Raw genomic sequence first — 115,343 nt, forward strand, 5'->3', positions numbered from 1 at the left:
GCGAAGAGGAGGGACTTGACAAACATTACCGTATCTCACTCCGTTCGGGGTGACACTGCAGGCTACGCACCGGCACTGTTGCTCTCCACACCACTGGCCCGCGGGCCATAACATACCCAGCATGACACGGGGGCGCCGCAGGCCCATGTCATCCTACGCCGCGCCACCGCAGGCCCATGTCATCCTGAGCGGAGCCGGAGGCGGAGCGAAGGATCTTCACGGGTACAGGGAGATGCGTCGCTGCGCTCCTGAGAAACAAGCCGTGTTGTCGGCTCCAGCGTGTCCTCTGTCATTCCGAACGGAGCGGAGCGGAGTGAGGAATCTGCCCTGATCCGCACGGAAGACCCCTCACGGCGTGTACCCTGAGCGTAGTCGAAGGGTTCAGGGTGACCGTGCAGGCTACGCACCGGCACTGTTGCTCTCCACACCACTGGCCCGCAGGCCATTTGATACTCAGGGCGACACAAACATCGGGAAACGTACGTTACACACTAATCAGTGTGGTTTCGCTGAGGCGCAAAGCCAGCTTTGCTAGCTTTGGGTCGGATCCGCATTGCATGAGGGCTTCACAACGAACCAGCGAGCACCACGGTTGTCCCCGGCGTGGCACTGCCGCCATCGGGTTCGATCGTGACCATGACGCGTTGGAACGCATTGACTTCGCGTGGTGCTTGCACGACCAGGCGGGCAATGCCCGTGTGATCAACCTGGAAGGTTCCTGCGGCTACTTCACTCGAGCCATCAGCGAGCCAGAATTGATAGACCTCGCCCGTCTCCAGGGTGGGCAGCCCACTGAAGAGCACGACGGCGTTTGGTTCACCAGGATACATATACATTTCACCACGTGCGCTCGCGTCGGGGCGTGCAGGGACTAGTTCGCGGGTTGCAACCCCGGGCGCACTCACAAAGGTGACAATTTGCTGGTCGTACGCCAGACGTGCATTGAGTTGCCCGATCCGATCCTCACTGGCGAGCCACTGGTCGCTGATTGCGAGCCACTGGTCCTGGCTAGCGGCAAGTTGCCCCGATAACGTTTCCTGGCGGGCCTGAGTTTCGGTCAGGCTCTGCTGCAATTCGGCGATGGCCGTGGTCAACTCACGGTTAGCCTCATCAAGGCGGCGTACGGTGCTACTCAACATGAGTGTCAGGTTCCCCAGGGCAAAGACAATGACGGCCAGGACGACCGCAAACCCTGGCAGCATCCACCGGCGCATGTGCCGCCCTACCCGTGGGGCCGCTGCCGAGGGCGCGGGCGCCTGCAGACGGGTCGCGCGATCAGCCTCGACACGGGCAAAGAGTTGTGTTTTGACGTGGGCTGGCGGTTCCGCGGCAAGGGTTGCATAGGGTAACAGCGCTGCCACCTCGCGCAACTGCCGTAACTCCTTCTGATGGGCCGGCGAGGTTGCCAGTAAAGCCTCGAGTTCCGCCTGCTCATCAAGGTCGAGTGCCCCCAGGGCAAATGCAGCGAGCAGGCTATCAGCTTCATGACCCTCTGCGGATGGATTTTCTATCTGGTCATGTTTGTTCATGAACGGCTACACATTCTAGCGGTCGTCGAGGCTTATGCCTTGATCTTGCAAGGCTCCTTTGAGTTTCTGCAGGGCCAGCCTGATCCTGGTTTTCACCGTACCAAGCGGATGTTCAAGTTGATCGGCAATTTCACGCTGTGAGAGACCGCCGAAATAGGCCATTTCAATCACCTGACGCTGGTCAGAAGGCAATTCACCGAGCGCATGGATGATCAAGCGTCGCCGTTCAGCATCCCAGGTCACATCATCTACTGCGGGCTGAAGATCAGGGATGCTCAGCAGGATCTGGTCGTCGTCTCCCCCGGTTGCTGGGCGCGCCTGGCGACGGCGTAACTCATCAATGCACAGGTTGCGTGCAATACCAAACAGCCAGGGTAAAAACTGGCTACTTCCATGACGAAACGTGCTGGCGCGCCGCCACACACGCCAGAAAGTCTCCTGGACAATATCTTCAGCCTGTTCGGCATTCTTGACAATGCGCACTGCTAACCCATAGACCACACGACTGTAACGATGATACAGTACTTCGAGAGCCTGATTGTCACCCGTAGCTACCTTGACAATCAACACTTCATCGCTGATCTGGGCCTGTTCAGTTCTTTGTTCGGACGTGCCAGTCACGATCACTCCGTGATCTCTACTCTCTTTACGTACCATGCTCTTGCACTGGATGTATCCCAGCACGGTGCATTTTTTTCAAAGTGCGCGTATTATACACGAAGGCACGATCTTTCTGGATCATGCATCCTCAAATCTGGTAGAATAATGGGCAAAGCTTGTGCAAAATACGTACACGGTGCATAATGTAAAGAGGAAGCTACCAACTTGACAGTTGGTTTGTTCATGTTATACTTCTGATTGTGATATAATACACAATCAGGCAATGTGCTGTACCAGACACACGACCTGGCCCACAGTACAGGCCCTGACAGACGACCGTTCCGGACGCCTGCAGGCCCGAGAGAGGAACTGCCTGATGGCAATGTATCAATCAACTTCGAGCGGAGCGGACGTCAGTGTGACAGTTGGGCCACGTACCAGCAATGGTGACGGCTATGCGCAGTTGTCACGTTCCAACTCGGTGAATACTATTGTTGAACTCTTTGAGCGTGCGCAGCTCACGGCTGATCTCTATGCTGTTGAGCATTTGCTGCTTGAGCATACCGCTTCACGTTCGTTGTTGATCGCGTCGGCCAGTACCCATACGATTCGCTCAGGCGGGAAACGTCTGCGGGCGGCGCTGGCTCTGCTTGCCGCTCGCCTCGGCCAGTACTCGCTGCCTAATGTGATCCATGCGGCTGCCGCCGTTGAGTTGATCCAGGCCGCTTCGCTTGTCCACGATGATCTGGTTGACCAGGCGGCACGGCGGCGAGGCCGCATCACCGTGCATGCGCGCTGGGATAATGACGTGGCTTTGATGGTCGGCGACTATTTTTTTGCGCTTGCTGCTGCCGAAATGGGGCGCAGCCCCGACTCGCGCATTATTGGCTATTATGCCCACGCGGTGCAGACGATTGTTGAAGGTGAACTGAGCCCCGTTACCGTGGTTGAGCCAACCGAGCTTGCACTTGAGCAATATTATTATAAGACCGGGGCCAAGACAGCCTCGCTCTTTGAGGCAGCCTGTAAGTCTGGGATGGCCGCTGGTGGTGGGAGTGAGCAGCAGATCGCTGCGCTTGGCCGGTATGGCTTTGACCTCGGGGTCGCTTTTCAGATTATTGATGATGTGCTCGATTTCACTGGTGATGAGCAGACGCTGGGCAAGCCGGCTGGCAATGATCTGCGTCAGGGTACGATTACCCTCCCGCTGATCCTGGCTCTGTCCCGTACCAAGAGTCCGACGCTCCGCACGTTTCTTGAGCACGCGCAACCTTCTGATGCACAGGTCGAGGCGGTGATTAGCGAGGTGCTCGCCTCCGGAGGAGTCGATGCGGCGATTGCCGAGGCACGGCGGTTTATCAGTCAGGCTGTCGCGCAACTGGCCGAGTTTCCTCCCTCGGTGGCCCATCGTGGTCTGGTCGAACTCGCGATGTTTGTCCTTGACCGTAAGGCCTGAGCGACTCTGTTGAGTCCTCGATGCCATATAAATCCGTTGGAATTGGTACCAGGTGACGGGCGGAATATGCTACACTATAGCCATGAATCGCCTGGCATCTCAGCACAGAATATCCCGTACCCAGGCGTCATACCCACTGGCTGTGCAGGGTGTGGCGCTGCTTGCGCTGGTGGCGATCATCATCGCTGCTCTGGGTCTTGATCTGCCGCCTGTTCGCCTTGGGGCTCTGGCAGGGGTTTGTCTTGCCCACGGGCTTGCGCTGGCGCTGGTGCCCGCCCGTCGTTTACCCCGCTGGGCCCAGGTGCTCTACCTCTTGGCTCAGGTTGGCATGGCAAGTGTGGCGCAGATGCTTGCCCCCGCTGGACTCACCGGCTTTGTCTACCTTGCCGTTGTGCTTCAGGCCATGGTGCTCTTTCCCCTCTGGCTCTGGATTCCCTTTGCCCTCAGCATTTATGCCGTCTGGAGCGGCATGCTTCTGATGGCGACCGCCAGTTTTGTGACCTGGCTTCAAGGGAATCTGGCCCTCGCTTTTCCTGCAACCTGTGCCATGATTGCCGTTATCCTCTATCTGCGCCAGCAACGCCGCAGCGAGCAGGTGCAGCAGATGCTGCTGCAAGTTCAGCAGCACTACGATCAGTTGACAAGCAGTCTGCGCGATGTGCAGCAGTATACGATGCTTGAAGAACGCCACCGCCTGACCCAGACGATTGTCCAGGAAGTTCAGGTGGCCCTCAGTCGTACCGAGCAACATGTCAATAGCGCCTTGAACCTGGCCCAGGCGAATCTTTCTCGCTTGGAGATGATGGTCGGTCAGACCCGTACGTCGGCGTCGCAGGCCGTTGACCGCCTGCGCGGGGCCGTCGCTGCGCTACGTGGCGATGATCCTGCGCAACAACCAGTCCCGGTTTTGCCCTCGATGCTCTTTGCCAATGATGAACTGGTGCTCAATGGCCGCCCTGCAACCGTGCTGACGTGGACCCTCCCTTCCGTCTTTGTGGTGATGGCCGCCGGGTTGACCTTGATGCGCCACGACTTTAGTCTTGTGCTTGTGCTGACTTTGTTGATCGGCTCGCTGCTGCTTTTGTTCGTCTATGTGGCGACACAGCGCACCCGGCATGCACTCTTGTTTCAGATCGGCCTCTTTGTTCAGGTGCTCGTCATTCTTGCGATGACGACCATGACCCATACCGTGCCCCTCTTGATCGGGCTTCTGCTGGTGCTCTGGCAGCTTTCGTTGCGCCTTTCGCTGGTGCAGGTGCTCCTCTATTTGATCGGTTTGCCGACCATTGCGGCGTTGCTGGTGGCCCGCCTTGATCCCGTGGAACTCAGCAGCGAAGCCTTGATGATGGGGGTGGTGGCAACGGTCGCGGTGGGCGGGCCGCTGCTGCTGGCTCGCTCCCAGCTTGATCGGCGCAAGCAGACCGAGTTGCGTCTTTCGTTGCTCAATGCCGAGGTTGAACAACAGATGGCCGAGGTGCGTGCGCTGGCCGTGGCCGCCGAGCGCGCCCGGATGGCCCGTGAAGTTCACGATGAGCTTGGTTCACGCTTGATGCTTGTTAGTCTCCAGTTGCAACTCGCCGAGGAACTTGCCGCTGAAGATGCACAGGCGGCCCTTGAACAGTTGCAGATCAGCCGTGAGCATCTGCGCAATGCGTGGTCTAGCGTACGCAGTGTCGCCGACGCCGAGTTGCCTTTTGCCGCTGGGATCGGCACGCTCTATATGGCCCTGATGGAACTGGTACAATGTTCACATGATGCAATCTCGTTGGTCTGCGAGGGTGACCTTGATGATCTGCCGTTCGCTGTGGTGACGACGATCTATCGTACGGTTCAGGAGGGTCTGACGAATGCCCGTAAGTATGCACCCGGGGCCACCGTGAGCGTCTCTATCGTTAGCCTTAACGCATATGTGACCGTGACCCTGACCAATGCAGCGGCAGATACGGCAGCGTTGTCGTTCTCACCCCGGCATACGGGTGGCGGTTTTGGCCTGGTGGGTCTGCGTGAGCGGGTCGAAGCCCTTGGTGGTGGCCTTGAAGCCGCGCCAAGCGCTGAGGGTGGCTGGCGTGTACGGGTGGTGCTGCCTGCGTAGTGGTGGGTAGCAGGGACGAGGAACGGCAATGCCCGAGAAAATTCGTGTCCTGATCGTCGATGACCAGGCTTTGATCCGTACGGGGATTGCGACGTTGCTTGCGCGTAAACCCGATATTGAAGTTGTTGGACAGGCCGGCAATGGGGCCGAGGCACTTGCCCAGGTTGATGCGCTTGATCCCGACGTGGTCTTGATGGATTTGCAAATGCCCGGTATGGACGGTATCGAGGCCACCCGTCGTCTGACGGCGGTTGCTCGCCGCCCCGTCGTGCTGATTTTGACCACCTTTCGCGATGATGAGCATATCTTGCAAGGGCTTGCCGCCGGTGCCAGGGGTTATCTGCTCAAAGATATGGATCATCGTTCGCTCGCCGAAGCGGTGCGGACGGTCGCCGCTGGTGGCGCGCTGTTGCATCCCGAGATTACGGCCCAACTCTTGCCCTACCTCGGCAAACTGGTTCCTGCACAACCTGACCCTGCCCGTGAACTTGACCCTAGCGGCCCCGATCGCCTGGCCCTCTTAACCGAACGCGAACGGCGCATCCTTGGCATGCTCGCTCATGGCCTGACGAATCAGGAGATCAGCGATCAACTCACGATCAGCATTGGTACCGTGAAAAATCATATCAGTAGCATCCTTAGCAAACTCGCTGTACGTGACCGAACGCAAGCCGCCCTCTGGGCCCGTCAGCATGGTCTGTAGCCGCCAGTGCTATAATCAAGAAGGTTTTGCGCTGTTCGTCTGACGAGGAGTGATTGACATGAATGAAGGCAATGCTATGCCTGAGCCCGCCGATGCTGAACTTGACCGGCTCTGTGCTACGGCTATTCGTGCGCTTGCGATTGATGGTGTTCAACAAGCGAATAGTGGACACCCTGGGCTGCCACTCGGAATCGCCGACGCGGCCTATATTCTCTGGACGCGCTTTCTCAAGCATAATCCTGAAGATCCAACCTGGGTTGACCGTGACCGGTTTGTGCTCTCAGCAGGGCATGGCTCGATGTTGCTCTATGCGCTCTTGCACCTGACTGGCTACGATCTCTCGCTCGATGAACTGCGCAATTTTCGTCAGTGGGGCACCCGCACCCCCGGCCATCCTGAGTATCATGATACGCCTGGGGTCGAGACAACCACTGGCCCACTTGGGCAGGGTTTCGCAACCGCCGTTGGCATGGCCCTCGCCGAGCGCTGGCTTGCCGAGCAGTTCAATCGTCCCGGCCTTCCGCTTGTTGACCATGCGACCTATGTGCTCTGTTCGGATGGCGATCTGATGGAGGGCGTCTCGCACGAGGCGGCGAGCCTGGCCGGTCATCTCAGGCTTGGCAAGCTGATTGTGCTTTATGATGCCAATAAGATTTCGCTTGATGGCGACCTCGATCTCTCCTTCTCTGAAGATGTCCGGCTTCGCTTCGAGGCGTATGGCTGGCAGGTGCTTGAGGTTGATGGGCATCATATGGGTGAGATCGCGCTGGCACTTGCTGAGGCCAAGGAAGAGACCGGACGCCCTTCGTTGCTCATTGCCGAAACCCAGATTGGCTTTGGGAGCCCCAATAAAGCAGGAACCCACAAGGCGCACGGTGAGCCCCTTGGCGTTGATGAGGTGCGCCTGACCAAGCAGCAACTGGGGTGGCCGACCGAGCCGGCCTTCTTTGTGCCTGAGCAGGTCTATGAGCATATGCAACTCGCGGTTGAAGTCGGCCTTACCCGTCAACGTGAGTGGGAGGCGATGGTGGCCCGTTATAAGACCGGCCATCCCGAGCTCTATGCCCGTTGGGAGCAGATGCAAGCCCGAGTTTTGCCTGCTGTCTGGGAAGAAGTGTTGCCCCACTTTGCCCCAACCGAGAAAGCCGGTGGCACCCGAGTCGCTGCGGGCAAGACGCTCAATGCGCTCGCCGAGGTGATTCCCTCGATCATGGGCGGCTCGGCTGATCTCCATAGCTCGAATAATACCTTGCTGGCCGGTTCGCCACCGTTGTCGGGGGCCAGTTTTGCTGGGCGCAATATCTACTTTGGCGTACGTGAACACGCGATGGGCGCGGCGTTGAACGGTATGGCGCTCCACGGCGGGTTTATTCCCTACGGCGGCACGTTTCTCGTCTTTAGCGACTATATGCGCCCCGCCATTCGCCTCGCTGCGCTGATGGGCCTCCAGGTGATCTATGTCTTTACCCACGATAGTGTTGGTCTGGGGGAGGATGGCCCGACGCATCAACCGGTCGAGCATGTGATGAGTCTGCGGCTCATTCCCAACCTGCATGTCTACCGGCCCGGCGACGCCAATGAAGCAGCGCAGGCCTGGCGTGCCGCGCTGGAACGGCGTACTGGCCCTACGGCTCTGATTCTGTCGCGCCAGAATGTGCCAACGCTTGACCGCAGCAATGGTCTTGCCCCTGCCGCCGGAACGCTGCGAGGGGCCTACGTGCTCCGCGATGATCCCGAGGCCAAAGTCATTCTGCTGGCAAGTGGCTCGGAGTTGCCGCTGGCGATGCAGGCGGCTGATTTGCTCGCCGAACGTGGCTTGGCGGCACGGGTGGTGAGCATGCCCTGCTGGGAGGCGTTCGAGGCGCAGCCCGAGAGCTACCGCCACGAGGTTTTGCCGCCCCAGATGCGTGCGCGGGTCGCGATGGAGGCCGGACGTACGATGGGCTGGGAGCGTTACGTTGGATCCGAGGGCGTCGTGATTGGGGTTGACCGTTTTGGGGCCTCGGCCCCCTATCCTGAAATCTTCACCCGCCTCGGGCTTACCGCCGAGGCCATGTGTGAGGCTGCGTTGCACGTGACCAGTCACGTCCGCCCTACCCCTGAAGTGTAGGCCTGCTGCATACGCAACGCATCACCTGGTGTAGGGCGCAAGCCCTACACCAGGTCGTGCGTATGCAAAAAACGCCTCACCCGCTCGCGGAAAGAGGAAGGGTTGCGCCAGGCGATCAGGTGCCCCGCTTCGGCTTCATAGACGAGGCGTGCGCCCCGGATGCCGGTGACAATCACCCGTGCTTGCGCGTCGGGCACAAACGCATCCTTGCCCCCCTGGAAGACGATGGTCGGCACCTTGATTGATGGCAGGCAGGGCGCGACAATTGTCCGTGAAGCCGCCATCAATTCAATTGCGCGCTCGATCCGATCATTCAAGACTGGCCACCACGCCTCGCCATGCTGGCGCGCCATATACCGGTGCCACGATGGCGACATGTTGGCGGTGCTGTGGTGATGCGCATCAACCGTCGCGGTCGTCACCTGATGAAAGACGCCGTCTAGGATCAGTGCGGCGACCAGGTCGGGCCGGTGGCAGACTGCGTTGAGTGCGGTAATGCCCCCGGCGCTCATGCCAAAGAGCGGCACCGGTGTGGCAAAAAGTTGTTCAAGCAGATCGGCTAAGGCTTCGCCCTGCATCGCAAAGTAGCGCGTGCTAAAGAGCCCCTCGGGACGGGCCGATTGCCCATGCCCAAGCAGATCGACACTAATGACCTGATGCTCGTCGGCAAACCGCGCCGCGAGCCGCTCCTGGGTTGCTGCACTATAGGTGTTGCCATGCAGCAGTACCAGGGGCGCACCGCTGCCAACTTCAAGATAATGAAGCGCCCCGTGGCGCGTCGAAGCAACGTTCACCGCTAACTTACCTTTTTCGCCAGAGGCTGATGGCAATCACAACCCCGATCACCAGCGCGAGCAGACTGAGTCCAATTGGCAACCATGGCGTTTCGAGCGTCATCGCTGAAACTGGTACGGCCCCCGAAGAGATAGGAATGCCCGATCCGAGAGCACGCCGGTCTTCACGGGTCGCATCAAAGCGTGCGGTGCGACTGCAGAGGTCGGTCGTCAACTGACCATCCGTTGTCTGTGCGTAGATCAGGTACTGCTCTCCTTCTGCAAACGGGAAGCCACATGCGGCACTGCTCCCTGGCGTTGTCAGCGTCACCTGCCCTTCTAACTCACTCTTCCAGCGTCGTTCAAGTGCCACAGTGACCAGCAGTTCCTCTTCGTCGCCGACAATGCTGATGACCCGCCCACTAAAGACTGCTGCTGCTTCTTCAAATGCCTGTCGTGGCGATGGCACCGGCGCACAGGAACAGGCATACGCTACCTGTGGTGCGCCAATGATGCCGAAACTTGCCAGGGCAACCAGCAAGACCCCGACCACTGCGAGCCTTCGTCGTACCCAGTCTACTATGTTATGCTCCACACCATCACTCCCACCGCCGGTAGTCCCGTCAGCGGGAGTGAACCGGCTTCAACTCTTGTTTCCGTTTCCCCAAGCAGATCGTAGGCAAAGGCACCATCAGGCACGCCGGCATGGCGCACTGGCAAGCTCTTCAGCCCATCATCAGCGCGGCGGGCGACAATAATCAAGCGCTCTTCTGCTACCTCGCGTTGATACGCCACCGTATGCCCGCCAGCATAGAGCACCTGAAAGCCTCCCCGTCGCAAGGCCAGACTCGTGCGTCGTAGCCGAATAAGCTGTTGAAAAAAGGCCCGCAATTCGTGGTTCCAGGTCGTTGGGTCCCACTCCATACAGCGACGGCAATCCGGGTCAACCAGGCCTTCCAGCCCCAGTTCATCGCCGTAATAGATGCACGGAACCCCTGGGTAGGTCAGCAACAGGGCCACGGCAATCCTGACGAGGCGCAGGTCGCCCCCAAGCAGACTCCGCAACCGGGCCGTATCGTGGCTCCCCAAAAGATTGAATTGCTGGGTCACGATCTGCCAGGGAATGGCGGCGCGAAAGGCTTGCCACTGGGCAACCATGTCCTCGGTTGACATTGGCAACACATCGGCCCAGGGGCGATCTTGCACCGAGGCAAGCTCGAAGCCCGCCAACCAGCGCCAGACGGGAAAGGTAAACCCCTGATAATTCATCGAGGCATCAAGTTCTTGCCCTTGCAGATGCGGTGTCCCGTCAAAAAAATGCTCCCCGAGCAGATAAGCCTCTGGTTGTTCGGCTTTGATCGCCCGACGGATGCCGCGCCCGATCTTATGCCCAAGATTGAGCGGTCCCTGCCGCCCAAGCATGTTGGCGACATCAATGCGCCAGCCATCAATCGCATAAGGTGGGCGGAGCCAGTGCCGCATAATGGCGTTTTCACCGGCATACATCAACTCACGCAGCCGTTCACTCCGGTAATCGAGCTTGGGCAGCGTATCAACGCCCAGCCAGCTCTCATACTCATCAGGATGGCGGCGAAAGGTAAAAAACTCAGCTGTGGGTGCAGCGGGGTCGGCCTGCGCTGCCACAAACCAGGGATGGGTCGCGCCGCAGTGATTCGGCACAATATCGAGGATCAGGCGCATCCCGCGGGCCGTCAGCGCCTCGCGCAACGCAACCAACGCAGCCTCGCCGCCAAGATGCGGGTCAATCGTCGCATAATCAGCGACGTCATATTTGTGGTTACTGGGGGCCGTAAAGATTGGATTGAGATAAATGGCATTGACTCCCAGATCGGCGAGGTAGTCGAGCCGTTGGGTAATCCCCTGCAGATCGCCGCCAAAAAACTCACCCGAGCTATGCTCGCGGCGTGGCATTTCGCCCCACTGTCGTGCGACCACCGACTTGCCCATGTAGACATACTGCCCATCACGGACATTATTTGTCGGATCACCGTCAGCAAACCGATCGGGAAAGATCTGGTAAAAAACAGCACCTTCTAACCATGCCGGGGCATGATAATCGGCTAAAAGCTTGAAGTCATTGGTATCCGTAGGATAATGGGGCACAAGCCCAGCGGCGTTATACCAGAGATTGCCACTATGCAGCGTCCGCAGCAAAAACCGATAGCCGGTCGAAAGCATGCGCAATGGCAATTCGATCCGCCACCAGCGACAGACGCTATCCGCCCCGGCTGGCTCCATTGGCACAATCGTCTGTTCGCCATCGGGGCAACTACGCAGATAGACGGCGGTGAGCGGTGCATCAAGCGCCGCACGCAAACGCAGCGTTGCTGTTGCCCCGAGACGCTGTTCAGCCACCTCGACATAGAGTGGTGAGCCATCGTGATGCACCGACTCAGTCCAATTGATCATATACAAGGCCTTTCGGCGTAGCTCCATGAACCGTTAGCCCAGGGCTGTATAGCCTCGTTCAAGGCGGGCAAGGGTGCGTTCACGGCCCAGGGCCACGAGCATCTCAAAGAGCGGCGGTGCGACCGTACGTCCACTGACGGCGACACGGATCGCGCCAAAGAGCGGCCCAGGTTTCACCTCGAGGCGTGCGACCAGCGCACGCAACGCCGCTTCCACCTGCTCGATACCCCAGATCTTAACCTGACTCAGCGCTTCATGGGCCGCCCGCAAAAGCTCGGCCGTCTGGGCGGCCTCCATCTTTTTGGGTACCAGGAGGGCCGGATCATACCCCTCGGGGCCAGGGCTTGGTTCGCGGAAGAAGAATTCGAGCAAGTCCGGCGCTTCGCTCAGTTCGACCAACCGCTCGTGGATCAACGGCGTCAAGCTGACCACATAGGCACGCTCGTCGGCGGTCGGCGGATCAGCAATCAGGCCAGCCTTGGTCAGATACGGCAACAACCGTTCGGCAACCTGCTCGGTCGTCAGGCGCCGGATATAGAGCCCATTCAGATCCTTGAGTTTATCGGGATTCCAGCGTGCTGGCGAGGGTTGCACGCGCTCAATCGTGAACCGCTCGATAATCTCGTCGCGGGACATCAATTCCGTATGGTCGTCGTAGCTCCACCCTTGCAACGCGAGATAGTTGAACATCGCCTCGGGCAGGTAGCCGCGTTCCCAGAAACGGTTCGTTAAGATATCATCTTTGCGTTTCGAGAGCTTGCCCTTGCCGTCCTGGCGCAAAATGACGGGTAGGTGGGCAAAGACGGGCAAATTCCAGCCAAAGGCATGGTAGAGCAGCACATGATAGGGCGTCGAGGGCACCCACTCTTCAGCGCGCATCACGTGGGTAATCTGCATCAGATGGTCATCAACGAGGTGGGCAAAATGGTAGACGGGCATCCCACTCGCTTTGATCAAGACAATATCCTGCAACTGGGAGTGTTGCACCACGATCTGATCGCCGCCGCGCACCAGATCCTGAAACCGGGTTTCACCCTCAAGCGGCGTCTTCAGGCGAATGGTAAAAGGCCGCCCACGGGCCGCCATTTCTTGCTGCTGTTCGAGGGGCCACGCGCGCTCGGGACCACGGAAACGAAACGACTTGATGCCCTGCGCTTCGGCAGCGGCGCGCATCTGCGCCAGTTCTTCTTCAGTTGTAAACGACATATAGGCCAGGCCCGCCTCGAGCAACTGCGTGCTATATGTCGCATAGATGCCCTCGGCGTGACGTTGCGACTGCACATATGGGCCAAACGGGCCGCCTATGTCAGGGCCTTCATCCCAATCAAGGCCAGCCCAACGTAGCGATGCCATAATATCAGCGGCAGCATCATCAACAAAACGCTTCTCGTCCGTGTCCTCAATGCGTAGCACAAACTGGCCCCCGTAATGGCGGGCAAAGAGCCAGTTGAAAAGTGCCGTACGCACACCACCAATATGCAGATAACCAGTCGGACTCGGGGCAAAACGCACCCGTACCGGGCCAGAAACAACACTCATAGCGATCTCATTGCTCCTGCATCACCAGCCAGACGAACCCTGCCAACCAAGCGCAGGCGTTGCCCCGTAACAGGGCCATACCATACCCATTATACGCCACATAGCCATCAAGGCTACCGCAATGTTGCCCAGGCACCTTTGAGAGTGGCCTGAGCAACCTGGGCGCTCCCAAAAGGATCGCTCAAACAGTCGTATCTGGAGCACCGGCAAACAGTTGCGCAACCTCGACCGTGATCGGAAAATGGAGTGGCGTCAGGGCTTCTCCAACTCTGACCAGGTGGGTTGCCGTATAGTCGCCAAGCCCGCTTGGCTATTGGCTGGCATACTTCATGATAATTCTGGCCCCGAGTGAAGTCAAATATGCTATAATCAACCTTCGGAACGCTCTGCAACGCGCTACGAGATTGACGTAATGTGCCAGCCTGGCTGGCATCTTTTGTCAGTATGCCATGCATTCCTGTAGGAGGTTGTGCCTCCCCTTCCCGGAGTAAAAAGTGCCAGCTCGTCCTTTCCTCAAGTGGGCCGGTGGTAAAGGTCAGTTGCTGGCCGAATTGACGGCACGCTTGCCAATGACGTTTGAGCGCTACCACGAGCCTTTTGTTGGCGGTGGGGCTTTCTTTTTTCATCTCTGGAATCATGGTCTGCTGGCCCATGGCGCGGTCTTGAGCGACTCGAATCCTGAGTTGATCGATTGTTATGAGGTTGTTCGCGAGCACGTTGAAGACTTGATTGAGCTACTTGTCGCGATGCGGGTTCATTTCGCTGATCGTGACTTCTTCTACGAAGTCCGGTCGTGGGATCGCCAGGCGAACTTTCATCTCCGCCCCAAAGTTGAACGAGCCGCCCGCACCATCTTTCTCAATCGCACGTGCTATAACGGTCTCTATCGGCTCAATAATAAGCGTCAGTTCAATGCTCCCTTTGGACACTACAAAAAGCCTTTGATTGTCGATCCTGATAATATGCGTGAAGTGAGTCGCGCTTTGCGTGAGGTTGAGCTACGGGTTGAGCATTTTGATGGGGTGTTGCAGCGTGCCCGGCCCGATGATTTGATCTATTTCGATCCTCCGTATGTGCCTGTGAGTCCTACATCCTCGTTTACCGCCTATACGCACCGCGGTTTCACTGAAGTGGAGCAGCGTGAACTGGCTCATACCTTCTTTGCGCTGGCCGAGCGTGGCTGTGCCGTGATACTTTCGAATTCGCACACGCCGCTCGTGGCTGAGCTTTATGCGCCTGCGACGACCAACGATATCGTGATGGCGAGCCGCAAGATTAACTGTGATGGCAAAAAGCGCGGTGAGGTCGCCGAGATGATTGTCTGTAGTTTTCCGGTGGGCCTGGTGCAACCCCGCCGGGTTGCGCTGCTTGCTCAGCCGGTGGGGCTGACCGGCAAGTAGCAGTATGCACATTCTGCATCTCAATCAGCTCTACAATCCTGCCTCGGGTGCCTCGCGCTATTTTCGTGAAATAGGGGCGCGCCTCGTCCGTGAAGGCCATCGCGTGACGCTGCTCAGCACGGATGCCCTGGATCTTGAGTATTTCTGGGATGCCCGTTGCCGCCACGTCGAGCCTGGTGTCACCGAGCAGGATGGGATGCGCATCATTCGTTTCCCTGTGCAGCGGATGCCCGGCCCTTCGCTTGCCTATCAGATCCTCCGTCGGCTGATGGTTGACCTGGGCCGCCTGGGCCAGCCCGTTGCCCCACTTTTGATGCGCCTTGCGACCGTGACCCCGCGCCTCCCCGCGCTTGAACATTTCCTGGCAACGGCCCCCGAACTCGCGGATGTGACGGTGCTGCATACGACGAATATTACGCTCGATTTTGCCGTCATTCCCGCTGCACGCTGGGCCAGGCAGCGTGGCATACGCCATCTCTGTACCCCGTTTGTGCATCTGGGCGAGCCGGGCAAGCGCCAGATTGTGCAGTACTATACGATGCCCCATCAGATCGCGTTGCTGCAAGAGTGCGCGGCGGTTGCAACGATGACGACGCTCGAACGAGACGCGCTTGTTGCGTATGGGGTGCCCGCTGAGCAGGTGCATGTTGTTGGTGCTGGCATTGATCCTGCCGAGGTTGCTGGTGGCGATGGTGAGGCGTTCCGGGCGCACTATCAGATCAGTGGCCCGCTTGTGCTCTCCCTCGGGGCTGCGGCCTACGACAAGGGAACCATTCACGTGCTCGAAGCAATGCAGCGCCTGTGGGCCAGCGGTGTCGAGGCAACCTGGGTGCAGTGCGGGCCACTGCTTGCCCACTTCGAGCACTATTGCAAGCGCTTGCCCGCCGAGGCCAGGGCACGGATCCATGTGCTTGGTTATGTTAGCGACGCAACGCGCCGCGATGCACTGGCTGCCGCAACGGTCTATGCGCAACCATCGCGCACCGACAGCTTTGGCATTAGCTACCTCGAAGCGTGGGCCTATGGTGTGCCCGTTGTTGGCGCACTGGCCGGCGGCGTCCCCGCTGTCATCCGCGATGGCCTTGACGGGATGCTTGTCCCCTTTGGCGACAGCGCCGCACTCGCCGAGGCGCTCAAGCGCTTGCTTAGCGATCCTGGATATGCCCGGCAACTCGGCGCGTCTGGCCAGGCGCGGGTCATGCGCGAGTTGACCTGGGAGGCCGCGTATCAGCGGATACGCGGCCTCTACGAAGCCTCGCTGCAACGTTGAGTGCGCACCTAACGGCTGACTAGAGGAAGATATACTCTCCACTCATCATCTGGTATCACCGTGCCTGTAATATCAATCGTATGCGTCGCAGTGACTTCACTCAATTCGTTGGCAACATTGACGCCAATCGTCTTTGTGCCACTGGTGGGCCAGCTATACGTAACAGTAACCGTCGAACTTGCCGTGACGAGGGTAACGGGTTCAGCTACATCAGTGACTGTTGCGGTATAGGTATAGGGCGATGTCGCCCCGAGCGGCGCAACATCAAAAACAAACGTGTAGGTCATCCCTGCGGTGCCTGTGATTGGCCCTGTGATGTTGAGCTCGCTCAACGGCAGATAGAGCTTTGAGACCTGCGTTGTCGTGCCACTCAGGTAGTTGCTAATCACCCCGGCAGATTGTGTGGTACTACTTGTACGAAGGCCCACCCCTGCTTGCAGAGGTGCGCTCAGCGTGACCGTAAAGGCTCCAGTCTCATCCGCAATCGCCTCACCAAGATAGCTCAGCGTTTCGGCAATCTCGTCGCCATTATCGCTGTAGAGATCGATCAAACATCCGGGACAGGGACTATTGAGTCCACTGGTTCCCCGTACGATGGTTCCATCAATGGACGTAACGCGGGCTGGTTGGAAAGTACGCAGCACTGCGGGTATGCCAGGCCCAAAGGCATAGACTCGCCCAGGGCCACGCTCGACCAGATTGCGTCGCACGGTGATTTGCCCAAAGGTAGGCGAGGTGTCGCTGGCAAGGATCGCAGTCGATTCGTCATCCTCAAACCCAGCCCGACTGCCTGTAATCAGGTTGTCAATGATCTGCGTATTGCTCCCCGAAACTTTGATGCCCTGCCCACAGACGCCCACGGGATTATCGGCGCTGTCAATGCCAATGACATTGTCACGCACTTCGTGGCCGCTGCCAAAGATCTCAATGGCGATAGGTGGCGTATCGTTGAGTGACTGAATGATATGCAAGCCAGCAATGCGATTGCCAATGAGCCGATTATTGCTGCCACTCAAAGCAATGCCCCAGCCCCCGTACCAATTTTGCGGATCAAGGCTGAGCGATCGGAGACACTGCGCCGCTGCAGGCACCTCAGGCACGGTACCATCTGCCCGTGTGCCAATCAAATTATTCTGAATCGTATTGTTTGTGCGGCTCCCATCAATATTGATGGCACGGGCAAACGCCCCAGCAATGATGTTATTCTGGACGAGGTTGTCATTGGAGGCAATGAAAATACCGCCCCCGGCCATACGATTTGGTTGGGCCGGTGTCCGAAAAACGATGGAGGTACCATCATCGCTCAGACCCATCCAGATCTGCTCGACCGTATTGTCATTCTCTTTCAGAAAGATCGCACCGCCACCCTTAAACGCCAGATGGCGGATCGTATTGCCAGTACTTTCGACCTCCAGGCTGCGGTCATTTGTCGCAAGAATGATCGGTGGCCCATCCGTACGACCCCCTGGTTGCGTTGATCCATCAATCGTTACATCGCCGGTCTTATCAAGAATTGACTGGGTTCTCAGCGTAGGCAACGCCGCATCAATTGGTAGCGTCCATGTCCCACTTACCTCGCGATCTTTATTCGGATCATCATCAGCCAGATTGAAGCGAATTTCGATCGGGCGATCAGCCGGTGGTCGGGCCGCTGCCTCAAGGATCGCACGGCGCAGGGTACATCCATCGGTTGCGGGCACAAAAATAGCCCCGGAGGTGTAGGTACACGTCTTGCGCGCACTGCTACTATCGAGGTCTTCACTGGTATCAACCACGATTACCGTTGTAGCCTGGCTAAGGTTGCCAGCAGTATTTTGCCGTTCTAGCGCAGGGGATTGGGCTTGCGAAGGGGTACGAGCAATGAAGCCAAGGATGAGCACAAGAACTGCAAGCAATGTAACCCACAGCGAACGACGACCGGTTCGATCCTCTGGATAATGCATCTGGGGCACTCTTTGTCTCCTTTGACTTTACGGGGAACGTATGTCCACGCCTATATGGGGGGAAGAGTTCAGCGTTGGGCATCCGCCCCTGGGAGCGAAGGTGTCTCGCCCTCGAACGCATGACGAGCACGAGACGCCCTCGCTCCCAGGAGAAAGGATGAACAATTCCTCTGCCGGGCATAGGGGCCTGCTGTGGCCTTACCGAGTATCAACCTGAGGTTGCGGCAACGCAACCCCCAATTCTTCACTCAGTTGTTGGAGGAACTGGGTAAGGAAGACCGTGCGGCGTTCGGCTTCAGCTTTGCCAGCCGCAGTGGTCATTGTTGCGGCAAGACCAAGCAGTTTGGTGTAGAAATGATCAATAGCTGAAAGCGTATCATCCGCAGGGCGTTCGGTAGGGAATGGTTCGGCAGGATCGTAGAGTGGGCGTCCAAGCTGTCCGTTGAGCATCAGACACCGGGCGAGACCGATGGCACCAAGGGCATCGAGGCGATCTGCATCCTGGACGACCCTCGCTTCAATGGTCAAAGGGGCAATGTTGGCTGTGAAGCTGTGGGCCATGATTGCATGGGCAATTGCAGGAATACGAAAAGGCGGATAGCCTGACCAGGTCAGGAACGAACTCGCCGCTGTTGCCGCCATCGTTGAAGCAAAGGGGCGTTGGAGCGAATCTTTGGGCACACTGACACAATCGTGCAACCAGGCTGCTGGCAACACGACCGTAAGATCAGCGTTTTCGGCAACGGCAAGGCGGCGTGCATTGGCGACTACCCGCCTGAGATGCTCACGATCATGGGCAGCATCATGCTGTGCTTCGCGTGAGTCAAGAAAGGCGATAAAGCGTGGTTCCCAGAAAGTTTCATCAATCATAGACTCTTGACCCAACCTTACCAGGTGACACTCATCATCGAACAATTAATTCCAGAGCCGATCCCGAGCAAACCGACGTGATCGCCAGCTTTGATCCGGCCTGCCTCGGCCGCTTGCGCCAGACTGATCGGGAGCGCCGCAGGCCCGATGTTGCCGAGCACCTGGAAATTCAAGGCAAGCTTCGCCGGTGTCAAGCCAAGGGCTTCGCCTACGGCGGCCATATGTCGGCCACTGACCTGGTGGGGGGTATAGAGTGCGATCTGCTCGTCAGACCAGTTGGGCAACCGCTCCTGGGCGCGTGCCCACGTTTCGGTGGCGAGTTTGACCCCGGCTACCAGCAGGGCGCTTGCATCGGTCTTCATATAATCAGGATTGCCAATGCAGAGCTCGTTGTGTTCGGTGGCCGCCAGTGAGACCAGGCCATTGAGCCGGTGTGGCGACCGGGCGACGCTGCGATGCGCAAGCAACATTGCCGCTGCGCCAGAGCCAAGGGTCAACGCGGCAAAGTTATCGCGGAACTCGATCGCGCTTGTCTCAGGGCGCTTCAAGCGCTCGAGTGTTGCCATCACAATCTCTTGCGAGCCTTCGCCATTGACGATCAGGGCATACTCGATCTCTCCCATCTCGATCATCATGGCCCCGACGTGCATCCCATTCAAGAAGCCCAGACAGGCATTGCGCAGATCATAGTTGATCGCCTTTGGTGCCAGGCCGAGACTACGATGGACAAAGCAGGCCGTTGAAGGTTCCAGAAAATCCTGACAGACCGAGGTGTTGAGCAAGAGCCCGATCCGGCCTGGATCAACCTCGGCGGCCGCCAGGACTTTTGCGCCAGCCAGCGTTGCTGTCGCACTGGGGCGGGTACCGGCATCCCAGAAACGGCGTTCCTGAATTCCCGAGAGTTGCTCTAGACGGCCCTTTGGTACCCCAAGGCGCTCCATGGTCTCACTGATCTGATCTTCAAGCCAGGCCGAACTGATCCGGTGCGGGGCCAACTCATACCCCAGCGCCTCGATGGCGACATTCTGAAAGAGCACGCCAGACCTCCCGATTTGCAAAAGTGACATTTCATGGGGTATCGTACCACATTTCTTGTGGGCAGGATGACACCGGCATCGCAAATCTATGCTATCCTATGGTAGACTAACCGGCGTGCAAACTGCCGGACTGCGGGCCGCGTTCGCCTGTAGGCAGGCTTGGTGATACTGAATTATGCGCGTCGCGATCATTCACGATTATCTGAATCAGTACGGTGGTGCCGAGCGGGTACTCGAGGCCCTCTGCGAGTTGTTCCCTGGTGCGCCTGTCTATACCTCGATTTATGACGCCGAGGCGATGCCAGGCCACTATCGTACCTGGGATATTCGCACCTCGTTTATGCAGCGCCTCCCGGGTTGGCGCAAGTACTTTCGTCGGTACTTCTTGCTCTATCCGACCGCCTTCGAGAGCTTTGACTTCAGTGAGTATGACCTGTTGATCTCGAGCAGCAGCGCCTATGCCAAGGGGGTGATTCCTCGGCCCGGTGCGTTGCATATCTGCTATTGCCATACGCCAATGCGTTTTGCGTGGCGGACACGTGAGTATATCGAGCGTGAAGAGATTACCGGGTTGCAACGGGTGCTGTTGCCTATCGGTCTGACCTATGTTAGACTCTGGGATGTCATTACGGCGAATCGCGTCGATCGCTTTGTTGCCAATTCATACGAGGTGGCCGGACGCATTGCGCGCTATTACGGTCGTTCCTCGCAGGTGATCGCCCCGCCTGTGGATCTGCCTCCGTACGAGCCACAGCCTGCGGGTGATTTCTATCTGGCTGGTGGTCGGCTTATTCCGTATAAGCGGATCGAGTTGATTATCGAGGCGTTTACGAAATTGCGCCTACCGCTCAAGGTTTTTGGCGATGGCCGCGACCGCCAGCGTCTCCAGCAACTTGCTGGCCCGAATATCGAGTTTCTTGGCTGGGTTGATGAAGGAACCCGCTGCGATCTCTTTGCTCGCTGCCGTGCGTTTATCTTTCCCGGTGAAGAAGATTTTGGCATTACTCCGCTCGAAGCAATGGCTGCCGGGCGCCCGGTGATTGCCTATGGTGCCGGTGGTGCGCTCGAAACAGTGATTGATGGCGTGACCGGGCGCTTTTTTCATCAGCAGACGGCGGCAGCAGTCGCGGCAGCAGTTGCAGCTTCACACGCAGACTGGTATGATCAAGCTGCGATCCGTCGTCACGCCGAGCAGTATCGGCGCGATCTCTTTCTTAGTCGGATGCGCACGGTGATCGATGAGACGCTGCAAGATCATCAACAGCAGCGCCTCCCACACGTTCGTTCGTAAGCCTATGCATCTTCGTGAATACATTGCGCTGCTGCTCCGTTATTGGCCAGTGCTGGTTCTTTTGCCCTTGCTGACGGCTGGTCTGAGTACGCTGACGCTGCTCGGGCGTACCCCGGTCTTCCAGACAACGGTGCGTTTGATGGTGACCCAGGCTCCTGAACCTGATCCTGAGTTGCCGCTGCCGCCCCTTGATGTCGGTACGACCTGGCTCACAACGGCGTATATCCTTGATGATCTGCCCGCTGTGATCTCCAGTGCGCTCTTTGCTACCGATGTCCAGGCCGCGATGGCTGCACAGGGCTATGCCCTTGAGGTGCCTGCGATCCAGGGCGGTTTGCGTGTCGAGACGACCCATCGCTCGGTGCTGCTTAGCGCCACGGCCGCAACCCCCGAACTCGCTGTTGCGATGGCGCAGGCGGCTGTGACGAGTCTCCGTGAGGGAGGGTTGGTCTACTGGGGCCGCGACCCCGCCGGTGGGTTGCAGGTGCAGGTGATTGATCCCCCGGGGGCCGCCGCTTCGTCCCAGAGCCTCACCGGGCTTGTGCGTGAAGTGGGCCTGCGGGTTGCGCTGGCGCTTGTCGCGGCGGTGGGCATTGCGTTGGGCCTTGCGTATCTTGATGATCGAATCTATCATGCACGTCAGGCCGAACGCTGGACGGGCGCACCTGTGCTTGCCGTGATTCCTGAAGAATGAGTGAGGGTGCGATGCAGTTACGTGATTATGGGCTTGTGCTCGCGAAACGCTGGTGGGTCATTGTGTTGACCCTCGTCGCTGCGGCAGTGGCGGCGTATGGGGTCAGCAAGTTGATCCCTCAGACGTTTCGCTCGCAGGCGGTCTATCTGGCTCTAGCCAACCAGGCTGATAATGGCCTGAATATTGTGCTCCGTAATTCGATGAATAGCTACCGCGAACTGGTGATGCAGCCCGATGTGCTTGACCAGATTAGCCAGGAAATTGGCCTGGATATTAGCGGTGAACGCTGGATGCGCGATGTCAATATCCAGCCTCGCCCTGATGAGCAGAAAATTATTATTGAGGTGGACGCGCCAACGCTCGATCAGTCGATGGCAATGGCCGACGCCGTGGGCAATCGCCTCGTTGCGGAAGTGAATCGCATTAATGCGACGCTCGAGGGAACCGCCCGGATCAATGTGCAACGCATTCAGCAGGCCCGCCTGACCGCTATTCAACCCAATACACGGATCAACGTGCTTGCCGGGGCGCTGCTTGGTCTGATGCTCGGGGTGTTGCTGGCCTATGTGCTTGAGTATCTTGATGATACGCTCAAGAGTAGTAGCGATGTTGAGCGTTTTGTTGGCTTGACGACCTTGGGTGCGATTCCTACCGTTGAGCCATAAAACGAGGAGATAGCTGTGGGTGCCAATGGTTCTTCGCCCGAGGCGATGTTGATTACGCTGCGTGACCCGGGCTCGCCTGCTGCTGAGGCGTTTCGTACCCTGCGTACTAATCTGCTTTTTTCGAGCCTTGACCGGCCTCTCCATACGCTGCTGGTCACCAGTGTGGCCCCTGATGAGGGCAAGAGTACGACCCTGGCGAATCTGGCCGTGACGATGGCTCAGGCCGAACAGCGGGTGCTGATGGTTGATTGCGACCTGCGCCGCCCGAGTTTGCATACGCTCTTTGGGGTGCCCAATGAGCGCGGCCTCACCAGTGCCGTGCTCGCGCAGGACGATGGCCCCTTGCCCATTCAGCCGACGAGTGTCCCCGGTCTCCATGTGCTGACCAGTGGCCCGTTGCCCCCGCGTCCCGCCGATCTGCTTGGCTCACGCCGTATGGGCGCACTGATCGAGCGGATGCGCTCTGAGGCCGAGATTGTGCTTTTTGATACGCCCCCGGTTGTGGTTGTTACCGATGCCGCTACGCTGGCCCCGCGGGTTGATGGCGTCCTGCTCGTGCTCCATGCTGGGCAGACCCGCCGCGACCGTGCCCGTGAGGCGCGCCGCCTGCTCGAGCAGGTCAAGGCAAATATCGTTGGGGTGGTGCTGAATGGGGCGAAGGTTGAGCGGGGTTATGCGTATTAGGTGAGCATATGATTGATCTGCATTCCCATATTCTCCACAATATTGATGACGGTACTCGTTCACTGCAAGAGGCTGTTGCCCTTGCCCGGGCTGCCGTTGCTGATGGCGTGACGATCATGGCTGCAACGCCCCACGGTGCTAGTTCGGTCAGTACCTGGACCCGCTATGAGGTTGACCTTGCACGCAAGCGCCTCGCCGAGATCCGCGCTGCCCTCGACCATGAGGGCGTGCCGCTCCAGCTTATCTCAGGAACTGAGATCTATGGTGAGCCGGGTGCGCTTGACCGGTTGCAGGCCGGTGCGCTCTTGCCCTACGAAACAGGTCGTGCCGTGCTCATCGAGTTTCCGTTGCATATTACCCCGCAGGCCGCCGAGCAGATTATCTTTGGGTTTCAACTCGCAGGCTATCGGGTTGTGCTCGCTCATCCTGAACGCTATCATTTTGTGCTGCGCGACCCCAATACCTTGATTCCGATGATCGAGCGCGGGATTGTGATGCAACTCACCTGCGATGCGTTGCTCGGTGTCCAGGGTTCGCGCATGAAGATGCTGGGCGAATTGATGGTGCAGCATGGCCTGGTGCAGATCCTCGCGACCGACGCCCACGGCTTGCACCTTGGTCGCGTGCCGAATCTGGGAGCCGCCCGCAAGCGTGTGGCTGAACTTGTCAGCGAGGAACTCGCCGATGCCCTCACCCGCCTGCACCCCGAGGCTATTCTCGCTGATGCGCCGCTGACGCCCATGCCTCCCTCGCGCATCCGCAATTGGGATGGTTCACGCTACGCTTGATGCGCTGTCATACCCGCGCTCATTGCTCCCAGTCAATCTCAATCCAGATCGTATCGTCACAGATCCGTACCGGGTAGGTTGCCAGGCGTAGCCCCACCGGAGGCACGAGGCTTTTGCCTGTCCGCACATCGTAGGCCCATCCGTGCCACGGACATGTGATCGTCGCGCCGATGAGAACCCCCGCCGAAAGCGGTCCGCCTTCGTGACGGCAGGCATCACTGAAGGCATAGAGGGTGCCATCCACATTGGCGACCGTAACTGGCAAGCCTTCGATCGCGGCATAGATCAGTTGCCCCGGTGCCAACTGGTTTGCCTCACCTATCTCCACCCACTCACCGGCCATACGCGCTTCTCCCTCATCCTCGTTTGTCAACCAAATTTCCTGGCCTTCCCGCGCCTTTGCGCCTTTGCGCCTTTGCGTCAAAAAACCGTCTTATTGGAAAAGCACTTCCCTGAGCAGTTCTTCCAGGATCGTGGCCGTGACCGCATGATGACGGTACGGCGGGGGCGTGCGCTGCGGGTAGACCCGATTGCTCAACACAACCAGGGCCAGTTGAGACCGTGGCACGCCAATGATGGCCGGCCCGGTAAAGCCTGTATGCCCAAAGCTTCCTCTGGGCGCAGCCCCCATAAAGTTGGCCCGATCCAGCATCCACCCCAACCCACTCTGCACTGCCTGCCCTGAGTCAGTTCGGAGCCCGGCAGTAGCATCACGTAAGGCTAGCGCAACCGTGGCTTCGCGCAGCACCTGCTGATCGGCCCATGCACCACCCTGCAGCCACATGCGCACTAGCCGTTCAAGATCGCGGGCGGTGCTGAAAAGCCCAGCGTGGCCTGCGACCCCGCCCAGTGCATAGGCACTCTCGTCGTGAACCACGCCATGCACGAGTCCCTGCCGCCAGGTATCATCCCATTCTGTTGGTACAATGCGTTCGCGTAAGGCTCCTGAGGGGCAGTAGCCGGTTGCGTGCATTCCCAGAGGGTCAAGCACAAGTTTCTGGACGGCCTGGTCAAGAGGGAGGCCCGCAACGACTGCGACAATGTTGCCAAGCAACAGACTATTGATATTGGTATAGGCTAGATGCGTCCCTGGTGGTTTGACTGGTTCGGCGGCATAGATCGCAGCCTGAATGCCGGCTGCCGCTTCGTTGCGTAGCGTCGAGAGGCGCAGATCCAGGCCTGAACAATGGGTCAACAGATGGCGCACTGTGACGTATTGTGCTCGTGCCGCTGGTAGATAGAATGTGATTGCTCGGTCGAGAGTCAGTTCACCAAGATCATAGAGCCGCAAAGCCGCTGTCGCCGTCACTACTTTGGTCAGCGAGGCAATGTCAAAGATATCGTCACGCACAACTGATCGCGTGCCCTCATCTTCGTACATCGTTGTGCCATACGCCTGATCGAGCAGCGTTGCCCCGTCACGGGTTGCCAGGATCACCGCCCCTGGAAAGATGCGTGCTGCAATGGCCTGCTGGATCACAATCGTTTGTCTCACCCCTCGGTCATATACCAGCTACTGCCAACCTGGATGACGGGCAACCCGCCACTCGTTTGCCCAAGTACTTCTGTCAGCCCCCCGGTTCGCTCACGTAGCACGTTGCCGTCTGCATCAAGAAAGACCAGGACGAATGTGCCGTCAACAACGTTGACAAGTGCCCGCCCCTCTTCACGACTCAAAATCTCGACATAGCTGTAGGTGATCGTGAGCGTGGTACGGCTTCCCACGACGGGTTGGTTCGAGGTTGTCACAAAGTTGAGCAGCATCTGGCTCATCGCATTGCGTTGATCAACCCGCTCACTCGGGGCAAAATGGCTCGCCAGCCGTTCGGCCCAACTACGCCGCACCTCTGGATCTGTCAGGTTCTCTTCAGCGAGCGCGGTATTCAGATCTTCGATAAAACTTTCAACCACTGCCTGCGGGCTTGAAGCACCTGCGCCTGCGACTTCTTGCTCGGCTACCGTGACACAGCCGGATAGCAGCAACAGTACAAGCACCAGGAAGAGTCCCGGCATAGGCCAGGGCACGACGCGAGGTTGCGTGTGTCGCACGCTTGGTTCGCCCCACATCTTATGGTGTCCCTTCGCCATTCTCACGAAATGAACGTGGCGCTGCCGGCAGTTCAGCCTGGATGATCTGGTTAGCATTGACGAGGTAGAGCTTCGTGCGGATGCCATCGTTCGTGACCGTCAGATTATTCAACTCATCGAGGCGAAGAGGTCCGTCAGTCCGAACCTTGATCTGTTGAATAATGGTTCCGCTTACCTTTTCCATCTGGAGAATACGCTCATTCAGGGTGTCAAGGAGAAAGAAGTAGCCATCTTCAGGTGACGTTCCGGTCACAACAAAGCCGCGCACGATCGTCAACGGAGGATTGATCGCTTCTGGTTTCACTTCACCAACAAATTGACCCTGACTAAAGACGAGCACAGTGCCATCGGCCCGCAGTAAATAGATGCTCCCATCAACAGCCATGTCAACCACGGTACTCAGATCGACTTCAGCCAGACTATTGACATCAAGCCAGTAATCGGGGGCATCACTATAACTACCCGAGCGAAAGCGCAAGACTTCATTGGCGACGGCGCCCCAGACATAGAGATTGCCGCCATACTCACGCACCCGCAAGCGGTCGCGTAGACGCCAGATCTCGCTTGCCCCGAGTTTGGCGTAGTTCCAGGTTGATCCGGTACGAAAATAGTACCCAAAACCACTCGTCGCCTCGTCAACCGCGACGACCTGGTCAATGCGCCAGGTCGCTGCCCGCACTGGCCCGACGACCGTTGAACCAACCCCCTGCCCAGGGCTGAGAAATGGCTCGGCACGGCCTCCCTCCTGGGGAATACGGTACAGACGGCTATTCTGGGTGTCGATATCAACGGCATAGATATACTGCAAGCGTTCGAGCAGATTTGTATCGGTCACATTGGTCATCACTGGAGGCACAATCACATCGGCAAAGCGTCCGGTGGCAAGGGGATGCACCGCCATCACCACAGGTTCATCAAGAAAGGTGATGCGTTGCACGGATGCTAGGGCACGTTCGTATTCGCGTTGTAATTCTTGATAGCGGAGCCAGAGCGTTGGATTCGTCGTCGTAATCAGCGCACTGCTCCGTAGCTCATCAATCGCTTCACGGGCAAACTCCAGCGTCACCAGCGCTTCGTTGGCATCCTCGGCACTCCGCACGGTCGCCAATTGCTCGTCGGCGACCCTGAAGTATTCGAGCACAATCTGCTGGTCATTCTGGTGGCTCAAATTCATGCCGTAGATCACCAGGATGGTGATCATCAGCAACAGGCCAAGAAAGAGCACCCATGGAAAAGGAGGCCCTTTGCGCCGGTACGAAAGCCCATGGCCCCGATGGATCGGACGTTGCGGTTGCATCGTTCGACGGACGCGACGTTCACGGAAATAGCCGTTGATGCTACTGCTCATCCGTTGGAAGGGTAGGGCAAGTCGTTCGCCCCAGGTCAGGTCAACGAGGGGGCGTTCTTCGTAGCGGGGGCGGTATGGTCCGGCCCCGCTGATCGGCTCTTCACTACTCAGATCGATGCGACGGTTGCCTGAAACGGGCACCGTCCCTTCACCGAGAAAGGTTGAAGGGGGCAGGTTTTCGAGCCGTAGCGGTGCGGTGTCGGCCCGTGCCTCGCGTAGCCGTGCGTAACGATCCCCGATCCCGCCACCAAGATTGATTGGTGTTGCGCGAGGGATTGGTGCCGTTGAGTACGTTGGCTCTTCCGGCATCCGTTGCATCATATCAATCGGTTCAGCCCCGGGCTCCTCCGTGCCCTGTTGCTTGCTTCGTTCGGGTCGCCTCCTCAGCGTGTGCCTCAGTTTGTCTAGCCATCCACGCATCCCTGCCATCTGCGCCCCTTGCATCGTGCGGGTCGCGCTTTTGCTGGGGACGACCTGGCGGTTGCGAGGCGGCGCTTCTGGGGTAAACCTGATTATCAGGGCATGGGGATTGTCGAGGTCATGGGTGTGGGCAAGCTGTTCCAGGCGTTCCAGCATGACCGCGGTGTCATCTTGGCACAGCCTGGTTTCTACGTCGGTGCGGTTGAGCAGTTGGGCAAAATTACTCGAACAGAGCAAGGCCCCGCCGCCGGTTCCTATGCTTGCACGGTAGAGTTCGGGCTCGACAAAGAGACTTGCGCCCAGGGCCGTCGCCTGGGTAAAAGGCAGGGCGTTGGTGCTGGTAGGATCCCAGACAGCATGGGTTGGCACGGCTCGAATGCGCCCTTCACTCAGGATATAGGCCTGTGCGGGCTGTACCTGAACAAGAAAGAGATCGGTGTCACGGACGATGGCACAGGTTAGCCCAATCAGCACTCGTTTGTCGCTTGCATGCTTGAAATTGTGCTCGTAGAGCGCCTTGTTGGCTGCGCGGATCGCGGACCGTAGGGCTGACGTGATACTGGACGAGGTGTCCCCATAGAAGGTGCGCTCGATCACACTGGCTACCAATTCACAGGCGGCCAGGCTTGCTTTGCTCTGATCAGTCGCTTCAACGACCAGATAGAGCCGTCCTTTGCGTGCCTCGGGGCCAAAAGGCGAGGCTGGCATGGCTTCGCTGATCAACGCACGCTGGGCCTGTTTGTTCTCGGGAACCAGCCTGAACTGAGCACTCTGGATCGCAATGCGCGACATAGCTTCTCTCTCCTCCTCCTTCACTCCTTGCGATTATAGCATGGTTGCTCTGAACCCCGCATGGTTGCCCTCAACCCCGCATGGTTGCCCTCAACCCCGGTGCGGACTATAATAGACCCAGGTTTGTTGCAATGTGCCAGCCGACACTGTGATGCATCATGCCACAGGTCTCCAGGATGGATCGGGGCACAACCATGGCTGCCGTCGTTTGCCAGCCCGGAGTCTCGCATGGCGCGCATTACCGTCACCTTACATGATGAACTTCGTACCTTTGCCGTTGCCACCGGCGGACTCTCGCTTGGTCGCCAGTTAGATAATGCCATTGTCCTGAATCATCCGATCGTTTCCCGGAGGCATGCACGCATCGAGTGGCGAGGGCGTCAGGTCTGGGTCAAAGATCTCGATAGCCGCAATGGGGTCACGGTCAATCGCCTTCGGGTCAAAGAAGAGCAACTCACCGATGGCGATATTATTGGTATTGGCCCTTTTGAACTTCAGTTTGAAGATCGGGCCGTCCAGAGTGTCTTCCTCGATGACCAGCGTTATTATCCCCTTGCGTCGGATGGCCGTACGGTTAGAGCCCACGAAATTCCTCTTGAACCTGCCGATCTCCAGACCGTTTATATGATCGGGATCAGGTTGAACCAGGTGCTCGATTTTCGTGAATTGCTTGATTTGGTGATGGAGGAGGTGCTCCAGGTTGTTCCGGCTGAACGCGGTCTGCTTTTGCTGCGCAAGGATGATGAACTGGTGCCCAGGGTTGTGCTGCCTGTCGGTACTGGTGATGTCGCTATTTCCAGTACGATTGTCCGTAAGGCGATTGATGCCCGCGAGGCGATTTTGACGCGTGATGCCCGGCTCGATTTTGCCGAGGCCGATAGCATTATCAGTGCCAATATGCGCTCGGCCATCTGTGCGCCTCTCTTGCTCCAGGGAAGTGCCATCGGGATCATTTTACTTGATGCCGCCGGGCGTGATCAGTTTGGTGAACGTGAACGCGATCTGGTCGTTGCTATCGCTAATTTTGCCGCCGTTGCGATCGAACGCGCCCGTCTCACCGAAGAGTTGCGCCACCAGGGGCAGCTCCGCCAGAACCTTGAACGGTTTCTTTCGCCGAATGTTGCTCATGCCCTCGCTCGCTATGTTGCCCAACATGGCAAACTCTGGGAGGCTCAGGAACAGCAGGTCTCGGTGCTCTTTGCTGATATCAAGGGTTTTACTTCGCTTGCGGAACAACTTTCCCCCCGTGAGGTGCAGGATCTGCTCAATGAGTATCTCCACGAAATGACGGATGTCATTTTTCGTTACAATGGTACCGTAGACAAATATATCGGAGATGGTATCATGGCCGTGTTTGGTGCGCCACGTTTGCCTGATGAACCCGAGGATGATCAGCATGCCTTCCGTGCGGTCGCTGCTGCCCTCGAAATGCAGGCCGCCCAGCGCCGTCTTGTTAGCAGGGCGATCTCGGGGCGTACTTTTGCCATCCGGATCGGGGTCAACACGGGGATGGCGTATACCGGGTTTTTTGGAACGCGCCATCGCCTTGAATATACGGCCATTGGTGATACCGTCAATACGGCCTCGCGTCTCGAAGGTGCCGCCGAACCTGGCTCGGTCTTTATTGGTCAGGATACCGCTGATGTGGTGTGCCATCACTTCGATCTTCAGGCAATGGGCGAACTGCAACTCAAAGGCAAGCAACAGCGCGTTCGGGCCTTCAAAGTGCTGAAACCGCGCGAAACGAGTCAACGCGCTGAGTGATCGCTGCTTGCGTATCTGGAATCTTGTTTTTTTTGACTAGATAAGTAGTCTTTGTATGCCAATTGTGATAGGAATCCGCTTTAAAGATAGTGGTAAAGTTTACTACTTTGATCCGCAAGAGTTCGAGTTGCAAGTTGGTGAACCGGTGATTGTTGAGACGGTACGCGGGCTGGAATTGGCACGGGTGGCCTATGAGCGTCGTGAAGTTCCCGTGACTGAGATTGTTGGTGAACTCAAGCCAGTTGTGCGCCGCGCTGAATCCGCTGATCTCGAACGCTTCCGCGATCTCCAGGCTCGCCACGCTGAGGTGCTTGAACGCTGTGCCGAGAAGGTGCGTGAACACGGCCTGCCGATGAGCCTGGTCAAGGCTGAGTATAGTTTTGATGGGTCGCGCCTGACTTTCTATTTTACCGCTGAAAAACGGGTTGATTTTCGTCTGCTCGTGCGCGATCTCGCTCGTACCTTTAAGAGCCGGATCGAGTTGCGCCAGATTGGTCCTCGCGATGAGGCCCGTTTGCTTGGTGGGATTGGCCCGTGTGGCCGTGTGCTCTGCTGTGCCTCTTTCTTGCCTGATTATGCCCGGGTCAGTATCAAGATGGCAAAAGATCAGGATCTGCCGCTCAATCCTTCGAAGATCAGTGGGGTCTGTGGGCGTCTGCTCTGCTGCCTTTCGTATGAACACGAGCAGTATGTGGCGATGCGCGCCGAGTTGCCCCGCAAAGGGACGTGGGTGCAAACCCCCGATGGCCCCGGTGAGGTCGTTGCTCAGCAGGTGCTCAAACAGCAGTTGATTGTTCAGCTCGTCGGTAGTGGGATCCAAGAGACCTATGGCATGGATCAGATTGAGCTTGCCACAACCCAGGTTGCCGCCACGGCTCGTGCGCGTAATACTGAAGGTGTTACTCCGGTGGCCCAGCAACGTCGCACGAGTCCCCCTGAACGCCATGACCGCCGCAAGCTCCGTGATGAGATTGATCAGTACGATCTCCTTGACGATCTCGAGTTGCTCGAAGATGACTTTGAGTCACCTTTCCGTGATACTACCCCCGCGGCTCGCCCTGCGCCGCGCGCTGCTCCACCATCTCATCAGGCCCAGCCGCCTGTTGAGCCTCCCAGAAAGTCGCCGCGGCGGGCCGCCTCCCCGACCTCTCCCACTTCCAGCGCTGCCTCTCCCGCCGAGCCTGCTGCCGAAACGCCTCCTGCGCCAGCGCCGCGTCGCCGTCGCCGCCGGAGTGGGCGCGGCGGTGCGAAACCTGATCCCGACACCCAATGATCCGCCGCGTTTCCCTGCTGCTGTGGTTGCTCGTCGCTGCACTCGGCTTCACTGCCTGTATCCGTACGACCGAGCAACCAGTCTCAGCGCCGCCAACTCAGCCGCCAGCAACCCTTGCCCCGCTTACGCCGGCGCTCTTGCCGACAAGCACGCTTCCAGTGCCGACGCCACGCACCCAGCCTGAGCGCATGGGAACCTTCTTTTTCTACTGGTACCATTGCCCCGAGCGTGCCTGTGATGCCAGTGAATTGACGGCGATCCCTCCGGGTTGGCTGACGCCGTTACCTGACGATCCTGATCCCCGCGATGGTCTGGCCTACTCGTCGATCAATTATGATTGGTTTGAAGGCGAGCTACGGGATCTTGTTGATGTTGGCTTTGATCTTATCTTGCCAGTAAGCTGGGGTGATCATCCGCATCCCTGGTTTCGCCAGGATCGTCTCGATCTCCTTGTTCAGGCCAATGGCATCCTCGAAGAGCCACTGGCTATCGGTATGTTTCTCGATACCACGGCTCAGCAGGCCATGTACAACGATTTTGTCGCGGATGGCTATCGTTTTGGCCCAACGATCCCTCGTATGCCGCTCAGCGATGCACGTAGCGGCTACTTCTTCTATGATCTGCACATCAAAGGCTTTTTCGAGCGCATTCCCCGTGAGATGTGGGCCACCGAGCAGGGCCGGCCGATCATTGTGACCTATACCGCCCTCTGTTGTGATGAACTCTACCGTGCAGGTGAACTCTGGCATGCGGTGAAAGCGGCTTTTCGCGCCGATTTTGGCGTCGAGCCCTGGCTTATCCTCGAAGAGACCTGGTTTACCCCCGAGGCCCGTGCCCCCGGCGAGGGGCTTCAGCCACTTGAACTAGTCGCTGATGGTCGCTACCATTGGGGCACGGCGTTGCATGGCCCACAGACAGCCACGCTGCGGAATTTCTCGGTCACAAGCGTTGGTCCCGGTTTCGACAACCGACGCATTGTTGGCATCACCGATCCCCGCTCTCAACCCCGTGAAGAGCCGCCTGGCGGTGGCCCGCGTAGCAACGGGGCCTTCTTCCGCGCCAGTCTTGCGGCTGTTCCCCCTGAGACCGATCTGCTCTTGATTGAAACCTGGAACGAATGGCCGGAAAGCACCGGGATCGCACGCGCAAGCCACCAGGGCCTTGATGGACAACCGCTCCCTGACGATTTCTACATGGATCTTTTGCGCCGCTGGCGTCGTGGGGGCTGAGCTTATGCGTATAGCGTAGCCCTGTAAGCTGCATATTCCTGGGGGCGTAGCCCCCAGGAATATGCTATAATCCCATTGATATGCGCCGACAGCGACGTTGGTGCAGCGCAACAAAGGAGTTAGCGCATGATTACCAAGCGACTGGGTCGTCATGGAGGTGTGCTGGTTACGTTTGTGGTGCCTGCCTCGCTCTGGGCTGATACAATCTGTGTCGTTGGTGACTTTAATCGCTGGGAAGAGCAGGCAACGCCGCTTCGCTTGACCGAAAATGGCTGGATAGCAACGCTTGAGCTTGAAGCAGGTCGTTCGTATCAGTATCGCTACCTCGTCAATGGGGTTGAGTGGCACATCGACTGGAATGCCGATGCGTATGTGCCGAATCGTTTTGGTGGCGATAATTCTGTGGTGATTACGCCGGATTTTCTAACTCCGCAGCCTGAGGACAAAAAAGCTTCTTCCAATGACGTTGTCCTCCCCTTTGTGCGTCCGCAGTTGCGCTTGATTTCATCTGGTTAAGGCCCCAGAAGGGGCCTTTGCCTCTTTTCTCAAAACCATGTCAAATCAGAGTGTCCCTGTCCTCGATTTTGGTTCGCAGACAGCCCAGTTGATTGTCCGACGCCTCCGCGAGCTGGGGGTCTATAGCGAGTTGTTGCCCCACGATGCGTCCGAAGCGCAGGTGCGCGCCCTCAATCCTATCGGGGTTGTGCTTTCTGGTGGCCCCGCCAGTGTCTATGCGCCTGATGCGCCGTCGCTGCCTGCGTGGCTGCCTGCCTCGGGCTTGCCTGCTCTTGGGGTCTGTTATGGCATGCAGTTGATGAGTCATACCCTCGGTGGTGTGGTGCTGCGCCCCGATGCACGTGAGTATGGCCCCGCGATGATTACGCGCAATGAGGAGCATCCTCTTTTTGCTGGCCTCCCCGCTGAACAGCCGGTCTGGATGAGTCACGGCGATAGGATCGAGGCCCTGCCCCCTGGGTTTCGTGCGCTTGCGGCGAATCCTGCGACGCCTTTTGCTGCAATGGGTGATGATGCCCGTCGTTGGTATGGGGTTCAGTTCCATCCCGAGGTTGTCCATACCACCCACGGCCAGGCGTTGCTCGGTAATTTCCTCTTTCATATCTGCGCTGCCGAAGCTTCGTGGCGCCCCACCGCGTTTGTCGCCGAGGCGGTTGAGCGTGTGCGTCAGCAGGTTGGCCCCGACGAACGTGTGATCTGTGCCCTCTCGGGTGGGGTTGACTCGGCTGTCGCTGCGCTGCTTATTCATCGTGCCATCGGTGAACGGCTGATCTGTATCTTTGTTGATAATGGCCTCTTGCGCCTGGGTGAGGCTGAACAGGTCATTGCAACGTTCCGCGAGCATGTGCATGTGCCCCTTGTGGCTGTGGATGCCCGCGAGGAGTTCCTCGCTGCCCTCGAAGGCGTCGCCGATCCTGAACGCAAACGCAAAATTATTGGCGAGAAGTTTATTCGCATTTTTGAACGCGAGGCCCGTAGCCTCGGTGATGTGCGGTTTCTTGCCCAGGGAACCCTCTATCCCGATGTGATCGAGTCGCGTGCCCCCGATCGTACCAAGGGCGTGACGATCAAGACGCACCATAATGTCGGTGGTTTGCCCGCTGATATGCAGATGAAATTGGTCGAGCCTTTGCGCTATCTCTTTAAGGACGAGGTGCGTGCGGCTGGCCTCGAACTCGGTTTGCCTGAAGATTGGGTCTGGCGCCATCCGTTCCCCGGTCCTGGCCTTGCGGTGCGGGTCATCGGGCCGGTCTCTTTTGCCCGCCTCGAGACGCTGCGCCAGGCCGATGCGATCTTTCTGGCCGAGTTGCGCGCCGCTGGCCTCTATCGGGCAACTCAGCAGGCTTTTGCTGTGCTCTTGCCTGTCCAGAGTGTCGGGGTGATGGGTGATGAACGAACCTATGCCGATACGCTTGCCCTGCGTGCGATTACGACCGAAGATTATATGACCGCCGATTGGGCGCGTTTGCCTCACGAATTGCTCGCTACGATTAGTAGTCGTATCGTCAATGAGGTTCCTGGAGTCAATCGGGTTGTCTATGATCTCTCGTCAAAACCACCTGCTACGATTGAATGGGAGTAAGCGCGCTGATCCAATCTGCCCCATCCAAGCTGATTCTCTGCGGTGAGCACGCGGTTGTCTATGGTCAACCCGCGCTTGCTGTCCCCCTTGGCGATCTGCGCGCTTATGCTGAGGTCTCTGCTGGTGCCCCTGGTTCTGGGTTTTATCTTGTGGCCCCTGATCTCGGTGAAGCCTGGCACGCTCACGTCAAGCCTGAGCATCCGCTTAGCGAACTGGCTTTGGCTGTCCTCGCCTCTTTCGGTGTTACGCAGGCTGATCTGGTGCTCAGGTTGCATGCCGAGATTCCGCTCGCCAGCGGTATGGGTAGTGGCGCCGCAATTGGTACGGCGCTCGTCCGTGCTCTGGCCGCCTGGTTTGACCAGGAACTCCCCCCGGTCCAGATTGCCGAGCTTGTCTATGCCAGTGAGCGTCGGTTCCACGGTACGCCCAGTGGCATTGATAATACGGTGGTTGCGCACGAGCAGGCTATCTGGTATGTGCGCCACCTTACCCCTGGTGCGCAGGCCTTCACGGCGACGATTGAGCCGGTGGTGATCAAAGCCCCGCTCCACCTTGTGATCGGTGATACGGGTGTGCGGAGCATGACCCGCTTGCCTGTCGGTGCGGTGCGCGAAGCCTGGCAGGCTGATCCCCCACGCTACGAGGCGTTCTTTGCTGCCATTGGACAGGTCGTCTATCGGGTGCGTACGGCCCTCTCCGAGGGTGACCAGCAGCAACTTGGTGCGCTGTTCAACGAAAATCAGGCGCTCCTTGAAGAAATCGGGGTCTCCTCACCCGAGTTGAATCATCTTGTTGCGGCTGCACGCCAGGCCGGTGCCCTCGGTGCCAAACTCTCAGGGGCAGGTTGGGGTGGGGTTATGTTTGCCCTTGTCACGCCCGACCAGCGCTCAACGGTTGTCCAGGCTCTCCAACAGGCTGGTGCCACCAGTGTCATCGCAACTACCGTGGCCTCAAGCTGAGCCCCACACCTATTCTGAATCTCTGCGCCTTTGCGTCAAATTATCATTAAGCACAGCTTCTGCCAACCTTTTCGCAGCGTGTGGTATAATAAAACGATGTCACCTTGTTCGTGATTTCTACCATGAACGTAGAACAGGAGGTCTTATTGCGATCAACACGAACCCCCATGCTGTGGTTACGCTTTGTCTGGGCCCTCTTGATCATGGTCTTCTTTGGTTCCGTAACCCTCACCCAGGCCCAGGGATCAACCGGTGCCAGGCCGCACCAGACCGCCGTCGGCCTTGCTCAGTTCGATGGCGTGCTGAGCCAGGGAGACGGTTCGGTCACCCTCATTGAAACGTTGCTCCCTTCACCTGCCGTTCTTTCCCACGTTGACCGGTACGGTACCCTCACGTCTGAGCAACTCTTCTTTGTCCAGCCTGCGACCCGTCTGCAACTCACCTATGCGGCTCAGACTCCGTCTGGATCTGCCGTTCGTGTTGATGTGCGCGGCAGTCTCGATGGGCAGCGCTGGCAGCCCTGGGTTGTGGATCTTGCCTCTCGTGACGTCATTGATTTTCGCCAGCCGATCAAGTATGCGCAGTATCGCCTGACGCTCACCGGCAGCCAGTTCAGTGCGCCTGTGGTGCGCGATGTGCGCCTTGAGCTCACGAGTCGGGCGGCGTCAGTTGAGGCGACCCCGGCTGACCCCTATGCGGTTGCCCCGACTTTGCGTGTCCGGGCTACGCGTCAGGGCATGGTTGGTGGCCGTACTGCCAATGGCTATATCATTCCACCCAATGCCCGCTTTGTCTCGCTTCCTTCGTGGAGTTCGCTCTCGAGTCGGGGTGGCAATGAGTATCAGGTACGTCTGACCTATCGCGGCCGCAGCACCGTCGTGCCGGTCTACGATGTTGGTCCGTACAATACGCGTGATGACTACTGGGCGACTCAGCGTACCGGCTTCCCCGATCTCCAGTGGGGCTGGCCAATGGATCACGCCGCCTACTATGATGGCTACAACAACGGCCGTGCCGAAAAGGGCTATGTCCGTTTTCCCACCGCTGTTGATGTCGGCGATGGCGCATGGATCCAGGATCTCGGCATTGTTGGGGATCAGGCCGAAGTCGAAGCCACCTTCCTCTGGATGGGTCAGGATCCTGCCAATGGCCGTCCCCTCCGCAATCCCGAGGCAAGTGAACATCTCGTTGATGAGCTTGATGGCGATTTCTGGAGCAATACGCCGCTCCTGAGTGCGAGCGCTATGCGCTGTGGGGCCAACCTGCACGCTTACTGGTCACGTACCACCTCGAACCCCGAGAACGCGACGGTCGTGCGGTGGCAACCCAATTTGCCCATCGAGGCCGCCTACGACCTCTTTGTGCATGTCCCGATTTGCCCGCAACGCCTGTCCGCAACGACAACGGCAGCGTATATTGTCGGGCACCGCGATGGTGTCAACGAAATTGTTGTCAACCAACGCTCGCAGACTGGCTGGGTTCACCTGGGCCAGTTCCCCTTTGCCGCTGGTGATCAGGGCTATGTGCAGCTTGGGGCCGTTGCGAGCGATGGCGGCGTCATCTGGTTTGATCAGGTGCGCTGGGTTCCCGTGCGGTAACGCTAAAGCTCTCTGCCCTCAAGCATAATCCCTCAGCGTAACCGCACTAAAGTTGCGGTTACGCTGAGGGATTATGCTTCCTCACTATTTTCTTGAATAACATAGAGCAACTCAAGCAAAATATTTTTCACACTCGCACGATCCGAGGCCACGCACGGCAAAATCTTGACATGGGCTGGCTGCCGTAGGGCGAGGCGGAGTTCATCGGGTGCCCAGGCGTTGGGTCGATCTTGTTTGTTGGCCGCGATCACAAACGGTGTCTCGCGGAAGGAAACAAAAAAATCAATAATGCGATTCGTCTCACGAAATGTCTCGGGCCGGGTACTATCCACCAGGATCACAAGACCAAGCATCCCCTCCGACAGAATCTCCCACATAAAATCAAAACGCTTTTGCCCTGGTGTCCCAAACAGGTGCAACACCAGATCATCGGCAATCGCAATGCGCCCGAAATCCATCGCGACCGTGGTCTCGTGTTTGATCATCCTGGTATCATCAGTCGCCCGGCGTTCGGTCGAGACCACTTCGATGTCGCTGATTGACCTGATGAACTCAGTCTTGCCTGCGTTCACGGCCCCGGTAACAACCATTTTTACAGTCTGCACGCCAGCCCTCCGCTATGGTGCTGTGCCCTGGCTGAAGCACATCGGGTTTTACATATCTTTAATGCGATGAATAATGCGGTTGACCAGACTCTTCTTGACTTTGGGTGGTTCTGCGGGTTGAGAACCCCGGCTTGTCGGCCTGGGTTTGCGTTGCACCTCGACCAGACCGGTCGTCAAAAAACCGTAGACTATCCGGCACACTTCAAAGTCACTCATGCCTGTCTTCTGCGCTAGTTCAGCGAGTGTATCACGGTCATTGATCCGTGCCAAAAGCCGCCACTCGGTCGTTGAGAGCTTCACACCTTTGAGGTGCTCTCGTGGCTGTTCGAGGAAATGTGCCACCATATCGGTCGAAGGAATGCGGTCTTTAATGCGTCCCCATTCATCAATCCGCCGTACACCTTCCATAATCAGGTGATCGACCGAGATAGGCATAGGAATGACGGGCGTATCGTGCGCTGGCCGCTGGTTCTGTTCAAAGCGAAACTCACCCTCAGGCCACGCAAACAGCCCATAGACTGCCTCTTCCGTAAACGCCTGCAAAGCCCGTTGCAGGCGTTCACGGGGCACAAGTTGTTCTTCTACGATGACCTGGGTAAGCGTGGTTCCATCGGCACTCATCGCAAGCCCTGAACGAGCGCGGTTCAATTCTTCTGCTGTCAACACACCCAGGCGCACCAGCAAGGCCGCCTGCACATCCTCGGGCCGCCGTACTGCCAGCAGCAACTTGCCCTGTTCAAAAAAGAGCAAGGCCATCTCGTGCTGATAGGCAAGATGAAGCCCGCCCGTTTTATAGCCACGATCAACCAGATAGAGAAAATCAGAGAGGCCAAAATCGCGAAGGTTGCCTACCAGTGCCATACTACTACCCTCCGGAGCCGCTACGTGATGCAAACGAGGTCTGGACACAGGCGACCGAGGTGAGCCAGAAGGGGTCTATCATGGGTTCAATATACCACCTGGGCCAGTGGTTGTTCGGTTTCGAGCGTCTCATTGACGGGTGCCCCATCGGCAGCCAGAACTGGCAAAAGGGCTGCAATCGCGGTGGCAAGCATCGCATCATCAGGTTCGCGTGTGGTCAGGTATTGCGTCGAGAGGGCTGGCATAAGCAGGCGGCTTACCCAGGGCCGATGGTAGTGTGCAGCCGCAAAACGCATCACTTCGAACGCGACTGCTGCAACCAGGGGAATGAGCACAATCCGTGCCCCGATGCGTGGCAACAGTGGTAATCCACTGACGGCAAGGAAGATTACAAACCCGATGATGGCGGCAATCACCAGGAAACTTGTCCCACAGCGAGGATGGATCCGACTAAACGGGCGCACTGCCTCTACCGTGAGTGGCACGCCGGCTTCGTATGCATTGATAACCTTATGTTCAGCCCCATGATAGCCAAACACACGTTGAATATCGGAGAGCCGACTGATGGCATAAATGTACAGAATGACGAGCGTCAGATTGATCAGCCCTTCGATGATCTCACGTACCAGAACTGGTGCGCCACGTTGGGCTGCATAATTCGCAATAAGCGATGGCCCGACAACAAAGAGCCCAATGCCCACCGTGAGCGCCACCACCAAGATGATCCATTGCACCACCGGCGATAGATCTTCTTCGTGCTCTTCGCTCGTCACGGCTGCCGAGAAATCGAGCGCCTCTTTCCCAACGAGAAAGGCACTCCGGAGTCCCACCAACCCACGGATAATCGGCCAATGCATCCAGGCTGCGCGAGCGGATGGTGGCAAGGGGATATGCTTGAGCGCCAGACTGCCATCGGGACGCCGCACGGCCACACTGGCGAGACGCCGTCCGCGCATCATGACGCCTTCGAGCACCGCCTGACCGCCATATGAAAATGTCTTATCGCTCATGATCCACGTACCACAATCCTACACTCACACGCGCTGCTAGGGTATCCGCCGTGCTGCTTCATCGCCACCATCGTCGTCTTCCGGCTCTATCCACCCTGTGTGCCATTGAGGTCACCATTCTGCTGGGCCGCCACCTGCTCGGCGATGCTCTCAGGCGCACCACGCCGTGCCAGGGTAGTTGCCGCCGCACGGACACCCGTGGCAAGACTGGCAATGCGAATCACGGGTGAAACCACGCGTTCAGCCACGAAAGTTGTGGATCCCGTCACGGTTGCCGAAGAGTCGCGGACATTATTCGCCAGCGTGCGGGTACTATCAAGCACTTCATTGAGTTTGACGATCGACTCATCAACTTTTGGCACGAGCGTACCGCGGGCAAGACGGTCGATCCGGTTGAGGATATAGAGCAAACCGAGCAGCACCGCAATCATCAAGATGACGCCGACCAGGGTGAACAGGCCAAGCAACACAATGAAAATATCACGGAATGACTGGCGAACCTCTACTGGTGCCAGGGCCAGACCAACAATCAGCGCGATCAACGCAAGCAGTATCGTTCCGAAGCCAATTCCTACCCACTTTAACACAGCGCTCCTCCGCTATCAGCGACGTAACAGGACGCCTGGATCTTTATGGCGGCTTTCCAATGCGGTGTTCAGGGACGGCAATGGTGCGGATTATATCACACCCTCAGACGCGAAACAACTATTAGCAAGATCCATGCCAACAGCACCGCTTCAAGTACAGGCACGCCTGCCGGAGCAGGCAGATCCAGTGGGAAGCGCCATCCGAGGCCATAGGCAAGCAAACATCCGACACAGGCGGTCAACCAGAAGACTGGCAACTGACGCCAGCGTTTCCCCAGCAAAACATGCGCCAGACCTGCGCAGGCCGTGGCGAGCAACAGGATCAGCAGGGTTGCCGGTGCCCATCCCGTCATACCAGACTCACTGCCTGGTTGTCGTCGGGCTCTGCCTGACGTTCGGGGTGGGGCTCCTTCACCGTACGTACAATGCGGCCCCCGCCAATGATCCGGTCGCCATCATAACAGACGGCTGCCTGTCCAGGGGTGATCGCCTTCACGGGGGCCTGTAACCATACCTCCATCCGTCCATCGCCAAGCAGGGTAACTTCAGCCGGGGCCGGTTCGGCATGCGCTCGTACCTGTACATGACAGGTAAATGGGGAGGGTGGGGGCACATCAGTGACAAAATTGAGCCGATCCACCAGAAACCGATCCCGCAGGATCGCTTCAGGTGGGCCTACGACCAGCGCATTACGGGCGACATCCAGTTCGACCACATAGAGCAACTGCCCGCCTCCCAGTCCCAGGCCGCGCCGTTGCCCAATGGTATAGAGGGGTAAACCCTGATGTTGCCCTATTTCCCGCCCCATCAGATCCACAATTGGTCCTGGGGTCAGTTGCTCGGGAACCTCGTCGCGCAACAAATTGCGATAATCCCCATTGGGCACAAAACAGATATCCTGGCTCTCGGGGCGGTCGGCACTCGCCAGGCCGCGTGCTGCCGCCATTGCACGAACCTCGGTTTTGCTCAACTCACCGAGCGGAAAGAAGAGGTGCGCCAGATCGCGCTGCCCAAGCATATAGACCATATACGACTGATCTTTATCACGATCAACCGCTCGCGCAAGCGTATAGCGTACACTCCCATCGGGAAGCTGTTCCTCAACTCGCCGTGCATAGTGGCCCGTCGCCACATACGTAAAACCAAGGGTCTGCGCACGATCAAGCAATGCCCGGAACTTGATCTCGCGGTTACACTCGAGACACGGATTTGGTGTATACCCCTGAGTGTACGCTTGCACGAAATAATCAATCACGTGACGTCGAAATTCACGCTGATAGTTAAAGACATAATAGGGCACGCCAAGCTGAGCACAGACTCGCCGCGCACTCTCGGTCATCTCCTGGGAACAACAGAGACTCTCGGCCATGCGTTCATCGTCATCGTCCCAGAGATGCATCGTGACCCCGACGATCTCGTGGCCCTGTTCGTGGAGCAACGCTGCAGTCAGGGAGCTATCAACGCCGCCACTCATCGCAACCATAATCTTTGCCATACGTGTATTATAGCAAATCTTGCCCGATGAGAAAGGTATTGCAGGTAGTTTTGGACGGCAAAGCCGTCCAAAACTACCTGCAATACTGTTTATGATCACTCAAGCCGCATTGATACGGCGTGCCTGAGACGGTGTCGCTACGCGCTCCTTGACGATACGCCGTTCTAACCTGACGTTTTGGCGCACAAGTGAAGGTTGCTTGATAATCGAACCTTGTCGCGTTTGCGTCTGCGCAGCCGCTTTCCAGTACTCTTGTGGTAGAACCCAATGACAGCATGAAAAAAACAGGTCTGGATGCACTTCAGGCCCACTATACCAGCGCCGTGGCTTCATTGAACAACTCCAGCAAACAAGGCTGACCAGCTATAGAACATATAGATACAGACAGGGTTTGAAAGGCAATTTTATTATATGTAACGGGTCAATAATACAGTACTATCTATAATGGTGTAGTGCGCAATTGTATCCTCAGGTCAAACATTTGTCAATATAATCCTGTCGCCGCATAGGGCAAACGCATCTTCTTCCGTCGCCGTGAACGGCTCAGCTTCTGGCTTGCAAAGGCCACCTGCGTGGCCTGATCGAGCCGGTGAAGACCGGCTTCCCACGCGGTAAGCCGAGGCGTTTACGCCGACGGTATGAGCGGATGGGGGTGATCCTCAGACATGGTGGGGTGCACGAATGCAAGCTGCAAGCGCCCTACGTTTTTCAGGCTCAGGCATTGCTCATACCAGAGCCAGAGAGTTGGCTCTGGTGTGAGCGTTATCTGGCAGCCGAGGGCTGCCAGATAACGCTCTGGGGAGGAATCGGGAGGATTAGCGATTGCGGTTGCGGTTGCGCAGGAAGGGCGGGATGTCCAGGTCTTCACTATTCGTGAAGTTGGGGGCCACCCGCGGCTGTTGTGGCTGTTGTTGGGCCGGGGCCGGCTGGGTTGGGCGCTGCTGTGGCTGCTGTTGGGCTGCATTCGGATTCGTTGTGGCCCCAGGGTACGAACGAGTACGCTGCACGTTGGGTTTGCTCAGATCAAAGCCGGTTGCAATCAGCGTGACTTTCACTTCGCCAGGTGAGTAGGCTGGATCGATGACGGCACCAACAATGATATTGGCATCGGGATCAACTTGCTTGGCGACAATGTCGGCGGCTTCGTAGACCTCGAGAATGCCCAGATCTTCGCCACCGGTGACGTTGAAGAGCACACCTTTGGCCCCATCAATGCTGACTTCAAGCAGCGGGCTGGCAATCGCCATATTGACGGCATCAATCATGCGGCTATCACCTTTGCCAAAGCCCATTGCCATCAGCGCTGAACCCTGCTGCGCCATAATGGTCTTGACGTCGGCAAAGTCGACGTTGATCAACCCACGCTGGGTGATCAAGTCACTGATGCCCTGAATACCCTGGCGCAGCACATTGTCGGCCATCTGGAACGCCTGCGTAAAGGTGGTATTCTTGCTCGCGGTCTGCAACAGGCGGTCGTTGGGGATGACAATCAACGTGTCAACCACTGGACGCAACTGGTCAATCCCTGCTTCACCGATCTTCCGCCGGTGGTTGCCCTCAAAGGTAAACGGCCGCGTCACCACCCCGACCGTCAGCGCCCCTAGATCGTGGGCAATGCCCGCAATAATCGGCGATGCGCCCGTCCCTGTGCCGCCGCCCATGCCTGCGGCAACAAAGACCATATCGGCCCCTTTGAGTTGCTCGTAGACATCTTCCTGGTTCTCTTCCGCAGCTTTCTGCCCGATGACTGGGTTGCCACCACTACCGAGCCCCCTGGTCAATTTGTCGCCAATCCGAATCCGCACGGGGGCGAGCGAGTGCATCAACGCCTGGACGTCGGTGTTGACCGTCATGAACTCAACCCCTTGCACGCCGTCGGCAATCATCCGATCAATTGCATTCGAACCACCACCACCGACGCCCACGACCTTGATCTGGGCAAAATCCTCGTAGCTAAAGCCCCCACTGTTACGATCAACCATAGCTCCCCTCCCCATTATTGCATGTTTTATGGTAGAAATTCCCGCATCCAACCCTTGAAGCGCTCGTAGACATTGCCCCATCCCTGGCGCTCTTCTGAGCGATGGGTTGGACCCAACATCCCCAGTCCATGACGTGCGCCCCAGCGTAGCAGACCCACCCCGGTGGCATATGAGGGGCTGTCGAGTGAGTCGGCGAGTCCGCTGAGGTCGGTCGGTGTTCCGATGCGGACGGGCATGCCCAGCATTTCGCGCATCAACTCATCAAATTGGCCCAGTTGGGCGGCTCCCCCGGTCAGGACAATCCCTGCTGGCAACATCCCTTCATAGCCGCTCCGCCGGATCTCGTTATATATCAACTCCACCACCTGCTCGGCTCGCGCCTGAAGAATTTGATTGAGCAAGTGGCGGCTAATTTTCTGCTGCTCACCGACCGTCAAGGTCTCGATCTCGATCTGATCCTGTTCATCACCCGCTGCGGGTGGTTCACCGGCAATGGCACTGCCATAGCGCAACTTCAGGTATTCGGCCGTATTGTGCGGCGTGTGCAAGACATAGGTCAGGTCGTTGGTGAAATGATTGCCCCCAACTGAGATGACACTGGTATGCCAGACCCCGCCCTGTACAAAGATGGCAACATCAGTTGTTCCTCCTCCAATGTCAACGAGCATGACGCCGCGATCTTTGTCTTCATCGCTCAGCACTGCTTCGCCCGAGGCCAGCGGCTGTAAAACGAGATCATCTATTTCAACCCCGGTTCGCTGGACACTCTTGATCAGATTTTGGATTGCCATCATTTCGCCGGTAACGATATGCGTTTCCACTTCAAGGCGGAAGCCACTCATCCCGATCGGGTCACGAATCCCTTCGTGTCCATCCAGCACATACGCCCGCGGAATGACATGAATAATCTCGCGCTGGGTTGGGATCGCGACCGCCTGGGCTGATTCAACAGCCCGTGCGACATCGTTGCGGGTGATTTCATGATCGGGGCGTTGCACGGCTACGACGCCCCGGCTGTTGAGGGATGAAATATGCCGTCCACTGACTCCCACAAAAGCCGTCCCAATCCGATAGCCACTCAGGCGCTCGGCTTTCTCGACACTGGCCGTAATCGCGTTGACGGCATCGTCAATGTTGACCACCACACCCTTGTCGAGACCCTTGCTGGGCATTACGCCAACACCCAGAATATTCAGACGCCCGCCATCGGCTACTTGGGCCACAATGGTACAGACTTTGGTTGTGCCGACATCAATTCCGACAATGGTTCGCTGCATAGATGCCTCTGTCTTTTCGCTCGTTGGCTCGCAAACAACCAGCAAAAAGGGTGTTGTAGCTTCCTTCCAATCGAACGTTTCGTTTCATACATGCGCTCAGGGACTGACTGTTTCACTTGTGCTATGGCTCTGGTTCGCCCGTTGCTGGTGCTTGGAGCATCTCGGGGCGGTACTGGTAAAATGGTGTTGCAGGACGGAGATCAAGATAGGTAAATTCGGTCTGTTCATTGAGGAGCAACGTCAGGATCGCTAGCTTGCGCTCAAGGTCTTCGCTTGGCCCAAAGACAATGGTTTGTCCAATGGTGGTGCGTACATATACCCCCAACCCATAATCCCAACCGATCTGCGCCGGGGTGAAGCTTAGTTCAATCGGCAGCCGGAGGGCCAGCACCTGGGCCAGTTGAATGGCATCAAGATCGAGATGTTCATTCGGGCTCAGTTGTGTATGCGATGTGTCAATGATGACAAGAACGTCGTTTTCTGCCGGTTCCTGCGCAGCATCAAGCACTTTGCCACTCGCATCAACCAGATATTGGATACCTCCTGCTTGCCAGCGCACTTCCGGGCGGCGTTCGATGATCTGGATCGTTGCTTGATCAGGGAGCGCTATCGTCAGTGAGGCCGAGGCGATATAGGCATTCTCTTTGAGGCGGGCCAGGGCACCCTGCTGGTCAACAAACCAGATCGAATGCCCACGAATGCCCGCCAGTTCGGCAATCGTTGCTGCATCAAGTGCCTGGTAGCCGTCAACCTTGATCTGTTGCACGCTGAACCTGGCATCGGTAAAGACATACCCGAGCCCCCCGGTCGCAGCCACGAAGAGCAGCAGTCCCACGATGCGCCCGCTTGTTACCCAGGTGAGTAACGAACGCCACGGCCCCGGTGTAGCCTGCTGGCCTGGCACCGGTTGAGCGGGGCGACGACGTCGGGTTGCCATCTCTCGCGACATAAAGGCTACTCCTTTGTCCGGCTTAACGCCAGTTCAATCAGCCGGTCAAGCAAGGTTGCATATGCCAGTCCGTCCGCCGACCACATTTTGGCGTACATACTGATGGGGGTAAAACCTGGCATCGTATTGACTTCGTTCAACCACAATGCGCCGCTCTGCTTGTCGAGCAAGAAGTCGACCCGCGCCAACCCCGCTCCATCAAGCGCCTGAAAGGCTTTGATGGCCAGTTCTTGAACCCGTGCCGTCTGGGCATGGTCGATGGGGGCCGGGATATACGTTTTAGACGCATCATCAATGTATTTGGCCTCGTAGTCGTACCACTCGCCTGAAGGGACAATTTCACCTGGCGTGCTGGCAAGCGGGTCTTCGTTGCCAAGGATGCTCACCTCGATTTCGCGGGCGGCAATGCCTTGTTCCACCACAATGCGCCGGTCATAGCGACCTGCTTCGGCCAGCGCCGCCCGTAGACTTGCCCGGTTCGTTGCTTTGCTCACCCCGACACTACTGCCCATATTGGCTGGTTTGACAAAGACCGGATAGTGCAGCGCGGCTTCAATGCGCTCACAGACTTCGCTCGGCGCACATTCGAAGTCACGCCGCCGTACCAGTAACCAGGGCAGCAAAGGCAAGTCAGCCGCGGCAAACGCGGCTTTCATTAGGGCTTTATCCATCCCGACGGCACTAGCGGCCACGCCACAACCGACATAGGGCAAGGCCGCTAGTTCCAGCAAGCCCTGAATGGTGCCGTCTTCGCCTTTTGGTCCGTGTAAGACCGGAAAGACCACATCAATCCCTGGTGGCAAGAGGCGCGCAACACTTGGCATCCCGCTATCAGGGATCATTGAGGTCAAGTGCGCAACCGGCCCTGGCGTCACCTCGCTTGCTTGCGCATTGGTAAAACTCGTCGGTAACATAATGGGATTAGCTTCCGCGACCAGCGCGGCGAGCACCCCTGGCCCGGAAAGCCAGCGCCCGTCTTTGCGGATGCCAATGGGCAAGACGTCGTATTTTTCCGGGTCGAGCGCTTTCATCACGGCATGGGCCGAGACCAGTGACACTTCATGCTCGCCACTCTGACCGCCAAAGAGGACGGCTATAGTTTGTCGCTTCTTCATATGATCCGTACCTCCAGTTCGAGCGTGATCCCGGTCTGTTGTTCAACCTCTTGTTGTACATGGCGAATCAGGTTGAGAATGTCGGTCGCAGTCGCTTGGCCGGTGTTGATGATATAGTTGGCGTGCAGCGGGCTGACAATGGCCCCCCCAAGCATAAAGCCTTTCAGTCCGACCTGTTCAATCAGGCGACCGGCACTCTCGCCAGGCGGGTTCTTGAAGACACTGCCACACGAACTGCCCGCTGGCGTGCGTGCCTTGCGCTGCATCGCGATGGCGGCCATGCGGCTATGCAGTGAAGCCGGATCACTCCGCAAGAGGCGAAACGTTGCGGCCACCACCAGCGGAGGCTGCGGCCACCACTCACGTGAACTCTGTTCGGCCTGGGTGTGCCTTGCTGCTTCGACTGCCGCCTCGCCGCGCTTCAAGACACTCGTTCGGTAGCCGTAGCCCATCCGTTCAACTGTCCAGACCTCAAGCGCTTCGCCGAGCACTTCCACGCTGACCAGACTTCCGGCCATATCGCCACCATAACACCCGGCATTGCCAATCACGGCCCCCCCCACGGTGCCAGGTAAGCCTTCAGCCCATTCGAGCCCGGCCAGACCCATCGCGGCAACGCGGCGTACCAGGCTCGTCATCGTCGCCCCGGCCTCGATCCGCAGATGAACGAGATCGTCATCAGGCTTTTCCTCAAGCTCCCAGGCCTGACCACGATAGGCCGCGATCAACCCGGGAAAGCCCGTCTCGCGGACAAGCAGATTGGTGCCGCGTCCGATCCAGATCAGCGGCATCTCCATCTCACGTGCCCAGTCTGCCAGGGCCTGGGCCTCGTGCATACTGGTTGGCTCGGCATAAAAACGGGCAATCCCACCCGTACGCCACGAAGTGTGACGTTGCATTGGTTCAGCTTCACGTACGCCCGACGGTACCTGCATGGTTCCCATTTTCCCCTAATCAGCTTCCTGGCAGCGTAACCTTTCGAGCAGGCGTACACCGAGAAGCGAACTATCACCAGCACCCATTGTCACAACCAGATCGCCAGCCTGTACCAGCGCACCGAGGTGGTCGAGGGCCTGTTCGAGTGAACCGACCGGATGCACATCAAGGCCGGTTGCGGCCATCCGTGCTGCCAGTTCTTGTGACGCAGCGGTCGCATCACCTTCTTCACGTGCCGCATAGACATCGCCCACCAGGACGATATCAGCTGCTGCACATGCTGTTGTCCATACATTGCTCAGCGCTGTCGTGCGGCTAAAGGTGTGCGGCTGAAGATAGGCAATCAGGCGCCGCCCCGGATAGGCAGCACGAGCCGTTGACAGCGTGGCTTGCACAGCCGTGGGATGATGGGCATAATCATCAATCACCAGCACACCGCACGCTTCACCCTTCTGCTCAAACCGGCGTAGCGCACCCCCAAAGTTCGCGAGCGCAGCCGATGCTGCTGCCAGATCGCCCTCGAGCATCGCAACGACCGCCAGCGCAGCCAGGGCATTGCGAACATTATGCAGCCCCGAAAGGCGCAAGTTCTGCGTGCCGAGGCGTCGCTGGGCCATCCGGCGTCGGTCGTAGCGCCAGAGATCAAACGTGACGCCCCCACCTTTATTCGTCTGTACTCCGCTTGCCGTCCAATCAAAGGGGGCCAGGCGACACGAGACTGGATCAGTCGCGAGCCGTTCTTCGATGCCATACAGTGCGGCTTCGTGCAACCCGAGGCTCATCGCCCCCTGATCATCACCACAGAGAATGACGCGCTGCGGTTTGGCGACCGCCGCCGCAAACTGGGCAAAAGTCTCGTGATAGACGGAGGCATCTGGGTAACAGTCGGGGTGATCCCATTCGACATTCGTGATCACGGCCACGTCCGGGCTCAGCGCAAGAAACACCTGGGCATACTCATCGGCTTCGATCACCAGAGGGGTTTCAGGGTCGCCCCACGCTGCATTGCCGCCAAGCTCAGGCACTTCCGCCCCGATCAGATACCCTGCTGGCACCCCGGCGGCTCTGAGGGCTACGGCGACCATGGCACTGGTCGTTGTTTTGCCGTGCGTCCCGGCGATGGCGATCACCCGTCGTTGGGCCGACCAGTCGCGCCACAGGTCCGCCCGGCTCAACACAGGCACGCCCGCTGCCCGTGCCGCCTCAAGCTCACAATGGTCAGCCGTCACGGCTGCGGTTGCCACAAGCGCATCGGCCCCTTGCACATACGCCGGGCTGTGGCCCAGGTAGATCGTCGCGCCTCGTTCGATCAGCGCCGCTGTCTGACGATTGGCAACGCGATCCGAGCCACTCACCGTGTGACCCTGATCGAGCAATAGATTGGCAAGTGCACTGAAGCCTGTGCCCGCAATTCCTACCAGATGATAATGCATATGCTATTTCTTCCCGCCGCCACCACCACCGCCACCACCGCCGCCGCCCGCATCGCCCTTCCAGACTTTCGGGAAATTGAAGACAATCAACACCATGAGTACCAGAAAAAAGATGACAATCAACGAAGTCAAAAAGTTGCTGACATTTGGTAACGTATTGAGCACCTGGGCCAATGGTTCACCCAACGTCCCTCCCTGCTCGCGAAAGGTTTCCCAGAACACAACCACCGCGTTAGTCCACAGTTGCAGCACAAGCACCCCGGCAAAGAACCCGAGTGGCTTGGCCAGCGGCTCTTTTGGTGCTGGTGCTCCGCGCCAGCTTGCCGAGCGATCAAAGAAAAACCCGAGCAAGACAAGCACCGCAAACATCACCATGCGAAAAAAGAGGGGAACCTGAAAATCGGTCGCGATCAGCGGATCTAGGGCCGGAACCTCATTGACCGGACGTCCTAGGGCAAAAGCGGCGAGTCGCGGCCCGTTGACCCAGAAACGGTTAAGAATTTCAACCACAATATTACCACCCTGCACCGTCGTGAGATAGGCAATAATCGTCCACAGGGTGATCGTAATCATATTCCGAAAGCCCTGTTGAAACCCCCAGTAACCCCCCAGGGCCAGCAGGATCAACAGGAGCCGCGCACTATCCAGATCGACCTGAAAGCTCTCCTGCGCGAGAGGGAGCAGCGGAATTTCAAACAAGAGCGGGTGTGCAGCCGTCGCGTTACTCATCAGCTACCACTCCTTGCGGCCAGGCTGAGCACTGCTTCAGCCAGGTGGCGTGCCGCATCTGGTCGAGCCAGGGCCCGACTCTGCTCGGCCATACGTTGACGTTCAAGTGGATTGTCTAGCAGTCGGGTGACCGCAGCAAAGAGGGGCCCCTCTTCTGGTTGATGCGACCCCAGCAAGGCTGCATCAGCCACTTTGACTGCCGCGCCACGTTCCACCAGGTAATCAGCATTCTCATCCTGATGCACGTACGGATACGGCACAAGCACGGCTGGCAGGGCTGCTGCGGGCAGTTCAGCCAGGGTCGAGGCTCCACTCCGACAGATGCTCAAGTCAGCCACGCCAAAGGCGGCGGTCATTGATGGTTCGGATGTGCTATCGGTCTTTGCTTCGAGATACGGGTAGAGGCGGTAGCGGGCCTGTAGGGTTTGAGGCAAGGCTGAGGCAGCCTCTTTCAGCCATACTTCATCTCCTTCGCGCCCGCATACATGGATCAGTTGGCACCGTTCGAGCAGTGCTCGCAAGAGTGCTGCAATCGCCCGGTTGATGCTCCGTGCGCCGCGGCTTCCTCCATAGACTAGCACGATGGGCAGCGCTGGATCAAGTGCAAAGCGGCTGACGCAGGTGGGCCGATCTTGCCCAAATAATTCGCTGCGGACAGGGTATCCCGTCACGAGTGCGCGTGCCGAGTTGCGCTCTAACCCAAGCCGCGGTAGGGCATCTTCGACGTTGACGGCGGTGAGTGTCGCGATACGTGACAGCATCTTTACCGCCAGACCAGGTACGACATCGGGCAGGTAAATCATTGTTGGTACCCCCTTGCTGCGTGCAGCCAGAAAGAGCGGTACACAGACATACCCGCCTGTCCCTAGGATCGCACGTGGCTGAAGCGAGGTGAGCAAGCGCCGGGCCATGCGGGTGCCTGCTACCATTGTGGCTAACCCGCGCATCAGCGCCACGGGGTTGCGCCCGCGTAGCGCTGCGGCGGGCAAGGCCCGAAACGGCAATTGACTTTCCCGTGCGACAATGCGCTCCTCCATACCACCTTCGCTTCCCACATAGACGAGCGAGACAGGGGCTTGCCCAAGGCTGACGGTTCTTTTAACGTCGTCGAGCGCTGCGGCTACTGCTAGCGCCGGATACACGTGCCCGCCCGTTCCCCCGCCACACAGTAAGATGGTCGAGGAAGCGAAAGGCGGAGCCACGGCGGGTGAACGGGCCATCACTACTCTCCTGAGCCTGTCCTGCAACCATGTGTTTGGAAATGTTGAGCAAAATGCCCACGCCGACCATGGTCGTGTAGAGAGACGTACTGCCATACGAAAGAAACGGTAAGGTCAATCCGGTAAAGGGCAAGAGCGATGTGGTTACGCCAAGGTTGACCATCGCTTGAATAACGATCCAACTGGTAATGCCTACGGCTACCAGGGCGGCAAATGGATCAGGGGCACGCCCTGCAATGCGATAACCCCGGTACGCAATCATCGCAAAGGCGATCAAAATGGCCGTGGTGCCAATCAGGCCCAGTTCTTCGCCGATGATGGCAAAAATTGTATCGGTGTGTGCCTGGGGCAACCACTGAAACTTCTGTCGCCCCTGCCCCAGGCCGAGCCCAAAGATGCCGCCGTTGCCCAGCGCATACATCGCGTGGATCGGCTGAAACCCAAACGTGTCGTAGTATTTCCACGGATCCAGATAGGCCAGAATGCGGTAGTTGCGTATGCCCATCACTCCCACCAGCATCCAGAAGGCCAGCGCTGCTGTTCCGATGGCCCCCCCCAGGTGCCATAGATTGGCCCCAGCGGCAAAATAGACTGCCCCTCCGATGAGCACCAGAATGACAGCCGTTCCCAGGTCAGGTTGCAGGATCACAAGGCCACAGACAAGCCCGAGCATAACACTGAATGGGATGAGACCGTAGGTGACGTTGCCGACATGCTCGCCCCGTCGTGAGAGCCAGTCGGCAAAGTAGATGATGATGGCGAGTTTCGCGAGTTCGGCTGGCTGAATGCTAAAGAGACCGAAGACCCCGCCTTCGCCAAAGCGGATCCACGAACGTGACCCGTTGACTTCGGTCATCGAAGCTGGCAAAATCAGCACCAGGAAGAGCAAAAGCAGGCAGATCCCCATGATGTGAACCGAGTATTTCCGCCAGACTTTATAGTCGATCCGCATCACGATGAGCAAGCCCACCGTGCCAATGACCGCTCCGACTAGTTGTCGTAAGAGGTAGAAATACTGGTTTTTGTGGAGGACAAACGCCTCGATGAAACTGGCACTATAGACCATCACGAGACCGAAGGCTACCAGCGAGCCGACAGTCGCCAGGAGGACATAGTCCGGCTTTGTGCTGCGATCGGTCACGCGCTTTTCCTTTCTCAAACCTCCCCTGGATTTAACTAGCTCCGGGAAGGACGACTGCCAGGGCACTCAAGACGGCAAAGACGGCAACGGCCATGCCCCAGCCCCAGCTTTCAAAATGACGCACAAGCGTTGGTGGAAACCAGGTCTGATTGACCGTCAGACGTGGTGCGAGGGCAAACCCGACGGCAAGGCCAGCCATCAGGCCTCCCAGGTGGCCCCAGTTGTCAATCACACCGGGTGCCGAAAAGCCAATCACGAGGTTGATGCCGGCAATGGCCGCCATACTCTGCACCTGTGCTCGCCCCCAGGCTCCCAGAATCTGACGGTTGAGATAGAAGAAGATCCCAAGTCCCCCGATCAACCCAAAGATAGCCCCACTTGCTCCGACCGATGGCACGGGTGACATCAGGTACGAGGCGACGCTTCCTCCGATGCCAGCAATGAAATAGAGTGCGAGAAAGCGCGCTGTGCCATAGATGCGCTCACTCTCGGGCCCGAGGGCATAGAGGGCGAAGCTGTTGAAAAAGATATGGACAAGGTTGCCATGGAGAAAGGTCGCGGTCAAGAGACGCCAGTACTGGCCCTGGTCAATCAAGCTATTCTCTTTGGCCCCGAGAACCAAGAGCGCCCGTAAACTCGGTTGAAATAGGCTGCCACTCAACAGACTACTCAGGATATAGATAACAATAATCGCTGCCAGAATAATCCAGACTGCAATCACTCTGGGGCGTTCACCTGATCCTATGCCTGTCGTCTGACCTGATGACTCATCGGGAGGTGACGAGGGTAAAGGGTCGTTGTGCAACCGGTACAGGCCAATCCTGTCAATCATGCCGTTCCTGTCGTGCTCAAGTTTCATAGGTAATTATGTGTCTGCTCGGGTCTGCTCGGGCGGATCAGCTTCTTGCTGTGACATCAGAGCGGCGACGTGCTGACGAAACATGTCGCCCCGGTGGAATTCGTTCCGAAACATGCCAAAACTCGCACATCCCGGCGAAAGAAGCACCGTATCACCTGGTTCGGCAAGTTCGCGTGCTCTGCTTAGCGCCATGCCGAGATCGAGGAACGGGCCGACAACGGGGAGGTCGCGACGGTGGAGGGCGACGGTCCCAGCGAGCCGTGTGGTCGCTGTCCCTTCGAGCAAGATCAGCGCCTTGACCCGGTGCGCAATCGCTGCCCCCAGGCTGGTAAACTCCAGTGCTTTGTCGGCACCACCTGCAATCAGTACCAGCGGCGTTGTCAACGCCTCCAGGGCCGCAATGGTTGCCGCCGGATTGGTTGCGGTGGTGTCATTGACATAATGTATGCCATCAAGCTCACGTACCAGTTCGAGGCGATGTTCAACACCAGTAAAATGCTGGAGGGCGTGCTGAATGGCGGCGCTATCGAGGCCAAAGGCGCGAGCCAGGGCCGCTGCCTGCATTGCATTGGCGAGATTGTGCCAGCCCGGTACCCGTAGATCGGAGCGCCGGAAGAGAACCTCGCCCTCAACCGGGGTGGCCGAACCACTTCTGCCCCCGGCATCATACCAGATCACTTCCTCGTGCCGTAGTTCAACGCGGGTTGAGACGTCACGAACAGATGGTTGCGGGTAATGACTGCGTACGCGTGACCAGTGTGGCCCGGCCCCAACCCAGATGGCCTGACCACCGCGCCGTGCGCCCTGTTCATCAAAGAGCGTATAGTAGTCTACCGAACCGTCATCGGCCCCATTCAAGACGACGGCCCCATCAGCGTGCTGGTGCCAGTAGATCTGACGCTTCGCCGCTGCGTACGCCTCAAGAGTGCCATGCCAGTTGAGGTGATCGCCCGAGAAATTGGTGAGCAGGCTATATTGGGGACTCAGCCCGACCGCCCCCATGCGCTCGAGTTGGAAACTCGACAATTCGAGCACGACCGGCGTGCCTTTGGGCAGGTGCTCCAGCGCTTCCAGGGCCGAGACCCGCAGATTGCCTGCCGCAAGGGTGGCAGGGTAGCGTTCGCGGAGCATAGCGGCCAACATCAGTGCCGTGGTCGTCTTGCCTTTGGTGCCGGTAACGCCCAGCACTGGCCCGCCGTAGGTACGCAAAAAGATGGTCATCTCGGTCTCGACCGGCACCCCAAGTTCGGCAGCGCGAGCGAGCCATGGTGAATCAGGCCGTACCGCCGGATTGACAACCACTAGATCCGCCGCCGCTAGATCGGCCTCTTCGTGACGGCCAAGCGTATAGTGGACGCTGGTTCCTAGCGCTGAGGCTGCCGCATCAAGGGCCTCAAGCGAGCTAGCGAGCAGCTCGCGTTCGGCGAGATCGGTCACAGTAACTTGCGCACCCTGGGCAAGCAACCAGCGTGCCACGCCAAGCCCGCCACCGTGAATCCCCAACCCCATCACTAGCACATGTTTATCTGACCATTGCATACTATGGTTGACCTTCAACAACCTGCGAAGCTGGGGGCAAATCGGCGCGGATGGGCGTACTTGGAGCGGTGAAGATCAAGGCGAGCGAAATGCCCACCATGGCCGCAACGGTGCCAATGAGCACAAAACGCTGCGTTACCTGCACCTGGCTCCATCCGAGCAATTCAAAATGGTGATGCAGCGGAGCCATGCGGAAGACGCGACGGCCTTCGCCAAAGCGCCACTTTGTCCACTTGAAATAACCGGTTTGAATAATGACCGAAAGGGCTTCAACGACGAACACAATGCCGACGACCGGTAGCAACAACCACTGCTGCGATTGCAAGGCCACCACAGCTAGGGTTGCCCCGAGGGCAAGCGATCCGAGATCGCCCATAAAGACCTGCGCGGGATGCGCATTAAACCAGAGGAAGGCTGCACACGCCCCAACCAGGGTAAAACAAAAGCCCATCAGATTGATCAACTGCGGCTCGGCCAGGAAGGTCATCACCCCATACGCTGCAAAGGCGAGCGTCAGATTCCAACCAGCCAGACTATCGAGCCCATCGGTCAAGTTCACCGCATTGGCTGTGCCCACGATGATCAGGGTCGCAATCGGAATGAAAAAAAGCCCGATATCGCGTTGCCCAACAAACGGTATCTGCACCAGGCCCTCGTGATCGAGGCCAAATGGTGGCGGCAGATAGAGGGCGAGGCTTGCGACCAATGCTACCAGGATCATGAGCCAGAACTTGTAGCGCACGGTAAAGCCATAGGTTTTTGACTTCGAGCCAGTCAGCGTCATCCAGTCATCAACGCCTCCCAGCACCGCAAAACTCACGAGTACCGCCAGGGGCAGCAAGATTGACCAGCGATCCACCACATTGACCAGGGCGGTCAAGACGACCACCGTACCCACAATCATCACCCCACCCATCGTCGGGGTGCCCATCTTCGTCAAATGGCTCTGCGGGCCATCAAGACGGATCTGTTTGCCAAGTTTATGGCGGCGTGCAAAACGTACCCACCAGGCCCCAACAAACAGGGTCAGCACAAAGGCTGCGGCTGCCAGCAACAAGGCCCGGGCCATATCTTGCACGAGAACCGCGCGTAGGACATCCAAGGTTTATTCCTCCTCCAGATGACGTTGTAGTGCTGCAACGATCTGCTCCATCTCCATACCGCGCGATCCTTTGATCAAGACATAATCGCCAGCGTGCAAGCTTGCGGTGAGCAGGGCAACCGCTTCGGCATTGGTTGCGCAGCAATGGATCTGATTGGTTGCCATGCCAGCGTCTCTTGCTCCTTCGGCGTACCAGTGCGCACGTGGCCCAACTGCAACTAGGGTGGTGACGATCTCAGCCGCTTGTCGACCAACCTCGTGGTGGCTGGCTTGCTCAACGCTCCCCAGTTCGAGCATATCACCAAGCACGGCAATTCGACGCCCTGGGGCTTCGGCCAGCAAGGCAAGGGCGGCACATGTTGAAGCTGGCGCTGCGTTGTAGGCATCATCAATGAGCGTTACTTCATGGCGTGTCTTGATGATGCTCACGCGACTCTGGCTGCCCGAAGCTTGCAAGCCCGCAATGATGGCCGGCCACTCCATACCAAGAACGAGTCCTGTACTGATGGCTGCCAGGGCCGTATACACGTTATGTTTGCCGAGCAAGGGCAGACGTATTTGTACTGCATCACTGGCGGTTGTGGCAACAAAGCCAAGGCCAGCAAGGCCAAAACTCTCCACCTGAGTAGCACGCAGATCAGCCTCAGGGTCAAAGCCAAACCGGAAAACCCGCGCTGCGGTTCGCCCGGCCATTGTGGCTACCCGTGGATCATCAATATTGAGCAGACACCATCCATCGGCAGGCAAAGCCTCGGGCAACTCGGCTTTTGCGTGGGCAATTGCCTCGATACTTCCCAGGCGTTCAAGGTGCGATGGCCCCACATTGGTGACAATCCCGACGTGGGGCCGGGCCAGTTCGGCCAGAAACCGAATCTCACCCGGCGCCCACATCCCCATCTCCAGCACCGCAACCTCGTGATCTGCGGTCAACTGAAGTAGGGTCGTCGGGAGCGTTGCCTCGCTATTAAAACTACGTTGACTTTTTAAGGTTCGGAATTGGCGAGCCAGAACGGCCGCCGTGACTTCTTTTGTCGAAGTCTTGCCCACGCTCCCGGTGATACCAACAACGGTGGGCGTGAACTTTCTACGATGGTAGACGGCCAGCCGCTGGATCGCCATCAGCGGGTCGTCTACGGCGATGAACAGACACGCATCGGGTGGAGCTTCGGTGAGCGTGGCCCCTGATGCTGGATCAACCACGACCCAGGGACGCTCGCTTGTGCGTAAGTGTTCGCTCCGAGCTTCAACCGCCGCCCGCGTGACGAGTGCCCCGCGTGCGCCGCGTTTCATCACATCGACCAGATAGTTATGTCCGTCGGTACGTTCGCCACTCAGCGCCAGAAAGAGCTCTCCCGGCCCTACCTCGCGTGAGTCGGTGACCACATTGCCGAGCACGAGACTCTGCCATTGGTCTGGCAGGTGTGGCATGCTCCGTGACCACGCTGGCTGCACACCATACAGTACATCTTCTAATTGCAACACGATGCCCTCCAGAATTCCCCGTTTGCTCAGGGCTACTGCGGGCAATTATAGCACCTCCCTCTTTCGTTCTGAGCATAGCTCATCCCTGCGTGCAATGATAGGTAGCTGATAGCGCCATGGCAACTAGCGCTGCCCAGGGCTAAAGAGCGCCGGATCGGGTGGGATGCGTTCGTATTGCAGCAATTCTTTCATGACGTTGTAGAAGACCGGAATCGCCGTCCCCACACCCCAGATATCGTCTTTGGGCCGGTCAATTTTGACCAGGACGGCAAAATGTGCATCCTCGGCGGGTGCAAACCCAAGCACCGAGCCAATCGTATAGCTGGGATCATACCCGCCACCGGGCAGCGGAATGCTGGACGTTCCCGTCTTGGCCCCGATCTCATAGCCCGGGACGAGCCACTGATCTGACCAGTTCCCAATCCGTGGTCCCCAGACAACCGGGGCATAGTGATTGGCCGACTTGACCATCATGCGCCGTACGGTCCACGCCACACCGGGTTCAACCGGCTCGCCGGCTACGACCGGCTGAGTTTCACTACAGTTCTCACCTTCGTAGTCGCATGTTTTTTCAATAATATATGGCTTCATCATCACGCCATCATTGGCGATCGCCGCTGCCGCCTGCACCATCTGGAGTGGTGTGACTGAAATGCTCTGACCGTACGAATTGATCAAAAATGAGAGATCATTATAAAATGGGCTGCCCGGCCCATGCACAATCCCAACTTCTTCGCCGCCGAGTTCAACGCCCGTTGCCCGGCCAAACCCAAACGCATCAAGGCTGCGATAGAAGTTTTCAGGCCCCATCAACTCGTTGAGTTGGATGGCACCAACATTGCTCGAGTAATAGATCACGCCAGCCGAGTCGAGCATGCCATTTGCCCCGGCATTCCAATTCCGCAGCATCTGATCATGCCGAAAGATCACGCCGGTATCATTCACCAGCGTATCTGCGGTGAATGAACGACTCTGCAATCCGGCGGCCACCGTCACCATCTTGAACGTACTCCCTGGCTCGTAGAGGTTGCTGATCGCCGGGTTGCGGGCATAGACCTCTTCGGGATACTCGGTATACCGATTGGGATCAAAGGGTGGCCACGAGGCCATACCCCGAATCGCTCCGGTACGTGGATCCATCACAATGATCGAGCCACCATCGGCGTTGTGGCGTTCCACCGCCTGTTTGAGTTCATTTTCGATCACATATTGAATCAACGGGTCAATCGTGGTCTGGATATTGATCCCATTGCGGGGCGAGACGGTGCGGCTCTCGGCAATCACGATCAACTGCTGGCCGGGGCCAAATTCGCCTTCAACAAAGCCTGCGACCCCTTCGAGTTGACGATCGAAGAAGCCCTCGATTCCACTGATACCATCACCATTATGGTTGACAGCCCCAATAAGCTGCGCTGCAAAGGAATTTTGCGGATAGATGCGCCGCGGCTCGTGGATCAGCCGCAGCCCCGGCTCGCTCAGCGCCTCAATCTGGGCTGCTACCTCCGGTTCAAGCCAGCGGGCAATGGGGAGCCAGTAGAAGCGGGTATCACCAAGGGCCGCGAGGATGCTCTGGGAATCTTTGCCAATCAGCGCCGACAGCGTGAGCGCCAGGCGGGGCGCACGTTCTTGATTGATGTGCGCTGGTACAACCCAGAGACTCTCGCGTTCAACATCCATCGCCAGTACATTGCCAGCATGATCAGTAATCAGGCCGCGGGTGGGCAACAGGGCAATCTCTTGCTCGATCTCGCCACGCGCTTTCATGCTCAATTCTTCATGGCGCACGACCTGCAATTCGCCGAGACGCAAAAAGATGCGTCCAACGAGGATGACCGCAAAGAGCAGCAAAAAATTAATTCGCCAGCGCGGGAGCCGCACCCTACTGGGTGCGGCTGACGCCGGGGGGCGTGTGCCAAGACGAGTTGTCGTGCGGGTTGCCATAGCTAGCGCTTGTTCTCCTCAATGCTCACGGTTGGCGCTCTTCCGTCGTAGCGCCAGAAGGTTCCGGCGCTATCGGAACGGTCGCTGGCTTGATCATCAGATCAACATAGCGTACCTGATCAGCGGTAACTGGCTGCATTCCAAGCTGCTCGGCGCGACGACGAATCCGATCCAGTGACTGCGCACGCGCCTGGCGCTCTTGCAAGAGGCTTCGCTCGCGCAGCAAGATCACTTTCTCGCCTTCGAGACTCGCGAGGGCGTATCCCTTGGTTGCGACAACCCCGGTCTGGACAAGGACAATGAGGCTCATCAGGCTCAAAATAAGCACCAGCCCTAGCAGGTAACGGCTCCCATCAATGCGTAGGTAGCGAGGCAGCGCCATCCGTCGTGCGCGAGCCCCTTCGATGAGCGAGATGCGTTGAGAATTGATAGCCATTGTGGCGTTCCCTTCAGCACAGAGTCAACTTCGACCCGACCTATAGTTTCTCGGCAACCCGCAATTTTGCACTACGCGCACGCGGATTCACGTCACGTTCGTCGGGGCCAGCAACGATTGGCTTGCGGGTGATGATGCGTAGATGGGGTGTTCGTTCATTCATACTGCCGCCATAGCCTGATTCATCACGAAAAAATTGCTTGACAATGCGATCTTCTAACGAATGAAAACTGATTACTGCCAGACGCCCTCCCGAGCGGAGCAACGCTACCGCCTGGGGTAATACGCTTGCGAGTTGCTCAAGTTCGTCGTTAACCGCGATCCGTAACGCCTGAAAGGTGCGCGTTGCCGGGTGGATGCGGTCACGCCCTCCTCGTCCAATAGCCTGGGTGACCAGGTCGGCCAGTGCGGCGGTGGTCGTGATAGGGGTGTGCCGACGGCGTTCGACAATGAGACGTGCAATGCGGCGCGAGCCGCGCTCTTCACCATAACGATAGATAAGATCAGCCAGTTGCTGTTCACTCAGTTCGGCGATCAGGTCGGCTGCGGTTGGTCCTCGGGTTGGATCGAGGCGCATATCGAGCGGGCCGTCAGCACGAAAACTAAAACCTCGTTCCGGTGTATCAAGTTGGTATGACGAGACCCCGAGATCGAGGAGAATGCCATCAACATCTATTAGTTGAGTTGCTTCAGCCAAGGTGGTCAGGTCACGAAAATGGCCGTGGCATAGATGAAACTGATCCGTCGCTATCCCCCCTGCAACCAGGCGTTCGTGCGCCCTCGCAAGGGCTACCGGGTCAGCATCAAGGCCCAGCAAGCGCCCATCTGGTTGGCTTGCCGTAAGCAAGGCGAGCGCGTGCCCTCCGGCCCCCAGGGTACAATCAATGAAGCGACTGCCCGGCCCTGGGGCCAGCATGCTCTGAACTTCCTGGGGTAACACGGCAACATGCACAATTCCTCCCACCCTCGCTTCGTCGTTGGCGCTCAACGAGGCCCACGATACCCTTCAACTGGTTAGATCCCAAGTTCAGCCATCTGTTCAGCAATCGAACTGCCACTGCCTTGTAACTCTTCTTGCAAGGTTTGCCATTGTGTCCGTGACCAGACTTCAAAATAGGTATTCATGCCTGTGATCAGAACCTCTTCGGCTAGGCCTGCATACTCGCGTAACCCCTGAGGAATGACGATACGTCCCTGACGATCAAGTTCTACTTCTGCGGCTGGTGCGAAGAGGATGCGCCGCATGTTACGCGCCTGAGGACTGCCGAGTGGTAACTGATCAACTTTGGTTGCTAGTTGTTCCCACATCGTAAGCGGGAAGGCCTGAAGGCATAGCTCGAAGCCGCGAGTCAACACAAAACGCTCGCCGAGCGCTTCACGAAAGCGGGCTGGAATGGCGACACGGCCCTTGTCGTCGATAACATGCTCGAACTCTCCAAGGAACACCGGATCCTCCATATGCATAGTAAGAGAAAAGAGAACTTTCGTTCATATTCCCCACTTTGCCCCACTTTGCCCCACTTTTTGCTAGTTCTTAGGCATTATATACCAGTCCCTCCTTCATTTCAAGCAGAGATATGCGTGATTTTGCCGCAATCTGGGCTAGATTATGATCGACAGCACGCTTTTTGTGCTGGCCTCTTTTATGCCTAGCATAGCATAGCCGCCGTAAAAAGTCTACTACAGTGCGTGGTAAATAGCACAAAAGTGAAGAGAATGTGTACAATAGGGTGACGATTTTTCACGGTGTCTAGCGATTATGACAGAAAGTAACACATATGAGCGAAGAAGCGCCTGCTTTAACCCATCTTGATCAGCAAGGCCGTGCGCATATGGTGGATGTAGGGGCAAAAGAGGTAACGCCACGTGAGGCGATCGCTGCTGGCCGTGTGGTTATGCAACCAGCCACGCTGGCCTTGCTTCTGCAGGGTGGGATGCCCAAAGGCGATGTGCTCGCCACTGCTCGCATCGCGGGCATTATGGCAGCCAAACGTGTCCCCGAGTTGATTCCGCTGTGCCATACGCTCTTGCTCACCCACGTTCATATCACGATCGAACCCCTCGTTGATGCGCCCGCCCTCGATATTCAGGCAACGGTACGCACAACGGGTCAGACTGGGGTCGAGATCGAGGCCCTGACCGCCGTGAGTGTCGCGGCCCTTACGATCTATGATATGTGCAAAGCGGTTGATCGCACCATGCGCATTACTGATGTCCGCCTGCTCGAAAAACGCGGTGGACGCAGTGGCGAGATGGTGCTTGAATAAGCCTACAGTCTTCTTGTTGACATTGTACAAATGTTCTGTTATACTCAAGCGACAAGCAGAGGTTTCTACGTAACTGTTAGTGTCGGGCAAGGCGCTCGTGCGTCGCAACTTGTCTGGCTACAAAGGTCTGTGATGATGAATGTGCAAAGCCCGCCCTTTCTCGTCTGGTATGATGATAACCCCAAGATCACTGTTACCCAGAAGATCGAGGCGGCTATTGCCGCGTATGGTCATCGTTTCCGTGGGGTTCAACCAACCCTGGTGCTCGTCAATGAAGCTGAAGTGACTGAACTCCAGGGCGTTGAGGTGCGTAGTGCTACCAATGTCCGTCGCCATACCTACTGGGTTGGGCTCGACGAGCAGACCGCCGCTGCGCTCCCCTCTCCCGAAACGGCGCCGCTCAAACCTGCACCGGCCTCGCGCCGCAAAAAGTGATCCGCGACCGCTCATCTGAAATATCGTTATTGCTTCTCTCCGCGCCTCCGCGTTAAAGAAGCAGCCTGGATGTAACGTAGGCGTGCTGCGGCGCTAACTCACCTCGATCCGTTGCCCGTCACGCCCGATCTCTGCCTGTCCCAAAAACCCACCCGCCCGTATCGCCGCTAGGGCTTGCTCTTCAGCCATCGTCCAGCGTGGGCTATAGTGAACCAGAACCAGGCGCTTTACCCCCGCCTCCGCCGCTACTGCTCCGGCTTGCTTGGGTGAGCTGTGTCCTTCAAACGGCTCAGCTGTGGTCGCTTCATGGATAAGCACCGTTGCTCCGCTGGCAAGTTCCTGCACTTCAGGGCTCGGTTCGGTATCTGCCGAATAGACCAGCGCTTGCCCGGTTGCGCTCTGTTCAAAGCGCAGGGCAAGGCACGGGCGGCTATGTCTGGCCGGTGCGGTCAGTAGGTGCCAGCCCTCATCAAGCGCAAGACGACTGCCTGGCGGCAACTTTTGCCACTCGAGTGGCACATGGTATTCGACCTGCATCGCCCCCATCGTCGCTTGTACGATTGCCAGTGTTGCATCGAGACCATAGATTGGTAGCGGGTCTTCCCGTCCTGCTAGGCGCATACTAAAGACCAGCCCGGGTAACCCGTTGATATGGTCACAATGGCTATGGGTCAACACAATCCCGGCTAACTTCTGCGGATCAATCCCGGCTCGCAACAATCGCTCGTATGTGCTTCCACCTGCATCAATGAGGAGGGGGCCTCCTGGTCCATCCCATACCATATGCGTATTGCCCCGATCCACATCGGGCAACCCGGTGCCGGTTCCCAATAAAATCATGGTTGCCATAGCGCATCCCTCCTTCTACTGATCATCCATTGGAACCAGACGTTTGCGGAGTGCATAGATCGCCACCTGCGTGCGATCCGCCAGATGCAATTTCGAGAGGATATTGCTGAGGTGCGTTTTGGTCGTCTTTTCCGAGATGATCAGCGCTTCGGCAATCTCTTTGTTTGACATCCCCCGGGCAACCAGGCGCAACACATCCATCTCGCGGGGGGTCAATTGATCCACCGGCGCTTCGTTGGGGCGCGGTGAGCTAAATTCTTGCATCAGTTTCGTCGCGACCTCGGGGTGCAAGACGGCTTCATTGCGCTGCGCAGCACGAATGGCATGGGCCAGTTCTTCTGGTGAGATATCTTTCAGGAGGTAGGAAATCGCCCCTGCTTTGATCGCCGGAAAGACCTTTTCGTCGTCGGCGAAGCTTGTGAGCACGATCACCCTGGTGCTCGGACTCACCGCTTTCAGCCGTCGGGTTGTTTCGACTCCGTCAATCCCGGGCATGACCAGATCCATCAGTACTACATCGGGCAATAGTTCACGCGCCACTTGCACGCCCTCTTCGCCACTTGATGCTTCGCCCACGACTTCAATATCGTCTTGCAATTCGAGGAAATCGCGCAATCCTTGCCGGACAACGCGGTGATCGTCAATCAACATGACATTGATGGTATCCATCAAGACTCCTTTCGTTCTCGCACTCGTGGTACCGTAACCAGTACCTCCGTTCCAACGCCCAGGGTAGAGTGCAGATCCATTGTGCCGCCGATTTCGATGGCGCGCTCGCGCATGCTCAGGACACCAAGATGCCGCCCGTGGCCGGTTGGTAATGAGCCAAGATCAAAACCGGTGCCGTTGTCAGTGATGCGAACCGTGGCATGTTCAGTGGTGAACTCCAAGACAACTTTTACATGGGTGGCCGCAGCGTGTTTGATGACGTTATTCAACGCCTCCTGGACAATCCGATAGAGGGGCTGTTCTAGGTTGCGTGCCAGGCGCTCATCACCAACGACGGTCAAGCCGATGGCAATGCCTTCACGCCGTGAGAGCATCTGTGCGTGTTGTTGCAAGGCTGCCACCAGGCCTTGATCGCGTAGGGCCGGCGGGCGCAGTTGAAAAATCAGCGCACGCATTTCGGCAAGGGCCGCTGCCGAGGTCTCTTGCAAGCGTTCGAGTTGCAACGCGACGCGCTGGGGATTGCGCTCGAGTTGGGCGCGTGCCGCCTGCGATGTCAGCGTCATGCTAAAGAGTTGTTGGGTCACACTATCATGCAACTCGCGTGCCAGGCGATTCCGTTCTTCAAGCACGGCGGCTGCCTGCGCCCGTCGGTACAGATGCACATTCTCAACCGTTCCCGCCAGGATATCCGCAACCGTCTCGATCAGATGCATATCCTCTTCTGAAAAGGCATGGGCCTCGGGCGACTCAAGATTGATCAGCCCGAGAACCCGCCCACTGGCGATAATCGGCACGATTAATTCCGCGCAGGTTGCTTCACGTTCTGCTAGTCCCAGAAAATCTGGCTCTTCGGTGGCATTCGCAAAGCACAGGCTTTTTCCTTCTCGTGCTGCTCGCCCGATCAAGCCGAGGTTGAGATGCTGGCGGTAGCCGGCCATTAACGCGGTCAAGCTGCCCTCACTTGCAACGAGGACGAGTTCGCTGGTCTCTTCGTCAATGAGAAAGAGATCAACCTGTGGGTAGCCAAACCCCTGCTGAAGCTGCGCCGTAACCTGGGGGAGACTCTGGGTCTGTTCGAGTGAACCCGACGCGATGCGCGCAATCATGTTGAGCACCGCCAGTTGATCGGCTCGCCGTTGCACCTGTTCGGCCAGTGATTGGGCTTCGGCATAGAGTTGGGCCGAGGTGATAGGTCCGCTTACCTGCGCAGCAATTGCTTCAAGCAGATCGACTTCTTCATAGGTAAAGGCATTGGGATGGCGTGCGCCGACATTGAGCGTGCCAATCACATGGCCCCCACTGAGCAGGGGCACCACTATGCTGGAACGTGCCTCAGGATCGGGCGGGGCATACCCTCGCTCGCCCGCCGTGTCGTTACTCAGATATGCTTGTCCCTGCACCGCTACTCGTCCGATCATCCCTTCGCCCAGGCTGAAATGCCGTCCGACCAACTCTGGCTCGTGTGCGACGGCCGCAATTACTTCGAGTGTCCCATCCGCCCCAAGCAAGGCCAGTGAGCCGCTCCCAAAGGCCGTGCCGATCCGTTCGACGGTACGCCTCAGGATCGTCGGTCGGTCGAGGGTCGTACTCAAATCTCGCCCCAGGGCCGCCAGGAGTTGCTCTTTGGCAAGGAGGCGGGCACTGCGTTCGGCCAGGCGCACATTTTCCACCGCCATCGCGGCCTGGCGCGTGATCGCTTCGATCACGAGGACAACGCTGGAATTGATCGTGTGCTCGGGGGTGGGCAAGACAATGCTAACGACGCCGATTAAACGGGTTCCTCGTCCACGCAAGGGTACCAGCAGCGTCGCTCCATCAAGTTCCAGTTCTTCTGGATGCACCACTGCGTGTGGCTCGGATTTTAGCAGAAACGATTCACTGACCTGGTACAACGGGATCAGGAGTTCTTGGTAGGTGGAAGGAGCAAGCACCGTCTTGCGTAAGAGCGCTTCTTGTTCCGGTGTCGTGCCGGCACAGGCAACGGTCTCAAAGGCATCGGTATCAAGGTTGCGCAGCCGGACATAGACGAGTGGGCTGGCAACGACCCGACACAGGCTTTGCGCAACGTCGTGCAAGAGGCTTTCGGGTGTGTCATCAATGCGCAGGTGACTGCCCAGGGCCAGGAGATCCCCCAGAGGCAGGTGACTCATTAGATCAAGCTGGTTGTGCGTTTCTGAGCTCTGATTTTGCATCCGTACCTTGCTTTCATGGCCCCAGTTTGGCTCGTCCCAGGCTAATTGGCCCGAATAAGGCCTGCTGTTCAAGCACAATCATCCGTCGTTTCAGGAGTTCAAGGACTGCCCAGAACGTGACAATCACATCTTCACGGGTGACCGATAGCCCGAACAGATCTTCAAAACTGCACCATGCCTGGTGTTCGAGGCGCTGCTCGATCTGCTCGACAACCTCATGTACCGTCAAACGAGGCGCGAGACTCACGACCTCTGGTTCATCAAGCGTCAATCTCAGTTGCAAACGACGCTGGATTGCCGCCAGTAACTCGGCGATGTTCTGCTTGACTAAAGGCGGCTTCAGATCGAGCTTGATGGCAATCGGGGCCGCCCGGACGAATGTTTGCCGCTCGTCATCATAACAGGCTCGTAGCCAGGCCGCGGCCTGTTGGTACCGCCGATATTCGCGCAACTGACGGGCCAGTGCTTCGGCATCATCCTCTTCCTCGCCATCTGTTGCGCGCTCTAGCCGAGTTGGCCGAGGCAAGAGCAGGCGTGATTTGATCACCAGTAGACGCGCCGCGAGACTCACAAACTCGGCTAGCGCCCGGGGTTCTGGTGCTTCCAGCGAACGCACATACGCAAGGTACTGATCGGCCACCTGCGCCAGCGCAATCGTTGTAATATCCAACTCTTCCCGTTCGATCAGGCGTAACAGGAGATCGAGTGGCCCGGTAAAAGCCGGGAGCGTAATTTCATACTTAGTGCTGTTCATCGGCCCATTTGAGCAGGGCCGCCAGGCCCGTAGGGTTTGGATCGTGATAATGACGGAGCGCCTCAACCATGATCGGTGGGCTGCCCGCCTTTGCTGCCATCTGTGCCCCTCGCCAGGCATGTTCAGCATAGATCCTGATCGGCTGCAACACTGCTCCGTGCCGCGCCACCGCCAGATAAAGCCCTGGTAGCTGTTTGAGGATCGTTGCGACGACATACCATCCGAGGGCCATTGGGCGACCATGATCATCAACTTTGCCACAGTCGTGGATCAATGCTGCCCGCCGCAACAATGGCTCATCATAGCCTGCCGCAACCAGCGTATGATGGACATCAAGGCAATGCCGCTGATCGTAACGCGGCATGGCGTCAAAGAGACGTTGTTCTGGCTCGGTCAGGGTTGCTGCGACCAGTGCTACCTCGTCGGGCGTCAGGTTGGCACGCAGCGCAGTGCGTAACTGTGTTATGCGATAACGCCCCCTGATCTCTTCCTTCGCGTGCTGTCCCATAACTACCGATCTCTTTTGGCTCGTCTCAACCTGATGCGTCTATTATAGCGCAGCCCATGCGTCTTCTCGACTTTCCTGGCTGTCTCTCTGCCCGATATGCTATAATACTCTGTATCATGAACCTGACCACAGCGGTAAAGGTTGATCACATGTTGTTGCACAACCCCGAAGGTATGCCGCCGATTGTATCGAGCGTGATGGCCCGCATCGAGCGCCGTCTGCCCTATCCAGGTCAGATTCTTGTTCGTCAGGGCAGTCGTGTTGAACCTGAAGATACAATCGCCCGTACGCTCAAGCCCCTTCCTCCCTATAATGTCAATCTCGCCCGTGTGTTGCGCATCGCTCCCGATCAGCTTGAACGCGCGCTGCTTGTTCAGCCGAACAGCAAGGTTGAGGTTGGGCAGATCCTTGCGCGTGCTCCCGGGATTTTTGGGCATACCTATCAGTCGCCGGTCAACGGTGTGGTGATGGGGGTTGATGCGCAGACAGGCTATCTGACCCTTGCGCCTGATCCTATTGAACAGGCGATGCATGCGGCTGTGCGCGGTGTCGTGATGGAGGTTCGACCCTATGAGGGGGTTGTTATCGAGACCCTCGCTGCGCAGATCTACGGCGCCTTTGGGTGTGGTGAAGAACGGAGTGGGGTGCTCCGTCTGATGGCGCTTGAGCCATCCGATATTGTCCGCCCTGATCAAATTGATGCCCGTAGTGCCTATGCGGTGCTGATCTGTGGGGCAACGATGAGCGCAGCAGCCTTGCAGCGCGCCGTTGAAGCACAGGTTCGCGGGATTATCGTCGGTAGCCTCGAAGAGGCTGCCCTCCGTGAGTTTCTGGGTTGGTCGGGTCACGCGGGTTGGCGTTTTGATGCCCATTCCTGGCAGTGGCCTGCTCCACGGATGGCCCATGATCTGCCGTTGACCCTCGTCGTTACCGAAGGCTTTGGCGTTCGTCCAATGAACCAGGAGATCTTTGAGCAGTTGAGTCTCCACGATGGGCAAGAGGCGCTGATTGATGGTCATACGATCCTCCGCCGCCCCCTCCGCCGCCCTCGGGTGGTCATTCCCCTTGGACGTGCGAATAGTGCCCAGCTCGAACCGCCTTCGCCGCACCTTCGTCCTGGGGTCAAGGTTCGTCTCCTGGATGCGCAGCATCTCGGCCAGACGGCGGTCATCCGCTCCCTCCCCGCCGCGCCCCGCCGCGTTGCCTCTGGCATGCGCCTGCCCGCGGTTGAGGTGATTGCGGCTGATCAGACCTCTTTCTGGCTCCCGCAGAGTTGTGTTGAAGTATTGGGATAAAGCACTCGTATGACCAAGCGCCTCCTCCTTGTTGCGGCTGACGATTCGCCTTTGCGTGCTCTGGTTCACCAGTTCGCCGATCGTATGCAGCTGCACGTCTTTTCTTCACCAAATGAGGCCCTCTGGGAAGTTCGTCTCAATCCACCCGAGGTGTTGCTCGCTGAGTGCGATCTCGCCGAGATGAGTGGCCTCGAGTTGCTTGAGATCGCGCTTTGTTTTGAAGATGCACCACGTGTGCTCCTCTATAGTTCATCCCCCGATAGTCTCTGCGCTACCGCTGAGACGATTGGGGCCTTCCGTTTCCTCCAGGGTGCGCTTGATTCCGAGCAACTCTTTGCCGTTGTTAGCCAGGCTGCCAATGCAGCCCCGTCTCCTCGCGGTGTCGATTCCTCCTTACTGCTTCCCGCTACCCCTGCCGCGCCGTCTGAGCCGCCTCCCCTCGCTTCGGCTGTTCAGGCCGCTCCTGATTATTCGCGTCAGGCAACGGTTGATCCGCCGTCCCCTCCGGCGGCACCATCACCTTCAACTGAGCCGTCAGCGCAGTCTTCCGCACTTCCTGCTGATCAACCACCGCCCCGTCGTGATTTTACGCCGGCACGGGTGGTTCTGCCGACGATGCGCGAACGTGAAGCCGCTGCCGCTGCCGCTGCTGCCGCTGCTGCCGTCGCCGCTGCTCAGCCACCTGTGTTATCAACGCCATCAGCGCCTGCCTCGTCTCGTCCCAGGGGCCTCGCTGCACGCAGCCGGGCTGCTGCTGCGCGGATGCCTGAACCGTCTCGCTCGCCCCTGCCACCCGCTGAGCCGCCATCGGTTGCATGGCGTGCGAGTGAAGGCAATCTTGTGGTCACCGAGCACAATATCAATGCGATTCGTACGGTGATGAGCCATGTGGCGCAGGATCTGGGTACGCAGAGCATCATTTTGACGGATCGCGCTGGGATGCCCCTTGTTGAAGTCGGAAGTTCGTATCAATTGCCGATGATGGTGGTGTTGCCGCTGCTCTCAACTGGATTTTCTACCACCGGTGAGGTTGCTCGCCAGCTTGGTGAAGAACATGGGACGAGTGTCTATATCCACGAAGGCGTGAAGATAGATCTCTATTGCTTTGATGTCATGCAGCGTTTTCTGCTTGTCCTTGTTTTCAACAAGCAAGTGGCCCATTCCAAGCTCGGTGCCATCTGGATCAATACCAAACGTGCTATTCGTGAATTGGATGAGATCCTCCAGCATTAAATGCTGGGGCCTACTGCCTCCAAGAAGCTCGCGTGCGCAGGGGCCATCAAGGTCAGGGCGTTAGCCCTCACTTTGGTGTCCCCTGCGCAACCAGTGCCTCAACTTCGGCCCGCCTCGGTAGCGCAGGCTGCGCTCCGGCACGGGTGACGGTGATCGCCCCCGCTGCCGCCCCCCAGATCGCCGCTTCCCGTGGGCTCATGCCTTCATACAAAGCGACCGCAAAAGCCCCCGCAAAGGCGTCGCCTGCCGCTGTGGTATCGACCGCCTCTACCCGAAACGGGGCAATCGTGGTGGCCCCTTCTTGGTCAACCACCAGCGCTCCTGCCGCTCCCAGCGTCACAATCACGCTACCAACACCCTGCGCTCGCAGTTGCCTTGCCGCCTCTGCCGGGCTCTCTTTGCCCCCACTTAACAGGCGAACTTCGTGTTCGTTTGGTAACAGGTAGTCTACCATCCCGAGTATCTCTCGCCCAAGCGGTTGGGCCGGGGCAGGGTTGAGCAGCGTGGGGACACGATATCGACGGGCCAGGCGTAGCGCTTCGGTGACGGTCGCCACCGGTGTTTCCAGTTGCACCAGCAAGACCGCTGCTGTCCGAAAGAGCGCTTCGGCCGCCTGTATATCTTCCGGTTGCAAGAGGGCATTTGCCCCCAGAGCGACAATGATGCTGTTCTGGCCTGTTGCATCAACGGCGATCAAAGCGATGCCTGTCGCTGCCTCAGGCGTCACTGCGATATGGTTGATCTCAATGTGATCAGCGGCAAGTCTTTGCCGAAGCTCTTCCCCAAAATGATCATCCCCCGTACGCCCAATCATGACGACCTGTGCCCCTAGTCGCGCTGCCGCAACGGACTGGTTGGCTCCCTTGCCCCCAGGAATGGTCGCAAATGGCCCGCCTAGGATCGTCTCGCCAGGCTGCGGGTGCCGTGGGGCTTGGACCACCAGATCCATATTCAGACTGCCTACGACCAGGATGTGCCGCTTCATCGTCGCACCGCTTGATTCAGCCCTTAGGTATCGTTATAATACGCATACGATGGGTATAATACCAGTAAACCTACGCTGATGCGCGATCGTGTCTATCGAACCGAGGGTCTGATCTTACGGCGAAACGATTTCGGCGAGGCCGATCGTGTCGTTTTGCTTGCCACGCCCGCCGGAAAACGTCGCGTGGTCGCCCGCGGGGTGCGCAAAACGACGAGTAAACTTGCCGGACATATTGAACTCTTCACCCATACCAGTCTGATGCTCGCCCTTGGGCGCAATCTTGATATTGTGACCCAGAGCCAGACCATCAGTCCTCATACCAATCTTCGCACAAGCCTCGCTCGCCTTGGTTGTGCCTATTATGCCGCTGAACTCTATGATCGCTTTACCGAAGAGCAAGATGAGAACCCTGCCCTCTTTGCGGCCCTGATCGAAACCTTTGGCCTGCTCGATCGTAGTGCTTCGCCAGATCTTGTGCTACGGGCCTACGAACTTCACCTTATGCAACTGCTCGGCTATCGTCCACAGTTGCACCAGTGTGTGGTCTGTGAGGCCCAGTTGACACCCGTAGCGGATCGTTTTAGCCCTGAATTGGGTGGCGTTCTCTGCCCCCTCCATCGTGACGCCGACCGGATGGCCCTGGTGATGGCTGAACCGGTCTTCCGTTTGCTGCGGTATCTTCAGAGCCATCCGCTTGGTGCCGTTGAGTCGCTGCTCCTTTCGCCAGAACTCCGCCGTGATGTTGAACGCCTGCTCCGTGCGTATGTGCGCCAGTTGCTTGAACGCGATCTCAAGTCTGTCGCTTTTCTTGACGAGAGCCTGCGCGTCGAATAGGAGTGAGGTCATGAATTACGTCGATAGCCTCCTCAGCCGTGGCGAACAAATCGTCTATGTTGCTCGTCAACATATCTTTGTCTTGATCAGCAATATCCTGGCTGAACTCTCGATGGTTGCGTTGCTGGTCGCCGCAGGCGTTGCGTCCCATATTGCGTTTGATACCTCACATACGGTGATGAGCGATCTGACGGCGAGTTCACTTATTTTGCTTATTAGCATTACGATGAGCTTGGTGGTGCTCGTTAGTGGCTTTATCGATTATCTGCGCTGGACTACCGAACAGTATGTTGTGACCGACCGACGGGTTATTCAGGTGCAGGGGGTGTTGAGTAAGCGCGTCACCGATTCGTCGCTCGAGAAGATCAATGATGTCGAGTTGCGCCAGAGTATTGTTGGGCGCATGATGAATTTTGGTACGGTGGCGATCTTGACGGCTTCAGGCAGTGAAGGCCTCAGCGTCATGGATCGTATCGCTGATCCCCTCGCGTTCAAACGGGCGATGATGGACGCGAAACATAATCTTGAACGTGGGTATGGTTTCCTCGAACATGCCTATACCCATTCGTCCGGCGCAACCGGCGATATTCAGCGTACTATCGAAGATCTCGCCAACCTCCGTGATCGGGGCATCCTTTCGAGTGATGAGTTTGAAGCCAAGAAGCAGGAATTGCTGCGGAGAATTTAGATGAGTATCCTCTACGAGCAGATTACCCAGGCCTGTACGACGATCAAGATGCATGCCCGTGTCACTCCTCGCATTGGGCTGATCCTTGGCTCGGGCCTCGCTGCCCTCGCTGATGAGTTGACCCAGGCTGCCGTGATTCCGTATGCTTCGATCCCCGGTTTCCATGAGCCAAAGGTGCCCGGTCATCGCGGTGAACTCGCGCTTGGTTTGATGTCCGGCCAGCCCGTCGCGGTTCTCCGCGGACGTTTCCATTTCTATGAGGGCTATAGTATGGCCGAGGTGACGTTTCCCGTCCGTGTCCTCAAGGCCCTCGGGTGCCAGACCCTGATTGTGACGAATGCCGCTGGTGGCCTCCATGCTGATTGGCAGGTCGGCGATATTATGCGCATTACTGACCATATTTTTCTGCCTGGTTTGATGGGTATGCATCCGCTCATTGGTGCCAATGACGATCGCCTCGGCCCGCGGTTTCCTGCGATGCTCAATGCCTATCAGAATGATCTTGTGCCATGTGCCCACGCCGCTGCCGCTAGCACCGGTGTCCGCCTCCGTTCTGGGGTCTATGCGATGCTCGCTGGCCCCAGTTTCGAGACCGCCGCCGAGATGCGGATGCTCCGGGCGATGGGGGCCGATGCCGTCGGGATGTCCACTGCCCCCGAGGTTGTCGTGGCCCGCCACGCCGGGATGCGCGTCCTTGGTTTTTCGCTTATTACGAATCTTGCGCTGCCCGATGGCTCCCCCGCTAATCACGCCGAGGTGCTGGAGGCCGGTGAGAAGGCGAAGCCTCGTTTCGCTGCGATGCTCCGGCAGGTGCTTGCGCAGGTTGTGAATTGAGAAGGTGAGAGATGCATGCCACTATCGTTGACTTCGCTCGATCAGTTGACACTCCTTGATGCTTCCCTTCGGGCGAAGCTTGAGCCTTATTGGATTACCAGCGTTGAAGAACTGGTCACAACTGCGCGTGCGAGCAATCAACGCTATGGTAGCGGCCTCGTTGCCCTCGCCCTTGCCCTTGGCATCGGTGAGGCGACCCTTCGCCCTTTGATCGAGGCCGCTCTGCCTTTGATGCCTCCCGGACTCTCTTTTGATGTCCCGGTGCAACAAGAGCACGGCGCTGGCCTTGTCCTTCCCGATGATGATGACGATCTCGATGCTGTCTCGTTTTCTGTTCCAACCAATCTCCCCGCCGAGGTGCCCCCGCTCTTCGCCCTCCCGCCCCCTGTCGATCAGGGTGCCCGCAATACCTGTGTCGCCTTTGCCCTCAATGCGGCGCTCCAGGTGCTCAGTCAGGATCCGACTGCGCTCTCGGCTCAGTTTCTCTACTGGGCCGCTAAAGCCGCCGATGGCCTCCCCGGTGATGTAGGCACCGATCCCTTCAAGGCGGCCCTTATTCTCCAGTCCACCGGTGTCTGCCGCGAGTTTACCTGGCCCTATCAACCCGCTCCCCGCGATGACCAGAATCCCGGCCACGGCCCGCCTCCTCCCGAGGCCCACGCCGAAGCGCCTCAACGTCGCGTCAGGCTCTTCCATAAGTTGCCGAAAACGAGCGTTGTGCAAATCAAAATTGCCCTCGCTGCCGGTCATCCAGTGCTGATCGGTTTGACGATCTGGGAGCATTGGAGCGATTCATGGCAGGGGAGTCGCCTCGGGCGGTTGCGCCTCGCGTTGCCCGGTGAGGCCCGGCGTAGCGGCCACGCGCTGTGTGCCCTTGGTTATCGCGATGATCCCCTGGCCCCCGGTGGTGGCTATTTCATTGTCCGTAATTCCTGGGGCGATTCCTGGGCCGCTGAAAATAGCGATGGTCCTGGCTATTGCCACGTGCCCTATCGCCTCATTGTCGAAAACGGCCTCGCCTCCATCGCCCTCGAAGGTGCGCTGATCCAGGTCGTGCCTGTCGCGGCACCATCCGCAGCGCCTGCCGCGCCAGCGACATCGCTGCATCAGGGTGCTGCCTCCCCCACCTCAGTCCCAGGCGAATTGGCCGCTCTCTATGCCGAAGCGACTGATCTCAAAGCTCGCCTCGATGCCTTTGTTGTCCGCCTCGGTAGCCTTCTTCACGCCGAAGCCTCTGCTGGTTCACCTCAGCAACCTGATCCTTCAACCAGGCGTACGTCAGATCCTGTAGGCGCAAGCTCTGGGGAGCAAAGCCCGGACTTCGCCATCGGCATGCCGCTCCTCCTTCTCACTCCGTCCGAGGCACCAGATTCCGAAGAGCTCTACCCCAATGGGCTTTCGCCCGATGGCCGCCCTTTGCTACGGCTCAGCACGGCGGTTGCCTCGGATCTCGCTCGCAATAAAATTGCTGCTGATCCCAGGCCACTCGCTGATTTGCATAGAACAAAACTTGATGCTGAAGAACAGCACCTCGGTACCGTGGTTGATGTTGATATCCAGAGCCTGCCCCAGGCGCACTGGGCCGTGGTGATCAATGCCAATGAAGATGCTGCCCTGCTCAAGGCGATCTGGCCCCTGATCGCCCATCGGATGCGCCAGATGGGCCATGCGCCTCCGTCGGTCGATTTCAGAGCGGGCGAAACTGCGGCAGCCTGGCTTCTCCGGCATACCGACAATGGCCTTCAGAACCTCAAAGATGCCTGGGGCCAGATACCTCCTGTCCTCATCTATCGCCACGATGATACCGTGCGTACTTGGCTGAATCGCTATGGCCTTGCCCCTGGCCCCGTCGATCCGCGCCGTGGCGTGCCCTTCTATCTGCTGCTCCTTGGGCATCCGGGGCCGCGTCAGGCCAATGATACGGCCTTCATTCCCTTTCTCTTTCAGTATCAACTCGATATCTTCTGGGGCGTTGGACGTCTCTGTTTCACCGATGCCAATGGTCTGCATCGCCTCGCTGACTATACTACCTACGCCGAACGCCTCGTTGCCTTCGAGCAGCGCCAGGACGCCGCTACTCTCCTCCGCAAAGAGGCGCTCTATGTCGCAACCCGCCATGCGCTTGATCCTGCCACTATCCGCAGCGCCGACGAGTTGATCCAACCCCTTGCCCGCTGGAGCAGCGATCCAACGAGTACGCCCCTCAAATATGGTTTTGCGCACCGCCTCATCGTCGGTGAGCAAGCGACCCGTGCGCAATTTGAGACGCTTTTGCGCGGCAACGGCGATGCCAAGGCTCCGGCCATTCTCTTCACCGCGACCCACGGCCTCGGCCTGCCGCTCAACGATGATCGCCTTGTCGCTTCGCAGGGGGCCCTTGTCTGGCAAGACTGGGATGGTGTTGGCAATGTAAAGCGTGAGCACTGGTTTGCCGGTGAGGATCTCGCTGCGCTTGGCGCTACCCCGCACCTCGAAGGCACGATGGCGCTGCTCTTCGCCTGTTATGGCCTGGGCTGCCCAGCCTACGACGAGTTTATTTTTGATGCTCAGCGTCGTCGTCCACGCATTGCACCGTTCCCGTTGCTCGCGCAGTTGCCCCAGCAAATTCTGCGCAACGGCGCCCTCGGTGTGCTCGGTCACGTTGAACGCGCCTGGACCTTCTCTTTCACTGGTGTCGAGGGGGCGCGAGCCCAGTCGCAGGCTTTTGAAGATCTGCTGGGACGCCTCATGCGTGGCTGGAGGGTCGGCCACGCGACCGATCAGTTCAACGTCAATCAGGCCGAACGTGCCGCCGCGCTTGTCCAGGAACTCGAAAATACCGAGTTTATCATCACCAATGGGGGTACCCCCGATAACCGGCTGATTGCCAGGCTCTGGATGGCGCGCAACGATGCGCGCAACTATCTCTTCCTTGGCGATCCCGCCGCTCGCCTTCCCTTCGCCGAAGAAAGTTGAGTTATGTCATCGCTTGCCGAACAATTGACTGCCTGGCTCAGTGCTCGCTATACGACCTATCTTGAAGAACTTCGCCAACTCTGTGCCTTTGAGTGTTTGACTGACCATAAACCTGGGGTTGACCAGGCTGGTAACTGGGTGCGTCAGTGGGCGATGCAGCGCGCCTGGTCGATTGATGCGTATCCCGATTCCGAGGTTGGTGACGGTCTCGTAGTCAGTTGCCGGGGCACCGGCCAGTTGCGCGTGATGCTCGTCGCTCATCTCGATACCGTCTATCCTGTCGGTACCGCAGCTGAACGCCCCCTTCGCATCGAAGGCGACACCCTGATTGGCCCTGGCACCGCCGATAACAAAAGTGGTCTGCTCTCGGGACTCTATGCCATCGAAGCCCTCGCCACGCTTGCCCCGTCATCCTTTGGCCTGCTCAGTCTTGTCTGTGGTGGCGACGAAGAAACGAGCGCACGTGCGTCGGGTGCTATGCTTGCCAGCCTTGCGCCGCACTACGATCTTGCGCTCGTGCTCGAAGCAGGTCGCGAAAATGGCGATATCGTCAGTGCCCGCAAAGGTGGTGGTCTCTTCACAGTCACGGTCACGGGCCGCGCTGCCCACGCCGGTGTCGAGCCCGAAAAGGGGGCCAATGCAATCCTTGCCCTCGCGCATCACATTCTTGCCCTCCAGGCGATGAATGGAATGTATCCGGGCATGACCGTCAATGTCGGGGTGATTGCCGGTGGCAGTGTGCCCAATACCGTACCTGCCCTGGCCGAGGCTCAGGTTGATCTGCGTATCACCCATCCTGATCACACCGCCCCCGTTGAAGAGACGCTGCAAGCTCTGGTACAACGCGACCTTGTCCAGGGCACCCGTACCACCCTCACTGGCGGATGGGGCTTTGCCCCGATGGCGCGTACCCCTGCGATTGCCAGGCTCGCCGAGCTCGCCCGTAGCTGTGCCAGTGAGCTTGGTTTTGCCCTCACCGACGCCGCGACGGGTGGCATCAGCTACGCCAATCTCCTCGCAGGCGCAGGCTTGCCTGTGCTCGATGGCCTTGGCCCTATCGGCGGGCTGGATCACAGCCCCGATGAATATATCGACCTCTCAAGCATCATCCCGCGCACGGCCCTGCTTGCGCTGCTCATTGCCCGTTCGGGCGAACAGTAGTTCCTCTTCGCCCATCCCGTTCGCGAAGGGATCGGCTGGCGGGCGTTGGGGCGCAGCGGGCTGCGCCCTTACCAGAAGACGGCTGGCCCGCCGTGGAAGAGGGATCGGCTGGCGGGCGTTGGGGCGCAGCGGGCTGCGCCCTTACCAGAAGACGGCTGGCCCGCCGTGGAAGAGGGATAGGTTCGCGGGCGTTGGGGCGCAGCGGGCTGCGCCCTTACCAGAAGACGGCTGGCCCGCCGTGGAAGAGGGATAGGTTCGCGGGCGTTGGGGCGCAGCGGGCTGCGCCCTTACCAGAAGACGGCTGGCCCGCCGTGGAAGAGGGATAGGTTCGCGGGCGTTGGGGCGCAGCGGGCTGCGCCCTTACCAGAAGACGGCTCGCCATCCGCCGAAGAGGGATGGCGCACTAGCCCCGCCGCCCCGTCTGATCACTGTAGGTGCTCTCGAAGATCTTGTCAGCATTGCCCGCCTCGAAGCCCTCGCGCCGATGCTCACGCCGCAATTCATGCGCAGGCAGATGCGCATATGCCTCAAGCGGACGCCGTTCGGCAAACTCGACATACGACCCCGAGATGGCATGTTTTTCGCCACCCGCGAAAGTCGCCTCAATCATCTCGGCCACGGTGCTACTCTGCAACAAGGTGCCATCAGGACTGATCTTCACCTTGCCGCCCGCATCGTTCAGCTTGAAGCCGTGTTGCTCAAGGAACGCGTTAAAGGTCGGAATCGTATCATACCCCGTCGGCAAGTTGTGGATCGTTACCGTGAAATGGTTGAGATAATATCGATTATAGATCACCCACGCCGCATACTCGCTCTCTTCGGCCAGGCGACAATAATCCGCCCATGTCGGCAGGTGCCACAGACTCTTGTGCAGGAAGGCATCCACCTGACTGGCATCATCCAGATCAAGATCGTCAACGGGATCATGCGTGACTTCATCGGTATAACTCTGAATGATGGCCTGCGCTTCGGGCGATAGATCGCTCACCCGCAACTCCGAGATAAAGATGCGTGGCAGATCAACGCGTGGCGGATGATACCAAAATGCGTTCAGTTTCTTCCCTTCAAAATGATACGCATCACGTCGCTCGTATCCGTAGTGTAAAAAGATGCGCTCAAGAGACGCGATGCCAAGCTGTGGCACCCCCATGGTGCGGAAGGCAATATGATCGTTTTCGATCTGCTCGGGTGCTGTAATCAGTCCTTCGGCCATCATCGCCGCAATAATCTTGCCTACATCCGGTACGCGCTCCTGGTACCGCCGCATCAACCCATCCAGCACCTGCTCAAGCGTGGTTAATCGATCAATCGTTGTCATAACACTGTTCTCCCTCTTTCGTCACGGACGCCACTGTCCTGTGAACTGACACCTTCAAGTATAATCTGAATTCTACCGTAAGAGAAGCTCTCATGCTCCTTTGTCGCTTGTGCTCATCTCGCTCTGCTCTTAAGACATGGTTTCAGGGTGCTTTACAGTTGACGCTCATCGGAGTGCCGACTTCAGGCGTCTTCCCGCTCAGCCGGCTGAAGTCGGCACTCCACGTCGAGGGTAAAGCTGATCCGGCCCTTCTGAAACCTTGTCTCAGAAACAAAACCGGCCTGAGACCTCACCGGTCTTCATCTTCAAGACCGGTGAGGTCTGATGGGCGCTCACCCTGTTTCTTGCGTCACCACTGGCCCGCCGACCATTTGGTACTTAGGGTGACACTACGGTAGGTCAACGGGAATTCGTCTAAGACCAATGACGCTTGAAGGCAACGCATGGTCATGCTGAAAGGATCGTGTATGCAACGATTGATCACCTTGCTTGCTCTGGGGCTCTTGTTCCTCATCATCTTTGCGGCCACCCTTGCTTATGCGCAGATTAATCAGCCTGACCTCGTCGTGTCCCCAGAGCAATCCGTGCTCGCGTCTGAGGTGCCCGTCCCCCGGGTGCGCCCAACCCAATCTACACCTCCATCTCCGCCCGAGGTTCCGACCATTGTGCCCGCACCCACTACGATTGTCCTTTCACAACAGACGAGTCCTTCACCTTCACAATGGCAAATCCTCTATGATGGTACCCGCGAAGGCGAAAAACCAGACGATCAGGGCTTTTTTAGTTATCAAGCGGCAACCCGCCAGCCTCCGCTTGCCGCCGATACGCTTTACGAAGCAGGTGGCACGACGATGCGTAGCCTCACCCAACTCGCCGATTATGCCGGCTACATTGGCTTCCTTGCCGAGCCACAGATCCTGACCAGAACGGTGGGTTATACGCTGACCATGACGGTTGAATTGCTCGCCGAAACACACGCCAGTCCGGATCGGGCCGGGTTTAGTCTGCTCATCCTGGATAATGCGAGCTGGGGGGTCGAGTTGGCGTTTTGGGAGGATCAGATCTGGGCCCAGAATGACGGTATACGTGATCCTGGTCCGCTCTTTACCCGAGGCGAAACAGTCCCTTTTACGCCGATGCTCCGCCCCTTCACCTACACTCTCGCCGTCCAGGGCGATCAGTATCGCCTCATTGCGGATGCGACCACCATCTTGACTGGTCCGCTGCGTCGGTACGAGCCAGTTCTCTCGATCGAAAACCCGCTTCGCCTGATCTATTACCAGTCCAACCTCATCTTTCTCGGTGACAACACCAGCGCTGCCGGCGCCAATGTTCGCCTCCACTACGTTGCCCTTGACAATGCCTTGCTCTCATCGACACCAGCCGCATCGCGCCTCTTCATCCCGTTGCTCCGCCGGTAGTCAGGTGTCTGGTTAACAAGAATTGCCAAATCCAGGCCCGATGCTTGTGAAAAATCCAGCTTGTGTATAGAGATTCTCTCCCTGAAAGTGGCACTCCTTGTGTTGCAAATCATACAACTAGTGCTATGATATCCACGGGATAGCAATCATCAGTCCGGTGGAGCAATAGGTGAGCATTATCTTGCAAGCGATCAGGCCAGAATCAGACCCTTCAGGATCTGAAAAAGCCTCTTCCCACCGAAAAGTTGTCATTTTTCCTCTCTGTAGCCACACGACAACCATCGCTTACCTTTGGTGCATATGAGTCATTTTTATTGACACTCCTAGACATTCATGGTACTATTGCCGCATATCCGAGCGATAGTCGAGATGTAAAGGGCATCAAAGTTTTTAGCATTTAAGCAAAAATGCCCGCCACTGGATGGTCTACCCCGAATGTTTTCGCCCGCCTGTTAATGGATAAGCAGAGCAGCCCGCTCCTGGAAAGGTACCGATGCGAACCCTCATCTTTACGGGCAAAGGCGGTGTCGGCAAGACAAGTGTCGCCGCAGCAACAGCGTTGCGGGCCGCCGACATGGGCCTTCGCACCCTCGTGATGAGTACCGACCCGGCCCATAGCCTTGCTGACTCACTGGATCTTGAAGGACCCCTTGGCCCCGATCCTGTGCGTCTGACGCCAACACTCGACGCACTCGAAGTGAGCATTTATCATGACATCGAGTCAAACTGGGGTATCGTGCGTGAGCACTTCTCGCAGTTGATGGCTGAACAGGGTGTCGAGGGTATTCTGGCTGATGAGATGAGTATCCTCCCCGGTATGGACGAGGCTTTTCCACTCATTCGCATCAAGAAACACAAGGATGAAGGTGACTACGACCTCCTTGTGATCGACTGTGCTCCCACTGGTGAAACCCTTCGCCTGCTCTCGGCTCCCGAGACGTTCAAGTGGGCTATCGGGATGTTGCGTGGTGCTGAGAAGTTTCTGATCAAGCCGCTTCTTCGTCCAATGAGCAAGGTGACGCCTGGTCTCAGCAAAATGGTCGCTCCCGCTGAGGTCTACGAGGCAGTGGATAATATTTTCCAGCAACTGGAAGGTGTCACCGCTACCTTAGCTAATCCGCTCGAAACGTCGGTGCGTCTGGTGATGAATCCTGAGAAGATGGTCATTAAAGAGAGCCAGCGCGCTCTGACCTATCTTTCGATGTATGGGATGACCGTTGATACGGTCGTGGTGAATAAGATTTTGCCGGTCAATGAGGATAGTGGGTACCTCAACCACTGGAAAGATGTCCAGCAACGCTATCTCCAGGACGTCGAGCATTCGTTCGCGCCCCTGCCCATTCGCCACGTGCCCTACTACCCCGAGGAGGTAGTTGGTCTCGAGAAGTTGCGTGCGATGGGCCGTGACATCTATGGTGATACCGATCCGAGTGCGGTGCTCTATAATGAGGCACCAATGGATATCAGTAAGTTGCCTGATAATTCGTATCGGGTCAAGATTAAGTTGCCGTTCGCTGATGTGAGTCAGCTCGATCTCTTCCAGAATGGCGATGAACTGGTCATTCAGATCGGGGACTTCCGACGGATCATGACCTTGCCAACGAGCCTCGGAGGCCAGGAGGCGGGTCAGGCTGAGATGGAAGGGGACTGGTTGATTGTTCCTTTCTATGCAGCTAATGGTGTTCCTAGCTGAGTTTAGGTGTGACGCCCGATATCATCGGCGTGAGCCTTGCAAGGCTACTTCACAATGGGGTCAATCGGGGCGTTTGCCCCGAAGCCTATAAATCAGGGTGTTCGTTTAGGTTACAGGAGGTGTACGGATGGCCGTCACACGAGGCTGGTTCTCAGAGTCGTCAGCGCAAGTTGCGCAAATCGGCGACATCATGTTCCAGGGTCACTGGCAGTGGGTGTCGAATGCACTCCAGGCCACGTCGGCAGCGGTCGAGAATATCAACCGCAACGCCTACCCCGGTATCTCTCGCAGCGGTAGCGGCGAGGGTACTTTCACCGCTCCGGATGCAGGCTTCCGCCCGAAACGCATTCGGTCGCGCTTCAACCGGTAGCACGTTGTCCGTAGTCCGTAGTCCACGATCTGTGTGCTTCACAGGTCGCGGCCTACGGACTATCGGCTACAGGCCTTCCTCATGATCAGTTTGCTCTACCATAGCCATACCGTAGTTCCCGCCCATCTCGCTGAGCTTGAGGCGATGCATCTTGTCGAGCCCGATGAGCAGATCCTCGTGGCTTTCGATGGGGTCATCCTTGATGCCAATGGGCAGCGACTCAGTGGGCCAACCTTACATGATTATTGTCTGTTGACGAGCCTGCGCGTGATTCTGTGGGCACGTGATTATGGACAGCATCTCTGCTGCGCGTTTCCGCTCGCTGAGCTGACGTCTGTTGAAGGTGTGGGGCTCGATCCGCTCCACGCGCAAATCACCATGACGTTTGCGGCACCTGATGAGGAAGAACAGCAGTTTACGCTGGCCCTGTTGCCCCTGGTGAATCTGCAGGCTGCCCTGGTGTTGATGCGTGCCGCCAGTGCTGCCGCACGTGAACTTGCTGACCATGGGGTCGATGCGCGTGAGGCTGGGCCTGAAATTATGGCGGTCTTGAGTGAGCAGATCTATGGGCACGTGGATGGGTTACGGCCTAATGAGACTCCCTATCGCTGGCCCGGTGCGGCGGTTGTTCAGCCGACGCTGAGCCCTACGCCTGCGTTTGCCCACGATCCTGCGAGTTTGCCGCCAGGTCAGATCTATGCGGCTGGTCGCCTCGCTCGTTCGGCCTGGGATACCCTTCGCCGTTCAATTCGTGAAGCTGATTTGCCGCTTCCGTTTGATTTGAATGGTAATAGTTTACGTGAGTTGACCGAGACGATCCGCGCAATTAATGATCTTGTGCATACGGTCTCAAGTAGCCCGACGGCCCAGCAGATGGCGATGGCGTTCCTTAATCGCAATAATAATGCCCAGGGTGCCCCGCCGTCTCCTATGGCAACCGCTGATGCCGCTGCTGCCTTTGCCGCTCAGGCATGGCAGGCTCAGGTGCAACCTGAACCGGATCTTCCTGGGGTTGCAGTGCCACCATCGCCGCCATCACCGCCGAATGATTATCACGAGATCCCGTTGCGTCGTCGCAATACGTCTCCTCTTGATGCAGTTGTTCCTGTTGCTGAACCGCCTGTTGAGACGGTTCAAGCCGTGCAACCGGTAGTGGAACGCCGTCAGCCGCTTGCCGACCGCTCTCCATCAGTTGCCGCTGCGCCTGATCATCGCGAGATTCCTTTGCGCCGTCGTACTAGTTCCTCGCCCACAGCCCGTACGTTTGGTCAGGGTCATCGTACCCCGGCTATGAGTGGCTCAGGTGACGCCGGTTTGGAAGATCGCGCTATCCCGCCCGAAGACCGCCGCCCATAATGGACTCGCTGCGACCTGTTGATGATGGTCGCTTAGTAGCTTATTTAGACTAGATAGGGAGCGACTATGAGCACTCGCCCGTATCTCGGCATCAATGTGAACGCGGCTAGCGCTGATGAATTGCGCTACCGTGGGCTGCTCGAGGAGGGCGAGATTCTCCTCGCCCTCTTCGATGGTGTGCTGTTGGACGAGCGCCGCCGACGTGTTGGTGGCTTGGCCCTCTCCGATTTTGTGGCCCTTACCGAACGTCGGGTGATTACCTGGGCTCGTGGCTTTTTTAACGATACCGTTGATAGCTTCGAGTGGAAGGATGTCGATGTCGTTGAGGCTGAAACCTGGGATCCGTGGCACGGCCGCGTGACGCTTGCGTTCCGTTTGCCCCCGGTTGCCGCCCGCAAACGCCGCATTGCCGTCAATGGCTCCGTTGAGGATCCTGGCAGCGGTGAACGCTTGGTGATCAATACACTCGATTATATGCCGACCGATGATGTGACGATCTTTGCGCGTATGGTCGAGTTGATCGGTGATCAGATTATCGCCGGTGTTTCTGGCGAAGAATTGGTCGCTGCGTTTGCTGAGGCCTTCCCTGTCGTTGAGCACGAGCCGCTTCAGCCATTCTTTACGGCACCTGAACCGGCCCCGCCCCCTGTCGCTGAACCTCTTCCCGAGGCAACGCAGACCCGCAAACGCTGGTGGCAGGTCGGCAGCGGTGGTGAAGAACAGCGTGAACTGGTTCCTCCGACGACGCCTGGTAATCTGATTGCCGCGTATGAAAGTCAGCGTGGCGGCGCTCCTGCTGGCAGTGGTGTTTCGCCGCTCTCTTCGACTGGCCCTATTGGTCCGTTGCCCAATTTGCCTGAACAGCCGAGTATGTATGAGGTCAGTCGCTCGCTGCGTCTGGTGCTTGAAGCTCCTCGTAAGCTGGCTCGCGGCCTCCGTCGTGCGACCGAGGCTGTGGGTGGCGCAAATGAAATGGTTAGTGGTCTCCAGGATCCGCGTGTCCGCCGCAATGCGATGCGGGGCCTCTATTATGCCGCTTCTCAGCAAGAGTCTGAGGGTGGGCCGTTTGCGCCGGTCGCGCCAGTCGTGCGTGCGGCCGTTCGCTTCGCCGAGCCGCTTGAGGATGAACAGGCTGACCAGCAACAGTCGAAGCGTATTCAGGTTCGCGCTGCTGTTCGCCGCGCGCCTCCTTCTACTCAGCAGGTTGCACCTGAGACGAAAATGTCTCCTCCTCCAACGGTTGCACAACCTCGTACATCGCCAGTTGAGGCCGATCACCTCGACCCGCAACGCCCCGAGCCGGTGAAGCGCTCGATTAGCGTGCGCCGGATTGAGACTGCCCCTCAACCAGTCGCCCGCGAGGAGTCTGCTCAGGCTGAACCGGTTCAGCCTGCCGCTGATCATTCGCCAACGCTTGATCCTAATCGTGCTGCACCTGTGCGACGCATTGCTGTTGGTCGCCCTGAACGGGTGCTCCATGCACAAGAGACGGTTGAATCCGCAGGCCCACGCGTCATTAGTTATAATGGCAATGGCGTCCATCACGCCGAGGATGAATGAGCAAGCAAGCCATGTGGAGAGGCCTGGCCTCTCCACATGTGCTCGTTGGCACGAGGTATCAACGATGAAGGCAGGCGTCTGGGGTGTGTGCCCCGGAAAAGCACCAGAGCAGAAGTTTGTGGTGATCTACCATAGCTCTTCTGCCAGCAAAGAGACACTATGACGCGCGTCATTATCTATTCAGGCAAAGGTGGAACCGGTAAAACCACCATCTCAGCGGCTACGGCTACCTTGCTGGCTCGCACCGGACGGCGTACGCTCGTTCTCTCTAGTGATCCGGCGCACTCGCTGGCCGATGCGCTTGGCACCGAGATTAGCCGCGATCGTCCAACGGCGATTGCGCCCCGACTCTATGGCCTGGAGATAGATACAATTTATGAGTGGCGCCATAATCTGGGTGGCTTTCAACAGTTTGTGGCCTCAACCTATTCGAACCGGGGCATTGATCGCTCGACCGCTGCGGAACTGGCGAATCAACCTGGCCTCGATGAGATCCTTGCCCTCCAACGGATGATGACTGAGGCTGAGAGTGGGCGCTGGGACGCGATCGTGCTTGATACGGCTCCGACAGGCAATACCCTGCGCCTCTTGGCGTATCCCGAGATGATTATCGGTGGCGATGCCGGTAAGAAGTTCTTTCGGGTTTATCGTGGCCTGGCGAATTTTGCGCGCCCCTTTAAACGCGATCTCCCCGATGACCGTTTCTTCAATGAGGTCGGGTCGTTGCTGGAACGAATGGATAAGCTCGCGAATTTCTTGCTGAGTCCTGAGATTTCGGTGCGCCTGGTGCTCAATCCCGAGAAGCTGCCGCTCCTTGAGACTCGCCGGGCCTATACGTTCTTGAATCTCTATGGCTTGATGGTTGACGCGATTATGGTCAATAAGATCTTGCCCCTTCGCGCTGACCTTGGCCCCTATTTTGATTATTGGGTGAGCCTCCAGCGAGGCTATCTGCAAGATATTGATGATAGCTTTATGCCTACCCCTATCTTCCGTACTGTTTTGCAAGAGGGTGAGCCGATTGGGATGCCGGCCCTTGAAGCTATCGGGCGGGCCACGTTTGGTGAGCACGATCCAGGGGCGCTGCTCTTTGATGAGCGCCCGATCTGGCTTGAACAGTGGAGTGAAGAGGGTGAGCCGGGACGGTATGACCTCTGTATGAAGTTGCCGTTTATCAATGAGGAAGAAGCGGTTGATTTGGTGCGTAGTGGGCCGGATCTCGCTGTGTCGATCGGCCGAGTGCAACGTACTATTGCGTTGCCGCGCATCCTGTATTCATGCACCATGGGTAACCATCGCTATGAAGAGGGTGTGTTGCGTTTGGAGTTCTGCGAGGGTACCGGTGATGAGGCTGGTCTCCCCATTGAAGAAGAACCCGATAAGTTACGGGTTGAGGCAGCATAATCATGAAGTTATTGATCTTCTCCGGCTTTAGCCAGATCTTGCAGAGTACTGCCGCCATCGCCTCGGCTTGCCATGCGGCTCGTCGTGGGCAGCGTGTCCTGCTTGCTTCGGTTGGGCCGGGGCATGTGCTTGGTTCATTGCTTGGTCAGAGCCTGGGATCACGTCCGATGGAGTTGGAAGCGAAGCTGGCTGCGCTGGAAATCAATGCGCTCAGTGAGCTCGGGGCGCGCTGGGACGATGTACGTCCGTCGTTGCGTAGTGGCCCCGCAGCGAAATTGCGCGAGCTTGGCCCCGAAGAACTGCCTTCGTTCCCCGGTATGGATGCGATCGCAGGGTTGCTGATCGCAGAAAAAGCCCGCCAGTCCGGGCGCTTTGATCTGGTGGTGCTCGATGGCCCGTCTCCCGAAGGCCTCGTGCGGGCGATGACGCTGCCCGATGTGTTGCGCTGGCTGACCCGCTTGATCTTTGGGCTTGACCGTGGTGCCGGACGTTCGCGTACCTCTCAAGAGGCGGCGTTTATTCCTGCCGCTTTGCTTGGCCCCAATGCGGTCGCGCCCCTCCAGGATCTGCGCGTTGAGCTTGAAGTGCAACGTGCTCGCCTTGATGCCGCGACCGGTACCCGAGTACGGTTGGTGGCAACGAGTGACGAACTGGTGCTTCCTCCTACCCGTACGATGCTGACGGCCCTCGGCCTCTATGGGCTCGCAAGTGATGAGTTGCTCGTTTCAGGCGAGCCTTCGACGGTTAGTGATGCGACGCGCCTCGAATTTTCACCCGAGACAAGCAAGGCTCGCCCACACTTGCGTATCCATCCGCTCGTTTCAAGCTCTGCTAATCGTGATGATTGGGCTCTGCGCGGGGCCGCGCTCTATCATGATGGCGAAGTCTTTGACCCCGCAAAGTCGCCCCGTGAATCCGCAGGCGACCGCGAAGTGAAGTTGCATATCCCCTTCCTCGACTCGAAAGAGTTGGATATTGCGCTGGCAAGCGAAGAAGTTGTGGTTCGCCTTGGTCAGTTGCGCCGCCACGTGCTGCTGCCTGGGATTGCGAGTGGTGGCCGTTTGCGTGCCAAAGTCGATGCCGATGAAGTGCTTCGGCTTTGGGTTGAGTGAGCGTTTGCCCTCTGGAGAAGTAGCGATGTTGAACGAAGAGACCCGCCAGTCAGCAACAAGGTTGGGCACAGGGATCCCCCCCGCGCCAACGGCAAAATATATCACCTATCGGGAAGAGGTCGCAACGAAACTCGCAGGTAAGTTGAGTGCCCGCGAGCGTCGACGCCTCGAAGCCGAAGCATATCTGATGAGTCGGGCGAACTTTGTTGAGTTGAATGGGGTTGTGCATCATTATATGGATGTCGGGCCACGCGATGGCGAACCGCTGGTGCTCATTCACGGCTGGGATTGCTCTTCGTACTGGTGGCATCATATTATTGACCCCTTGGCTTCAGTTGGCTATCGGGTGATTTGCTATGATCTCAAGGGTCATGGTTTTTCCGATAGCGATCCGCGCCGTGATTATACGGTCGCCGGATTTAGCAATGACCTGCGTGCCCTTGCTGATGCACTGCAGTTGCCGCCCCACCATGTGTCGGCTTTCTCGCTCGGGGCCTTCGTGGCTCTGCATTACGCCGATACAAATCCTGATCGGGTTCGCTCGCTGACCTTCTTTAATTTTAGTCTGATTTCTTATAATCGGGTAGCTTCGGCCCTCATCCCCGGCATGCTCGATACCGTCTTTAATACGGTGCTGCGCCCGATCGAGCGCCGTGGTCTCTGGTGGATCCCTTATATCTATGCGCTCGTCGTGCTGTCAAAGAATACCGCGCTGGTGAGTGATGTCAAGCTGGCGACGCTGAGTCTCCGCTGCTGTGATCCTGCGGCGGTGCGTGTCTCGGCTGAAGAATTGGCCCGACGTGAGATCCTCGAAGCGGTCGCCGCGCAGATGGCCCGGGTTTACCATCCTACGTTGCTCGTGGCAGGTTCAGGCGATCCGATTATGCGCCCTCAGGGTGGGCGTAAGTTGATGCAACTCGCCCCCAATGGACAGTATCTAGAGGTACCACGTTGTGGGCATCTGATCCTTTTTGAACTGCCCGAACAGGTTATTCAGATCCAGCGCCTCTTTTTACGGGGTGTGCGCGAATAGTTTTGGATTGCAACTCACGGCATCTCAGCCCAGCTGAGGTGTCTCAGAAACTGGAAAGTGCCAACGAGGAAGTCATATGCAGCTACTGCTTCGAGCAAATGGTCAGCAAGCCGTGATCACGATGGAGCAAGCCGGCGATCAGGTATTGATGGTGGGCGAGTACCGCTATCGGCCTGCACAGATGGCCCGCAAGGTGCGGCGCCTTGCCGGTGCCATGTGGGGGGCTGATCTGGCAAGTGATATTCTCAATGAGAGACTCACCTTTGAGGCGCTTGATAGTGGCAAGCCAAGTGGCCCCTGGACAGATAGTGGCAGTTTTTCGCCACGCAGTGGTTCGTTTGTGAGCCTCGGTCGCTGGGACGAAGATGGTACGGTTGGCATTGCACTCCACGAACTGGCTCACGAGATGCACCTCCGTCGCGGTGGGTATGATGCTTCTGATGGAGTCGTCCGCGAGGCTGTGTCGCTGATGGCCGAGCGCGAGGCTGGCCTTGAGCGGACATTTGAGCGTGAACCGTACTATACGGCAAGCAATCTGATCAGCCAACTTGCCGCTCTCAGTGCTTTTAGCCGTCAGCCGTTTCATAAACGCTGGGATGAGCTTATGGACCTGACGAGTGATACGGGCTTGTCGGATCTGGTCAATTTTTACCTTGATAAGAGCGAGCGCTTTGGTCTTGAACGCTGGTTGAAGCGTTTTACTGAAGACCTCGATTTGCGCGATGCTATCCTGGGGAAATTGGCCGCGACGACATTGCGCTATAGCCTCGAATTGCGCCGCAAGCTGATTGGCAACTTGGTACGCTGCGGCCCTCAGGTGCAACCTGATCAACTCGCGTACGTGCTTGACTCGATCATCACGCTTGACCGACGCTACCCTGGTGATGACCTTGGTCGGATTATTGATTTCTGCTTCGCCCCCCATATGCAACCGAAACGGCGGCTCCTGGCGCTGGGGTAATGTGCGCGGAACACCGCGCTTATGATTGAGAGGACAGGCATATGTCCAGTTCAAATTCGTACAGCTGGATGCCGGAGTGGTTACGCAAGTTCCTGAACCTTGATAGCGAGCCAACAAGCTATGGTTCGGCAAGTAGTGTGAGCACACAGTCCAGTTATTCGCCACCTGATCGTAAGTCGTTCAGCTATACGCCACCTCAAGCGACCTATACGCCGCCCCAGGCGACCTATACGCCGCCCCAGGCGACCTATACGCCGTCTTCCCAGGCGACTTATACGCCGCCCTCTTTAGGCGAGGCACCAACGGCTGACAATGCAGAGACACCACCGCGTTTTGCGATTGAAGGCTCGTGGAAGCCGAACACGCCACCCCCGCCTGCCCCGCGTACCAATGGCAATGGTAGCGGCAATGGCAATGGTTCCTCGTACAATCTCGAAGGCTATGTTCAACCGATTGGCTATGGCGTGCGTACCTATCTACGAGGGTCGCTACCTCCTCAGGGGCTTGAGCAGTTTACCCGTGAATTTCGGGCGACCCTGACGGATGTCTGGAATTTCTGGAGCTATTGGACACGCTTCCAGACGGATGAACTGGTGCGCATTGGTCGTGAAGCGGTTGATACCGTGATTGACAATCTGCCTGGTGATAGTTCGGCCAGCAGTGCGCCGACGGTGCGCCGTATCAAGGTCAATATGGCCAATGGCAATGGTCAAAACAAAACTTCGGTAGCCCCCGAGGCAAAAGCTGCCCCCGAGGCAAAAGCTGCCCCTGAGGCAAGTGGCAGCACCCCTCCACCTGCTGCTGCTGACAAGCCAGCCGATACATCGGGCAGTGCCTCGCCAGGTGGATCTGAAAAAAACAAGAAGCGGCGATGAGCGCGCTTGAAGGAACGGAAATGGGTGCTGTGCAATGCAATTGGGGGCCACAGGCCCCCACTCTACCGTGTAGCCCTTGTGTTGCATAGCTTGAGGAGAGAAGGGTATGCATAGACCGATTGTTATTGTAGGTGGGTGGCTCTCATCGCCCGGGGACTATCTGGGGTTTGCCCGGATTCTCGCTCAACCGCCTTACAATCGCATTGTCTATATTACTGATTTTGGACGAACCCAGTGGGCAGCGTTGCGTGACCCTGATTTTACGCCGATCCTGAATGTTGTGGCCCGTACGGTTGAACTGGCGTTGCACGAGACAGGTGCCGAGCAGATTGACCTGATTGGACACAGTGCCGGTGGTCGGGTTGCTCGGGCGTATCTTGGCGACCAGCCGTACCATGGGGTGGTTTACAATGGTCAACGCCACGTGGCGACCTTGACGACGCTGGGAACAGCCCATACGACCTATGAGATTTGGGTTCAAGAGTTTGCCGGAATGGTCAATGGTCGCTATCCGGGGGCTTACTATCCACATATTCGTTATACCTCGGTGGTTGGGCAGAGTGTGCAGGGCAAACGTCTGGGGACACCCGAAGAGATTCTTGCCTTCCGCTCGTATGAAGTCTCGTTCGGCGATGGTAACCAGCTTGGCGATGGCATTATTCCTACCCATGCCTGTTATCTTGAAGGAGCCGATAACCTGGTGCTTGAAGGTGTGCGCCATGCACCCTACAATGCTCCACGGACATGGTATGGCGCACGCGATGTCGTGTTGGCCTGGTGGGAGGGCAGTAGTCTTGATGAGACGGTGCCTGGTAGCCAGTCAGCACTGCTGAGCGGTCTTGCGCATGGGTAGGGTCGCAAGAACTGGTCAAAAATATTGACCAGGACTTGCTCGTTTTGTACTATAATACAATTGCATGTTCAAAAGGCTAAGTGACCGACAAATTCTGTATGCAATGGCCCTGGTCAGTGGTATCTCACTTGTATGTTATACCGCCGTACTCCGGCTCTGTCGACTTGAAGCACAGGAGCATCAAGCCGAGCGCGCCGCACAACGTACACGATTGGCGAATCTCGCACACGTGCTTGACTGGGTGATGAACGCGATGGTTGCCATCGTGGGAATTGGAAGGCTCTTTCGCGAAGAGAATTTTGGGGGGCAGCATCAGCCCCGGTGGCTGAAGATCTATTTTATGATTACCGGCCCACTACCAACCATTGGCATGGTTGGTGCGATGATCACGGGTCATCGTTGGGGGCCACAACTTGGGAGTGATCCCAGGCGGCGACAGATCCATCGGGCGTTTGCCTGGGTTGGCTACATTAGTTGGTGGCTCAGTTATATTCCGATCTTTGCCCAGCCACTGCTCAATCGCATTAGTGAAGAGCCTGTTGAAGGTTCGCAACCGTTAAGTGAGTAGAAAGACCACAAACATGACCAGTGCGGAGGCACAGTTTCGTTGTTTTCCGAATTGTCGCTGTATGAGCGATGATGCTGAACTCTACTGTTCTATGGAACGGGCCTATGATATGGTCTTCAAAGGCACCGTTGACTTCTTTGTGATCAAAGCGGCGTATGATCTTGGTTTGTTCGAGGCGATGGCGAGTGGGCCTCAGGAGGTTGAGACGCTGGCAAAAGCAACGGGCAGTGTCCCGATGCGTCTTGAGCGGTTGTTGATCACCATGGAACAGATTGGCCTGGCGCACCTGCACGAAGGGATCTGGGCGCTTACCCCATTTGCCGAGCAGTTCTTTACGAACCCCGAGCAACATCGCAATATGACGATGCTGCCCTTTGTCAGCTATATGACTGACTTGATCCAGACCTACTATTCCAGTCTGGCTGATGTGACCCGTGGCAAGATGGACTTTACCAGTCATGTGCCTCATCCGCCTCGTACCCGCGAAGATAGTATCTTTTATGAAACCATCCATCGCAGCAATATCCACTTTGTGCAGAAATTCCTGCGTGATCATGCGGAATTGCATGGGGTCAAAGCATTGACTGATGTTGGCGGTGGCATTGGTGATATTGCGACTTCGTTGTGTGATAAATACCCAGAGTTGCAGGTAACCCTGATCAATTTGCCGAGCGCGCTTGATCTGGTGCGTGAGAATGCAAAGGAGCGCGGGTTTGAGGGGCGGATCAAACCAATTGCGATCGATATGTATCGCGATCCCTATCCCAAAGCTGATGCGGTGCTTTTTGCACGGATTCTCTACCCGATGAATCGGCAATTCTGCACAATGCTGCTGCAAAAGGCCTATGAAGCCCTGGAACCGGGTGGGCGCGTGCTCGTCCTTGATATGATTATTAGTGATCGCAACAAACCGAATTATGACTATCTCACCCATTATCTCTGTGGGATCGGCATGAACTTCTCGGTACTCGAATTCAAAGATCACGCCATCTATCCCGATTTGCTGCGGGAAATCGGGTTCGATCAGGTGACGTTTGCCGAAGGCTATGATCATGTGCTCTATCAGGCGGTGAAAGTCTGATTGCGTACGCTTATCGTGTGCAAGCGACCATATCTGAGTGTTAAAATGCTCTCTACTTCTGAAAAACAGGTGCCACTCGGCAAAAAGATCAGGGCTCATATTGATCTGGCTGATCCGGTGACGTGGATCTCGCCTTCGATTGTTACGATCTGTGGTGCCCTGGCATCCGGCCCATTGATTGGTTTTCAGTGGACAAATGTGCAACACTGGGCGCTTGTCATGCTAGGGGCATTGATGACTGGGCCGCTCGGGACGGGATTTAGCCAGAGCATCAATGATTACTATGATCGTCACCTGGATGCCATTAATGATCCTGAACGTCCCATTCCAGCCGGGCTTGTCACGCTCAATGAGGCTCGCCTGAACTGGATGTTTTTAGCAACAGCGACGCTAGTTGTCTCGTTTGTCTTTCAAAATCTCTGGATCGTCTTGCTGGCCCTCGGTGGGTTGGTTTTGTCGGTCGTTTATAGTATGCCGCCAATCAAACTCAAAAAACATTTCTGGCTTGGCCCGCCTGCGGTCGGGTTGGGCTATGTCAGTATGAGTTGGCTGGCAGGGCATCTTATTTTTGCCCCGCTCACCTGGGAGAGTGTGGTTGTGGCGTGGATCAACGGCGCACTCGCCGCAGGTTTGCTCTTTCTCAACGACATTAAGAGCGTTGAGGGTGATCGGCAGCATGGGCTGCAATCGCTAGCGGTGGCAATTGGGGTGCATAAAACGTTACTGGTCGCCTATGTGACAATTAATCTGTCACAGGCGCTGCTGATGGTTCTGGCGATTGTGTGGGGTTACTACGCTATCGCCGTGTTTATTGGATTGTCAATCGTTGTCCCGATTTATAATCAAATTAAACTCTATCAGGATCCATCGCAGAAGAACTATGTGCGGTATTTGCTTGCGAGCAATCCGTTCGTAGCGATTATCCAGTTCTTGTCGGGCTTTATGGTCGGCGGCTACTTTCGGTGATTGCAGATGGCAGTTGCTGCTCGGTGGAAGATGGACTGATGAATGGTATCAGAGGCTTCCATCGCATCTGTAATCGGTAAGAGCACAAGGGAGGAAAACATGTCGGAAACCACAGGTGAAGTGAGAGTGCGTAGCGTCCGCCCACAGCGGAATGACAGCGCGATGGAGTCGGCAGTTGAGTTTGGTGGCGGGATCGTGCGGTTCGGCTTTTCGCTGGTCACGCTGCCGTTTGCCTTGCTCCCCAGCGAGAGCCGACAGCATATGCGCAATGCCTCCAAGGAGTTGATGTACGCGTTCGCCAGCCTGCCCAAAGATTTTGCTGATATCGCAGGCGAGGCTATTGAGGAGTGGGCCGCTCAGGGTGAGGATGCTCCGGCCAAGCAAGCGCCGAAGGATGAACTCGTTGCTGGGTAAGCGGTCTGAAGACGATAGAAGGAGTGACGCATATGAGCGAACAAACAAGCGTAGTCCGCACAGAGCGTGATGGTGTGTTCGAGATGGGCGCGGCATTCGTAGGAGCTGCGGCACGCATCGGTCTGACGATCGCTTCGGCACCGCTGGTGCTCTTGCCCCGTGGCTCACGCCGCCGGGTACGTCGGGCGATGGTTGAAGTGGCCCGTGCGGTCGTTGTGCTCCCCAAAGAACTGGCGAATGTCTCGGAGCGAGTGGTGGATGACATTTTCACCGGTCCGGCTCCGACGTTCAATTTGCCAAATTTGCCAAGCCCTGACCGGATCGGTGAGCGTGCCCGTGCGTTTACCGAGCGTCTGGCGAAGGCTGCTGATGAGTTTGGGGCCAGTGTCGGTCGTGCGGCTAACCGTGCTGCCGATGGCGTCGAGCGCACGGCAGCGAAGGTGGATGAGTGGGTTGAAAAACCCCCGACGACGCCCTCGGCCTGATATGACGATGGTCGTTCCCCTGAGGTGATGCTGTTTGCTTACATTGCTGAACAGGCAGCATCACTTCGCGCAGTGAGGAACTAGCCTCGCTGCGTGGTTGGGGCCAGATGACAATGGGCCTGGATTGGGGGCGGCTGGTGAGCCGCCCTTGTTGTCGTCATGAGCGTCGCGAAGGCTGCGAATCCGTGCATTGATTTTTCAAAATCATGGTATGCTATTGGTATGCAAATCATCATTCTAGGTGCCGGTTATGCCGGTTTACGAACCGCGCTCGATCTTGATCAGATGCTCCGTGAGCGTGGACGCGACGACAAGGTTGTTCTGGTTGATCAGTTTTCGTACCATCAAATAGTACAGATTCTGCATCTTACGGCTACCGACAGATCGCCTCAAGAAAAGGCGATCTATGAGCTCACTCCATTGTTGCGCACGACGAGCGTTGAGTTCGTGCAGGGCCATGTCAAGCTCGTCGTGCCTGATCAGCGTGAGGTGCAGTTTGATGATGGACGGGTCTTGCCGTATGATCGACTAGTCCTTGCGCTGGGGGCCGAGACTGATTTTCGTGATGTGCCCGGGGCGCGTGAGCATACGCTTCCCCTGCGTACCTATCAGCACGCAGTGCGCCTTCGTGACCATCTGATTGCTCAGTTCGAGGCGGCCGCTCGTACGAATGATCCGGTGGAGCAGCGGATCTTGATGACGACGGCTGTGGTTGGCGGTGGCTATACCGGGTGCCAATTTTCGGGTGAACTCGCCGGCTGGGTGAGTGAGCTTTGTCAACGAACAGGGGCACCACGCGGGCAGGCGCGCATTGCGCTGCTGCACCGTAATCCTCGTTTGCTCGAGCATTTTGAGCGTTCTTCCTCGCTTGAGGCTGCGCGAGTGCTCGATCAGTTGGGGGTAAGCATTTACCTTGATACCAGTGTGACCAGTGTTGAGCCGCGTTTGTTGCGGGTCAATGATGGGCGTATCTTGCGTGCAGCCACCCTGGTCTGGGCTGGAGGCATTCGTGCCCCGGCGCTATTCGCGAACTCGGGGTTTGTTGTTGATGAAATTGGGCGGGTTCTGGTTGATCGGTATATGCGGGTTCACGACCAGGCGCTGGTCTTTGCTATGGGCGATTGTGCCGCGATTCCCGATGGTTCGGGTAGCATGGTGCCGTCTACGGCAAGTTATGCGATGCGCCAGGGTGAGCATATGGCCGAGTCCTTGCTTGCCGAGGTGATGGGACGAGCCCCCCGTTCCTATGAGCCGCTCAAACTTGGTGAACTGGTCTCGTTGGGTCCCAAAGATGCTGTTGGTAGCCCCCTCGGTCTTCCCGCTAGAGGCTACCCGCTTATTCTGCTCAAAAAAGGAATTGAGCAGTATTACCGTGCGTCGATTGAGAGTCCGTCGTTGTGAGGAGTTTTGGCTATGATTGTGCAAGAAGAGTGGGTCTCGATTACGACAACACCAGATGTTGTTGAACGCCATTTGACCGAGCCAGCCTTGATGGCGCAGTGGCGTTCACCGCTGGTGCAACTTCAACCTATTGAGGGTGACTTGATGAGTCTCGGCAGTGTCCACAAGATGCGCCTGGTCTCATTGGGGTTGGCAGGGTCTGATTATACTGTGGTCGAACGTGACCGTGAACATATTTTGATGAAGATCAATGGCCTCTGGGAAGGTCAAGAGTTGTGGCGCTGGTTTGCCGATGGCTCGCGGGTGGTGGTGCAGAACCGGGTTGAATATGAAGTGGCGAATGAGGGCCTGCGGGTGTTTGTGCTGGGCCTGGGGCGCTTCGTGGCGGATCTGGATATGCGGGTGCAACTCTTCCGCCTCCGTGAGTTGATCGAAGGGCCGGCCTCTGGACGTTCGTCAGATGGGCGTGGCCCCCAGCGGATTGTGGTTGAGGAATAACGTGTCGCGAGGCTCGCTTGACGGGGCAGTGGCTGAGTCCAGTGCCCCGTTTGTTATGCCCTGAGGCGTTGGGTAAGGTTGTCTTTCTGTAACAGCTTTTCAACTATTCTACTACACCAGAACATGCTAGGATGACGGCATATGTTGTGGGCTTGTGAGACGATCCTCGTCAGGAAAGGTAGCGGCATGGCACAGCAACAGCGCCGTTTTAGTACACGTGATGAAGTCTATTTGAATAGTCCAGGCTTTGAGAGTTTTATCGTGGCCGGGATGGTCTTTGCGGCTCTTTTTACGGCCATCTTTATCTATAGCATCAAAGCCCATGCCGAGTGGATGGTCTGGCCTGGGATTGCTATTGCTGGCGCAGCTTGCCTTGGAACCCTCAAGTTCCTGCAACGTCGCGAATATCAGCGTAAACTGGCTGAGCTTGAGTCTGAACAGGAGCAGTTGCAGCACTAAGGATTGACGCAAAGGCGCAAAGGTTTGATGCAACTCTATGCGTACCTTTGCGCTTTTGTGTTGTTGCGTCAAACAACCCGTTTGATCTGCAACGTATGGTGGCTAGCTGCGGATGGTGCGTTGGAACATCGAGAGGGCTAGCCAGGTACCGAGGATGGCAAAGAGCGTGACTACGGCGATGCTGAGGGTCAGCGGCAGGGTTGCGGTTGTGCCAAAGGCAAGGGTGCGGATAGCGTCGATCAGGTAGGTCGTTGGATTGAGCAAGACAATGGCTTGCATCCAGCCTGGCAAGACGGCAAGGGGATAGAGCGCGTTCGAGGCAAAGAGCAAGGGCAGGTTGAAGAGAAAGATCATGCCATGGTAGCCCGCAATCGAACGTGAAACTGCAGCAACGGCGAGCGCAATGCCGCTGAAGCCCAGCGCAAAGAGCCCGAGCAGGATCAGTGAGACGAGCCACCCGGCGGGGTTGAGCGCGAGACGTGCGCCCATCAAGATCCCAACCACCAACATGAGCACAGCCTGAAAGAGGGCTTTGGTTGCGGTACTCGTTGCACTGCCGAGCAAGATGCTGAGGCGCGGGATCGGGGCAGCGAGATACTCCTTCAGAATGCCACGCAGCCGTTCGTCGAGCATCACCATGCCCCCACCGACCGCCCCGCCGAGCACACTCAGCGCCAGAATGCCCGGCAGGATGTAGGACATATAATCGCGACCCTCAATCTCGCTGATCAGTCCACGCATGCCTACCCCAAAGAGGACGACCCAGAGTACGGACTGCAAGGCGAGCCCGAGCAGTTCCTCGCGGTTGCGGAGGAACTTGACCATGTGCTTGTTCCAGATGACATAGGTTGCGTACATAGTGTGGTCTTTCAATCGCGCAGGGCATTGCCCGTATGGTGGAGGAACACGTCGCCCAGCGAGGGCCGGGCGACGGTGACATCATCGATCTGAAAATGATTGGCACCTGCGCTCGCCACGATTTCGGCGAGACGACGACTGCCACTATCGACATAGACCAGCACAAATTCGCCCAGAGTGTCAAGGTCAACCCGGATCACAAAAGGCACGCTCTTCAGGTGGGCAACAAACTGATCTCGTTCGCCCTGCCCCCGTACCCTGATCACATCGGCGCCCAGGTTACTCACGAGCGTAGCGGGCGCATCTTCAACTACCAGTCGCCCCTTGTCAACGATGCCGACCCGTGCCGCCAGTGCTTCGGCCTCGTCCATATAGTGGGTCGTGAGCAAGAGGGTCAGATCGCGGGTCTGATTCAGGTCGCGAATATAATTCCAGATGCCAACGCGGTTCTGTGGATCGAGACCCTGGGTTGGTTCATCGAGAAAGAGGATCTCAGGATCGGTCATCAGGCCACGGGCGAGTTCGAGGCGGCGCTTCATCCCCCCTGAGTACGTGCGGACACGGCGGTCAATGGCATCAGTGAGTTGCACCAACTCAACCAGTTCGCTGATGCGGCGCTGGCGTACGGCGGTTGGTTGGCGGTAGAGCCGTCCGTGGATATCAAGAACTTCGCGACCGGTGAGATCCTGATCCACCACAATATCTTGAAAGGTCACCCCGATCCGTGTGCGTACCTGGTTGGCCGCGCGCACAACATCATACCCAGCAACAGAGGCAGAGCCAGCCGTTGGGACAATGAGCGTCGTCAGCATGTTGATCGTCGTTGTTTTGCCGGCCCCATTTGGCCCGAGCATCGCATAGATGCTGCCGCGGGGCACCGCCAGATCAATCCCAGCCACCGCTGTCAGATCACCATAGCGCTTGACAAGTCCGTGGGCTTCAATCGCAAATGTTGTCATAGGGTTCGTAGTATGTTGGAGCTAGCTAGGTGAGCTGCTCTTCGATCCAAGCAAGTTCAGCCGCAACGTGGATCAGATGATGGCGGATGATGGCAAGATGATCGGCGGGGAGGATCGTCTCAAGGCTTTTGAGTTTCTGCTGATGGGCCAGGATATTCTGGCGGCGTGTTTCAAGCAAGGTACGCACCTCGGCAGGGGGGAGATGATGGTGAAAGATCAGGCCAATATCATTGGCATAGGTTGGAGGGGTATAGGTGGCAAGATTGGTGCGTAGCAGGGCTTGAAAATGGGTTTCACCGGCGGGGGTAATGCGATACACGCGTCGTTCGGGGCGGTTGCCGGTGCGCTCGGTCTCTTCGGTAACATACCCTTCGTGGCGCAGACGCTCAAGCAGATAGTAGGCTGTTGAACGTTTGAGGTCAACACAGAACGCCATCTGCTCGTCAATAAACTCGTTGATCTGGTAGCCGTGCATCTCTTGACGGCGCAGGAGACCAAGGAGCAAAAGCTGGCGTTCGCTGTGATCTGGCATTCGTCTGGCCTGCACTGGTTGGCTAACCGAAATAGTCAGATTTGAGTATAACGAAAAAAGATCGCGCTGTCAAATCTCACCTCGTGAGTACGTGTTCCCATGTGGGGTGACCGGCAAGCCTGGGAGCGAGGGCGTCCCGCCCTTGGAATGCTTTCGAGGGCGGGACACCCTCGCTCCCAGGAGAAGTGTGAACAGTTACCCTCGTGAGTGGGTGTCACAGGAGTCCCGACTTCAGGCGGCTGAGCTAGAAGCCGACTGAAGTCGGCACTCCGAGAGGATGTGCGCTCATGGTTGCACAAAGATCTGATACGACCCATTGCGGGCCGCAGCGGCATTGACGGTATAGCGCAACTGGCCGCGTTCATTGGTACGGACAGAGCCGGAGCGCGTGACTTGGAGATCGGGGCGGGCGGCGACGGCGAAGACAACCGATCCTTCGGGTTGGAGCAGGGACAGGGTCAGATCGCCCGACTCGACACCAACGATGACGATCACCTGTAATTCCGTTGCGGGCAGGCCCACATCAAGGGTTCGTTCTTGCTGCCCTTCCGCACCGACAAAGGTTGTCAAGAGATTGCCACTGCCATCTTGCAAGTCAATCATCGTTGTTTCACCACTGATCAAGAGGCATCCAGTCAACAGGAGCAGCGCGACAGTTGTGGCGAGCCGGTGCAACCAGGTGAAGTACCGGAGGGAGCGGCGTTGTTTAGCCATACGACTCGGGCCGATAATCAACGTGATAGGTTTCAGCCTCGGGCACCGGCTCAACCTGGAGGGGGCGACGACGGATGATGCGAAGGCTCGTGCCGCAACGGGGATTCGCGCAAACGACAAGCGACCCTGGCGTAATATACTTCTGCAGGGCAAGCTTCTGTTTGCAGGTTGGGCATGTGACAAATTCGACGTTCACAGCGATCCCTTTCAGGTAAAGAGCGCATCAACAAACGTCTGAGCATCAAAGAGGGCCAAGTCAGACATCTTTTCGCCGGTACCGAGATAACGAATCGGTCGTTCGATATCCTGCGCAATGGCGAACGCGATCCCCCCCTTGGCGGTACCGTCCATCTTGCTAACGGCCACATCGGTGACCCCGGCAGACTTGAGGAACGCCTTGGCTTGCAAGACCCCATTTTGGCCGGTTGTCGCATCGATCACGAGCAACACCTCGTGGGGGGCGTCGGGGATCTTGCGAGCAATAATATTGCGCATCTTTTCAAGTTCTTGCATCAGATTGAACTTGGCTTGCAGACGGCCTGCGGTATCAATGATAAGCACATCAACTTGCTGTTCGAGCGCCGCATCAATCGCCTTAAAGACGACTGCCGACGAGTCGGCCCCTTGCCCAAGGCTAACGCAGGGCACACCAGCGCGTTCGGCCCATGTCTCAAGTTGTTCAGTGGCGGCAGCGCGAAAGGTATCGCCTGCGGCTAACAGGATGCTCTTGCCAAAGCGATATTTCATGCGATGGGCGAGCTTGGCGATCAGCGTGGTTTTGCCAGCCCCATTGACGCCAACGACGAGGATGACAAATGGTGTGGGTGTCGTGGCGGATTGGGGGCGCACCTGATCCTGGAAGACGCGCACCATCTCGGCCTTGAGCATATCGCGGGCCTCGCTCGCCTTTTTGGTGCCATAGCGGTTGACGCGGTCTTTGGTACGATTGACGAGATACTGGGTTGTTTCGAGGCCGACATCGCCTTGAATCAACGCTTCTTCCAGTTCATCCCAGAGTTCTTCGGTCACCGGATCATCGGTCGCAAACATCTGCGCGATGCGCCCGAAAATCCCCTGACGGGATTTTTCGAGACTCTGTGTAACCTGTTCCTCTTCAACTTTAGCTTCTTCTTCTGTGCGTGGCGCATCCTGTCCGCGCCCAAATAAGCGTTTGAACATAGGCTCTGTATTGATCCTTATTGGTAATTTAAGAACATTCTACAGCAAATTATAGCGCCTTTCAGCGAAGTGTGGGTGGCGAACTTGGAGTCAGAACTTGCCGAGCACGATCCTCTGTGGTACAGTAGGTTACTTTCCTCGTGCAAGCAAACAACGTGGGCTGATCGCTAGCGGATCAGCGTGAGCGAAGGTTGAGATCTATGCCGATTGCAATGATCGTTCATGGCGGTGCCTGGGACATCCCGGATGAGCAGGTGGAGGCGCACATTCATGGGTGCCGTGTCGCGCTGGAAGCGGGCCTGAGGATTCTGCGGGCTGGTGGGACAGCATTGGAAGCGTGTGAAGCGGCGGTTCGCCTGATGGAAGACGATCCCATTTTTGACGCGGGCACCGGCTCGGTTTTGACCAATGCGGGCACGGTTGAACTAGATGCAGCCCTGATGGACGGTCGTTCGCTGCGTTATGGAGCGGTGGCTAATCTAAAGCGCATCCGTAATCCGATCAGCCTGGCACGTCATGTGCTCGAAGGCCCGGCGACCTTCATTGGTGGTGAAGGGGCCGAGCATTTTGCGGCCAGTTGTGGCATGCCTTTTTGTGACAATGCGGAATTGATTGTCGAGCGTGAAGTGGCTCTGTGGCAAGCCTGGAAGACGAGTCGTCGTCAGGACGAAGAGAGTACCCTGGTGGCACAGCCCGATCCTGCTGCGGTACATGGTCATGATACCGTGGGGGCGATTGCGCTTGATAAGAGTGGCAATCTTGTCGCGGCCAATTCAACTGGTGGCACGCCGTTCAAGCTTCCGGGCCGTATTGGTGATACCCCGATGGTTGGATGTGGTCTGTATGCTGATGCAACGATTGGTGGAGCGGTTTGTACTGGTTGGGGTGAAGGCATTGTCCGCGTGGCGCTGGCCCGCCGTGCAATTGAACAACTCGAGCGAGGTGTCCCGCCCCAGACGGCCGCAGAAAGTGCGATGCATACCCTCGCCCGTTATGTGGATGGGGGTCGTGGCGGCTGCATCATCCTGACCCCGAGTGGTCAGATTGGCCTGGCCTGGAATACGCGACGGATGGCGTATGCCTACGCAACCGAGGATACTCCGCTTATTGCGGGGGTCTGATCGATTTTTGCCGTTGATTCGCCTAGACAGATAGACGTACAGCGGCTACAATGGTCAACGGCATTTCCCGCCTGTGGATCGAACGACCACAGCAGGCCGCTTGTAGCCCTGGCAAGCCTGAGTGAGGAGAGCACATGGTTCGGCTGGAACACGAAATTTTGTTTACCCCGATTCCCGAGCGTATCGCCCGTCTGCGCGAACTTGCCTACAACCTTTGGTGGACCTGGCACCCCGAGGCGCAGGATCTCTACCGCCAGATCGATCCTGATCTGTGGGAGCTTGATTACCACAATCCGGTCGATTTCCTGCGTGATGTTCGTCAGCGCAAGCTTGAAGAAGCATCAGCTAATGCTGGCTATCTTAAGCTATATGACGCTGTGATGAAGAGCTTCGATGCCTATGTTGGTGCAAAGAAGACCTGGTTTCGCAAGCACTATCCTGATATCAAAGATGTGCAGATCGCCTATTTCAGTGCAGAGTTTGGCCTGCACGAGTCGCTGCCCATCTATTCAGGGGGCCTTGGTATTTTGTCAGGCGATCACGTCAAAGAGGCGTCTGATATGGATCTGCCCTTTGTGGCAGTTGGCTTTATCTATCCACAGGGCTATTTTCGGCAGCGCCTTGACCCGAGTGGCTGGCAATTTGCCGAGTACAACAAGATGAACTTCGCCGATGTGCCTGCGATTCCGGCACTTGACCCCGAGGGGCACGAGGTTGTCATTGAGGTTGAGTTGCCTGGACGCACGATCTATGCGAAGGTCTACAAGTTCAAGGTTGGGCGGGTCGAGTTGTTGTTGATGGATACGGATATTCACCCGAATAGCCCGCAAGATCGCGAATTGTCGGCGCGTTTGTATGGTGGCGACCAAGAGATGCGCATTTCGCAAGAACTGGTGCTTGGCATTGGCGGGGTGCGTGCGCTGCGTCGCCTCGGGTATAGCCCGACGGTGTGGCATATGAATGAAGGGCACTCGGCCTTCCTGGTGCTGGAACTCTGTCGTGAACTGGTGGTTCAGGGCATGACCTTTGAAGACGCGATGCAACAGGTAAAGACGCAGTGTGTCTTTACAACCCATACCCCTGTGCCGGCAGGCAATGATGCGTTCCCGTTGCCCTTGATCGAGCGTTTCTTCTGGAGCTACTGGCCACAGTTGAATCTGACTCGTGATGAGTTTATGTCGATTGCGTTGCAAGAGCAGCAGTGGGGGCCGACCTTTGCGATGACGGCGCTCGCGTTGCGGGCTTCCGACTACCACAACGGGGTGAGCAAGCTGCACGGCCATGTTGCCCGCGGGATGTGGCAGTGGCTGTATCCGGGCAAGAGCCGTGATGAGGTGCCGATTACCTCCATCACCAATGGCGTCCATACCTCAACCTGGCTTGCGCCTGAATTGCATGAGCTATTCAATGCGTACCTTGGGAAGACCTGGGAAGACAATCTGGATGATCCCAAGGTCTGGAAGAAGATCTATCAAATCCCTGATGATGTCCTGTGGAATACGCGTCAGGGCCTGAAGAGCCAGTTGATTACCTTTGCCCGTGGGCGTCTGGCTGCGCATTACAAGCATCTTAACCAGAATGCTCCGGTCTGGCCGGTCCTCGAAGATGGCATTCTCACCCTTGGCTTTGCGCGTCGTTTTGCGACCTACAAGCGCGCCACGCTCATTTTCAAGGATATCGAGCGGCTGAAGTATCTGCTCAACCGGCCCGGCAAGCCGATCCAGATCATTTTTGCGGGTAAAGCGCATCCCAAGGATGATCCTGGCAAACTCTTTATTCAGAATGTCTACCAACTGGCGCAGCAGCCAGGTCTGGCTGGGCGCATTGTTTTCCTGGAAGAGTATGATATGGCGGTCGGGCGGTCAATGACCCAGGGCGTTGATGTCTGGTTGAATAATCCGCGACGACCTTACGAGGCGAGTGGCACTAGCGGGATGAAAGCCAGCCTGAATGGGGCACCGAATTGTTCGATCCTCGATGGCTGGTGGCCCGAGGCGTACAATGGCAAGAATGGCTGGGCTATTGGCGAAGAGCGTGAGTATAGCAATCAGGATGAGCAGGATTGGAATGATGCACAGTCGCTCTATCACCTGATTGAGCACGAGATTGCCTCGACATTTTACGATGGACGCGATGCCAATGGGGTGCCGACGGCGTGGGTTCAGATTTGCAAAGAAGCCATCGCCACTGTTGCACCGGCCTTTAGTATGCGCCGTATGCTCGCTGATTATGTGAGCGAGTTGTATATGCCGGCGGCGGGTTCGGTGACCAAGTAAGCTTGACATAAGGCTAAGGTCTTGAGGCTAGGGTGCTCCCTCCACCAGTAAGCAAAACTGACTGGTGGAGGGAGCATGTTGTTGTCGGGAGAACCTGTGACTTCCCCAACACTTGAGGCTATCTATACTCGGCTCCTGGCCCATTTTAGTCGGCTGCATGGGCCGCTCGCGGTGCGCCCCTGGTGGCCGATTTTTGGTGACGATCCCGCTTTCGAGATGCTTGTTGGGGCTGTGCTGGTGCAGCAAACACGCTGGGAGGCGGTCGAGCAGGTCGTTCAGCGGTTGCTTGCGGCTGATCTGTTGTCGCCTGTTGCCCTGGTGCAGGTGGAGGTTGCTGACCTAGGGCCACTGTTGCGCCCGGTGGCGTTTTATCCGCAGAAGGCGAGCGGATTGCGGGCGCTTGCTGCTTATATTGTGACCGGATATCAGGGGAGGACGGCGACGCTGTTGGCGCGTCCCTTGGAAGAGCTTCGCGCCGAGTTGCTTGCGTTGCCTCGGATTGGCCCCGAGACCTGCGATGTGACGATGCTCTATGGCGGTGGGCATCCGGTCTTTGTGGTTGATGCGTATACGCGACGACTCTTTGCGCGTGTTGGGCCTGCTCCTCACCAGCATGAACCTGAACGTTGGTGGCGCGACCGTTACGCGCAAGTGCGTCAGACGATTGAAGTGACTCTGGCCCATCCCGTGCCCGCCGAGCCGCCGGTGGCGCTCTATGCCGAGTTTCATGCGCAGATCAACGAGGTCTGTGTGCGCTATTGCCTTGCTCGTCCGCGCTGCGATGGGCCTCCATCGCGCCGAGTCTATAGTCGTCAGGATGGTCGTGAGAGCTACCTTGACCGTGCTGATGGCTGTCCGTTACGGGAGATCTGTCGGTATTATCGTGAGGAGCAGCACGATGCAGCGTCGCGAGGAAGCAGTGGTCGCAAGCGGGGGAAGCCTGCTTGAAGTGCTGATGGTCTTTACCCGGCTTGGATTGACGTCGTTTGGCGGGCCAGTGGCGCATCTGGGCTATTTTCGTGAAGAGCTTGTGCAACGGCGGCGCTGGGTAGACGAGGCGACCTATGCTGATCTGGTGGCGCTCTGTCAGTTTCTGCCAGGCCCTGCAAGTAGCCAGGTTGGTATTGCGCTGGGAACGGTACGGGCAGGTATCTGGGGCGGCCTGATGGCTTGGCTTGGTTTTACGTTGCCCTCGGCTCTGGCTCTGACGGCGTTTGCGCTTGGTTTGACTGCCCTGGGTACTGGGAGCGACAGTGGTTGGCTCCAGGGCCTCAAAGTGGTTGCCGTCGCTGTGGTGGCCCAGGCCGTCTGGGGGATGGCGAAGAATTTGACGCCCGATCGCCTGCGGGTGACTCTGGCTTTTGCGGCTGCGGTGCTGATCCTGGTCTGGCCAACGGCGCTTAGCCAGGTATTTGTGCTTCTCGTGGGAGGGTTGGTGGGTTGGCGTTTGCTGAACGATGGCTCGGTTGGCACGACGCAGACGACGACCGCGATCCGCGTCCCGCGCTTGTTATCCTGGCTGAGCGTTGTTCTGATAGTTTTCGGCCTGGTTGGGTTGCCTTTGCTGACGGCCACAACGCAGAGCCAGCCGATTGCGTTGATCGACGCCTTTTTTCGGGCTGGTTCGCTTGTCTTTGGTGGCGGGCACGTTGTGTTACCCCTGCTTGAAGCGTCTGTGGTTGCACCAGGATGGGTGAGCGCCGAACAGTTTATGGCGGGTTATGGGGCGGCTCAGGCGGTACCGGGCCCGCTCTTTACGTTTGCAGCGTATCTTGGTGCGATCAGCAGCGTTCCACCAAATGGTTTGCTGGGGGCGGCTATCGCACTAACTGCCGTCTTTTTACCCTCCTTTTTCCTAATCTGGGCGGCTTTGCCCCTCTGGGCGCGTCTGCGTTCGGCGGCACCTGCGCAGGCAACCTTGCGCGGGGTGAATGCAGCAGTGGTAGGTATTTTGCTCGCTGCCCTGTATGATCCGGTGATTACCAGTGCAATCCGAGGCCCACTTGAGGTGGCGGTGGCGCTGCTTGCCTTTGCCGCGCTGCAATTTTGGCGTGTTGCGCCGTGGATTGTGGTGATCGGGACTGCCCTGATCGGGGCGGTCGTGCTGCGATAACCCTAACGTCGAACACCACGGGTAGCCACCGATGCGCCACGACGGTGGAGTTCGCGTAGATCGCGGCTGACGGTGGCGGTGCTGACCTGCAGCATCCGTGCGAGGTCGGCCAGCGTCGGTGCAGCCTCTTGCTCGCTCGCCTGGATAAGCAGGTCGTGCAGGTTCCGTTGACGTGCCTCGCGGTTGTGCCGTTCATCGGTATTGTTTGGGAGTGACCAGAGAAGCCGTACTTCTTCCCAGGGATGCAAGGGTCGCCCGGTTGGAGCATATTTGCCGGGGAGGGTCATCAGGGCTGTTTGCGTCTGTTGACGTGTGACTGCGCGTGCGAGGCGTTTGGCAAAGGGTGTTGTCTGCATTCCTGCGGCGAGGTCAGGGGGGAGCGTTGCTGCCTGGGTACAGAGTTGGTCCCAGGCTGTCTGGTAGAAGCGGGCGGCTTCACCGGTCTCCCCAAGCAATTCGGCAGTGAGCCCCAGGTAATAGCGTGGATCGACCAGGGTCTGCACGCGGGCCTCAAGCGCTTTCGTGCTTGCGGCCAGGTGAGCGTGTGCCTGGGCAAAATGCCCCTGGCGGGCAGCCGCGAGCGCGGCGATAGCGGTGATCAGGGCCTGGTAGAAGCGTACCCCCATGTGCATATAGATCCGTTCGGCCTGGTCTACTGCGTCCTCGGCCAGGGCAAAATCGCCGACTTCCAGGCCGATCAAGGCTTGCCAGAGCTCGATTTCGCCGGCGACACGACGATCATCGCCGGTACGATTGCTTGCGCGGGCGGTCGCCAGATGATCGCGGGCAGAGGCAAAAGCCTGGGTTGCCAGCGCAAGCATAGCCTGGCGGCAATTGGTCAACGCCGCATTGCCCCCGCGCTCGTGCCAGAGGGCAATGGCCTGGCTCAGCAAGTTCTCGGCGCGGTCGAAGGCCCCAACGAGGATCATCAATTCGGCTAGATTCTCGAGGTCAGGCGGGTCAACGGCAGCACTGCGTGCGCAACTGGCGATTACCTGTTCGTACCCGCAAATTGCCTCGGCCAACTTGCCTTCAGCCTGATCCAGTGCGGCCAAGTTGGCACTCGCCACCAACCCGGGCATGACCAACCCGTGCGTGTCACAAAAGGCCTTGACCTGGTTGTAGTCGGCGCGTGCAGCCCCAAAATCACCGGCAAAATGGTGATAGACAGCGAGATTTCCGAGGGCGGCCACCTCATCTTCGATTGAGCCGCACGCCGCAGCCAGATCGCGTGCGATCTTCAGATGCGCGATGCCTTCGTGCAACATCTCGAGGCGCTGGGCCACCTTGCCATATTGAAAATGCAGCCGAACCAGTTGCTCTGGGGTGGCGTCGTTGCTCAATTGCTCAAGGGCCGTACGAATTTTTGTGAGCGCAGCCTTGTTCGCGCCAAGGGTGAGCAGGTACTCGATTTCGGCAATAGTTAACTGTAGGCGTAACTGCCCTTGCGCTGGCAAATAGCCGTTGAGGGTCGCGATCACCGCCGCTTGTTCTTCGGCATGTTCAGGTGGATGCCAGTTCCAGACCTGAAGTTGTTCAAAGAGCAGTTCAATATGGTACTCGGTATAGAGGGCCGACGTCAGGTTGCTTTGCGCCAGTGCGTCGAGCGCGTGTTTGATCAGGCGGAGGGCGACACGATAATCGCCTCGTCGCCGTGCCTCTTTGCTCGCGGTGATGAGCAGCGGTAATGCCGTCTCCCACGCCTCTGCGGCAAGGGCGTGCAAGGCACGGCGCAAGGGCGACGGACGAACATGTTTGTCAGGTAAGGCCAGCAGACGGGCATGATAGGTGCGTCGTGATGGCGCGTCGAGCCGCTCGCGGGCGGCCTGGGCGATCAGGGCATGCGCATACGTGTAGCCAGAGGGACACTGGCGGACGATATGGCGCTGAACCATGCGTTGGGCCTGTTCAATGGTGCTTGGCGCAGACCAGTCGGTCAGTTGTACCAGCGCTTCAACGCTCAGCGGTTCATGCTGCAGAGCCATCAAGGTGAGCAAGGTGAGCTCGCGTTCAGTAAGGCTGTCGAGCCTGAGGCCGACGGTATGGGCGAGATCAGGCACTGGCTCGAGCTCGAACAGGCCCCCGTCAAGCATCCAGCGCCCATCACGATCACGGCGAAGTAACCCATCTTCGAGCAACCAGGTCACAACTTCGCGTAGAAAGAGCGGGTGTCCTCCGGTGAAGGATACGATCTGTTCGACAGCGGCATCTGTCCACGGTCCCAGGGTCTCTTCAAGCAGCATGCGACACGCTGTCTCATTCAGCGAGGCAAGCTCCAGGCAACGTCCTGTAGCAAGCGTACCGAGGCGTTGAAAGGCTGCCCAGCGCCCGTCTTCTTCGCGTGCTGCTGGACGGTAACTCACGATCAGCATCAGCGGGCACCTGGTATGCATGGTAGCGAGTCGGGACAACAGGGCCAGATCCGCCTCGCTCGCCTCGTGCATGCCATCCAGGATGAGGAGGAGCGGTGTATGGCTGGTTAAACCTTCGAGCAGGCGCACGATGGTTGCGTAATACGACTCAGCGGAGAGTTCAGCGTGCCTTGAGATCTGGGGCGTGAGTCCGCACACATCGTTAGGGGGAAAGAGCGCTGTTACCTGGTGATACCAGGCTGCTGGGAGGATGGCAGCTAGGAGTTCGTAATGCAACGGGGTTAGCAATGATGCCAGGGCCTGTTCTATCGTGCTATGGGTGGGGTCTGCTGTCGCCCGTGCGACCTGCCAATCGCGCCAGCGGGCATCGCCAGCCACATGGTCAAGCAGATAACTCTTGCCAATGCCAGCCATGCCTTCAAGCAAAACCAGGGTTGCTTGAGAACCGGCTTGATCCATCCAGGTCAAGACGCGCCGCCGTTCATCGTCACGTCCCACAAGCGGTAACGTAGTCGGCAGCGCGGTTGGGGTTGGCCGTATCGGTGGAGTGGTCTGGCGGATGAGGTACCGATAGGCCTGCTCGGTCTCGGGCCTTGGGGTAAAGCCAAATTCACGCTGGAGATGCTGGCACCATTGTTCATATTGCCTGATCGCCTCGCTTCGCGAACCGAGGGCTTCAAAGACATGGAGCAAACTGACCTCGGCGACCTCGCGCAGGGGATCGAGTTGCAGCAACCGTAAGAGTAGATCGCGTGCTGATGTGAGGTGTCCTGCCTGGAGATCAGCTGAAGCGCACTGCTCTAAGCGGTTGAGTAAGCGTAAATGCAGCCTTTCGCGGGCAGGCAAGACCCATTCGTGATCGAGTTCAGGGCAAAAGATCGGCTCGGGGCAGGCGAGCAGCAAGGTGCGCTCGACTTGATCGGCTGGTTGGCGTAACAGGTGCTCGAAAACGATCAGATCACAATCATCCTGTGGTGCGAGAGTTAGTGCAAGGGTTGTTGGGGTTGTTTGCAGCCGTGCCGCAGGCAAGAGGCGGCGTAACAGGTAGATCGTATCAGAGAGGCGGCGTCGGGCCACAAGATCTGGCAAATCAGGATCAAGTTGCCCCACCAGATAGCTACGGTCAACCGGACGACCGTGGTGCAGCAAGAGATAGGCGAGCAGGGCGTGGGCGCGTGAACGGGGAGGTAGGGCAAGCGTCGTTGCCCCGAGCATGGCGCGAAATGGCCCGAGGATCCAGAGTGAGAGCACGGATAAGGATGTGATATCGTGCGAGCCCATACATGCGCTTTTCATGTCATATATGTACGCTAGATCTTGATTATACCATGTTGCAAACAAAACGAGAGCCATACGAGAGCGAAGTTCTATAATGAGACCGTGCGCAACCTACTGTCCCCGGCAAGGAAGCTGCTTGCATCGCTGCCCTTCCCCTCCTTGCCATCTATGCCTGAGGGAGGTGCCTGATGTTACGCCCCCAACGCTTCCATGTGTTGATCGCTTGCGGTCTTATGGTGATGCTCGTCTTTGGGTTCTGGCCGCAGGTCCAACCCCCTGTGGCCCGGGCTCAGGCCTTTGCTACGACCATTACGGTAAATAGTACGACTGATCCTGATCTCAGTATGTCGGCGACATGTGTAACGGCGAGTCCGTGTACGTTACGTCGGGCGATTGTCCAGGCTCAGTTGCCAGCCACTCCGCGTCCTGTCTTGATCAATTTCGATCTGCCCGCCAATGAGGCCAACACCGGTGATGCTGCCGGAACCTGGACGATTGTGCTGAGCGAGGGTGTCGGTGCAAACCTGCGCCCGCTCGCGGGTGGGCAAGTGACCATTGATGCATCAGAGCAACTAGGTGGGCGGGCCGTTGGCCCCAGGGTCTTTATTCGTGGCTCGACGCAGGCCGATCGCTTTGTGATCAATGGCAATGAAAACCGGTTGATTGGGCTGGGTTTTCAGTATTACAGCGTCATCTTCAACGGCAGTGACAATGGCGTCAGCGATGTCTGGAGTGGCCTGCGCGAGAATGGTCAGGAGATCTTCTTTGTGCGCGGTGATCCAACCGTTGATAGCCGGGCGAGTTTTGAGGACGCAACCGCTAGTACTGGGAACACCTACAATAACGTCATTGTGACGGGATCACGCACGGTCGCCATTGCGATGCGGGGCAGCAATGGCACGATCGAGGGGAGCCTTTTTGGTACCCGTGCCGATGGGACGGTGCCGACAATTGCTGCCGATCGCAAGTGTCGTCCGAATGCCCGGTACAACAACTGGTTTGGTGGCGCGGGCATTGCGTTGTTCGGCAGTGGTCATGTCGTCCGCGATAACCGGTTTGTCGGGTTGCTCTGGGCCAGCAACGATCCCCTGAATACGCCGCCAACGGCCATTGATATTGATAAAGGCGGCAATCTCATCGAGAATAACATTATCGGGATTGATGCTGCTGTCCAGAAATTTGGTACCTGTGGCGATGCCATCCGCCTGACCAACCAGGGCAATGTCATTCGTGGCAATACCATTTATGGTGCCGGTACTCGCAACGACGATGTCAACAAGATTACCGAAGGTGAACAGCCACAAACAGGCGCGATTGGCTTGAGTGGCAGCGGTGTCTCGCTTGGGCCCAATCTGATCCGCAGCAATGTGGTCGAAGACTCGATTGTTCCGGTCTTCTTCTTTCCAAGTGTGACCGTCAATTACAGCTACTTCAACCCTGCGAAAGTGACGTCCATCGTGGGCCGCACCGTCTCGGGCACGTCGGGTGATCCAGGCGTGCCGCCCCCTCCAGCGCAACCGGTGGATAGCACCTGCCCAAATTGTGTGATCGAACTTTTCCTCGACAATCGGGATGGAAACATCGAGACCCTGGAGTCGCTTGGCACGGTCTCAGCTGATGGTGAAGGTAACTGGTCGTTTCCTGAGATTCTGCCGCCTGGTGGTCTCGGCCCGAACCAGGGCCTTCGTACGCAGAGCACAACGACGGCTGAAGACACGATCCAGGGCTTTGGGGCTGGCACAAGTACGCGTGTCTCGCGCAACCTCTACGGCCCTGATGGGGTGATCGCAACCCCGCCGCCACCGGTACGGCCCGACGCTGATGCGCCAACCGAGTTTACTCCGGTGCAACCACGAGCAGTTCCGCCGTTGCCTACGTATGCCTTTGCAACCACAATCACCGTCAATAGTACGACTGATCCTGATACGAGCTCGTCAACAAAGTGTACCGCCAACCCCTGTACCTTGCGGCGGGCAATTGTTCAGGCGCGTGATCTGCCCGCGAACGAACGCCCGGTCTTGATCAACTTCGACATTCCGACCACCGATCCGGGCTACAATGCTGCGCTGGGTGTGTGGCGCATTGATCTGAATAGCGCGGCCAGCAATGTTTTCCGGCGGTTGGAAGGGGGCCAAATCGTCATTGATGGCACGACGCAGCCCGGTGGGCGTGCGACTGGGCCAAAGATCTTTGTCAGAGGAACGAATACTCAGCAGATCCTGATTGTGGATAGTCGCGACAACATCATCCGCGGTCTGGGCTTGCAAGGCTTTGGCCTTCAGGTCAATCTCGGTGGCAACTTCATCGAAGCGAACTGGCTCGGTCTCAACGAGGATGGTCAGAGCATCTACTACATTGGCGGCAATAATACGATTGATAACAAGGCAACAATCCAGGATGCCGAGACGCCACCGGCCCAGGAAGGGGGCAATGTCTATCGCAACAATGTGGTGACCGGCTCGCGGGCGAGTGGGATGACCATCCGTAGTGACGACAGTTGGGTGGTCGGCAACTACCTCGGCACCCGTCCCGACGGCACCATCCCTGAGCCACCAGAGGGCGAAACGATCTGCACCGATCCCAACTGGATCTCGGGGCAAGGACTCAGCCTGCTTGGAGGGCTAGGCACACAGGCCGGTGGTCCAACTGAAGCTGAGCGTAACTACATTGTTGGCCTGAGCATTCGCAGCAATGATCCCGCGTCAACCCAGCCCTTTGGCATTCAGATCGGCAGTGTCGGCAACTACCTTGTTCAGAACAACTACATCGGCCGCGACACGGCGGGCAACGACGTGGGGGTTTGTGGCGAAGGCATCCGCATGTCGGGTAACTTCAGCGTCCTCCGTGACAACTACATCGTCACCCCGCAGAACGCAGCGCTGAATCACCTCCCCAATGTGGTCGGTGCCAACGCCAATACGTATCAGGGCAACTTGATCGTCACCAGCCAGCGCCCAATCATCTTTGGCCCGATTGTGCCGAACGATCTCGCCTATTTCAACTCTGGCAAGATCACCAGCATTGAAGATACAACGGTGCGTGGTACGTCAGGCGATCCGGGCATCCCGCCAGGGGGCGCACCGCCGGTTGACAGCACCTGCCCCTTCTGCACCATCGAGGTCTTTCTTGACAACGACAACAACCTGGTCGAGACGCTCGAGTCATTCGGCACAACGATGGCCGATGCCAACGGTAACTGGACCTTCACCCTGCCCCGTGCCCTGGAAGAAGGGGAACGGCTGCGTACGATGAGCACAACCAACAACTATGGTGTCATCAATCAGTACGAAGCGGGCACCAGCACCAAAGTCTCGGAACTCTACCCTCTCAACATCTACCGAGTGTTCTTACCTGTGGCGCTGCGGTAAACATAGCTACTGCCGCAACGAAGCCGGCATTGCCAGCTTCGTTGCGGCAGTCCACAGATCACCCCATCTGAGGTGGTGGGACGAGCCCGCGCTGCACCGCGACAATTGCCGCCTGGGTACGATTGCTCACCCCGAGCTTTTGAAAAATCTCGCTCAGGCGATTCCCCACGGTCTTTTCAGAGAGGCTGAGTTTCAAGGCGATCGCCCGGTTATCGTCGCCCTGGGCCACGAGAGCCAGGATATCACGTTCGCGAGGAGTCAACAGATCCGCACCAGCGATAGCTGTCTCACCCCGGCGCAGCAAATCAAGGACGCGTGCGGCGGCGCTTCCAGCCAGCGAAGCCTCACCGCGGTGAACGAGGCGCACGGCCTCGATCAATTCATCGGAATCAGCGTCTTTCAGCAGATAGGCATTGGCCCCGGCGCGCAGTGCTTCGAGCACCGTGCGTTCATCGCGATGCATCGTGAGCACGATACTGCGGGTATGTGGGCTTACCTGGGTAATCTGGCGGGCTGCCTCGATCCCTGTCATCCCGGGCATCGAAATATCGAGCAGCGCAATATCGGGTCTTTGCTCACGCGCTGCTTCGACGGCCGCGATGCCGTCACTGACCTCAGCGACAACCTTGAATCCCCCCTTGCGTTCAAGGAGCTCACGCAGGCCCTGACGGAACATCGTATGATCATCAGCGATCAGGAGGGTAATCTTTTCTTGCATAACTCGGTGCCCTGGTATAGGTGTGAGCAACGCCGATCATAGTGTACACCAGTTTCCATCTTTCAGGTGCAGGGCGTAGCCCTGCACCTGAAAGATGGAAGGCACGATGCCTGGCGGCTGCGCAGAAGCAAGCTTTATCGTTTTGCCTGCCATTCATTGAGCAGAATGGCTGCCTGTTCGCTGGTTACTTCGGTTGTTGAGACGTCAAAACGTCGCTGCAATTCTT

General features: G+C 57.7%; 103 protein-coding genes (1 of these 103 running past the window's edge). 51 read left to right on the forward strand and 52 right to left on the reverse strand.

The features are described from left to right. Positions 1-566: 566 nt before the first annotated feature. Positions 567-1,529, reverse strand: coding sequence for an anti-sigma factor (locus EYB53_RS02320; RefSeq protein WP_135476346.1), 963 nt, complete (start codon positions 1,527-1,529; stop codon positions 567-569). A gap of 15 nt (positions 1,530-1,544) precedes the next feature. Beyond that, positions 1,545-2,150, reverse strand: coding sequence for an RNA polymerase sigma factor (locus tag EYB53_RS02325; RefSeq protein WP_371879055.1), 606 nt, complete (start codon positions 2,148-2,150; stop codon positions 1,545-1,547). A 355-nt stretch (positions 2,151-2,505) separates the two neighbouring features. Between EYB53_RS02325 and EYB53_RS02330 the strand changes: the two genes are divergently transcribed. From EYB53_RS02330 to tkt, 4 genes are all read left to right on the forward strand, one after another. Continuing rightward, positions 2,506-3,585 carry a polyprenyl synthetase family protein gene (locus EYB53_RS02330; protein WP_167857223.1) on the forward strand — a complete coding sequence of 360 codons (1,080 nt, stop codon included), beginning with the start codon at positions 2,506-2,508 and terminating at the stop codon, positions 3,583-3,585. A gap of 151 nt (positions 3,586-3,736) precedes the next feature. Continuing rightward, positions 3,737-5,677, forward strand: a complete 1,941-nt coding sequence (locus EYB53_RS02335; protein ID WP_167857224.1) for a sensor histidine kinase — start codon at positions 3,737-3,739, stop codon at positions 5,675-5,677. A 28-nt stretch (positions 5,678-5,705) separates the two neighbouring features. Continuing rightward, positions 5,706-6,380 carry a response regulator gene (locus EYB53_RS02340; RefSeq protein WP_097652435.1) on the forward strand — a complete coding sequence of 225 codons (675 nt, stop codon included), beginning with the start codon at positions 5,706-5,708 and terminating at the stop codon, positions 6,378-6,380. 58 nt (positions 6,381-6,438) lie between these two features. Further along, positions 6,439-8,490 carry a transketolase gene (gene tkt, locus EYB53_RS02345; protein ID WP_254150845.1) on the forward strand — a complete coding sequence of 684 codons (2,052 nt, stop codon included), beginning with the start codon at positions 6,439-6,441 and terminating at the stop codon, positions 8,488-8,490. Positions 8,491-8,534: 44 nt separating this feature from the next. On the opposite strand, the gene EYB53_RS02350 is transcribed toward tkt, so the two are convergent. Genes EYB53_RS02350 through gltX form a run of 4 tightly spaced genes read right to left on the reverse strand, consistent with a single transcriptional unit; the run spans position 8,535 to position 13,232 of the window. Further along, positions 8,535-9,284 carry an alpha/beta fold hydrolase gene (locus EYB53_RS02350; protein WP_135476354.1) on the reverse strand — a complete coding sequence of 250 codons (750 nt, stop codon included), beginning with the start codon at positions 9,282-9,284 and terminating at the stop codon, positions 8,535-8,537. A gap of 7 nt (positions 9,285-9,291) precedes the next feature. Continuing rightward, positions 9,292-9,858 (reverse strand): hypothetical protein, encoded by a 567-nt coding sequence (locus EYB53_RS02355; RefSeq protein WP_135476356.1) that lies wholly within the window; start codon positions 9,856-9,858, stop codon positions 9,292-9,294. Further along, entirely contained in the window at positions 9,843-11,693 is a 1,851-nt protein-coding gene (malZ, locus tag EYB53_RS02360) for a maltodextrin glucosidase (RefSeq protein ID WP_254150846.1), read from the reverse strand. Before malZ ends, EYB53_RS02355 begins: the two co-directional genes overlap by 16 nt. A gap of 33 nt (positions 11,694-11,726) precedes the next feature. Then, the gene (gene gltX, locus EYB53_RS02365) at positions 11,727-13,232 is read right to left on the reverse strand and encodes a glutamate--tRNA ligase (RefSeq protein WP_135476359.1); all 1,506 of its coding nucleotides are present in this window, start codon (positions 13,230-13,232) and stop codon (positions 11,727-11,729) included. Positions 13,233-13,726: 494 nt separating this feature from the next. Here gltX and EYB53_RS02370 point away from each other — a divergent pair, with 494 nt between their 5' ends. Both EYB53_RS02370 and EYB53_RS02375 read left to right on the forward strand, forming a co-directional pair. Further along, entirely contained in the window at positions 13,727-14,632 is a 906-nt protein-coding gene (locus tag EYB53_RS02370; RefSeq protein WP_135476362.1) for a DNA adenine methylase, read from the forward strand. A 4-nt stretch (positions 14,633-14,636) separates the two neighbouring features. Then, complete coding sequence (locus EYB53_RS02375; RefSeq protein ID WP_135476364.1) at positions 14,637-15,902, forward strand: glycosyltransferase family 4 protein; 1,266 nt, start codon at positions 14,637-14,639, stop codon at positions 15,900-15,902. Between the two features lie 8 nt (positions 15,903-15,910). On the opposite strand, the gene EYB53_RS02380 is transcribed toward EYB53_RS02375, so the two are convergent. The 3 genes from EYB53_RS02380 to EYB53_RS02390 form a co-directional block, all read right to left on the reverse strand. Next, complete coding sequence (locus EYB53_RS02380) at positions 15,911-17,845, reverse strand: right-handed parallel beta-helix repeat-containing protein (RefSeq protein WP_135476366.1); 1,935 nt, start codon at positions 17,843-17,845, stop codon at positions 15,911-15,913. A 198-nt stretch (positions 17,846-18,043) separates the two neighbouring features. Next, a complete protein-coding gene (locus EYB53_RS02385) occupies positions 18,044-18,715 on the reverse strand; it encodes an HD domain-containing protein (RefSeq protein ID WP_135476368.1) in 672 nt (223 codons plus the stop codon). Between the two features lie 17 nt (positions 18,716-18,732). After that, on the reverse strand, positions 18,733-19,752 hold the full coding sequence (locus tag EYB53_RS02390; RefSeq protein ID WP_135476370.1) for a 3-oxoacyl-ACP synthase III: 1,020 nt from the start codon (positions 19,750-19,752) through the stop codon (positions 18,733-18,735). 175 nt (positions 19,753-19,927) lie between these two features. On the opposite strand from EYB53_RS02390, the gene EYB53_RS02395 reads away from it, so the two are divergent. The 5 genes from EYB53_RS02395 to EYB53_RS02415 are packed head-to-tail and all read left to right on the forward strand — an operon-like array spanning position 19,928 to position 23,874. Beyond that, positions 19,928-21,043 (forward strand): glycosyltransferase, encoded by a 1,116-nt coding sequence (locus EYB53_RS02395; protein WP_135476372.1) that lies wholly within the window; start codon positions 19,928-19,930, stop codon positions 21,041-21,043. Positions 21,044-21,047: 4 nt separating this feature from the next. Beyond that, complete coding sequence (locus EYB53_RS02400; protein ID WP_135476374.1) at positions 21,048-21,737, forward strand: YveK family protein; 690 nt, start codon at positions 21,048-21,050, stop codon at positions 21,735-21,737. 11 nt (positions 21,738-21,748) lie between these two features. Continuing rightward, complete coding sequence (locus EYB53_RS02405; RefSeq protein WP_135476376.1) at positions 21,749-22,402, forward strand: YveK family protein; 654 nt, start codon at positions 21,749-21,751, stop codon at positions 22,400-22,402. Positions 22,403-22,417: 15 nt separating this feature from the next. Then, positions 22,418-23,086 carry a CpsD/CapB family tyrosine-protein kinase gene (locus EYB53_RS02410; protein WP_503827052.1) on the forward strand — a complete coding sequence of 223 codons (669 nt, stop codon included), beginning with the start codon at positions 22,418-22,420 and terminating at the stop codon, positions 23,084-23,086. An 8-nt stretch (positions 23,087-23,094) separates the two neighbouring features. Next, positions 23,095-23,874, forward strand: a complete 780-nt coding sequence (locus EYB53_RS02415) for a tyrosine-protein phosphatase (protein WP_135476378.1) — start codon at positions 23,095-23,097, stop codon at positions 23,872-23,874. A gap of 19 nt (positions 23,875-23,893) precedes the next feature. On the opposite strand, the gene EYB53_RS02420 is transcribed toward EYB53_RS02415, so the two are convergent. The 4 genes from EYB53_RS02420 to EYB53_RS02435 are packed head-to-tail and all read right to left on the reverse strand — an operon-like array spanning position 23,894 to position 28,522. Continuing rightward, positions 23,894-24,247: a Rieske (2Fe-2S) protein gene (locus EYB53_RS02420; RefSeq protein ID WP_254150847.1), complete on the reverse strand. Its 354-nt coding sequence runs from the start codon at positions 24,245-24,247 to the stop codon at positions 23,894-23,896. Positions 24,248-24,307: 60 nt separating this feature from the next. Continuing rightward, positions 24,308-25,369, reverse strand: a complete 1,062-nt coding sequence (locus tag EYB53_RS02425) for a serine hydrolase domain-containing protein (protein WP_135476380.1) — start codon at positions 25,367-25,369, stop codon at positions 24,308-24,310. Then, positions 25,366-25,887: a hypothetical protein gene (locus EYB53_RS02430; protein WP_135476382.1), complete on the reverse strand. Its 522-nt coding sequence runs from the start codon at positions 25,885-25,887 to the stop codon at positions 25,366-25,368. The genes EYB53_RS02425 and EYB53_RS02430 overlap by 4 nt, the downstream gene beginning before the upstream one ends. A gap of 55 nt (positions 25,888-25,942) precedes the next feature. Continuing rightward, positions 25,943-28,522 (reverse strand): hypothetical protein, encoded by a 2,580-nt coding sequence (locus tag EYB53_RS02435; RefSeq protein ID WP_135476385.1) that lies wholly within the window; start codon positions 28,520-28,522, stop codon positions 25,943-25,945. 228 nt (positions 28,523-28,750) lie between these two features. Between EYB53_RS02435 and EYB53_RS02440 the strand changes: the two genes are divergently transcribed. From EYB53_RS02440 to EYB53_RS02470, 7 genes are all read left to right on the forward strand, one after another. Further along, positions 28,751-30,286, forward strand: coding sequence for an adenylate/guanylate cyclase domain-containing protein (locus EYB53_RS02440; RefSeq protein WP_135476387.1), 1,536 nt, complete (start codon positions 28,751-28,753; stop codon positions 30,284-30,286). 55 nt (positions 30,287-30,341) lie between these two features. Then, positions 30,342-31,559 carry a PSP1 domain-containing protein gene (locus tag EYB53_RS02445; RefSeq protein ID WP_135476389.1) on the forward strand — a complete coding sequence of 406 codons (1,218 nt, stop codon included), beginning with the start codon at positions 30,342-30,344 and terminating at the stop codon, positions 31,557-31,559. Then, complete coding sequence (locus EYB53_RS02450) at positions 31,556-32,788, forward strand: DUF5010 domain-containing protein (RefSeq protein ID WP_135476391.1); 1,233 nt, start codon at positions 31,556-31,558, stop codon at positions 32,786-32,788. The genes EYB53_RS02445 and EYB53_RS02450 overlap by 4 nt, the downstream gene beginning before the upstream one ends. 126 nt (positions 32,789-32,914) lie before the next feature. Next, positions 32,915-33,304, forward strand: a complete 390-nt coding sequence (locus EYB53_RS02455) for an isoamylase early set domain-containing protein (RefSeq protein WP_135476393.1) — start codon at positions 32,915-32,917, stop codon at positions 33,302-33,304. A 37-nt stretch (positions 33,305-33,341) separates the two neighbouring features. Beyond that, positions 33,342-34,886, forward strand: a complete 1,545-nt coding sequence (gene guaA / locus EYB53_RS02460) for a glutamine-hydrolyzing GMP synthase (protein WP_135476395.1) — start codon at positions 33,342-33,344, stop codon at positions 34,884-34,886. Further along, positions 34,877-35,845, forward strand: a complete 969-nt coding sequence (gene mvk / locus EYB53_RS02465; RefSeq protein WP_205712560.1) for a mevalonate kinase — start codon at positions 34,877-34,879, stop codon at positions 35,843-35,845. Before guaA ends, mvk begins: the two co-directional genes overlap by 10 nt. A gap of 167 nt (positions 35,846-36,012) precedes the next feature. Then, positions 36,013-37,443, forward strand: a complete 1,431-nt coding sequence (locus EYB53_RS02470; RefSeq protein WP_135476397.1) for a DUF8814 domain-containing protein — start codon at positions 36,013-36,015, stop codon at positions 37,441-37,443. 71 nt (positions 37,444-37,514) lie between these two features. Here EYB53_RS02470 and EYB53_RS02475 read toward each other — a convergent pair whose 3' ends face one another. The 23 genes from EYB53_RS02475 to mraZ form a co-directional block, all read right to left on the reverse strand. After that, positions 37,515-38,048: a GTP-binding protein gene (locus EYB53_RS02475; protein WP_135476399.1), complete on the reverse strand. Its 534-nt coding sequence runs from the start codon at positions 38,046-38,048 to the stop codon at positions 37,515-37,517. 48 nt (positions 38,049-38,096) lie between these two features. Continuing rightward, positions 38,097-38,909, reverse strand: a complete 813-nt coding sequence (locus EYB53_RS02480) for a DUF4388 domain-containing protein (RefSeq protein ID WP_135476401.1) — start codon at positions 38,907-38,909, stop codon at positions 38,097-38,099. Between the two features lie 86 nt (positions 38,910-38,995). Beyond that, positions 38,996-39,919, reverse strand: a complete 924-nt coding sequence (locus EYB53_RS02485) for a DUF1385 domain-containing protein (RefSeq protein WP_135476403.1) — start codon at positions 39,917-39,919, stop codon at positions 38,996-38,998. A gap of 86 nt (positions 39,920-40,005) precedes the next feature. After that, the gene (locus tag EYB53_RS02490; protein ID WP_135476405.1) at positions 40,006-40,506 is read right to left on the reverse strand and encodes a hypothetical protein; all 501 of its coding nucleotides are present in this window, start codon (positions 40,504-40,506) and stop codon (positions 40,006-40,008) included. Positions 40,507-40,601: 95 nt separating this feature from the next. After that, positions 40,602-40,859, reverse strand: a complete 258-nt coding sequence (locus EYB53_RS02495) for a hypothetical protein (protein ID WP_097652483.1) — start codon at positions 40,857-40,859, stop codon at positions 40,602-40,604. Continuing rightward, the gene (gene mnmA / locus EYB53_RS02500; RefSeq protein WP_135476407.1) at positions 40,856-42,001 is read right to left on the reverse strand and encodes a tRNA 2-thiouridine(34) synthase MnmA; all 1,146 of its coding nucleotides are present in this window, start codon (positions 41,999-42,001) and stop codon (positions 40,856-40,858) included. Before mnmA ends, EYB53_RS02495 begins: the two co-directional genes overlap by 4 nt. A gap of 815 nt (positions 42,002-42,816) precedes the next feature. Next, positions 42,817-43,983, reverse strand: coding sequence for a cell division protein FtsZ (gene ftsZ, locus EYB53_RS02505; RefSeq protein WP_097650446.1), 1,167 nt, complete (start codon positions 43,981-43,983; stop codon positions 42,817-42,819). 26 nt (positions 43,984-44,009) lie between these two features. Then, positions 44,010-45,260, reverse strand: coding sequence for a cell division protein FtsA (ftsA, locus tag EYB53_RS02510; RefSeq protein WP_135476408.1), 1,251 nt, complete (start codon positions 45,258-45,260; stop codon positions 44,010-44,012). Positions 45,261-45,381: 121 nt separating this feature from the next. After that, the gene (locus tag EYB53_RS02515) at positions 45,382-46,209 is read right to left on the reverse strand and encodes a cell division protein FtsQ/DivIB (protein ID WP_135476410.1); all 828 of its coding nucleotides are present in this window, start codon (positions 46,207-46,209) and stop codon (positions 45,382-45,384) included. Positions 46,210-46,214: 5 nt separating this feature from the next. After that, entirely contained in the window at positions 46,215-47,324 is a 1,110-nt protein-coding gene (locus EYB53_RS02520) for a D-alanine--D-alanine ligase family protein (protein ID WP_135476412.1), read from the reverse strand. Next, positions 47,321-48,259: a UDP-N-acetylmuramate dehydrogenase gene (murB, locus tag EYB53_RS02525; protein ID WP_135476414.1), complete on the reverse strand. Its 939-nt coding sequence runs from the start codon at positions 48,257-48,259 to the stop codon at positions 47,321-47,323. Before murB ends, EYB53_RS02520 begins: the two co-directional genes overlap by 4 nt. Before the next feature lie 15 nt (positions 48,260-48,274). Continuing rightward, positions 48,275-49,693 carry a UDP-N-acetylmuramate--L-alanine ligase gene (gene murC / locus EYB53_RS02530; RefSeq protein WP_135476416.1) on the reverse strand — a complete coding sequence of 473 codons (1,419 nt, stop codon included), beginning with the start codon at positions 49,691-49,693 and terminating at the stop codon, positions 48,275-48,277. 3 nt (positions 49,694-49,696) lie between these two features. Next, positions 49,697-50,422: a hypothetical protein gene (locus tag EYB53_RS02535; protein ID WP_135476418.1), complete on the reverse strand. Its 726-nt coding sequence runs from the start codon at positions 50,420-50,422 to the stop codon at positions 49,697-49,699. Beyond that, a complete protein-coding gene (locus EYB53_RS02540) occupies positions 50,422-51,624 on the reverse strand; it encodes a UDP-N-acetylglucosamine--N-acetylmuramyl-(pentapeptide) pyrophosphoryl-undecaprenol N-acetylglucosamine transferase (RefSeq protein WP_167857231.1) in 1,203 nt (400 codons plus the stop codon). Before EYB53_RS02540 ends, EYB53_RS02535 begins: the two co-directional genes overlap by 1 nt. Next, on the reverse strand, positions 51,521-52,783 hold the full coding sequence (ftsW, locus tag EYB53_RS02545; RefSeq protein WP_135476421.1) for a putative lipid II flippase FtsW: 1,263 nt from the start codon (positions 52,781-52,783) through the stop codon (positions 51,521-51,523). Before ftsW ends, EYB53_RS02540 begins: the two co-directional genes overlap by 104 nt. Before the next feature lie 31 nt (positions 52,784-52,814). Beyond that, positions 52,815-53,615 (reverse strand): rhomboid family intramembrane serine protease, encoded by an 801-nt coding sequence (locus EYB53_RS02550; RefSeq protein ID WP_135476423.1) that lies wholly within the window; start codon positions 53,613-53,615, stop codon positions 52,815-52,817. 33 nt (positions 53,616-53,648) lie between these two features. Continuing rightward, entirely contained in the window at positions 53,649-55,181 is a 1,533-nt protein-coding gene (gene murD / locus EYB53_RS02555; RefSeq protein WP_167857226.1) for a UDP-N-acetylmuramoyl-L-alanine--D-glutamate ligase, read from the reverse strand. Between the two features lies 1 nt (position 55,182). Continuing rightward, entirely contained in the window at positions 55,183-56,283 is a 1,101-nt protein-coding gene (gene mraY / locus EYB53_RS02560) for a phospho-N-acetylmuramoyl-pentapeptide-transferase (RefSeq protein WP_135476425.1), read from the reverse strand. A gap of 3 nt (positions 56,284-56,286) precedes the next feature. Further along, on the reverse strand, positions 56,287-57,810 hold the full coding sequence (locus EYB53_RS02565; RefSeq protein ID WP_307726691.1) for a UDP-N-acetylmuramoyl-tripeptide--D-alanyl-D-alanine ligase: 1,524 nt from the start codon (positions 57,808-57,810) through the stop codon (positions 56,287-56,289). 78 nt (positions 57,811-57,888) lie between these two features. Next, the gene (locus tag EYB53_RS02570) at positions 57,889-59,706 is read right to left on the reverse strand and encodes a peptidoglycan D,D-transpeptidase FtsI family protein (RefSeq protein ID WP_135476427.1); all 1,818 of its coding nucleotides are present in this window, start codon (positions 59,704-59,706) and stop codon (positions 57,889-57,891) included. Positions 59,707-59,731: 25 nt separating this feature from the next. Further along, on the reverse strand, positions 59,732-60,142 hold the full coding sequence (locus EYB53_RS02575; protein WP_205712561.1) for a hypothetical protein: 411 nt from the start codon (positions 60,140-60,142) through the stop codon (positions 59,732-59,734). Between the two features lie 40 nt (positions 60,143-60,182). Continuing rightward, entirely contained in the window at positions 60,183-61,058 is an 876-nt protein-coding gene (gene rsmH / locus EYB53_RS02580; RefSeq protein WP_135476634.1) for a 16S rRNA (cytosine(1402)-N(4))-methyltransferase RsmH, read from the reverse strand. A gap of 98 nt (positions 61,059-61,156) precedes the next feature. Further along, the gene (gene mraZ / locus EYB53_RS02585) at positions 61,157-61,588 is read right to left on the reverse strand and encodes a division/cell wall cluster transcriptional repressor MraZ (RefSeq protein ID WP_135476429.1); all 432 of its coding nucleotides are present in this window, start codon (positions 61,586-61,588) and stop codon (positions 61,157-61,159) included. 332 nt (positions 61,589-61,920) lie between these two features. On the opposite strand from mraZ, the gene moaC reads away from it, so the two are divergent. Together moaC and EYB53_RS02595 are read left to right on the forward strand one after the other, a co-directional pair. After that, positions 61,921-62,409 (forward strand): cyclic pyranopterin monophosphate synthase MoaC, encoded by a 489-nt coding sequence (gene moaC / locus EYB53_RS02590; protein ID WP_135476431.1) that lies wholly within the window; start codon positions 61,921-61,923, stop codon positions 62,407-62,409. A gap of 132 nt (positions 62,410-62,541) precedes the next feature. After that, positions 62,542-62,844: a hypothetical protein gene (locus EYB53_RS02595; protein ID WP_205712562.1), complete on the forward strand. Its 303-nt coding sequence runs from the start codon at positions 62,542-62,544 to the stop codon at positions 62,842-62,844. Positions 62,845-62,937: 93 nt separating this feature from the next. Here the strand turns inward: EYB53_RS02595 and EYB53_RS02600 are convergent, their stop codons facing one another. From EYB53_RS02600 to EYB53_RS02620, 5 genes are read right to left on the reverse strand one after another with little or no spacing between them, the layout of a single operon-like run. Further along, a complete protein-coding gene (locus tag EYB53_RS02600) occupies positions 62,938-63,693 on the reverse strand; it encodes an MBL fold metallo-hydrolase (protein ID WP_135476433.1) in 756 nt (251 codons plus the stop codon). 15 nt (positions 63,694-63,708) lie between these two features. Next, entirely contained in the window at positions 63,709-64,362 is a 654-nt protein-coding gene (locus tag EYB53_RS02605; protein WP_135476435.1) for a response regulator, read from the reverse strand. After that, complete coding sequence (locus EYB53_RS02610; RefSeq protein ID WP_254150848.1) at positions 64,362-66,554, reverse strand: GAF domain-containing sensor histidine kinase; 2,193 nt, start codon at positions 66,552-66,554, stop codon at positions 64,362-64,364. Before EYB53_RS02610 ends, EYB53_RS02605 begins: the two co-directional genes overlap by 1 nt. A 13-nt stretch (positions 66,555-66,567) precedes the next feature. Next, entirely contained in the window at positions 66,568-67,308 is a 741-nt protein-coding gene (locus EYB53_RS02615) for a segregation and condensation protein A (RefSeq protein ID WP_135476437.1), read from the reverse strand. Then, on the reverse strand, positions 67,295-67,816 hold the full coding sequence (locus EYB53_RS02620; RefSeq protein ID WP_216863548.1) for a hypothetical protein: 522 nt from the start codon (positions 67,814-67,816) through the stop codon (positions 67,295-67,297). The genes EYB53_RS02615 and EYB53_RS02620 overlap by 14 nt, the downstream gene beginning before the upstream one ends. Before the next feature lie 149 nt (positions 67,817-67,965). Here EYB53_RS02620 and EYB53_RS02625 point away from each other — a divergent pair, with 149 nt between their 5' ends. Further along, positions 67,966-69,111 (forward strand): hypothetical protein, encoded by a 1,146-nt coding sequence (locus EYB53_RS02625; RefSeq protein ID WP_135476439.1) that lies wholly within the window; start codon positions 67,966-67,968, stop codon positions 69,109-69,111. Between the two features lie 9 nt (positions 69,112-69,120). Continuing rightward, the gene (locus EYB53_RS02630) at positions 69,121-70,344 is read left to right on the forward strand and encodes a response regulator (RefSeq protein WP_135476441.1); all 1,224 of its coding nucleotides are present in this window, start codon (positions 69,121-69,123) and stop codon (positions 70,342-70,344) included. Between the two features lie 67 nt (positions 70,345-70,411). Here the strand turns inward: EYB53_RS02630 and rbsK are convergent, their stop codons facing one another. Next, positions 70,412-71,329, reverse strand: coding sequence for a ribokinase (rbsK, locus tag EYB53_RS02635; RefSeq protein WP_135476444.1), 918 nt, complete (start codon positions 71,327-71,329; stop codon positions 70,412-70,414). Between the two features lie 78 nt (positions 71,330-71,407). On the opposite strand from rbsK, the gene recO reads away from it, so the two are divergent. Genes recO through EYB53_RS02660 form a run of 5 tightly spaced genes read left to right on the forward strand, consistent with a single transcriptional unit; the run spans position 71,408 to position 77,801 of the window. After that, positions 71,408-72,163 carry a DNA repair protein RecO gene (gene recO / locus EYB53_RS02640; protein WP_135476446.1) on the forward strand — a complete coding sequence of 252 codons (756 nt, stop codon included), beginning with the start codon at positions 71,408-71,410 and terminating at the stop codon, positions 72,161-72,163. Between the two features lie 10 nt (positions 72,164-72,173). Then, positions 72,174-72,851 (forward strand): PH domain-containing protein, encoded by a 678-nt coding sequence (locus EYB53_RS02645; RefSeq protein ID WP_135476448.1) that lies wholly within the window; start codon positions 72,174-72,176, stop codon positions 72,849-72,851. After that, positions 72,852-73,685 carry a purine-nucleoside phosphorylase gene (locus EYB53_RS02650; RefSeq protein WP_135476450.1) on the forward strand — a complete coding sequence of 278 codons (834 nt, stop codon included), beginning with the start codon at positions 72,852-72,854 and terminating at the stop codon, positions 73,683-73,685. A 15-nt stretch (positions 73,686-73,700) separates the two neighbouring features. Further along, entirely contained in the window at positions 73,701-76,640 is a 2,940-nt protein-coding gene (locus EYB53_RS02655) for a C1 family peptidase (RefSeq protein ID WP_135476452.1), read from the forward strand. A 3-nt stretch (positions 76,641-76,643) separates the two neighbouring features. Then, positions 76,644-77,801: a M20 family metallopeptidase gene (locus tag EYB53_RS02660; RefSeq protein WP_135476458.1), complete on the forward strand. Its 1,158-nt coding sequence runs from the start codon at positions 76,644-76,646 to the stop codon at positions 77,799-77,801. Between the two features lie 403 nt (positions 77,802-78,204). Here EYB53_RS02660 and EYB53_RS02665 read toward each other — a convergent pair whose 3' ends face one another. Further along, the gene (locus EYB53_RS02665) at positions 78,205-79,119 is read right to left on the reverse strand and encodes a DUF1338 domain-containing protein (protein ID WP_135476460.1); all 915 of its coding nucleotides are present in this window, start codon (positions 79,117-79,119) and stop codon (positions 78,205-78,207) included. A 467-nt stretch (positions 79,120-79,586) separates the two neighbouring features. Between EYB53_RS02665 and EYB53_RS02670 the strand changes: the two genes are divergently transcribed. From EYB53_RS02670 to EYB53_RS02760, 19 genes are all read left to right on the forward strand, one after another. Further along, a complete protein-coding gene (locus tag EYB53_RS02670) occupies positions 79,587-80,540 on the forward strand; it encodes a choice-of-anchor Y domain-containing protein (protein ID WP_135476463.1) in 954 nt (317 codons plus the stop codon). Positions 80,541-81,033: 493 nt separating this feature from the next. Next, entirely contained in the window at positions 81,034-82,233 is a 1,200-nt protein-coding gene (locus EYB53_RS02675; protein ID WP_135476465.1) for an ArsA family ATPase, read from the forward strand. A gap of 127 nt (positions 82,234-82,360) precedes the next feature. Continuing rightward, complete coding sequence (locus tag EYB53_RS02680; RefSeq protein ID WP_097650419.1) at positions 82,361-82,603, forward strand: bacteriochlorophyll c-binding family protein; 243 nt, start codon at positions 82,361-82,363, stop codon at positions 82,601-82,603. Positions 82,604-82,684: 81 nt separating this feature from the next. Continuing rightward, on the forward strand, positions 82,685-83,959 hold the full coding sequence (locus tag EYB53_RS02685) for a hypothetical protein (protein WP_135476467.1): 1,275 nt from the start codon (positions 82,685-82,687) through the stop codon (positions 83,957-83,959). Positions 83,960-84,025: 66 nt separating this feature from the next. Next, positions 84,026-85,519 (forward strand): hypothetical protein, encoded by a 1,494-nt coding sequence (locus EYB53_RS02690; RefSeq protein ID WP_135476469.1) that lies wholly within the window; start codon positions 84,026-84,028, stop codon positions 85,517-85,519. Between the two features lie 159 nt (positions 85,520-85,678). Next, positions 85,679-86,923, forward strand: coding sequence for an ArsA family ATPase (locus EYB53_RS02695; RefSeq protein WP_129671968.1), 1,245 nt, complete (start codon positions 85,679-85,681; stop codon positions 86,921-86,923). Between the two features lie 2 nt (positions 86,924-86,925). Next, positions 86,926-88,035: an ArsA family ATPase gene (locus tag EYB53_RS02700; RefSeq protein WP_135476471.1), complete on the forward strand. Its 1,110-nt coding sequence runs from the start codon at positions 86,926-86,928 to the stop codon at positions 88,033-88,035. Positions 88,036-88,060: 25 nt separating this feature from the next. Beyond that, complete coding sequence (locus EYB53_RS02705) at positions 88,061-89,068, forward strand: alpha/beta fold hydrolase (RefSeq protein WP_135476473.1); 1,008 nt, start codon at positions 88,061-88,063, stop codon at positions 89,066-89,068. 76 nt (positions 89,069-89,144) lie between these two features. Beyond that, entirely contained in the window at positions 89,145-90,029 is an 885-nt protein-coding gene (locus EYB53_RS02710) for a hypothetical protein (RefSeq protein WP_135476475.1), read from the forward strand. A 41-nt stretch (positions 90,030-90,070) separates the two neighbouring features. After that, positions 90,071-90,904: a hypothetical protein gene (locus tag EYB53_RS02715; protein ID WP_135476477.1), complete on the forward strand. Its 834-nt coding sequence runs from the start codon at positions 90,071-90,073 to the stop codon at positions 90,902-90,904. 106 nt (positions 90,905-91,010) lie between these two features. Further along, positions 91,011-91,757, forward strand: a complete 747-nt coding sequence (locus EYB53_RS02720; RefSeq protein ID WP_254150849.1) for an esterase/lipase family protein — start codon at positions 91,011-91,013, stop codon at positions 91,755-91,757. Positions 91,758-91,821: 64 nt separating this feature from the next. Then, positions 91,822-92,325, forward strand: a complete 504-nt coding sequence (locus EYB53_RS02725) for a hypothetical protein (protein WP_135476479.1) — start codon at positions 91,822-91,824, stop codon at positions 92,323-92,325. 13 nt (positions 92,326-92,338) lie between these two features. Next, a complete protein-coding gene (gene bchU / locus EYB53_RS02730; RefSeq protein ID WP_205712563.1) occupies positions 92,339-93,406 on the forward strand; it encodes a bacteriochlorophyllide d C-20 methyltransferase BchU in 1,068 nt (355 codons plus the stop codon). A gap of 45 nt (positions 93,407-93,451) precedes the next feature. Next, entirely contained in the window at positions 93,452-94,372 is a 921-nt protein-coding gene (bchG, locus tag EYB53_RS02735; RefSeq protein WP_135476481.1) for a (bacterio)chlorophyll synthase, read from the forward strand. 99 nt (positions 94,373-94,471) lie between these two features. Further along, complete coding sequence (locus EYB53_RS02740; RefSeq protein ID WP_097650453.1) at positions 94,472-94,786, forward strand: hypothetical protein; 315 nt, start codon at positions 94,472-94,474, stop codon at positions 94,784-94,786. A gap of 32 nt (positions 94,787-94,818) precedes the next feature. After that, a complete protein-coding gene (locus tag EYB53_RS02745; protein WP_135476483.1) occupies positions 94,819-95,271 on the forward strand; it encodes a hypothetical protein in 453 nt (150 codons plus the stop codon). A gap of 222 nt (positions 95,272-95,493) precedes the next feature. Further along, complete coding sequence (locus EYB53_RS02750; protein WP_135476485.1) at positions 95,494-96,672, forward strand: NAD(P)/FAD-dependent oxidoreductase; 1,179 nt, start codon at positions 95,494-95,496, stop codon at positions 96,670-96,672. Positions 96,673-96,684: 12 nt separating this feature from the next. Beyond that, complete coding sequence (locus tag EYB53_RS02755) at positions 96,685-97,170, forward strand: SRPBCC family protein (protein WP_097650407.1); 486 nt, start codon at positions 96,685-96,687, stop codon at positions 97,168-97,170. 186 nt (positions 97,171-97,356) lie between these two features. Continuing rightward, positions 97,357-97,629 (forward strand): hypothetical protein, encoded by a 273-nt coding sequence (locus EYB53_RS02760; protein WP_135476487.1) that lies wholly within the window; start codon positions 97,357-97,359, stop codon positions 97,627-97,629. 102 nt (positions 97,630-97,731) lie between these two features. On the opposite strand, the gene EYB53_RS02765 is transcribed toward EYB53_RS02760, so the two are convergent. From EYB53_RS02765 to ftsY, 6 genes are all read right to left on the reverse strand, one after another. Then, positions 97,732-98,487: an ABC transporter permease gene (locus EYB53_RS02765; RefSeq protein WP_135476489.1), complete on the reverse strand. Its 756-nt coding sequence runs from the start codon at positions 98,485-98,487 to the stop codon at positions 97,732-97,734. 11 nt (positions 98,488-98,498) lie between these two features. Further along, a complete protein-coding gene (locus EYB53_RS02770) occupies positions 98,499-99,446 on the reverse strand; it encodes an ATP-binding cassette domain-containing protein (RefSeq protein WP_135476491.1) in 948 nt (315 codons plus the stop codon). 25 nt (positions 99,447-99,471) lie between these two features. Beyond that, entirely contained in the window at positions 99,472-99,978 is a 507-nt protein-coding gene (locus EYB53_RS02775) for a PadR family transcriptional regulator (protein ID WP_135476493.1), read from the reverse strand. Positions 99,979-100,263: 285 nt separating this feature from the next. After that, positions 100,264-100,692, reverse strand: a complete 429-nt coding sequence (locus EYB53_RS02780; RefSeq protein ID WP_254150850.1) for a hypothetical protein — start codon at positions 100,690-100,692, stop codon at positions 100,264-100,266. After that, positions 100,685-100,888, reverse strand: a complete 204-nt coding sequence (locus tag EYB53_RS02785) for a hypothetical protein (protein ID WP_135476496.1) — start codon at positions 100,886-100,888, stop codon at positions 100,685-100,687. The genes EYB53_RS02780 and EYB53_RS02785 overlap by 8 nt, the downstream gene beginning before the upstream one ends. A gap of 11 nt (positions 100,889-100,899) precedes the next feature. Beyond that, a complete protein-coding gene (gene ftsY / locus EYB53_RS02790; protein WP_135476500.1) occupies positions 100,900-101,871 on the reverse strand; it encodes a signal recognition particle-docking protein FtsY in 972 nt (323 codons plus the stop codon). Positions 101,872-102,071: 200 nt separating this feature from the next. Here ftsY and EYB53_RS02795 point away from each other — a divergent pair, with 200 nt between their 5' ends. The 4 genes from EYB53_RS02795 (at position 102,072) to chrA (ending at position 107,381) form a co-directional block, all read left to right on the forward strand. Next, positions 102,072-102,992 (forward strand): isoaspartyl peptidase/L-asparaginase family protein, encoded by a 921-nt coding sequence (locus EYB53_RS02795; RefSeq protein ID WP_135476504.1) that lies wholly within the window; start codon positions 102,072-102,074, stop codon positions 102,990-102,992. 134 nt (positions 102,993-103,126) lie between these two features. Next, positions 103,127-105,268 carry an alpha-glucan family phosphorylase gene (gene glgP, locus EYB53_RS02800; RefSeq protein WP_135476506.1) on the forward strand — a complete coding sequence of 714 codons (2,142 nt, stop codon included), beginning with the start codon at positions 103,127-103,129 and terminating at the stop codon, positions 105,266-105,268. 96 nt (positions 105,269-105,364) lie between these two features. After that, positions 105,365-106,216, forward strand: a complete 852-nt coding sequence (locus tag EYB53_RS02805) for an endonuclease III domain-containing protein (protein WP_371879056.1) — start codon at positions 105,365-105,367, stop codon at positions 106,214-106,216. Continuing rightward, positions 106,167-107,381 carry a chromate efflux transporter gene (gene chrA / locus EYB53_RS02810; protein ID WP_135476511.1) on the forward strand — a complete coding sequence of 405 codons (1,215 nt, stop codon included), beginning with the start codon at positions 106,167-106,169 and terminating at the stop codon, positions 107,379-107,381. The genes EYB53_RS02805 and chrA overlap by 50 nt, the downstream gene beginning before the upstream one ends. A gap of 2 nt (positions 107,382-107,383) precedes the next feature. On the opposite strand, the gene EYB53_RS02815 is transcribed toward chrA, so the two are convergent. Further along, positions 107,384-111,034, reverse strand: a complete 3,651-nt coding sequence (locus EYB53_RS02815) for an ATP-binding protein (RefSeq protein WP_167857227.1) — start codon at positions 111,032-111,034, stop codon at positions 107,384-107,386. Between the two features lie 185 nt (positions 111,035-111,219). Between EYB53_RS02815 and EYB53_RS02820 the strand changes: the two genes are divergently transcribed. Further along, positions 111,220-114,399, forward strand: a complete 3,180-nt coding sequence (locus EYB53_RS02820) for a hypothetical protein (RefSeq protein ID WP_135476515.1) — start codon at positions 111,220-111,222, stop codon at positions 114,397-114,399. A gap of 58 nt (positions 114,400-114,457) precedes the next feature. Here the strand turns inward: EYB53_RS02820 and EYB53_RS02825 are convergent, their stop codons facing one another. Both EYB53_RS02825 and EYB53_RS02830 read right to left on the reverse strand, forming a co-directional pair. After that, positions 114,458-115,117: a response regulator gene (locus tag EYB53_RS02825; protein ID WP_097650394.1), complete on the reverse strand. Its 660-nt coding sequence runs from the start codon at positions 115,115-115,117 to the stop codon at positions 114,458-114,460. 134 nt (positions 115,118-115,251) lie between these two features. Continuing rightward, positions 115,252-115,343 carry the 3' portion of a hypothetical protein gene (locus tag EYB53_RS02830; protein ID WP_135476517.1) on the reverse strand. It continues 568 nt past the right edge of the window, so the window shows 92 of its 660 coding nt (coding positions 569-660); the start codon falls outside the window, past its right edge; its stop codon occupies positions 115,252-115,254.

This window comes from Candidatus Chloroploca mongolica (genome assembly GCF_004762035.2).
In the GTDB taxonomy this organism is placed as follows: Bacteria; Chloroflexota; Chloroflexia; order Chloroflexales; family Chloroflexaceae; genus Chloroploca; species Chloroploca mongolica.

Coding starts and splice junctions, on each gene's coding strand:
- EYB53_RS02320 (WP_135476346.1), bottom strand. CDS start 1,529: ATGAACAAACATGACCAGATAGAAAATCCATCCGCAGAGGGTCATGAA.
- EYB53_RS02330 (WP_167857223.1), top strand. CDS start 2,506: ATGGCAATGTATCAATCAACTTCGAGCGGAGCGGACGTCAGTGTGACA.
- EYB53_RS02340 (WP_097652435.1), top strand. CDS start 5,706: ATGCCCGAGAAAATTCGTGTCCTGATCGTCGATGACCAGGCTTTGATC.
- tkt (WP_254150845.1), top strand. CDS start 6,439: ATGAATGAAGGCAATGCTATGCCTGAGCCCGCCGATGCTGAACTTGAC.
- malZ (WP_254150846.1), bottom strand. CDS start 11,693: ATGATCAATTGGACTGAGTCGGTGCATCACGATGGCTCACCACTCTAT.
- gltX (WP_135476359.1), bottom strand. CDS start 13,232: ATGAGTGTTGTTTCTGGCCCGGTACGGGTGCGTTTTGCCCCGAGTCCG.
- EYB53_RS02375 (WP_135476364.1), top strand. CDS start 14,637: ATGCACATTCTGCATCTCAATCAGCTCTACAATCCTGCCTCGGGTGCC.
- EYB53_RS02380 (WP_135476366.1), bottom strand. CDS start 17,845: ATGCATTATCCAGAGGATCGAACCGGTCGTCGTTCGCTGTGGGTTACA.
- EYB53_RS02385 (WP_135476368.1), bottom strand. CDS start 18,715: ATGATTGATGAAACTTTCTGGGAACCACGCTTTATCGCCTTTCTTGAC.
- EYB53_RS02395 (WP_135476372.1), top strand. CDS start 19,928: ATGCGCGTCGCGATCATTCACGATTATCTGAATCAGTACGGTGGTGCC.
- EYB53_RS02400 (WP_135476374.1), top strand. CDS start 21,048: ATGCATCTTCGTGAATACATTGCGCTGCTGCTCCGTTATTGGCCAGTG.
- EYB53_RS02405 (WP_135476376.1), top strand. CDS start 21,749: ATGCAGTTACGTGATTATGGGCTTGTGCTCGCGAAACGCTGGTGGGTC.
- EYB53_RS02415 (WP_135476378.1), top strand. CDS start 23,095: ATGATTGATCTGCATTCCCATATTCTCCACAATATTGATGACGGTACT.
- EYB53_RS02430 (WP_135476382.1), bottom strand. CDS start 25,887: ATGCCGGGACTCTTCCTGGTGCTTGTACTGTTGCTGCTATCCGGCTGT.
- EYB53_RS02435 (WP_135476385.1), bottom strand. CDS start 28,522: ATGTCGCGCATTGCGATCCAGAGTGCTCAGTTCAGGCTGGTTCCCGAG.
- EYB53_RS02440 (WP_135476387.1), top strand. CDS start 28,751: ATGGCGCGCATTACCGTCACCTTACATGATGAACTTCGTACCTTTGCC.
- EYB53_RS02445 (WP_135476389.1), top strand. CDS start 30,342: ATGCCAATTGTGATAGGAATCCGCTTTAAAGATAGTGGTAAAGTTTAC.
- EYB53_RS02450 (WP_135476391.1), top strand. CDS start 31,556: ATGATCCGCCGCGTTTCCCTGCTGCTGTGGTTGCTCGTCGCTGCACTC.
- EYB53_RS02455 (WP_135476393.1), top strand. CDS start 32,915: ATGATTACCAAGCGACTGGGTCGTCATGGAGGTGTGCTGGTTACGTTT.
- guaA (WP_135476395.1), top strand. CDS start 33,342: ATGTCAAATCAGAGTGTCCCTGTCCTCGATTTTGGTTCGCAGACAGCC.
- mvk (WP_205712560.1), top strand. CDS start 34,877: ATGGGAGTAAGCGCGCTGATCCAATCTGCCCCATCCAAGCTGATTCTC.
- EYB53_RS02470 (WP_135476397.1), top strand. CDS start 36,013: ATGCTGTGGTTACGCTTTGTCTGGGCCCTCTTGATCATGGTCTTCTTT.
- EYB53_RS02480 (WP_135476401.1), bottom strand. CDS start 38,909: ATGGCACTGGTAGGCAACCTTCGCGATTTTGGCCTCTCTGATTTTCTC.
- EYB53_RS02485 (WP_135476403.1), bottom strand. CDS start 39,919: ATGAGCGATAAGACATTTTCATATGGCGGTCAGGCGGTGCTCGAAGGC.
- EYB53_RS02495 (WP_097652483.1), bottom strand. CDS start 40,859: ATGACGGGATGGGCACCGGCAACCCTGCTGATCCTGTTGCTCGCCACG.
- mnmA (WP_135476407.1), bottom strand. CDS start 42,001: ATGGCAAAGATTATGGTTGCGATGAGTGGCGGCGTTGATAGCTCCCTG.
- ftsZ (WP_097650446.1), bottom strand. CDS start 43,983: ATGGTTGATCGTAACAGTGGGGGCTTTAGCTACGAGGATTTTGCCCAG.
- ftsA (WP_135476408.1), bottom strand. CDS start 45,260: ATGCAGCGAACCATTGTCGGAATTGATGTCGGCACAACCAAAGTCTGT.
- EYB53_RS02515 (WP_135476410.1), bottom strand. CDS start 46,209: ATGTCGCGAGAGATGGCAACCCGACGTCGTCGCCCCGCTCAACCGGTG.
- EYB53_RS02520 (WP_135476412.1), bottom strand. CDS start 47,324: ATGAAGAAGCGACAAACTATAGCCGTCCTCTTTGGCGGTCAGAGTGGC.
- murB (WP_135476414.1), bottom strand. CDS start 48,259: ATGCAGGTACCGTCGGGCGTACGTGAAGCTGAACCAATGCAACGTCAC.
- murC (WP_135476416.1), bottom strand. CDS start 49,693: ATGCATTATCATCTGGTAGGAATTGCGGGCACAGGCTTCAGTGCACTT.
- EYB53_RS02535 (WP_135476418.1), bottom strand. CDS start 50,422: ATGAGTAACGCGACGGCTGCACACCCGCTCTTGTTTGAAATTCCGCTG.
- EYB53_RS02550 (WP_135476423.1), bottom strand. CDS start 53,615: ATGATTGACAGGATTGGCCTGTACCGGTTGCACAACGACCCTTTACCC.
- murD (WP_167857226.1), bottom strand. CDS start 55,181: ATGCAATGGTCAGATAAACATGTGCTAGTGATGGGGTTGGGGATTCAC.
- EYB53_RS02570 (WP_135476427.1), bottom strand. CDS start 59,706: ATGGCAACCCGCACGACAACTCGTCTTGGCACACGCCCCCCGGCGTCA.
- EYB53_RS02575 (WP_205712561.1), bottom strand. CDS start 60,142: ATGGCTATCAATTCTCAACGCATCTCGCTCATCGAAGGGGCTCGCGCA.
- rsmH (WP_135476634.1), bottom strand. CDS start 61,058: ATGCTGGCCCCAGGGCCGGGCAGTCGCTTCATTGATTGTACCCTGGGG.
- moaC (WP_135476431.1), top strand. CDS start 61,921: ATGAGCGAAGAAGCGCCTGCTTTAACCCATCTTGATCAGCAAGGCCGT.
- EYB53_RS02595 (WP_205712562.1), top strand. CDS start 62,542: ATGATGAATGTGCAAAGCCCGCCCTTTCTCGTCTGGTATGATGATAAC.
- EYB53_RS02600 (WP_135476433.1), bottom strand. CDS start 63,693: ATGGCAACCATGATTTTATTGGGAACCGGCACCGGGTTGCCCGATGTG.
- EYB53_RS02605 (WP_135476435.1), bottom strand. CDS start 64,362: ATGGATACCATCAATGTCATGTTGATTGACGATCACCGCGTTGTCCGG.
- EYB53_RS02610 (WP_254150848.1), bottom strand. CDS start 66,554: ATGCAAAATCAGAGCTCAGAAACGCACAACCAGCTTGATCTAATGAGT.
- EYB53_RS02615 (WP_135476437.1), bottom strand. CDS start 67,308: ATGAACAGCACTAAGTATGAAATTACGCTCCCGGCTTTTACCGGGCCA.
- EYB53_RS02620 (WP_216863548.1), bottom strand. CDS start 67,816: ATGGGACAGCACGCGAAGGAAGAGATCAGGGGGCGTTATCGCATAACA.
- EYB53_RS02625 (WP_135476439.1), top strand. CDS start 67,966: ATGTTGTTGCACAACCCCGAAGGTATGCCGCCGATTGTATCGAGCGTG.
- EYB53_RS02630 (WP_135476441.1), top strand. CDS start 69,121: ATGACCAAGCGCCTCCTCCTTGTTGCGGCTGACGATTCGCCTTTGCGT.
- rbsK (WP_135476444.1), bottom strand. CDS start 71,329: ATGAAGCGGCACATCCTGGTCGTAGGCAGTCTGAATATGGATCTGGTG.
- recO (WP_135476446.1), top strand. CDS start 71,408: ATGCGCGATCGTGTCTATCGAACCGAGGGTCTGATCTTACGGCGAAAC.
- EYB53_RS02645 (WP_135476448.1), top strand. CDS start 72,174: ATGAATTACGTCGATAGCCTCCTCAGCCGTGGCGAACAAATCGTCTAT.
- EYB53_RS02650 (WP_135476450.1), top strand. CDS start 72,852: ATGAGTATCCTCTACGAGCAGATTACCCAGGCCTGTACGACGATCAAG.
- EYB53_RS02655 (WP_135476452.1), top strand. CDS start 73,701: ATGCCACTATCGTTGACTTCGCTCGATCAGTTGACACTCCTTGATGCT.
- EYB53_RS02660 (WP_135476458.1), top strand. CDS start 76,644: ATGTCATCGCTTGCCGAACAATTGACTGCCTGGCTCAGTGCTCGCTAT.
- EYB53_RS02665 (WP_135476460.1), bottom strand. CDS start 79,119: ATGACAACGATTGATCGATTAACCACGCTTGAGCAGGTGCTGGATGGG.
- EYB53_RS02670 (WP_135476463.1), top strand. CDS start 79,587: ATGCAACGATTGATCACCTTGCTTGCTCTGGGGCTCTTGTTCCTCATC.
- EYB53_RS02675 (WP_135476465.1), top strand. CDS start 81,034: ATGCGAACCCTCATCTTTACGGGCAAAGGCGGTGTCGGCAAGACAAGT.
- EYB53_RS02680 (WP_097650419.1), top strand. CDS start 82,361: ATGGCCGTCACACGAGGCTGGTTCTCAGAGTCGTCAGCGCAAGTTGCG.
- EYB53_RS02685 (WP_135476467.1), top strand. CDS start 82,685: ATGATCAGTTTGCTCTACCATAGCCATACCGTAGTTCCCGCCCATCTC.
- EYB53_RS02690 (WP_135476469.1), top strand. CDS start 84,026: ATGAGCACTCGCCCGTATCTCGGCATCAATGTGAACGCGGCTAGCGCT.
- EYB53_RS02695 (WP_129671968.1), top strand. CDS start 85,679: ATGACGCGCGTCATTATCTATTCAGGCAAAGGTGGAACCGGTAAAACC.
- EYB53_RS02700 (WP_135476471.1), top strand. CDS start 86,926: ATGAAGTTATTGATCTTCTCCGGCTTTAGCCAGATCTTGCAGAGTACT.
- EYB53_RS02705 (WP_135476473.1), top strand. CDS start 88,061: ATGTTGAACGAAGAGACCCGCCAGTCAGCAACAAGGTTGGGCACAGGG.
- EYB53_RS02710 (WP_135476475.1), top strand. CDS start 89,145: ATGCAGCTACTGCTTCGAGCAAATGGTCAGCAAGCCGTGATCACGATG.
- EYB53_RS02715 (WP_135476477.1), top strand. CDS start 90,071: ATGTCCAGTTCAAATTCGTACAGCTGGATGCCGGAGTGGTTACGCAAG.
- EYB53_RS02720 (WP_254150849.1), top strand. CDS start 91,011: ATGCATAGACCGATTGTTATTGTAGGTGGGTGGCTCTCATCGCCCGGG.
- EYB53_RS02725 (WP_135476479.1), top strand. CDS start 91,822: ATGTTCAAAAGGCTAAGTGACCGACAAATTCTGTATGCAATGGCCCTG.
- bchU (WP_205712563.1), top strand. CDS start 92,339: ATGACCAGTGCGGAGGCACAGTTTCGTTGTTTTCCGAATTGTCGCTGT.
- bchG (WP_135476481.1), top strand. CDS start 93,452: ATGCTCTCTACTTCTGAAAAACAGGTGCCACTCGGCAAAAAGATCAGG.
- EYB53_RS02740 (WP_097650453.1), top strand. CDS start 94,472: ATGTCGGAAACCACAGGTGAAGTGAGAGTGCGTAGCGTCCGCCCACAG.
- EYB53_RS02745 (WP_135476483.1), top strand. CDS start 94,819: ATGAGCGAACAAACAAGCGTAGTCCGCACAGAGCGTGATGGTGTGTTC.
- EYB53_RS02750 (WP_135476485.1), top strand. CDS start 95,494: ATGCAAATCATCATTCTAGGTGCCGGTTATGCCGGTTTACGAACCGCG.
- EYB53_RS02755 (WP_097650407.1), top strand. CDS start 96,685: ATGATTGTGCAAGAAGAGTGGGTCTCGATTACGACAACACCAGATGTT.
- EYB53_RS02760 (WP_135476487.1), top strand. CDS start 97,357: ATGGCACAGCAACAGCGCCGTTTTAGTACACGTGATGAAGTCTATTTG.
- EYB53_RS02765 (WP_135476489.1), bottom strand. CDS start 98,487: ATGTACGCAACCTATGTCATCTGGAACAAGCACATGGTCAAGTTCCTC.
- EYB53_RS02770 (WP_135476491.1), bottom strand. CDS start 99,446: ATGACAACATTTGCGATTGAAGCCCACGGACTTGTCAAGCGCTATGGT.
- EYB53_RS02775 (WP_135476493.1), bottom strand. CDS start 99,978: ATGCCAGATCACAGCGAACGCCAGCTTTTGCTCCTTGGTCTCCTGCGC.
- EYB53_RS02780 (WP_254150850.1), bottom strand. CDS start 100,692: ATGGCTAAACAACGCCGCTCCCTCCGGTACTTCACCTGGTTGCACCGG.
- ftsY (WP_135476500.1), bottom strand. CDS start 101,871: ATGTTCAAACGCTTATTTGGGCGCGGACAGGATGCGCCACGCACAGAA.
- EYB53_RS02795 (WP_135476504.1), top strand. CDS start 102,072: ATGCCGATTGCAATGATCGTTCATGGCGGTGCCTGGGACATCCCGGAT.
- glgP (WP_135476506.1), top strand. CDS start 103,127: ATGGTTCGGCTGGAACACGAAATTTTGTTTACCCCGATTCCCGAGCGT.
- chrA (WP_135476511.1), top strand. CDS start 106,167: ATGCAGCGTCGCGAGGAAGCAGTGGTCGCAAGCGGGGGAAGCCTGCTT.
- EYB53_RS02815 (WP_167857227.1), bottom strand. CDS start 111,034: ATGGGCTCGCACGATATCACATCCTTATCCGTGCTCTCACTCTGGATC.
- EYB53_RS02820 (WP_135476515.1), top strand. CDS start 111,220: ATGTTACGCCCCCAACGCTTCCATGTGTTGATCGCTTGCGGTCTTATG.
- EYB53_RS02825 (WP_097650394.1), bottom strand. CDS start 115,117: ATGCAAGAAAAGATTACCCTCCTGATCGCTGATGATCATACGATGTTC.